Annotated in this window: 105 protein-coding genes and 1 riboswitch (2 of these 106 running past the window's edge); of the genes, 43 read left to right on the forward strand and 62 right to left on the reverse strand. The window is 37.5% G+C overall.

Annotated elements, in window-relative coordinates; translation table 11 throughout:
• The 7 genes from AAGF08_RS00640 to AAGF08_RS00670 all read right to left on the reverse strand — a co-directional run.
• Nucleotides 1-1,306, reverse strand: the 5' portion of a protein-coding gene (locus AAGF08_RS00640; protein WP_343508949.1) for a SurA N-terminal domain-containing protein. 803 nt of this gene lie to the left of the window's left edge; 1,306 of the gene's 2,109 nt are visible here — the first part of the coding sequence; its start codon is at nt 1,304-1,306; the stop codon falls past the left edge of the window.
• Between the two features lie 85 nt (nt 1,307-1,391).
• Entirely contained in the window at nt 1,392-2,672 is a 1,281-nt protein-coding gene (locus tag AAGF08_RS00645) for a hemolysin family protein (RefSeq protein ID WP_343508950.1), read from the reverse strand.
• A gap of 2 nt (nt 2,673-2,674) precedes the next feature.
• Nucleotides 2,675-2,884 (reverse strand): hypothetical protein, encoded by a 210-nt coding sequence (locus AAGF08_RS00650; protein WP_343508951.1) that lies wholly within the window; start codon nt 2,882-2,884, stop codon nt 2,675-2,677.
• A 36-nt stretch (nt 2,885-2,920) separates the two neighbouring features.
• Nucleotides 2,921-3,466 (reverse strand): LPS export ABC transporter periplasmic protein LptC, encoded by a 546-nt coding sequence (gene lptC / locus AAGF08_RS00655; RefSeq protein ID WP_343508952.1) that lies wholly within the window; start codon nt 3,464-3,466, stop codon nt 2,921-2,923.
• Between the two features lie 88 nt (nt 3,467-3,554).
• The gene (locus AAGF08_RS00660) at nt 3,555-4,856 is read right to left on the reverse strand and encodes a hypothetical protein (protein ID WP_343508953.1); all 1,302 of its coding nucleotides are present in this window, start codon (nt 4,854-4,856) and stop codon (nt 3,555-3,557) included.
• 13 nt (nt 4,857-4,869) lie between these two features.
• Complete coding sequence (locus tag AAGF08_RS00665) at nt 4,870-6,153, reverse strand: hypothetical protein (protein ID WP_343508954.1); 1,284 nt, start codon at nt 6,151-6,153, stop codon at nt 4,870-4,872.
• On the reverse strand, nt 6,143-6,859 hold the full coding sequence (locus AAGF08_RS00670; RefSeq protein ID WP_343508955.1) for a type III pantothenate kinase: 717 nt from the start codon (nt 6,857-6,859) through the stop codon (nt 6,143-6,145). Before AAGF08_RS00670 ends, AAGF08_RS00665 begins: the two co-directional genes overlap by 11 nt.
• 102 nt (nt 6,860-6,961) lie before the next feature.
• Here AAGF08_RS00670 and AAGF08_RS00675 point away from each other — a divergent pair, with 102 nt between their 5' ends.
• The 3 genes from AAGF08_RS00675 (at nt 6,962) to AAGF08_RS00685 (ending at nt 11,039) form a co-directional block, all read left to right on the forward strand.
• Nucleotides 6,962-8,035 carry an anhydro-N-acetylmuramic acid kinase gene (locus tag AAGF08_RS00675; protein WP_343508956.1) on the forward strand — a complete coding sequence of 358 codons (1,074 nt, stop codon included), beginning with the start codon at nt 6,962-6,964 and terminating at the stop codon, nt 8,033-8,035.
• A 72-nt stretch (nt 8,036-8,107) separates the two neighbouring features.
• The gene (locus AAGF08_RS00680; RefSeq protein WP_343508957.1) at nt 8,108-9,334 is read left to right on the forward strand and encodes a Glu/Leu/Phe/Val dehydrogenase dimerization domain-containing protein; all 1,227 of its coding nucleotides are present in this window, start codon (nt 8,108-8,110) and stop codon (nt 9,332-9,334) included.
• A gap of 181 nt (nt 9,335-9,515) precedes the next feature.
• Nucleotides 9,516-11,039: a sodium:proton antiporter gene (locus AAGF08_RS00685; RefSeq protein ID WP_343508958.1), complete on the forward strand. Its 1,524-nt coding sequence runs from the start codon at nt 9,516-9,518 to the stop codon at nt 11,037-11,039.
• A gap of 267 nt (nt 11,040-11,306) precedes the next feature.
• Here the strand turns inward: AAGF08_RS00685 and AAGF08_RS00690 are convergent, their stop codons facing one another.
• A complete protein-coding gene (locus tag AAGF08_RS00690) occupies nt 11,307-11,882 on the reverse strand; it encodes a DNA-3-methyladenine glycosylase I (protein WP_343508959.1) in 576 nt (191 codons plus the stop codon).
• Nucleotides 11,883-11,977: 95 nt separating this feature from the next.
• Here AAGF08_RS00690 and alr point away from each other — a divergent pair, with 95 nt between their 5' ends.
• The gene (alr, locus tag AAGF08_RS00695) at nt 11,978-13,132 is read left to right on the forward strand and encodes an alanine racemase (RefSeq protein ID WP_343508960.1); all 1,155 of its coding nucleotides are present in this window, start codon (nt 11,978-11,980) and stop codon (nt 13,130-13,132) included.
• Here alr and purU read toward each other — a convergent pair.
• The 8 genes from purU to rfbC all read right to left on the reverse strand — a co-directional run bounded on the left by purU (nt 13,129) and on the right by rfbC (nt 20,338).
• A complete protein-coding gene (gene purU, locus AAGF08_RS00700) occupies nt 13,129-13,983 on the reverse strand; it encodes a formyltetrahydrofolate deformylase (protein ID WP_343508961.1) in 855 nt (284 codons plus the stop codon). The two genes, alr and purU, sit on opposite strands and share 4 nt — an antisense overlap.
• 9 nt (nt 13,984-13,992) lie before the next feature.
• Nucleotides 13,993-14,730: a shikimate dehydrogenase gene (gene aroE / locus AAGF08_RS00705; RefSeq protein ID WP_343508962.1), complete on the reverse strand. Its 738-nt coding sequence runs from the start codon at nt 14,728-14,730 to the stop codon at nt 13,993-13,995.
• On the reverse strand, nt 14,727-15,662 hold the full coding sequence (locus AAGF08_RS00710) for a DUF368 domain-containing protein (protein ID WP_343508963.1): 936 nt from the start codon (nt 15,660-15,662) through the stop codon (nt 14,727-14,729). The genes aroE and AAGF08_RS00710 overlap by 4 nt, the downstream gene beginning before the upstream one ends.
• Nucleotides 15,663-15,722: 60 nt before the next feature.
• Nucleotides 15,723-16,493: a phosphosulfolactate synthase gene (locus tag AAGF08_RS00715; RefSeq protein ID WP_343508964.1), complete on the reverse strand. Its 771-nt coding sequence runs from the start codon at nt 16,491-16,493 to the stop codon at nt 15,723-15,725.
• A 19-nt stretch (nt 16,494-16,512) separates the two neighbouring features.
• A complete protein-coding gene (locus AAGF08_RS00720; protein ID WP_343508965.1) occupies nt 16,513-17,928 on the reverse strand; it encodes a tetratricopeptide repeat protein in 1,416 nt (471 codons plus the stop codon).
• Nucleotides 17,929-18,071: 143 nt separating this feature from the next.
• Nucleotides 18,072-19,025 (reverse strand): NAD-dependent epimerase/dehydratase family protein, encoded by a 954-nt coding sequence (locus tag AAGF08_RS00725; protein ID WP_343508966.1) that lies wholly within the window; start codon nt 19,023-19,025, stop codon nt 18,072-18,074.
• 11 nt (nt 19,026-19,036) lie between these two features.
• On the reverse strand, nt 19,037-19,783 hold the full coding sequence (locus AAGF08_RS00730; protein WP_343508967.1) for a CpsB/CapC family capsule biosynthesis tyrosine phosphatase: 747 nt from the start codon (nt 19,781-19,783) through the stop codon (nt 19,037-19,039).
• Nucleotides 19,784-20,338 (reverse strand): dTDP-4-dehydrorhamnose 3,5-epimerase, encoded by a 555-nt coding sequence (gene rfbC, locus AAGF08_RS00735; protein WP_343508968.1) that lies wholly within the window; start codon nt 20,336-20,338, stop codon nt 19,784-19,786.
• A gap of 197 nt (nt 20,339-20,535) precedes the next feature.
• Between rfbC and hflX the strand changes: the two genes are divergently transcribed.
• The 3 genes from hflX to AAGF08_RS00750 all read left to right on the forward strand — a co-directional run bounded on the left by hflX (nt 20,536) and on the right by AAGF08_RS00750 (nt 22,653).
• On the forward strand, nt 20,536-21,798 hold the full coding sequence (gene hflX, locus AAGF08_RS00740) for a GTPase HflX (RefSeq protein ID WP_343508969.1): 1,263 nt from the start codon (nt 20,536-20,538) through the stop codon (nt 21,796-21,798).
• Between the two features lie 77 nt (nt 21,799-21,875).
• Nucleotides 21,876-22,223, forward strand: a complete 348-nt coding sequence (locus tag AAGF08_RS00745; protein WP_343508970.1) for a n-acetylglutamate synthase — start codon at nt 21,876-21,878, stop codon at nt 22,221-22,223.
• Nucleotides 22,224-22,290: 67 nt separating this feature from the next.
• Entirely contained in the window at nt 22,291-22,653 is a 363-nt protein-coding gene (locus AAGF08_RS00750; RefSeq protein WP_343508971.1) for a DUF1304 domain-containing protein, read from the forward strand.
• A 99-nt stretch (nt 22,654-22,752) separates the two neighbouring features.
• Here the strand turns inward: AAGF08_RS00750 and AAGF08_RS00755 are convergent, their stop codons facing one another.
• A complete protein-coding gene (locus AAGF08_RS00755; protein WP_343508972.1) occupies nt 22,753-24,276 on the reverse strand; it encodes a magnesium chelatase in 1,524 nt (507 codons plus the stop codon).
• Nucleotides 24,277-24,281: 5 nt separating this feature from the next.
• A complete protein-coding gene (locus AAGF08_RS00760) occupies nt 24,282-25,382 on the reverse strand; it encodes a VWA domain-containing protein (RefSeq protein ID WP_343508973.1) in 1,101 nt (366 codons plus the stop codon).
• Between the two features lie 61 nt (nt 25,383-25,443).
• Here AAGF08_RS00760 and AAGF08_RS00765 point away from each other — a divergent pair, with 61 nt between their 5' ends.
• From AAGF08_RS00765 to corA, 3 genes are read left to right on the forward strand one after another with little or no spacing between them, the layout of a single operon-like run.
• Nucleotides 25,444-25,668, forward strand: coding sequence for a hypothetical protein (locus AAGF08_RS00765; protein ID WP_343508974.1), 225 nt, complete (start codon nt 25,444-25,446; stop codon nt 25,666-25,668).
• 38 nt (nt 25,669-25,706) lie between these two features.
• Nucleotides 25,707-26,651, forward strand: coding sequence for a tRNA epoxyqueuosine(34) reductase QueG (gene queG, locus AAGF08_RS00770; RefSeq protein ID WP_343508975.1), 945 nt, complete (start codon nt 25,707-25,709; stop codon nt 26,649-26,651).
• 1 nt (nt 26,652) lies between these two features.
• Nucleotides 26,653-27,762: a magnesium/cobalt transporter CorA gene (gene corA / locus AAGF08_RS00775; protein WP_343508977.1), complete on the forward strand. Its 1,110-nt coding sequence runs from the start codon at nt 26,653-26,655 to the stop codon at nt 27,760-27,762.
• A gap of 1 nt (nt 27,763) precedes the next feature.
• Here the strand turns inward: corA and AAGF08_RS00780 are convergent, their stop codons facing one another.
• The 3 genes from AAGF08_RS00780 to AAGF08_RS00790 all read right to left on the reverse strand — a co-directional run bounded on the left by AAGF08_RS00780 (nt 27,764) and on the right by AAGF08_RS00790 (nt 29,541).
• Nucleotides 27,764-28,168, reverse strand: coding sequence for an META domain-containing protein (locus AAGF08_RS00780; RefSeq protein ID WP_343508978.1), 405 nt, complete (start codon nt 28,166-28,168; stop codon nt 27,764-27,766).
• A gap of 64 nt (nt 28,169-28,232) precedes the next feature.
• Nucleotides 28,233-29,090: a carboxylating nicotinate-nucleotide diphosphorylase gene (gene nadC / locus AAGF08_RS00785; protein ID WP_343508979.1), complete on the reverse strand. Its 858-nt coding sequence runs from the start codon at nt 29,088-29,090 to the stop codon at nt 28,233-28,235.
• Nucleotides 29,091-29,145: 55 nt separating this feature from the next.
• On the reverse strand, nt 29,146-29,541 hold the full coding sequence (locus AAGF08_RS00790) for a DUF4783 domain-containing protein (RefSeq protein WP_343508980.1): 396 nt from the start codon (nt 29,539-29,541) through the stop codon (nt 29,146-29,148).
• Nucleotides 29,542-29,676: 135 nt separating this feature from the next.
• Here AAGF08_RS00790 and gpmI point away from each other — a divergent pair, with 135 nt between their 5' ends.
• Together gpmI and AAGF08_RS00800 are read left to right on the forward strand one after the other, a co-directional pair.
• Nucleotides 29,677-31,200, forward strand: a complete 1,524-nt coding sequence (gene gpmI / locus AAGF08_RS00795) for a 2,3-bisphosphoglycerate-independent phosphoglycerate mutase (protein WP_343508982.1) — start codon at nt 29,677-29,679, stop codon at nt 31,198-31,200.
• Nucleotides 31,200-31,763, forward strand: a complete 564-nt coding sequence (locus AAGF08_RS00800; protein WP_343508983.1) for a hypothetical protein — start codon at nt 31,200-31,202, stop codon at nt 31,761-31,763. The genes gpmI and AAGF08_RS00800 overlap by 1 nt, the downstream gene beginning before the upstream one ends.
• A gap of 33 nt (nt 31,764-31,796) precedes the next feature.
• Here the strand turns inward: AAGF08_RS00800 and AAGF08_RS00805 are convergent, their stop codons facing one another.
• Nucleotides 31,797-33,476: an amidase gene (locus tag AAGF08_RS00805; protein WP_343508984.1), complete on the reverse strand. Its 1,680-nt coding sequence runs from the start codon at nt 33,474-33,476 to the stop codon at nt 31,797-31,799.
• 74 nt (nt 33,477-33,550) lie between these two features.
• Between AAGF08_RS00805 and AAGF08_RS00810 the strand changes: the two genes are divergently transcribed.
• Entirely contained in the window at nt 33,551-33,991 is a 441-nt protein-coding gene (locus AAGF08_RS00810; RefSeq protein ID WP_343508985.1) for a hypothetical protein, read from the forward strand.
• Nucleotides 33,992-34,174: 183 nt separating this feature from the next.
• Here the strand turns inward: AAGF08_RS00810 and AAGF08_RS00815 are convergent, their stop codons facing one another.
• Nucleotides 34,175-34,492, reverse strand: coding sequence for a hypothetical protein (locus AAGF08_RS00815; protein ID WP_343508986.1), 318 nt, complete (start codon nt 34,490-34,492; stop codon nt 34,175-34,177).
• A gap of 159 nt (nt 34,493-34,651) precedes the next feature.
• On the opposite strand from AAGF08_RS00815, the gene polA reads away from it, so the two are divergent.
• The 4 genes from polA to AAGF08_RS00835 all read left to right on the forward strand — a co-directional run bounded on the left by polA (nt 34,652) and on the right by AAGF08_RS00835 (nt 42,245).
• Entirely contained in the window at nt 34,652-37,477 is a 2,826-nt protein-coding gene (gene polA / locus AAGF08_RS00820) for a DNA polymerase I (protein WP_343508987.1), read from the forward strand.
• Nucleotides 37,478-37,591: 114 nt separating this feature from the next.
• On the forward strand, nt 37,592-38,965 hold the full coding sequence (radA, locus tag AAGF08_RS00825; RefSeq protein WP_343508989.1) for a DNA repair protein RadA: 1,374 nt from the start codon (nt 37,592-37,594) through the stop codon (nt 38,963-38,965).
• Between the two features lie 132 nt (nt 38,966-39,097).
• Complete coding sequence (locus AAGF08_RS00830) at nt 39,098-41,083, forward strand: hypothetical protein (protein ID WP_343508991.1); 1,986 nt, start codon at nt 39,098-39,100, stop codon at nt 41,081-41,083.
• Between the two features lie 16 nt (nt 41,084-41,099).
• Complete coding sequence (locus tag AAGF08_RS00835; protein ID WP_343508992.1) at nt 41,100-42,245, forward strand: YncE family protein; 1,146 nt, start codon at nt 41,100-41,102, stop codon at nt 42,243-42,245.
• A 47-nt stretch (nt 42,246-42,292) separates the two neighbouring features.
• Here AAGF08_RS00835 and AAGF08_RS00840 read toward each other — a convergent pair whose 3' ends face one another.
• Nucleotides 42,293-42,613 carry a Dabb family protein gene (locus tag AAGF08_RS00840; protein WP_343508993.1) on the reverse strand — a complete coding sequence of 107 codons (321 nt, stop codon included), beginning with the start codon at nt 42,611-42,613 and terminating at the stop codon, nt 42,293-42,295.
• A gap of 112 nt (nt 42,614-42,725) precedes the next feature.
• Between AAGF08_RS00840 and AAGF08_RS00845 the strand changes: the two genes are divergently transcribed.
• Nucleotides 42,726-43,715, forward strand: coding sequence for an amidohydrolase family protein (locus AAGF08_RS00845; RefSeq protein WP_343508994.1), 990 nt, complete (start codon nt 42,726-42,728; stop codon nt 43,713-43,715).
• A 116-nt stretch (nt 43,716-43,831) separates the two neighbouring features.
• Nucleotides 43,832-45,166 carry a glycosyl hydrolase family 28 protein gene (locus tag AAGF08_RS00850; RefSeq protein ID WP_343508995.1) on the forward strand — a complete coding sequence of 445 codons (1,335 nt, stop codon included), beginning with the start codon at nt 43,832-43,834 and terminating at the stop codon, nt 45,164-45,166.
• On the opposite strand, the gene AAGF08_RS00855 is transcribed toward AAGF08_RS00850, so the two are convergent.
• Nucleotides 45,167-46,219: a putative zinc-binding metallopeptidase gene (locus tag AAGF08_RS00855; protein ID WP_343508996.1), complete on the reverse strand. Its 1,053-nt coding sequence runs from the start codon at nt 46,217-46,219 to the stop codon at nt 45,167-45,169.
• 577 nt (nt 46,220-46,796) lie between these two features.
• On the opposite strand from AAGF08_RS00855, the gene aqpZ reads away from it, so the two are divergent.
• The 3 genes from aqpZ to AAGF08_RS00870 all read left to right on the forward strand — a co-directional run bounded on the left by aqpZ (nt 46,797) and on the right by AAGF08_RS00870 (nt 48,605).
• Nucleotides 46,797-47,480 carry an aquaporin Z gene (aqpZ, locus tag AAGF08_RS00860; RefSeq protein WP_343508997.1) on the forward strand — a complete coding sequence of 228 codons (684 nt, stop codon included), beginning with the start codon at nt 46,797-46,799 and terminating at the stop codon, nt 47,478-47,480.
• Nucleotides 47,481-47,544: 64 nt separating this feature from the next.
• Nucleotides 47,545-48,015: an outer membrane insertion C- signal gene (locus AAGF08_RS00865; RefSeq protein ID WP_343508998.1), complete on the forward strand. Its 471-nt coding sequence runs from the start codon at nt 47,545-47,547 to the stop codon at nt 48,013-48,015.
• Between the two features lie 143 nt (nt 48,016-48,158).
• Nucleotides 48,159-48,605, forward strand: a complete 447-nt coding sequence (locus tag AAGF08_RS00870) for a DUF1905 domain-containing protein (RefSeq protein ID WP_343508999.1) — start codon at nt 48,159-48,161, stop codon at nt 48,603-48,605.
• Here AAGF08_RS00870 and AAGF08_RS00875 read toward each other — a convergent pair.
• The 10 genes from AAGF08_RS00875 to AAGF08_RS00920 form a co-directional block, all read right to left on the reverse strand.
• Nucleotides 48,602-51,004: a TonB-dependent receptor gene (locus tag AAGF08_RS00875; protein ID WP_343509000.1), complete on the reverse strand. Its 2,403-nt coding sequence runs from the start codon at nt 51,002-51,004 to the stop codon at nt 48,602-48,604. The genes AAGF08_RS00870 and AAGF08_RS00875 overlap by 4 nt on opposite strands.
• A gap of 81 nt (nt 51,005-51,085) precedes the next feature.
• Complete coding sequence (locus tag AAGF08_RS00880) at nt 51,086-51,799, reverse strand: fatty acid desaturase (protein WP_343509284.1); 714 nt, start codon at nt 51,797-51,799, stop codon at nt 51,086-51,088.
• A 23-nt stretch (nt 51,800-51,822) separates the two neighbouring features.
• A complete protein-coding gene (locus tag AAGF08_RS00885) occupies nt 51,823-52,668 on the reverse strand; it encodes a 4-hydroxy-3-methylbut-2-enyl diphosphate reductase (protein ID WP_343509001.1) in 846 nt (281 codons plus the stop codon).
• 6 nt (nt 52,669-52,674) lie between these two features.
• Complete coding sequence (locus AAGF08_RS00890) at nt 52,675-53,382, reverse strand: lycopene cyclase domain-containing protein (RefSeq protein WP_343509002.1); 708 nt, start codon at nt 53,380-53,382, stop codon at nt 52,675-52,677.
• Between the two features lies 1 nt (nt 53,383).
• Nucleotides 53,384-54,226: a phytoene/squalene synthase family protein gene (locus AAGF08_RS00895; RefSeq protein WP_343509003.1), complete on the reverse strand. Its 843-nt coding sequence runs from the start codon at nt 54,224-54,226 to the stop codon at nt 53,384-53,386.
• A gap of 24 nt (nt 54,227-54,250) precedes the next feature.
• Nucleotides 54,251-55,729, reverse strand: a complete 1,479-nt coding sequence (locus AAGF08_RS00900; RefSeq protein WP_343509004.1) for a phytoene desaturase family protein — start codon at nt 55,727-55,729, stop codon at nt 54,251-54,253.
• Nucleotides 55,730-55,733: 4 nt separating this feature from the next.
• On the reverse strand, nt 55,734-56,246 hold the full coding sequence (locus tag AAGF08_RS00905) for an RNA polymerase sigma factor (RefSeq protein ID WP_343509005.1): 513 nt from the start codon (nt 56,244-56,246) through the stop codon (nt 55,734-55,736).
• Between the two features lie 194 nt (nt 56,247-56,440).
• Nucleotides 56,441-57,337 (reverse strand): MerR family transcriptional regulator, encoded by an 897-nt coding sequence (locus AAGF08_RS00910; protein ID WP_343509006.1) that lies wholly within the window; start codon nt 57,335-57,337, stop codon nt 56,441-56,443.
• Entirely contained in the window at nt 57,334-57,780 is a 447-nt protein-coding gene (locus tag AAGF08_RS00915; RefSeq protein ID WP_343509007.1) for a sterol desaturase family protein, read from the reverse strand. Before AAGF08_RS00915 ends, AAGF08_RS00910 begins: the two co-directional genes overlap by 4 nt.
• 53 nt (nt 57,781-57,833) lie before the next feature.
• Entirely contained in the window at nt 57,834-58,502 is a 669-nt protein-coding gene (locus AAGF08_RS00920) for a carotenoid biosynthesis protein (protein WP_343509008.1), read from the reverse strand.
• Nucleotides 58,503-58,614: 112 nt separating this feature from the next.
• Here AAGF08_RS00920 and AAGF08_RS00925 point away from each other — a divergent pair, with 112 nt between their 5' ends.
• The 5 genes from AAGF08_RS00925 to AAGF08_RS00945 all read left to right on the forward strand — a co-directional run bounded on the left by AAGF08_RS00925 (nt 58,615) and on the right by AAGF08_RS00945 (nt 63,704).
• Nucleotides 58,615-58,920 (forward strand): DUF4286 family protein, encoded by a 306-nt coding sequence (locus AAGF08_RS00925; protein ID WP_343509009.1) that lies wholly within the window; start codon nt 58,615-58,617, stop codon nt 58,918-58,920.
• Nucleotides 58,921-59,061: 141 nt separating this feature from the next.
• Nucleotides 59,062-60,210, forward strand: a complete 1,149-nt coding sequence (locus AAGF08_RS00930) for a DUF4221 family protein (protein ID WP_343509010.1) — start codon at nt 59,062-59,064, stop codon at nt 60,208-60,210.
• 8 nt (nt 60,211-60,218) lie between these two features.
• A complete protein-coding gene (locus AAGF08_RS00935; RefSeq protein ID WP_343509011.1) occupies nt 60,219-61,379 on the forward strand; it encodes a DUF4221 family protein in 1,161 nt (386 codons plus the stop codon).
• A gap of 7 nt (nt 61,380-61,386) precedes the next feature.
• Nucleotides 61,387-62,529, forward strand: coding sequence for a DUF4221 domain-containing protein (locus AAGF08_RS00940; RefSeq protein ID WP_343509012.1), 1,143 nt, complete (start codon nt 61,387-61,389; stop codon nt 62,527-62,529).
• Nucleotides 62,526-63,704: a DUF4221 domain-containing protein gene (locus tag AAGF08_RS00945; RefSeq protein WP_343509013.1), complete on the forward strand. Its 1,179-nt coding sequence runs from the start codon at nt 62,526-62,528 to the stop codon at nt 63,702-63,704. Before AAGF08_RS00940 ends, AAGF08_RS00945 begins: the two co-directional genes overlap by 4 nt.
• A gap of 339 nt (nt 63,705-64,043) precedes the next feature.
• Here AAGF08_RS00945 and AAGF08_RS00950 read toward each other — a convergent pair whose 3' ends face one another.
• The 3 genes from AAGF08_RS00950 to AAGF08_RS00960 all read right to left on the reverse strand — a co-directional run bounded on the left by AAGF08_RS00950 (nt 64,044) and on the right by AAGF08_RS00960 (nt 66,339).
• Nucleotides 64,044-64,646, reverse strand: coding sequence for a trimeric intracellular cation channel family protein (locus AAGF08_RS00950; RefSeq protein ID WP_343509014.1), 603 nt, complete (start codon nt 64,644-64,646; stop codon nt 64,044-64,046).
• 189 nt (nt 64,647-64,835) lie between these two features.
• On the reverse strand, nt 64,836-65,450 hold the full coding sequence (locus tag AAGF08_RS00955) for a class I SAM-dependent methyltransferase (RefSeq protein ID WP_343509015.1): 615 nt from the start codon (nt 65,448-65,450) through the stop codon (nt 64,836-64,838).
• Entirely contained in the window at nt 65,440-66,339 is a 900-nt protein-coding gene (locus tag AAGF08_RS00960) for a patatin-like phospholipase family protein (protein ID WP_343509016.1), read from the reverse strand. Before AAGF08_RS00960 ends, AAGF08_RS00955 begins: the two co-directional genes overlap by 11 nt.
• 59 nt (nt 66,340-66,398) lie before the next feature.
• On the opposite strand from AAGF08_RS00960, the gene AAGF08_RS00965 reads away from it, so the two are divergent.
• From AAGF08_RS00965 to AAGF08_RS00975, 3 genes are read left to right on the forward strand one after another with little or no spacing between them, the layout of a single operon-like run.
• Nucleotides 66,399-66,821 (forward strand): VOC family protein, encoded by a 423-nt coding sequence (locus AAGF08_RS00965; RefSeq protein WP_343509017.1) that lies wholly within the window; start codon nt 66,399-66,401, stop codon nt 66,819-66,821.
• 11 nt (nt 66,822-66,832) lie between these two features.
• Nucleotides 66,833-67,894, forward strand: coding sequence for an aminotransferase class I/II-fold pyridoxal phosphate-dependent enzyme (locus AAGF08_RS00970; protein ID WP_343509018.1), 1,062 nt, complete (start codon nt 66,833-66,835; stop codon nt 67,892-67,894).
• Between the two features lie 9 nt (nt 67,895-67,903).
• Nucleotides 67,904-69,136 carry a serine hydrolase gene (locus tag AAGF08_RS00975; RefSeq protein ID WP_343509019.1) on the forward strand — a complete coding sequence of 411 codons (1,233 nt, stop codon included), beginning with the start codon at nt 67,904-67,906 and terminating at the stop codon, nt 69,134-69,136.
• A 456-nt stretch (nt 69,137-69,592) separates the two neighbouring features.
• On the opposite strand, the gene AAGF08_RS00980 is transcribed toward AAGF08_RS00975, so the two are convergent.
• The gene (locus tag AAGF08_RS00980; RefSeq protein ID WP_343509020.1) at nt 69,593-71,026 is read right to left on the reverse strand and encodes a DASH family cryptochrome; all 1,434 of its coding nucleotides are present in this window, start codon (nt 71,024-71,026) and stop codon (nt 69,593-69,595) included.
• A 463-nt stretch (nt 71,027-71,489) separates the two neighbouring features.
• On the opposite strand from AAGF08_RS00980, the gene AAGF08_RS00985 reads away from it, so the two are divergent.
• Nucleotides 71,490-71,672, forward strand: coding sequence for a hypothetical protein (locus AAGF08_RS00985; protein ID WP_343509022.1), 183 nt, complete (start codon nt 71,490-71,492; stop codon nt 71,670-71,672).
• A 63-nt stretch (nt 71,673-71,735) separates the two neighbouring features.
• A complete protein-coding gene (locus AAGF08_RS00990) occupies nt 71,736-72,329 on the forward strand; it encodes a hypothetical protein (protein WP_343509024.1) in 594 nt (197 codons plus the stop codon).
• Here the strand turns inward: AAGF08_RS00990 and AAGF08_RS00995 are convergent.
• From AAGF08_RS00995 to AAGF08_RS01015, 5 genes are all read right to left on the reverse strand, one after another.
• Entirely contained in the window at nt 72,301-74,511 is a 2,211-nt protein-coding gene (locus AAGF08_RS00995; protein WP_343509026.1) for a DUF5916 domain-containing protein, read from the reverse strand. The two genes, AAGF08_RS00990 and AAGF08_RS00995, sit on opposite strands and share 29 nt — an antisense overlap.
• Nucleotides 74,512-74,605: 94 nt before the next feature.
• Complete coding sequence (locus AAGF08_RS01000; RefSeq protein WP_343509027.1) at nt 74,606-75,037, reverse strand: secondary thiamine-phosphate synthase enzyme YjbQ; 432 nt, start codon at nt 75,035-75,037, stop codon at nt 74,606-74,608.
• A gap of 51 nt (nt 75,038-75,088) precedes the next feature.
• Complete coding sequence (locus tag AAGF08_RS01005; protein WP_343509028.1) at nt 75,089-75,499, reverse strand: hypothetical protein; 411 nt, start codon at nt 75,497-75,499, stop codon at nt 75,089-75,091.
• Between the two features lie 75 nt (nt 75,500-75,574).
• Complete coding sequence (locus AAGF08_RS01010; RefSeq protein ID WP_343509029.1) at nt 75,575-75,931, reverse strand: TfoX/Sxy family protein; 357 nt, start codon at nt 75,929-75,931, stop codon at nt 75,575-75,577.
• A gap of 8 nt (nt 75,932-75,939) precedes the next feature.
• Nucleotides 75,940-76,785 carry a fumarylacetoacetate hydrolase family protein gene (locus AAGF08_RS01015; protein WP_343509030.1) on the reverse strand — a complete coding sequence of 282 codons (846 nt, stop codon included), beginning with the start codon at nt 76,783-76,785 and terminating at the stop codon, nt 75,940-75,942.
• 117 nt (nt 76,786-76,902) lie between these two features.
• Nucleotides 76,903-76,999, forward strand: a riboswitch (TPP riboswitch).
• A gap of 136 nt (nt 77,000-77,135) precedes the next feature.
• On the opposite strand from AAGF08_RS01015, the gene AAGF08_RS01020 reads away from it, so the two are divergent.
• Nucleotides 77,136-79,526 (forward strand): TonB-dependent receptor, encoded by a 2,391-nt coding sequence (locus AAGF08_RS01020; RefSeq protein WP_343509031.1) that lies wholly within the window; start codon nt 77,136-77,138, stop codon nt 79,524-79,526.
• A gap of 78 nt (nt 79,527-79,604) precedes the next feature.
• Here the strand turns inward: AAGF08_RS01020 and AAGF08_RS01025 are convergent, their stop codons facing one another.
• The 4 genes from AAGF08_RS01025 to AAGF08_RS01040 form a co-directional block, all read right to left on the reverse strand.
• Nucleotides 79,605-80,090 carry a hypothetical protein gene (locus tag AAGF08_RS01025; protein ID WP_343509032.1) on the reverse strand — a complete coding sequence of 162 codons (486 nt, stop codon included), beginning with the start codon at nt 80,088-80,090 and terminating at the stop codon, nt 79,605-79,607.
• A 7-nt stretch (nt 80,091-80,097) separates the two neighbouring features.
• Nucleotides 80,098-81,168 carry a Fic family protein gene (locus AAGF08_RS01030; RefSeq protein ID WP_343509033.1) on the reverse strand — a complete coding sequence of 357 codons (1,071 nt, stop codon included), beginning with the start codon at nt 81,166-81,168 and terminating at the stop codon, nt 80,098-80,100.
• Between the two features lie 149 nt (nt 81,169-81,317).
• Nucleotides 81,318-82,424 carry an amidohydrolase family protein gene (locus AAGF08_RS01035; RefSeq protein ID WP_343509034.1) on the reverse strand — a complete coding sequence of 369 codons (1,107 nt, stop codon included), beginning with the start codon at nt 82,422-82,424 and terminating at the stop codon, nt 81,318-81,320.
• Between the two features lie 189 nt (nt 82,425-82,613).
• Entirely contained in the window at nt 82,614-85,169 is a 2,556-nt protein-coding gene (locus AAGF08_RS01040; RefSeq protein WP_343509035.1) for a M14 family metallopeptidase, read from the reverse strand.
• Nucleotides 85,170-85,265: 96 nt separating this feature from the next.
• On the opposite strand from AAGF08_RS01040, the gene AAGF08_RS01045 reads away from it, so the two are divergent.
• Genes AAGF08_RS01045 through AAGF08_RS01055 form a run of 3 tightly spaced genes read left to right on the forward strand, consistent with a single transcriptional unit; the run spans nt 85,266 to nt 85,951 of the window.
• Complete coding sequence (locus AAGF08_RS01045) at nt 85,266-85,544, forward strand: PLD nuclease N-terminal domain-containing protein (RefSeq protein ID WP_343509036.1); 279 nt, start codon at nt 85,266-85,268, stop codon at nt 85,542-85,544.
• Nucleotides 85,541-85,771 carry a PLD nuclease N-terminal domain-containing protein gene (locus tag AAGF08_RS01050; RefSeq protein WP_343509037.1) on the forward strand — a complete coding sequence of 77 codons (231 nt, stop codon included), beginning with the start codon at nt 85,541-85,543 and terminating at the stop codon, nt 85,769-85,771. Before AAGF08_RS01045 ends, AAGF08_RS01050 begins: the two co-directional genes overlap by 4 nt.
• Before the next feature lie 6 nt (nt 85,772-85,777).
• Entirely contained in the window at nt 85,778-85,951 is a 174-nt protein-coding gene (locus tag AAGF08_RS01055; protein WP_343509038.1) for a PLDc N-terminal domain-containing protein, read from the forward strand.
• Between the two features lie 5 nt (nt 85,952-85,956).
• On the opposite strand, the gene AAGF08_RS01060 is transcribed toward AAGF08_RS01055, so the two are convergent.
• On the reverse strand, nt 85,957-86,847 hold the full coding sequence (locus tag AAGF08_RS01060; RefSeq protein ID WP_343509039.1) for a TIGR01777 family oxidoreductase: 891 nt from the start codon (nt 86,845-86,847) through the stop codon (nt 85,957-85,959).
• A 128-nt stretch (nt 86,848-86,975) separates the two neighbouring features.
• Between AAGF08_RS01060 and AAGF08_RS01065 the strand changes: the two genes are divergently transcribed.
• The 3 genes from AAGF08_RS01065 (at nt 86,976) to AAGF08_RS01075 (ending at nt 90,790) form a co-directional block, all read left to right on the forward strand.
• Nucleotides 86,976-88,232, forward strand: coding sequence for a voltage-gated chloride channel family protein (locus tag AAGF08_RS01065; protein WP_343509040.1), 1,257 nt, complete (start codon nt 86,976-86,978; stop codon nt 88,230-88,232).
• Between the two features lie 93 nt (nt 88,233-88,325).
• Nucleotides 88,326-90,089, forward strand: coding sequence for a potassium transporter TrkG (locus AAGF08_RS01070; protein WP_343509041.1), 1,764 nt, complete (start codon nt 88,326-88,328; stop codon nt 90,087-90,089).
• 11 nt (nt 90,090-90,100) lie between these two features.
• Nucleotides 90,101-90,790 carry a TrkA family potassium uptake protein gene (locus tag AAGF08_RS01075; RefSeq protein ID WP_343509042.1) on the forward strand — a complete coding sequence of 230 codons (690 nt, stop codon included), beginning with the start codon at nt 90,101-90,103 and terminating at the stop codon, nt 90,788-90,790.
• Here the strand turns inward: AAGF08_RS01075 and AAGF08_RS01080 are convergent.
• From AAGF08_RS01080 to AAGF08_RS01095, 4 genes are read right to left on the reverse strand one after another with little or no spacing between them, the layout of a single operon-like run.
• Nucleotides 90,787-91,596, reverse strand: a complete 810-nt coding sequence (locus tag AAGF08_RS01080; RefSeq protein ID WP_343509043.1) for an ion transporter — start codon at nt 91,594-91,596, stop codon at nt 90,787-90,789. The genes AAGF08_RS01075 and AAGF08_RS01080 overlap by 4 nt on opposite strands.
• A 35-nt stretch (nt 91,597-91,631) precedes the next feature.
• A complete protein-coding gene (locus AAGF08_RS01085) occupies nt 91,632-94,100 on the reverse strand; it encodes a bifunctional UDP-N-acetylmuramoyl-tripeptide:D-alanyl-D-alanine ligase/alanine racemase (RefSeq protein WP_343509045.1) in 2,469 nt (822 codons plus the stop codon).
• 1 nt (nt 94,101) lies between these two features.
• On the reverse strand, nt 94,102-95,169 hold the full coding sequence (locus tag AAGF08_RS01090) for a lysylphosphatidylglycerol synthase transmembrane domain-containing protein (protein ID WP_343509046.1): 1,068 nt from the start codon (nt 95,167-95,169) through the stop codon (nt 94,102-94,104).
• Between the two features lie 2 nt (nt 95,170-95,171).
• Nucleotides 95,172-95,921: a segregation/condensation protein A gene (locus tag AAGF08_RS01095; protein WP_343509047.1), complete on the reverse strand. Its 750-nt coding sequence runs from the start codon at nt 95,919-95,921 to the stop codon at nt 95,172-95,174.
• 177 nt (nt 95,922-96,098) lie between these two features.
• Between AAGF08_RS01095 and dxs the strand changes: the two genes are divergently transcribed.
• Nucleotides 96,099-98,012 carry a 1-deoxy-D-xylulose-5-phosphate synthase gene (gene dxs, locus AAGF08_RS01100; RefSeq protein WP_343509048.1) on the forward strand — a complete coding sequence of 638 codons (1,914 nt, stop codon included), beginning with the start codon at nt 96,099-96,101 and terminating at the stop codon, nt 98,010-98,012.
• Nucleotides 98,013-98,023: 11 nt separating this feature from the next.
• Nucleotides 98,024-98,791 (forward strand): alpha/beta hydrolase, encoded by a 768-nt coding sequence (locus AAGF08_RS01105; RefSeq protein ID WP_343509049.1) that lies wholly within the window; start codon nt 98,024-98,026, stop codon nt 98,789-98,791.
• Here the strand turns inward: AAGF08_RS01105 and AAGF08_RS01110 are convergent.
• From AAGF08_RS01110 to AAGF08_RS01125, 4 genes are all read right to left on the reverse strand, one after another.
• Entirely contained in the window at nt 98,788-99,270 is a 483-nt protein-coding gene (locus AAGF08_RS01110; RefSeq protein ID WP_343509050.1) for a GAF domain-containing protein, read from the reverse strand. The genes AAGF08_RS01105 and AAGF08_RS01110 overlap by 4 nt on opposite strands.
• Nucleotides 99,263-100,285, reverse strand: coding sequence for a bifunctional diaminohydroxyphosphoribosylaminopyrimidine deaminase/5-amino-6-(5-phosphoribosylamino)uracil reductase RibD (gene ribD, locus AAGF08_RS01115; protein WP_343509051.1), 1,023 nt, complete (start codon nt 100,283-100,285; stop codon nt 99,263-99,265). Before ribD ends, AAGF08_RS01110 begins: the two co-directional genes overlap by 8 nt.
• Before the next feature lies 1 nt (nt 100,286).
• Complete coding sequence (locus tag AAGF08_RS01120) at nt 100,287-101,090, reverse strand: DUF4382 domain-containing protein (RefSeq protein WP_343509052.1); 804 nt, start codon at nt 101,088-101,090, stop codon at nt 100,287-100,289.
• 98 nt (nt 101,091-101,188) lie between these two features.
• Nucleotides 101,189-102,022, reverse strand: a complete 834-nt coding sequence (locus AAGF08_RS01125) for a DUF4382 domain-containing protein (protein ID WP_343509053.1) — start codon at nt 102,020-102,022, stop codon at nt 101,189-101,191.
• A gap of 106 nt (nt 102,023-102,128) precedes the next feature.
• Between AAGF08_RS01125 and dgt the strand changes: the two genes are divergently transcribed.
• Nucleotides 102,129-103,472 carry a dGTP triphosphohydrolase gene (gene dgt / locus AAGF08_RS01130; RefSeq protein ID WP_343509286.1) on the forward strand — a complete coding sequence of 448 codons (1,344 nt, stop codon included), beginning with the start codon at nt 102,129-102,131 and terminating at the stop codon, nt 103,470-103,472.
• A gap of 197 nt (nt 103,473-103,669) precedes the next feature.
• The gene (locus AAGF08_RS01135) at nt 103,670-106,675 is read left to right on the forward strand and encodes an AsmA-like C-terminal region-containing protein (RefSeq protein ID WP_343509054.1); all 3,006 of its coding nucleotides are present in this window, start codon (nt 103,670-103,672) and stop codon (nt 106,673-106,675) included.
• Nucleotides 106,676-106,806: 131 nt separating this feature from the next.
• Here the strand turns inward: AAGF08_RS01135 and AAGF08_RS01140 are convergent, their stop codons facing one another.
• The 5 genes from AAGF08_RS01140 to AAGF08_RS01160 all read right to left on the reverse strand — a co-directional run.
• A complete protein-coding gene (locus AAGF08_RS01140; RefSeq protein WP_343509055.1) occupies nt 106,807-109,620 on the reverse strand; it encodes a PQQ-dependent sugar dehydrogenase in 2,814 nt (937 codons plus the stop codon).
• 173 nt (nt 109,621-109,793) lie between these two features.
• Nucleotides 109,794-112,226 carry a hypothetical protein gene (locus AAGF08_RS01145; RefSeq protein ID WP_343509056.1) on the reverse strand — a complete coding sequence of 811 codons (2,433 nt, stop codon included), beginning with the start codon at nt 112,224-112,226 and terminating at the stop codon, nt 109,794-109,796.
• 16 nt (nt 112,227-112,242) lie between these two features.
• Nucleotides 112,243-113,526, reverse strand: a complete 1,284-nt coding sequence (locus AAGF08_RS01150) for a serine hydrolase domain-containing protein (protein ID WP_343509057.1) — start codon at nt 113,524-113,526, stop codon at nt 112,243-112,245.
• Nucleotides 113,523-115,202, reverse strand: a complete 1,680-nt coding sequence (locus AAGF08_RS01155) for a PQQ-dependent sugar dehydrogenase (protein ID WP_343509058.1) — start codon at nt 115,200-115,202, stop codon at nt 113,523-113,525. Before AAGF08_RS01155 ends, AAGF08_RS01150 begins: the two co-directional genes overlap by 4 nt.
• Before the next feature lie 121 nt (nt 115,203-115,323).
• Nucleotides 115,324-115,343, reverse strand: partial view of an acyl-CoA dehydrogenase family protein gene (locus tag AAGF08_RS01160; RefSeq protein WP_343509059.1) — the 3' end only. The gene runs 1,774 nt beyond the window's last position; 20 of the gene's 1,794 nt are visible here — the last part of the coding sequence; the start codon falls outside the window, past its right edge; the stop codon is at nt 115,324-115,326.

Raw genomic sequence — 115,343 nt, forward strand, 5'->3', positions numbered from 1 at the left:
CAGTTTCTACCAGATCATTAATCAGACCTAAAGAGTTCTTATCAAAAACTGCATTTGCAAATGGTTCAACAAAATCTGCTTTTGCAAAGTAACCAAGATCTCCACCATTTTGAGCGGTACCATCCTGACCATATTGACTAGCTGAAACTGCAAAACTTGCTCCACCCTTGATGTCAGATAATACCTGCTCAGCTTGAGCTCTAACAGCGGCTTTATTAGCTTCATCCATTCCTTCAGTGCTAAACAAAATATGAGAAGCTCTCATTCTTGGTGCTCCATCATATTTATCTGTAATCTTATAGGTTACATAAGATGAATTTGCAGTCACAAATGGCCCATAGGTAGCACCTTCTTCAATTTCCTCCACATTTGAGGTCAAACCAACTGGAAGCTCAGTTCCTGGAGCGTAGGAAAAGAAAGGAAATTGAGATTCTGAGTTTCTGGATACGAAAGTTGAATCATCGTCAGTATTCTTCAATTCATCTGTCAAGACCTGCATTTCAGAAATAACATCAGCTGAATCTTCCTTGCTTGGCAAAATACTAAAGCTTACATATTCTAGATTGGCACTTGTACCTGTTCTGAATTTACTTTGGTTCTTGCTTAAATAATCCCTCATTTCACTTTCACTTACTGAAACCGCAGAATCTGCAATCGCATAATAAGGAACAAAGAGATGAGTTACATCCGCAGTAGTGTTTGCTGCTCTATACTCATATTTTGCTTCTACTGAAGTGGTATATTCAGAGAAGTTAAGCATGTTGTCATATTTGATTCTCAATCTGGAATCAGCAAACAATTGTTCTTGTTGGGCCCAAAAAGCCTGCTGTGTAGGATCAGCCGTCTCTAAGGATTGAAGGAAAGAAACCAATTGAGTTTTATCGAATTCACCTGTCTGAGGATTTACCAATTGCTGACGCAATTCAGCTACAATATTTTTCCCCTGCACCATATCAACTAACTCTGCATCAGAGATAGTCAATCCAAGTTTTTCATACTCTTCCTTGAAAACTTTCTCTACAATGAGAGCTTGCCATGCTTGTTCTCTTACTGAAAACATCTCTGGCTCAGAAGGTGCTCTACCTGTTCTTTGTTGGAAGGCAGCTCTAAACTCCTCCACGCTTGCGATGTATTCCTCATAGGATATTTCTTCGCCTGCGATTTCACCGACTATATTTTGATTTGAATTGAGCAAGGTAGAATTTGGACTTAGCAAATCTCCCCCCAATAGGAATAAAATCAACCCGCCGGCAATTACGCCGATTGCGAGACCCGTTCTCTGTCTTATTTGTTTAATTAACGCCATTAGTATTTCTACGCTTTTTTAGAAGTGTCGCAAAATAATAGCATTAGGGTCGAAATTCAAAATATATTCTGAATCAAACCTTTAACTAAAAAATCCCTGAGCTATTGATTTTGAGTTTTACTGAGTCAATTCTATGGTCTTGTTTGGTCATAATCGTAAAGGTATATGGCCCAAAAACGACCGATTCGCCCTTCTTGGGCAGGTTTTCAGTCAACGATAGGATCAAACCTGAGAGCGTTTCAAAATCTCCATATGGTAATTCCCATCCATATTTATCATTTAAATAATCTATCTCATGTCTCGCACTTAACAAATATTCATAATCTCCGGTCTTTTGTTCGATCAAATCATCACTGTCGTACTCGTCTTCGATCTCTCCAAAAATCTCTTCTATGATATCCTCCATTGAAACAATTCCACTGGTTCCTCCGAACTCATCTACAACCAAAGCCAAGCTTTTTCTCTCCTGAATAAATTCAATTAAAAGCTCATTTGCCAAAGCAGATTCCGGGGCTATAATTATTGGAGTCAGGATTTCTTCTATCGTTTTTGGCTTTTTGAATAGTTCCAATTGATGACAATATCCAATGACATCGTCTATTGTTTCGCGGTATACAATCACTTTTGAATGACCACTCTCTGCAAAAACTTCTTTTAATTCTTCAATTGAATCTTCAATCTCAACTGAAACAATATCTGTTCGTGGAACCATACATTCCCGAACCCTAACGGTCTTGAACTCTACCGCATTGTCAAAGATCTTCGTATCTATGTCTGCCTTTCCTTCCTCTTTCTCCTGAGTCAAATGATTTTGAATAAAACTATTCAAATCGGTTACAGTAAAAACTGGTTTGTCTTCGCTATACTCCAACCTCAAAATTTTGGTAATAAAGAATCTCGAAAGCTCAACTACCGCCCACACGATTGGGTACATAAGAAAATAAATCCCTAAAAACGGCAAAGCGAAAAAAGTCAGCATGCTATTCGGGTTAAGCATAAATAGACTCTTAGGAATAAACTCTGCAGTGACTAGAACAATTAATGTGGACGAAACTGTCTGAAGTACTAGCACAAATGCTTCATTGTTTAAGCTTTCAGGAAGCATCATCTCGATGGGGTCTTCCAAAAGAAAAGCCATAAAAATACCATAGAGTACTAAGGACACGGTATTTCCCATCAAAGTAGTCCCGATAAATTGCCCGGGATTGTCCACAAAAGTGCTCAAAACACGGCCTACTAGTGAGCCTTGCTTTCTTTGTAATTCAATCTGAAGCTTATTGGAAGAAATAAATGCTATCTCCATTCCCGAAAAAAATGCGGAAAAAAGCAATGTGATAATGACATAAATAAGATAAGAGATATCCATTCTTAATGCTTTTTCCTTTTTTTATTTTTTTGCTTGGGGTCTGGAGTTTCTTTGGGTTTGTTTGTCCTTCTATATTGAAACCAAAATAATAAGGCCACAGCAAACATAAAAACAGGATAGGAAACTTCTACACCCTGGGTAAGGCTCAAATGAATACCTATAATGACTAAGGCCAATGCAAGAGATAATATTACGACGTCGGGTAATTTCAATTTATTTATTTTCTAAGAATCAAATATATCATGAATTTACATTCCTTCTCCAGGAAGTAAGGTCCTACTATCTCTTATATTTTTCAATTTGTAATTAGTAAAGCTTTCATCAGCTTCCATCCCTGTTCCATTAAAAAGTGTCTGTCCATCACGAACTGTTACAAATTTTTCTGTGTATATCTGTTTCTTATTTGGGTTCCAAAACATCTCTTCCGCCTTTAGAGATTGGTCTTTCAACATGTTTTCAACCTGAACATCCCCCACACCTTTATAAAGGTTATCCTCTCTAAGATAATATCCTTTATTAGCTTTCATTGTGGTGGTGATATTTCCCTCTTCATCAAAAAATTGGATATCTATTCCTTCCGGAAATTCTAAATTCCCATTTTCATATTCAAGTTGCTTTGCCGCTTTGATCTGTGACCTCACAATCGCTGAGTCACTCTGCACCAAATTTATGTTAATAGCACTGTTTATTGGTCCATCATAAACATTTAAATCCGATGCATCCATATCTTCTCTGCATGAGCCAAATGCTATCAAACAAAAAGATCCAATCGCTAAAAAGAGGCTATTTTTCACGAGGTAAAGATAATTGAAAATTAAACAATAAGTAGGCAACGAAAAAAGGGCAGCTCTACAGCTGCCCTTTTTATATTATTAACTAAAATTAATCTCTAGTTGCCAAAGTAACAGTTTCACCGATCCAGCATCCTGTGTTGATCGTGCCACCCACTTGTAAGCTTTCAGTAAACAATTCTTCCTTGGAAGGGAATCTTTGTCTTGCCTGAGCCATACCATTACTGTCGCCTGCTCTTTGGTAAGCATTATAAGCAGCAATGTAGATAGAGTAATCTTTTGCACGGCTAACTCCACCTTTACAATCATTGGCAGATCCCATGTACAAGTCTCCGATTAGCTTCCAAGCATCCTGAGATTTAGCCTCGTCCATTGCAGCAGCTTCTTTTGCAGCAGCTCTAGCAGCAGATTTCTGACCTTTTGCTCCGTAGATTTTTGCAAGCTCAAATTTAACTTCTGCTTTTTGAGCATCGTTTTCAGCTAGTGTCATTGCTTTTTCCAATACAGGCTCAGCTTTCTCGTAATCTTTTTCCTGTAAATATCTCATCGCTCTTACCTGAGAAGTTGCGAAAGTAGGATTATTATTATCCTTGATCTCCAATGCTCTCAAAAAAGCATCAGATGAGAAACACTTATATTGTACAGAGTAATTAAAGATCTGATCAGCTAATTTTTCATTCGTTGGATCTGCAGCAAGCTTAGGTCCCATGGTGTTTTCGATGAAATCACAATCGATTAATTCCATAGCCACAAGCAATTGCTCTAAAGTTCCTCTTTGGCTTGTTACATCTTTACCTTCTGCCTCAGCTTGAGTAAGCATCGCCTGAACTTTATCATGAATATCTAGGATTTCCTCGGGTGTATAAGCTTTATTATAGGCGTAGTTTCTATAAATTAAATCAAAATAAGCTGCTGTCAATTGGTAATTGATAGTACCATTTAATTCCATTGCTTTTTCAAAGTCGGCAATCGCATCTTTCAGCTTGTCTTTATCACTTTTATAATACTGATAGCCATAATACGCCTTGTTTTCAATCCATTTTGGAGCGTTATCATATAACTGTTCTCTTTTTTCATATAGAGCAATTACAGAATCCTGATACACTCTTTTCTTCTCCTCATCGGATACAGCACCTGCCGCAGCGTTGTAGATAGTCGTTCCATTGATATAAATAGACTCATTTAATTCAGGAACGTTGACCAAAAGCCAATGTAAAGGCTTCGTTGCTTCTATAAACTGATCTGACTTCATGTAATCAGTGTAAGCGGCATTCAATTCTCTTGCTTTGGCTTCTTGCGCAGGATCAGATGGCCAATTCCATCCATCTTGCGCTTGAACCACGCCAGCCATCAAAACGGCTGCTAGACCTAATAGGGTTGATTTAATTTTCATGGTTATTTATGCTTTATTCAAATACTCGTTTATAAAACCAACTATTATCATTAAGTGAAAATCCAAATGTAAAGTTCACATATCTTTCTTGGATCAAACCGTTATCGGTGGTACCTCTTTGCCCCACTTTCATTGCAAAATTCAACAATGATAATTGATTTACAGGAAATGAAGCTCCAAAGTTGATGCCAATATCATCGATATTCGTTTGGTTCAGATAATAAGGAGTCTGCTGATATTCCAATCCAAAACGAAAAGTAGTTCGCTTAAGATAACTATCAATAGATTGAATATCTGGCACAATCTGAAATCCTAATCCAAGTTTGATAGCTTCTTTCAAAGATAAGCTCTCTCCAAAGAACGATTCAAACTTTTTGAAATCCTGATACTGCCCCTCAAATCCAATCACGAATTTATTCATTTTTTCAAATGTAACCCCAAATCCGACGCGATTTGGAATGTAAATACTGCCTTTTTCATCATTTGCAATCAAATCACCGTCTGAATCCGGATCGCTAGCTTGGCCCAAAGCAGCCAATTTGGCAAAGGCTTTTCCATTAACGTTACCAAGACTCTGATAAATGGCGCCAAAATGCAAACTATTATTCTGAGAAAGTTTAACTAAATAATGTGCACCTGCTTTATACCCAATATCACTAACTGTTAATCTTTCATAATATTGAGTTGTGTTGCCAACTTGGTTATTATTGTCATTCAGCAGCGTTAAGACATTATTCCGAATAGTTGATCCAAAAAGATAAGATCCCTGCAAACCCAAGCTCAGATTCTTGGTGACTTTGACCCCCATATTCAAATAAGCTTCAGATATTCCTCCATCTCCCTCGATGTAATTATTTGCTCTCAATTCTGCATTACTAACTTGGCTATCAATTTGAAGTCTATAATTCACACTAGTGATTTGATTAAGCCCCATACCCATAGTCACTTTTCCTGACTTCCAGGGAAGTGACATCGCCACATAAGATAAGCCTCCACCATCTACATCAGAAGTTTCAGAGCCATTGTTGGCTTTGATATTTTTATAATTCAAAGCCGCCTGAAAATTAAAAATTGTATTGTAGGTAGTAAGGGCTGGGTTCACAACGTTGGCATTCCAACCTGTGCCATAACTTATTCCAAGTCCCCCCATTCCTTGATTTTGGGTAAGCCCAGAATAATTAAATTCCCCGATGCCCAATGCACTATAGGTAGAAGCCGAGGACTGTGCCTTAACTTCAGAAAATATGAAAAGGATGCTTGCTACACCCAGTAATTGCAGTTTTAATTTACTCAACATTGTGGTTTAGAATACAATTCAATCCATGCAGGACTAAATTTTGGACTACAAATATGTGGTCTTTTGCTAATGATTCAAAAGATTGAGCGTCTCCACCACAAACAAAGACCTTTATTTGGGGGAATTTTTGCTCATATTTTTGGATTTGGCCGAGAATTTCTAATTCTATTCCGTACCAAATACCAATTTGCATACAGGTAATAGTATCGGTACCAATGAAATCACTTGGCTTTTGCTGAATGTCAACCATCGGAAGTCTGGCAGTTAAATTTTTCATCGCTTTAGCTCTCATCAACAAGCCAGGACTAATAGCTCCTCCACGATAAATATTATTTTCATCCACCAAATCGAAAGTCATACAACTTCCCAAATCAATCACCAATACTGGTCCTTTTCCCACGACATTCCATCCTCCTACAGCAGCAGCCAGCCGATCGAGTCCCAAGGTGGCAGGACTTCCATAGCCATTGCCAATAGGGAATTTCAATTCTTTCTTGAGAAAGATAAATTTAAACGGAAGCTGGATTTTCAGATCTTTCTCTGTCCATTTTACTGAACTCACTAAGCAATTCTGAAAGGAAAGTTTATTCCAGGCCAGTAATGCAGATGGCAAATCCGTATAAACAGACTCATTCACCAATTCATCCTCTTTAAACAAGGCCGATTTGATTCTGGAATTGCCAATATCAATGATTAGATTGTTCATTCAATAAAAGATAGGTCGCAAATTAGGCAATTAAAAAAATGAGGTCTTTTCTACTTCCTTAAATTATCTTTAGAAACTTCAATACTTAACATACTTTAACCCATGGGAACTTCAAACTATCAGGTAATCGGATTGATGTCTGGAACATCAGGTGACGGTTTGGATTTGGCACATTGCCAGTTTGAAAAGACTGAAAAATGGCATTTTGAACTTCTTAACACAGTCACTGTCCCTTTTCCTAAAAGTCTTGGCGAGCAACTTAGGAATGCCCATTTATTAAACTCGCTTGAACTTCATATCCTAGATGTGAATTTTGGAAAATGGATGGGTGAGCACGTAAAAATGTTTTGCCAGGAAAAAAAGATTTCAGCACTTGCAGTTTGCTCTCATGGACATACCGTATTTCATCAACCTCAAAAAGGACTTACCCTTCAAATTGGAAATGGATGGGCCCTACACCAAAGATCAGGACTGAAAGTAATCAATGACTTCAGGATGCTTGATGTACAACTGGGAGGCCAAGGTGCTCCTTTAGTCCCGATTGGAGATCAGCTTTTATTTCCAGAAATAGACTTTTGCATCAATCTTGGCGGCATCGCTAACATCAGCATGCAATGGGAAGGTAAAAGAATTGCTTTCGATTGCTCCCCTTTCAATTTACTCCTGAATCCCATTGCAGAAAAACTGGGAATGCCATACGATCAAAATGGGAATTGGGCTAGGGAAGGAACTGTCAATCAGGAATTACTTGAAAAATTAAATCAAATTCTTTTTTATCAATTTAAAGGTGCCAAATCTTTAGGAAGAGAAGATATGGAAGAGGTATTTACTCCAGTAATCCAAAGAAGCGGGCTTTCAGATAAAGATAAATTGGCTACAATTGTTGAGCATTATGCGATTCAACTGGCTGCAATCATTCAAAATTATAGTCGAAAAGAAATCCCCAGAGTATTAATCACAGGAGGCGGTGCCTATCATTCCTATTTTTTGGAAAGGCTTGACCACCAGTTGAAATCAAAATGGGAAAAATTTGAAGCTTCCAATGAATTAATAGAGTTTAAAGAAGCCCTTATTTTTGGCTTTTTGGGAGTTTTGAGACTAAGAGGAGAAACGAATTGTCTGGCATCTGTAACCCATGCAAAAATTGATTCTTCCGGAGGAACAATATTTGGGTAACCATCCTAAAAACAAAATTATTTTGGGTGTAATTTTTTTATACTTTTGGTCGAAATATAAACCCAAAGAGTAATGCAGGAATTATTAAAAAAATTCGAAAATAAGCAGGCAGAAATAGTTTTCGAGTGGAGTGACAATGAAAGTGAGGCCGAAGGCTGGGTGGTCATCAATTCTTTGAGAGGAGGGGCTGCAGGAGGCGGTACACGAATGAGAAAGGGACTGGATAAACGAGAAGTTGAATCTTTAGCCAAAACCATGGAAGTAAAGTTTACAGTTTCAGGTCCCGCTATAGGAGGAGCCAAATCAGGGATAAACTTTGATCCTAGTGACCCGCGAAAAAATGAAGTTTTACAAAGATGGTATAAGGCAGTAATGCCACTCCTGAAAAATTATTACGGAACTGGAGGAGACATGAATGTGGATGAAATTCATGAGGTTATACCGATTACAGAGGCTTATGGTCTTTGGCATCCTCAAGAAGGGATAGTAAATGGTCACTTTCAAGCCACTGAACCCGAAAAAATCAAAAAACTTGGACAACTAAGACAGGGTGTTTCTAAAGTATTGGAGGATCCGCATTTCACCCCAAATGGACCAAAGAAATATACTGTATCAGATATGATCACCGGATATGGTGTGGCAGAGGCTGTTAGACATTATTATAAAATATGGGGAGGAAATATTAAAGGAAAACGAGCCGTAATTCAAGGTTGGGGAAATGTCGGTGCAGCAGCAGCATGTTTTTTAGCTGTTGAAGGAGTGAAAGTTGTTGGTATTATCGATAAAGATGGCGGAATAATCCGAGAGGATGGACTGAGCCTGGATGAAGTAAGGCAATTATTTATTGATAGAAATGGAAATAAACTGGTAGCTCAGGATATGATTCCATTTCAAGAAATCAATGAAAAGATCTGGGATCTTGAGAGTGAAATATTTATTCCTGCTGCGGCTTCTAGATTAATAACCCAATCTCAAGTAGAAAGAATGGTGAATGCGGGATTGGAAGTGATTTCATGCGGTGCAAATGTACCATTTGCAGATCCGGAGATTTTCTTCGGGCCTATTGGGCTCTGGGCTGACAGAAGAATTTCCATTTTACCGGATTTTATTGCGAATTGTGGAATGGCCAGAGTCTTTGCTTACTTAATGAGCAAAAAGGCCGAAGTAACTGATAAAGCCATATTTGATGACGTTAGTAAAACAATTGAGAAAGCTTTGAAAAAAACATTTGCTGAAAATCCGGAAAAAACGAATATTGCTCAAAACTCCTTTAAAATAGCTTTAGCTCAACTCGTATAAATTTTAATGGGAAGTAACGCTAGCAAAAGTTAATTTTCAATTATTCTTGCTAGCGGTTATTTCTCAATTGGTGTCTTTCACCCAAAATCAGTAGTTTAGCAAAAGCCAAGTCAGGATACAAACGCAGGAAAAATTAATTAATTTAACCGAGAAGATTGCCCAGAAGACCCCAATTTGCCTAATGAAGAATATTATTTTAAGTTTCTCTATACTTTTCGGAATACTCTTTCTTGGTGGTTTACAACCTCAGCAAAGCTATGCTCAAGAACGAGAGACCAAAGAAACTTTCTTGGCGCAAGCTGATCAGACTGATTCTGAGCATGCTGAAGCAACACACATGGAACAAGCTGATCATGGTGATGAAGAGCACCATGTAGCGCCCACTTGGCTGGTTATCCCTTTTGTGGTATTACTATTAATGATCGCAACAGGCCCCTTGTTTTATGAGCATTTCTGGCATAAAAACTATCCCAAAATTGCCATGGGACTCGCTATTCTTGTCGTCTTCTATTATTTGTTTATACTTTCCAATGTTCATGCTCCTGTTCATGCAATGGCGGAGTACATTCAGTTTATTGCCTTGTTAGCATCCCTTTACATTGCATCAGGTGGTATTTTGATAGAAATAGATAAAAAAGCTACGCCTTTTGCCAATGTTTCATTATTACTTATTGGAGCGCTTATTTCGAATCTGATCGGTACAACAGGTGCTTCCATGTTACTGATCAGACCATTTATTAGACTCAATAAGGGAAATATTCAAGCATATCACATTATCTTCTTTATTTTCATGGTAAGTAATGTGGGAGGTTCGCTCACGCCTATTGGTGACCCACCATTGTTCCTAGGTTTCTTAAAAGGAATTCCTTTTTTCTGGACATTGGAACACAACTGGCCGGCTTGGATTTTTGCTCTAGGTCTATTGGCACTTGCATTTTATTTTATAGACAAGAAGCTAGGGAAAGCTTCTGATGAAGACATTGAAACAGAAGAAATTACTTATTCCAATAAATTTTCATTGATCGGAATGAAAAATTTCGGGTGGCTATTTATTATTATTTGCTCCGTATTTCTTGATCCAAATGTGATTGATGGGGTGCCAGCGATAGTTTATGATGGACAGAAATTCTCCTATCTCCGAGAAGTAATTATGCTTACTGTAGCTTTTCTATCTTATAGATTTGCTGATAACAGAGCAATTAAAGGGAATGAATTCAATTTTGAGCCAATACGAGAAGTAGCATTTATTTTCATTGGTATTTTTGGTACGATGATGCCAGCTTTAGAACTGGTTGGTAATTTTGCTAAATCTCCAGAAGGAGCTTCTTTGATCTCCCATAACACCTTATACTGGGGAACAGGTACTCTTTCTGGTTTCTTGGACAATGCTCCTACCTATCTAAATTTCTTGGCTGCAGCCATGGCTTCTAAAGGAGCAGATATCAATAACATTGATCAGGTAAGGTTATTTGCAGCTGATGGTTTCCACGATTCTTCCTTCGAATTGATGGCCATTGCTATTGCTTCCGTATTCTTTGGAGCCATGACTTATATTGGAAATGGACCCAACTTTATGGTGAAATCCATCGCAGAGCAAAGTGGAATCAAAATGCCATCCTTCTTTGGATACATTATCCGATTCTCACTTCCTGTTTTACTTCCGATTTTGATTTTGGTCTGGCTTGTTTTCTTTGCTTTTGCCTAAATGCGTGTAGTATTCAAATAATTCGTTGAATTGGAATTATTCCCTTTTCATACACGAACACAGCTATATGAAGTATTAGAATCTTTGCTTTAAAAAATTTTTAGTTTAGATACCCAATAACCTTAACTCAATTGGAAAAACTAGTAACCTAGGTTCATCTGAAAATGAATGAATTTTTTGGTTCTTCTAATAGTCTAATTTTTCAGATTCAATTTTCTCAGAAATAAGGGTTCCAAAATTCTGAAGTAGCCAGAAAGCCATAGACTACTACAATTTCACCTCTTTATACCGAAAACAACTCACTAAATGGTCATTCACGAGTCCTGTGGCCTGCATGTGTGCATAAATCGTAGTACTCCCTAAAAATTTGAAACCCCGTTTCTTCATATCCTTTGCTAACAAGTCAGATTCAGGGGATGTAGCAGGAGTAGGGTCTTCCTCCTTCAATTGGTTTTGAATAGGTTTACCACCCACAAATCCCCAGATATATTCGGAAAAACTTCCAAACTCTTCCTGAATTTCCATAAAGCGTTGGGCATTATTGATTGCCGCAAGGATCTTTAGTTCATTTCGGATGATTCCAGGATTTTGTAAGAGTTCCCGAACATATCCTTCCGGAAATTCTGCCACTTGCTTATAATCAAAATTTGCAAAAGCATCTCTGTATCCCTCCCTTTTTTTAAGGATTGTCGCCCAACTTAGGCCAGCTTGCGCACTTTCTAAGACAAGAAATTCAAAGTGAATTTGATCATCCCAAACTGGCTTTCCCCATTCTTCGTCGTGATATTTGATATAATCAGGAAATCCGAGACACCACTTGCAGCGAAATTTTTGAGAATCCATTTTATTAATTTTTAAAAGATTGAAAATAAAATTAATTCAGAATTGGGATAAAGTGGCAGCATGTCTTACTTTTTCATTTCAATAATATTAATCCAATGATCGCTACCTCCTTTTTGGAAATTAGCGCGAGAGCTTACCGGCAGAATATTCGCTATATCCGATCCGAAATAGGTCCAAAAACAGTCATATCAGCTGTAGTTAAGGGAAATGCTTATGGACATGGAATTCAACAAATGGTGGAAGTTGTTGAAAAAGCAGGAATTCGCCACTTCAGCACCTTTAGCTCAGATGAGGCATGGGAAGTATTAAAATACTCCAAGAAAAAATCGGAAATAATGATCATGGGAATGCTTTATCCCGAGGAGCTGGCTGATTTAATAAAAGCAGGAATTAGTTTTTATGTATTTGATTTTCAGAGACTGGAATTAGCTGTAACTATTTCCAAAAGCTTAGGAATCCCTGGCAAAATCCATATCGAACTGGAAACAGGGTTTCACCGAACTGGCTTTGAATGGAGCTCAAGAGAACGATTAGCCAAAGCGTTGCTGGCTGATTCTTCGCATATTTCGCTGGAAGGTCTCTGTACTCACTTTGCAGGGGCAGAGAGCATCAGTAATTTTGTAAGAGTAAAAAGTCAAATCGAGGTTTATCTTAGATTCAGAGAATATTTTACCCAAAAAGAAGTACTGTTTAAAAAATATCATACTGCATGTTCGGCAGCGACTCTTGTCTTTCCGGAGACAATTATGGATATGGTAAGAATTGGAATCGCAGGATACGGTTTCTGGCCTACGAAAGAAACTTTTTACGCAAAACTTCACTCGCTACCGAAAGCAAATAAAAATCCTCTCAAAAGGCTGATAACCTGGAAAAGTACCGTGATGAGTATTAAACAAGTCAAAAAGGGCGAATTTATTGGTTATGGAAATAGCTTTATGGCACTGAACAACATGCGATTGGCAATAGTCCCTGTCGGATATGGACATGGATATAGTCGCTTATTGAGCAACCAAGGTCAAGTGCTTATTGGTGGACAGTATTGCCAAGTGGTAGGAACTGTAATGATGAATGCCATTGCATTAAATATAACAAAACTGAAAAATATTGAGGTAGGCGATGAGGTGGTATTAATTGGAAAACAAGGAAACAAAGAAATTACCGTTGCCTCATTTTCTGAATCAACCCAACAGGTCAATTATGAGCTTCTGACCCGATTACCAAAAGATATTCCGAGAAAAGTAATTTCCTAATAAAAAATTATGGTCTTATTTTTAAATGCTAAGACTTTCCTGTCCAAATGGTACTTTATGGCTTTTGATAGGGTTACTTTTTCAACATCCTGTCCAATCTGAACTAAATCAGAAATTGTGTTATGGTGTCTTACTCTTGCCACTTCCTGCTCAATAATAGGTCCTGCATCAAGTTCTTCTGTAACATAATGTGCAGTGGCACCGATAATTTTCACCCCTCTTTCATAAGCTGCATGATAGGGCTTTGCTCCCACGAAGGCAGGCAAAAATGAATGGTGAATATTAATGATTCGATTTGGGTAATTCTTGATAAAATCTGCTGAAACAATCTGCATGTATCTGGCCAATACCACAAAATCTACTTGATATTTTTGGAGCAAATCAATTTGCTTTTTCTCTGAATCCAATTTAGTAGATGCTGTAACTGGAATATGATAAAATGTGATATCGAAAGCTTCCACAATAGATTTTAGATCCTGATGATTTGAAATGACCAGGGGGATATCCACTTCTAACTGCCCTGCATGGTGTCTTCCCAGAATATCAAAAAGGCAATGAGAAAGCTTACTGACAAAAATTGCCATCCTTGGCCTAGGTAAATTAAAATAGAGCTTAAAATCCATTTGAAAGTTTAAGGCCACTTCTTTTTCAAACTTGGAGGCGATTTCATCTTTCTCAATTGAGAATGAATCTAATTCCCAAGAAGCACGCATAAAAAACAAACTCAATTCTTCATCCACATGCTGATCAATCTCCAAAATATTGCCATTATATGAATATAAAAATCTGGAGACTTCAGCTACTATTCCCTTTTGATCAGGGCATTGAATTAGAAGAATTGCTTTGTTCATGACTCAAATTTAATCATTCCATATTTTCCATGCTGCTTCGGCTTGAAGCTCTAACATATCCTGACCATTTTTTGCTTTTCCTCCAGCTTTGATACAGGCTTTCATCAATGCGGTCTCGGAAGGATTATAGACCAAATCATAGACTAGATGCCCCGAATCTAATTGATCCAAAGGAATATTTGGTATTCCCTCCACTTTGGGGAAAGTACCTAGAGGTGTACAATTAATGATCAACTGATACTCCTTTAAAATAGAAGGATCTTCTTCTAAATTCTGATAAGTTATTTGATTTTCTGAAGACGACCTGGAAACAGAGAGATACTGGATTCCCAAATCTTTTAATGCCTGTTTTACTGCTTTAGAAGCTCCCCCGGTTCCCAAAACCAATGCTTTTGGTCTCAAATCATCTATCCATAATTCAAGAGAATGTTTAAAACCGATGTAATCAGTATTGTAACCTTTTAGCTTTTGACTCTCAATTTTAATACAATTTACAGCTCCAATAATCTCACAAGCTGGATCAAGAGCATTCAAAAAAGGGATTACTTGTTGTTTATAAGGAATCGTCACTGCTATTCCTTCCAGTTCAGGGTTATCAGCCAATACTTGCTCAAAATCTCCAATCTGTGGAATCTCATATAAATCAAATTGGCAGTCCTTAATTCCCTCTTTTTCAAATTTGGCAGTGAAATATTTCTTGGAAAAAGAATGACCCAATGGAAAACCAATTAAACCGAATTTTCTCATGGCTTATTTAGAATTGTGGCCAAACGCTCAATCCCTACTACCAGCAAAATTCCGAATAGAAATGCTGCGATTGCTAAACCCAATTTAGGGTCTTGTCCCACTTGAGATAAATATTCGCCAGGCCAAAGATTTTCAGTCAAAAATGGTTTTTCTTCTCCACTGGATGAAGTTCTATAGGCAGTTACTACTTTCCAGGGCCAAAGTTTATTCATTGACCCCAACATAAATCCAGAAAGTAGGCCAATTGTTACAGAATAATACTTTTTCAAAAGCCAAGAAATAACCCGACTAAATGACAAGATTCCTACAAGACATCCAGCTGCAAATACTCCTAAAGTAACTACATCTCTTTCAGAAACTGCGTTAAGAATTGTTTCATATTTACCCAAAATTAAGAGCAAAAAGCTTCCACTGATTCCGGGTAGGATCATAGCGCAAATTGCAATTGAACCCGAAAGGAATGTAAACCATATAGCTTCAGGAGAGCTGACAGGCGGTAACTCAGTAATAAAATAGGCTGAAATCGTACCAATAATCACGGCGAAAACTACACCTAAATGCCAACGTCTAATTCCTTTAAGTATGACAAACGCACTGACAAGGATCAAACCACAGAAAAATGACCACAGGGGAACAGGATGTTCCTCCATCAGGTAGGTAATTAATTTTGAAAGTGTAAAAATACTTGTAAGAATCCCAAATAATAAACTCAACAAAAATGTGCCATTGACAGATTTATAGAAGGGCTTGAATTGAAAAGCTAAAAGCAATTTTAAATTCTTACCATTAAAGGAGTTTATGCTGTCGAGCAATGTGCTATAAATCCCAGTGATCAAAGCAATTGATCCTCCGGAAACCCCTGGGACAATATCTGCGGCACCCATTGCCATTCCCTTTAGATAATTCAGGAAATATTTTTTTATTAGATCCATAGGCAAAAATAAAGGCTGACCGAAAAAATTATTGGTCAGCCTCTAAAGGTTATGATACTTTCATAATTTAATTTCTCCCAAAAAATGGTCAAATGTATCTCCTCTTAAGCCTAAACGAATCGTTTCCAGAGGAATGATTTCTGAAGGACTAATATTTCCTAGATTAACGTTTGTTCCAATAAGCTTGATGAACCAAACTTGCTGTGCTTTAATTGGAGCCTCCCAAATGATTCTTTCTTCAGGAATTTGAGTCAGAATTTCCTCCACCAATCCTTGTCTCACTTCACCGGAATCTCTAAATAACCCCACATTTCCACCTTCTCTAGCTTCTCCAATCACTTTCCATGCTCCAGCATCCAATTCTGTTTGCATTTGCTCTATCCATTTATATGGGGGTATAATTTTGGCAGCATCCTTAGATCCAACTTCAGATAAAACTGTTACATCTTTGGCAAGAGTGGAAATATATTCACACTTCCTATCATGGTTTAGAGAAATAGAACCATCAGAAACTTCACAGTATTCCAGTCCATACTTATCCAAAACTCTCCGATAATCTTCAAATTGATCTCTTACAATAAAAGCTTCAAACAGAGTTCCTCCAAAATACACTGGAATTCCTGCTTCTTTGTAAATGGCAATTTTCTCCGTGAGATTTTTTGTCACATAGGAGGTCGCCCATCCTAATTTGACAATGTCTACAAAATCGGAACAGCTATCGACAAAATCTTCTGTTGCCCTTAGGCTCAGACCCTTGTCCATGGCCATAGTAAATCCCGTGGTACGTGGTTTTTCAGTACGTACAGGGATGTTCTTCAGCTCATAATTCATTGGCTAGGTATTAATATTGTTAGGTCTCGGGATTTTGTTCCCGATACTGGGCAATGATCTTGGACATTGCCTTTTGCTTTTTTAGCTCTGGCATTAATTCATACAAGACCACATGCCTATCGTAGCCCAAAGTTAATGCATTTTCCAAAAATGAAAACGCTTCTTTGTAATTAGCCATTTTGATTTGAAAAACTACCATTCTGTAATAAAGCTCTGCCTCCTCCGGCAATTCCTCTATACCTTCTCGAATTACATCAATCGCTTCTTCAAATCTATTTTGATCAAAATAAATGACAGATAGGTTAATATATGTTTCTAAAATACCGGGTTCCAGATTGATAGCTTCTTCATAAGCCTCAGAACTCGCCTGCAAGTTTCCCAGATTAAACTCTGCATCTGCAAGGCCAACCCAGTAGTTTGGGCTGTCTTTATTTAAGTTTAAAGCCTTTTTAAAATAATGGATTGCTTCAAAAAATTTCTCTTTTTTTAACATACACATGCCCAATCCAAACCAAGCATCGTCGTATTCCTCATCAAGTTTTGCTGCTTTCTTAAAATATTTAAAAGAATCTTCTATGTTGCCTAACTTTTCATAAGCAGCACCCATGTAGCAACAATTTTCAGCATTGGCCCCCTCACAATTAATGGTATTTTGATAGGCTTCTAAGGCAAGCTCATATTGCTCAGTATTCATGAGAGCATTCCCAAGATTAAAATAAGCTGACGCAAAAGAATCATCAATGATTATCGCATAATCATAAGCTTTTATGGCTTCCTCAAACCTTCCTAATCTATTATAAACTACGCCCAAATTATACCAAGCACCAGCGCTGTAGGGATCTTGGTCAATAAACTCCTGATAAAACTGAAGTATTTCGTCAAAAGATCCCTCTTCCTCAGTAATCATAGCCAGCTGAAAAAGAGCGTCTTCATGATTAATTCTTTGTTTGACAGCTTCCTTGAAATAGTAGGATGCTTTTGCATTATCACTTGTTGCCCGATATAGATTCCCCAAGGAGTAAAATACCTCAGCCTTATCCTCTGCCAAAGGAATAAAATTTTCCAAAAGCTCAATACCAACTTGAGGGCTTCCTGCTAAAATATGCGCATTGGCCAAAGCGAGAAGGATGTCTTCATTATTTGGGGAAATATTATTAATATTTTCCAATATGCTCAGACCCTCTTCCAATTCATCATTGAAAATCAGGCATTGGGCTTTCAACAACTTGATTTCTACAGAATAAGGGAATTTTTCAAGAGAAAACTCACTTGCTCTCAGCGCTTTAAGAAACTTTTGTTGGTCAAAGTAAAAACGAATGATATCTTCAAGTTCCTCCTCTTCAAAGTACAAATCCATATTGGATTTCAGGGAATTTTCAAACCGCTCTACCAGTTTTTTTTCATTTTCCCAATCGTGATCGTGATCTCCAGTCATTAGGATGTGTTAAGTTTATTTAAGATACCAAATAAATTGATCTCTCAAAATCCCGAATTGTTAAATTTTCCTTTAAAACCCATAATTAAATCGAATTGGTATTAAAGGGTATCAGTTGCCAACGATAGGATGAAAAAATAAGTTTATTTAGCCCATAAAAAGGTCTCTTCAAGAGGTGTGTATTCAAATTGTAAAACCTCATTAATTTTTTTGTTATCAAAATTGATATCCTGTTGCGTTAACATGGCCGTTTGCTTATTCAAAGGATTTTTGGTCAGACCTAAAGCCCTTCCTAAACCAATAAAAAACAACCCAAATTTTAGAAGAAAATCAGATACTGGTTTATTCGGAGCCTTTTTATCAAACGCAACAGCCATTTTTTTAAAAAATTCTTTATACTTCATACTCTGATTATTGAGTATAAATCTATTTCCCCAACAATTATTTTTAAAAAGCTCCTTAATTATTTTAGCTGCATCTCTTACATCCAAAAAATTGATACTGCCCTTGGGGTAATAACTTGAGTTTTTTAATACATAAGAATAAATGGAAGTACTGCTTCTATCATCTTTAATTTTTCCAAGCAGAATGGATGGATTAACTACTATCAAGTCAAGACCTTCCTGCTCTCCCCTCCAGGCCTCAAGCTCTCCCCAATATTTTGAAGTCCCATATTTGGTATTTAGAGGAGAGTCAACCCATTTATGATCTTCATCAACCTCTGTAATTTCAGGGTTCCTTCCTAAAGCTGAAACCGAACTAACGTGTATCAATTTTTTGACCCTAGAATAAAGCATTGAATTGATCAGATTGGCGGTACCTCTTACATTAATCTCAAATAATTCTTCTTCATCCTTCTTAAGAAAGGAAACCTTTCCTGCACAGTGAATCACCAAATCCATCCCTTTTAAAGCCTGATCTATTGAATCTATATCAGACATGGATCCTTCGTGCCAATGTATTGGAAAGTCAACTTCTTGAAGCAATCTAGTGGAAGAATCGGATCGTTTGAACCCATGAATCTCTCCCTGCGAGGCAAATTCCTTTGCTACATAGCTCCCCAACAGTCCAGTGATTCCAGTAATAAAAATCTTCACTCCCAATAAAATTAAAGGCTTGTGTTTAGAATTTCCATCTCCTTGATTTTTGAATAAGACTTATATCTTGGCAAAGTCTCAAGCATATCGAGGTATCTTGGATTATGGCAATCTGTACCAAAGAACTTAATAACATTTCTCTCCAAAAGCATTTCTGCAAACTCCTTTACCTGCTTGGAATAAAAGCCCGTTAAAGACAATAAATTCATCTGAAAACAAACCTGTCTATCAATTAACTCCTCTAATAATTTTTTATCTCCGATCAAATACTGATACCTCTCAGGATGCGCAAAGATTGGTTTATATCCTGCCATCTCAAGTTGAAAAAAAGTCTCCAAAAGCATCTGCGGTTTGTTAATAAAGCCAGTCTCCACTAAAACATGCTTTTGCCCAAATGACAAGAGTTCTTCTCCTGATTTAATTTTTTCAAGAAATATCTCGTCCAGATAATATTCAGCGGCGGCTTCAATTTCAATTTCGATACCTTCCCGCTTTACTGCTTCCCGAAGATCTGAAAGTCCCATATTTATTATCTCTGGTGTATTTCGATAATACTCAGACATAACATGAGGGGTAGTAATTAGTTTTCTAAGCCCATAGCCTGATAGACGCTTTATCAGTTCTAAAGACTCTTCCATAGTTTTTGAACCGTCATCTATCCCAGGAATCAAATGAGAATGCATATCTGCTTGCATCCAATTTAGATTCAGATCCTCAATTACTATTTCCTTTCTTTTAAATAAATCCAAAAACCCCATTTATAATCCTCCTGCACTCGTTGCTTTAAATTCTTCTAAATTTTGCCAATTTTTATCTTTTTCTGAAATAATCGGATCTTTTACAATCCAATCGATCTGAAGATCTCTGTCATTCCAAATGATCCCGCCTTCACTAGTCTTGTCATAATAATTAGAACATTTATATACGAAAATTGCATCTTCAATTACAGAGAATCCATGCGCAAATCCAGTCGGAACATATAATAAATTATGCTGTTTGGAATCCAAAATTGTGGAATAATGAGATCCAAAAGTATTTGATCCTTTTCTTAAATCTACTACCACATCCAGCACTTTTCCTTTAATCACTCGAACCAGCTTTGCTTGTGCATAAGGCTCTCTTTGAAAATGCAAGCCCCTAACAGTTCCTTTCTGAGAATAAGACTGATTATCCTGAACCCAGGTTTCGTTTATTCCTTCTTTTTCTAACCAATCTAACCGAAATGACTCAAAGAAATATCCTCTTTCATCTTCAAATACTTTAGGGAATATCTCTAAAACTCCAGTTAAAAGCGTCTTTTTAATTTTGACCATTTGAAATAAACTATTTGGGCAATAAAAAGGTAAAATAACTACCGCAATATGGGGTATCCTAATCAATTCTAATGAAATATCCCGAACTTTACATATAAGGTTTGTGTAAGGCTCAAAATTCTCGATTTGTCAAAGAGTTTAAAGAAATGAAACTAATTGCCATTCACCTCCCTTTTATTATTAGATAATTGAATTCAATGGGAAAATTTTCAAGAAAACTTCAAAAACTACACAATACAACCCCAAAGGTAGAAACGGCTGTAATGGTGAGTATTATCCGACAGGGAGAGACTGAAAGAGAGACGGAGGAGCATTTGGATGAATTAGCCTTTCTAACAGAAACACTGGGAGCCAAGACGGTATATAGGTTCACTCAAAAAATGGAGAAACCAGACATTAAGACTTTTATTGGCTCTGGAAAACTAGAAGAAATAAGATCTTACGTGGAGCATTTTGAGGTAGATATGGTCATCTTCGATGATGATCTTTCTCCATCCCAAATGAGAAATCTTGAAAATGAACTGAAAGTAAAAATCTATGATCGCTCCCTCTTGATCTTGGATATTTTCCTCAACCGAGCTCAAACTGCGCAGGCTAAAACTCAAGTAGAACTGGCAAGATTTCAATATCTACTACCAAGGTTGACAAGAATGTGGACGCACTTAGAACGCCAGCGGGGCGGAACTAGTACTAGGGGTGGAGCAGGCGAGAAGGAGATTGAAACTGATAAAAGAGATATCCGAAATAAAATCACTCTTCTGAAAGCGAAACTCCGTGATATAGAAAAACAAGGAATCACCCAAAGAAAGGGTAGAAAAGGAATAGTCAGAGTTGCTCTGGTTGGATATACCAACGTGGGCAAAAGCACGTTGATGAACTTGATCACCAAAACAGATATTCTGGCAGAAAACAAACTTTTTGCAACAGTAGATTCCACCGTGAGAAAAGTGGTTTTGGAAAATGTCCCTTTCCTTCTTTCGGATACGGTGGGTTTTATCCGGAAACTACCTACACACTTGATCGAATCTTTCAAATCAACTCTTGAGGAAATTAGAGAGGCAGACCTGTTAGTTCATGTAGTTGATATCTCACATCCTAATTTTGAAGATCATATCAGTGTGGTAAACCAGACGCTTCAGGAAATCAAAGCAGGCGATAAACCTGTCCTCTTGGTATTCAATAAAATTGATTTGGTGGAGCAAATGCCCGATGAAGAAGGAATTATGAATATGACGGAGCTGGAGTTGGAAGAAGCAAACTTCCTTGATTTTCCATCTTTATCAGATGCCTATCAGAAAAAGACCGGAATAAAACCGGTATTTATGGCTGCTGCATCTGGTCTTCATGTAGATGAATTTAGACAAGCCTTAGTTCAGGAAGTTAAAAAAGCTCATAAGAAGATCTATCCGCATTATCTAGAAAATGAAATTGTTGATTGGGAGTTGAAAGATTCGGAATAAGCTCAAGTTTTTTTTATTAGGCTTGAATATATGTTGAGCCAAGCCCTTGAGTTAGAATTTTATAAATCTTAAGTATAATGTCCTTCCCAATAAATTATAACAATAAAACATTTCGTCCATACAGCAATAGCACTAATAGTGAAACCTCCTCTGAAACTATTTTCTCCTACAAACAAACCAGCAACATTCTTTCTTGCAAATATGCAGGAGGAAAAATCATAGAAGGCCACTTGATCGGTTTGGTAAACGACAAGGGGGAAATCGACATGAGCTACCATCAAATAAATACCTCGGGAGAATTGATGACTGGAATATGTAAATCCATTCCTGAAATCATGGAAAATGGCAAAATCCGATTACATGAATCCTGGCAATGGACATCAGGAGATAAATCTAAAGGAGAATCGATTTTAGAGGAAATTTGATTTCAAGAAATCAAATCGGTGGAAAGAATTATTCTTAAAAGTGTAAATTCAATAAAAACAAAACACCATGTCTCTAGCCTCCGACATTCTCATTTCACTTATCGCCTTACTTCACCTCTATTTTTTATATTTTGAAATGTTTGCATGGGAAACCATCGGTAGAAAAACATTCAAACAATTGCCGGAAAATTTATTCCCCAAAACAAAGGCCATGGCTGCAAATCAAGGATTATATAATGGGTTTTTGGTTGCTGGATTGTTCTGGTCACTGCTAATAGAGGATTCCGCTTGGTCCTTCTATGTCGCTGTTTTCTTTTTGGGATGCATTCTGGTGGCAGGAATATTTGGTGCGTTGACAGCTAGCAAAAAAATCTTCTGGATTCAAGGTCTTCCAGCACTGATAGCTTTGGTATTACTTCATTTGAAATAGGCTGTATATCACAAAGGCATAAAGTAGGTAAAACAAAAAACCTCCGAAGTCTTTATTGGCCTCGAAGGTTTAATAAAATCAACTTACTAAAGTAAAAACTTATAAGTCATCCTCATCAAAATCATCATCTCCCCCAGGTCCCATGTCAAACATAGAGCTGAATAGATCCTTAAATTTCAAGCCGGTATCTAGCAGGTTTTTACTCAATTGGCTATACTCTGCCAATCCATGAAGAGCAAATTCCATAAAAAATTCCTTCTCTTTTTCCGGTAGATTCTTCACCATCTGAGTGACAACTTCTTCTAATCCTGGAACTGACTGTAGCGCTGTTTTGTAATCTTTATCGGATTGTGAAACCAAAATATCTAATTCATTTCCTTCTCCAAACCAAGCCAAAGGAATCACATAAGGGTTTCCTTCTTTGGATTTTTTCTTTTGCTCAGGTGATGGAAAATAGTTGATAAACTGCGAACGAATAGCTTTACCTATCAGATTATAAGCTACTAAACCAGCTCCTTCTTGTTCTCCTTCATATACCAATTCCACTTTTCCTGTTATTGCAGGGATCACTCCTACCAAATCTGCTATCCGAACCATGGTATTGGTTTCCCCATTCATATAAAGTCTTCTTTCAGCAGCTGAAATCAAGTTTTCATAAGCAGAAATCGTTAATCTCGCAGAGACTCCACTTTTTTCATCCACATATTCAGAACTTCTTGCTTCAATTGCGATTTGCTCGATCAAGTCCTTCATCAACTCAGGCACATAAATATTATCCACAGGCTTCCCATTTAGGTTCGCTTCCTGCAAAGTGATTTTCCTTCCTATCTCAATAGATTTTGGATAATGAGTGATGATTTGACTTTCAATTCTATCCTTTAAGGGAGTTACAATACTTCCTCTATTGGTATAGTCTTCTGGGTTTGCAGTGAATACAAACTGGATATCCAGTGGCAATCTTAATTTGAAACCTCTGATTTGGATATCCCCTTCCTGCAAAATATTGAACAATGCCACCTGAATTCTTGCCTGTAAATCCGGTAATTCATTGATCACAAATATGGATCTATGGGAACGAGGCACGAGCCCATAATGGATTACTCGCTCATCATTATAACTCAATTTCATCGTGGCGGCTTTTATCGGATCCACATCCCCGATCAAATCTGCGACAGAAACGTCAGGAGTAGCCAGTTTCTCCGTATATCGCTCCTCTCTATGCCACCAGCCAATTGGCGTATCATCCCCACGTTCTTCAATCAGTTCTTTTGAGAATGTGGTCAAGGGCTGCATAGGATCATCGTTCAATTCTGAACCCTGAACAACAGGCACGTATTCATCTAATAAATGCGTCATCATTCGGGCAATCCTTGTTTTTGCCTGCCCTCGCAGACCCAATAAATTAATATTGTGTCGGGAAAGAATCGCTCGTTCAATATCAGGGATCACAGTATCCTCATAGCCCCAAATTCCTTCAAAAACATTTTGTTTTTGTTTGATTTTTAAAATCAAATTATCGCGAAGTTCTTCCTTAATGGATTTTGGTTCGTATCCAGCTGCCTTCAGCTGCCCTAATGTTTTAATTTTGGTACGTTCTTTTGGTGTCAATTTGTGGTAGTCCATTTTGCTTAAAAGCGTTTCGTTCTATTTCGTCTATAATCTTCAAAAATTAGGTCGCCAAGCCCTTTCAAGCTACTGTAGTAGGCATTCCCATTGTTTACTTTGGTAAATTCTTTCACAAATTCCTTCAGATAAGGATCCGAAGCAATCATAAATGTGGTAACTGGAATTTTTAGTTTTCTGCATTGAGCTGCGAGTTTTAATGTCTCACTAAGAATCTTACTATCTATCCCAAAAGCATTTTTATAATATTTGATTCCCACCTTCAGACAGGTTGGCTTACCATCAGTAATCATGAATATCTGCTTATTCGGATTCTTTCTCCTTCGCAGTAAATCCATTGCCAATTCCAATCCTGCAACGGTATTCGTGTGATATGGTCCGACTTGTAGGTAAGGCAAATCCTTAATTTCAATCTGCCATGCATCATTTCCAAATACGATAATATCCAAGGTATCTTTTGGATAGCGGGTTTTGATGAGCTCTGCCAAAGCCATAGCCACTTTCTTTGCAGGAGTAATTCGATCTTCTCCATACAAAATCATGGAATGGGAAATATCAATCATCAAGACAGTTGAAGTCTGAGATCGGTATTCATTTTCCACAACTTCCAGATCGTCTTCAGTTAGTAGGTAGTCTCCTCCAAATCCGTGATTTGCCTGAGCGTTTCTTAGTGAATCTGTTAGAGCAATTTGATCCAGATTATCCCCAAATTCATAGGCCCGGCGATCAGTTCCCCTTTCTTCGCCCTGACCGGAATGTGTCGTTTTATGCTGTCCTGACTTACCTCGCTTCAGCTTCCCAAATATCTCTTCCAATGCTGACTTTCGAATAGTTTGTTCCGCTTTCCCGGTAATCTTAAATTCTCCTTTTTGATTTTCTTCAGTAAGATATCCTTTGCTTTTAAGATCCTCTATAAAATCACCAATTCCATAATTGGGATTGGTCATCTGATATCGGTTGTCCAAATTAGTCAACCAACTTAATGCTTCAGCCACATCTCCACCAGTCATGGTAATGAGTTGAAGAAAAATATTCAGAAGGTTCTCAAAGGTATTTTTCTCTGGATCTTGGGGAGGTACATATTGAGTGAATCGAAATCCTTTCATAGGTTCTATAACAAGTGAAGTCCCTTTGGAGTTTAATCTACTACACAAAAACTCAAAAAAGATGAAAAACTACCAAATTTCGGTGGGGGTCGTCACAGGAGTCCTTATCATTTTCGTTACTTCTATTCAATTGAATCTAAGTATGTTCCTGATTTGGTTACTATTTCTTTCAGGTCCAATCTTGATACTATGGATGGTTTGGTCGGTTTTGGCCGCACCAATCGAGATTAAAGAAACATTTGAAGAGCAATGGTATCAAGACAGACCAGATTTATTAAGGGGTTAGTTTGATTGAAAAAAAATTTACTCCTTTATCTTTACCCCATGAATCTCAGTGAGAAAAACGCTTCAATTATCAAATCCACAGCTAATCAGCTTGGCTTTGATTTTTGTGGGATAGCGAAAGCGGAATTTCTCGAGGAAGAAGCACCAAGATTGGAAGAATGGCTCAGCCGAAATTATCAAGGTCAAATGAGCTATTTGGCCAATCACTTTGATAAGCGTTTAGATCCAACCAAACTCGTAGAAGGCGCTAAAACGGTGGTTTCTTTGGTTTACAATTACTACCCAGAACAGAAACTTCCTGAATCCCCAGACTCCATTAAACTAGCCAAGTACGCTTATGGAGTGGATTATCACTTGGTCATCCGGGAGAAACTGAACGAATTTCTTGAAATGCTCCGAGAAGAAATTGGAGAAATTGATGGACGTGGATTTGTGGATTCGGCACCAGTTATGGAAAGACAATGGGCCCAAAAAGCGGGTTTGGGTTGGATTGGAAAAAATAGTTTGTTACTAAATAAGGAACAGGGAAGTTTCTTTTTTCTAGCAGAACTCATTATTGATTTAGAAGCTACTCCAGATACTCCTTTAGCAAAAGATTATTGTGGTACTTGTACGGCATGCATTGATGCTTGCCCCACGGATGCGATTGTGGGTAATGGTGTGATTGACGGTTCCAGATGTATTTCTTATCTGACGATAGAACTGAAAGATGCAATCCCAGCAGAGTTTAAAGGAAAGATGGAAAACTGGGCTTTCGGCTGCGATATATGCCAAGATGTTTGTCCTTGGAACAGATTTTCAAAACCCCACCAAGAACCAAAATTCAAACCTCATCCTGATTTAGTAGATTTTACCCCTGGAGATTGGGATGAAATCACTGAAGAAACATTTCGTAAGGTTTTTAGAAAATCTGCTGTAAAAAGAACCAAATTCAGTGGACTAAAAAGAAACCTAGATTTTCTTAAATTGAAAAAAAGCGAATAGCATGAGCCTTCAAAAACCCAATCTTAAGAATGTCCAAAAGTTATTTAAGCCAAAAAAGAAAAAAAGGGGCACCCATAAGATAGGCTTACCTCCTGCTTCTTTGATTTTTACCGGAGACAAAAAACAAGAAGATGTCTTAATCAATTTGATCACTTATGATGAGAATGATTTTTATGAAGAAGTGATCAACCTGAATCAACTCGAAGACCATTTAAAGCTTCAGAAAAAAGTTACTTGGATAGATATACTTGGCTTGCATGATGTAGAAATTCTAGAAAAAATCGGGTCGATCTTTGGGATCCATAAACTGACGCTTGAAGATATTTTAAGCGTTGATCAAAGACCAAAAATGGAGGTTTTTGAAGACTATATTTTTTCCACATTAAAAATGATCCAATGCTTAAGTCCAGAATCTCCAATTGACGAAGAGCAGGTAAGTTTTGTCCTTCATGAAGATGTATTAATTACTTTTCAGGAAAAAAAAGGGGATGTTTTTCAATTTGTAAGGGATCGGCTTCTGGATCCTAAAAGAGCCATTAGGCTACGTGGTGCTGATTATTTGCTTTATGCTTTGTTAGATGCTGTAATTGACAATTATTTCATCGTTATGGAAAATGTAGGCGAACGAATTGAAAATTTGGAATCTCAGGCAATGACCCAACCTGGAAATGAAACGCTAAACGCGCTATATCTTCAAAGAAGAGAAATGATGGATTTGCGACGGACCGTTTATCCTTTACGTGAGGTCATTGGTGCTTTTGACAAATATGCAGAACATAAAATAAGTCCTGAAACCAGACCTTTTATTCGGGATTTATATGAAAATACCATCCAGGTTATTGAGACGATGGAGGTTTTTCGTGATATGTCTTCTGGGGTTTTAGACTTGTATATGAATAGTCTATCTAACCGAATGAATAATATCATGAAAGTGCTGACTATCATATCAACTATCTTTATTCCTCTTAGTTTTATCGCTGGGGTCTATGGGATGAATTTCGATAATATGCCAGAATTACATTGGGAATACGGTTATTTCTATGTAGTCGGAGGAATGGCAATATCGGTAATAGGAATGCTATTTTACTTCCACAAGAAAAAGTGGCTCTAGCTTATTGAAGTTTTAGAATAATTTCTTTTTCCCCATTTTTTAACAATAATTGCCCACCGGTTTGTTGAAAATATCTTACTGATTTTAAAGTTTCTAAGAATTTATTTTCAAAAGCTGAATTCTGACAAGCCATCATTGTTACCCCAATATTTCCAAATTTCAACGAGTTTTTCTTGCCAATTTCGTAAGGTCCAAAAATTCTATTGCAGCTCCCAGAACCGGAGATTTGTTGATCATCCGCATCAAAGACTAAATGTGCATCTTGCACGGTACCTGAAGTTTGAACAGGAATCCCCATCATCTCAACAACAGTCCATTGTTTATTTTCCCATTTTGCATCTGGATAAGACTTAGAGCTGCAAGAAATAAGGGTGAAAAAGGAAAGTATATAGAAAAGATTTTTCATTTTCGAGTAGAGATTTTTACAATAAAGTAAGAACACAAATCAGGCCACCTTAATGAGATACTTCTTAAAATGCTTTAAGGCTAATATCCATGCTCTGCACAGAGTGTGTTAATGCGCCCATAGAAATAAAATCCACCCCACATTCGGCAACTTCCACCAGCATCTCTTCTGTGATTCCACCTGATGCCTCAGTCTTAAATTGATTACCAATCAATTTTACAGCCTGTTTCATAGTCTCATAATCCATATTATCCAGCATGATATAATCCACGCCCCCTATTTCAATTACTTCTGCAACTTCCGCTAGATTTCGGGTTTCAACCTCTATTTTCAAATCCAAACGATGAGCTTCTAAGTATTTTTTGGTTCGTCTGATAGCTGGCTTGATTCCTCCTGCAAAATCCACATGGTTATCTTTCAACATCACCATATCATATAGAGCGAATCGATGATTAATTCCTCCTCCAATATGCACCGCCCACTTTTCCATCAATCGAAAATTAGGTGTAGTCTTTCTGGTATCCATCAATCGAGCTTTGGTATGAAGAATCTTCTCAGTAAGTCGGTGAGTCAAAGTTGCAATCCCTGACATCCTTTGCATGCAATTCAAAACTAATCGCTCAGATGATAAAATTGAGGCTGAAGACCCTTTTACAATTAGCCCTATATCTCCATATTTAACGGCATCACCATCAGCAATTAAAAGTTCCACCTGTAACTCAGGATCATAAGCTTTAAAAATTTTTTCTGCCAACTCAATACCTGCAATAATCCCATCTGCTTTAATTATTAGTTGGGCTTGGCCCATTTTGCCTTCTGGAATAGATGCGAGAGAGGAATAGTCTCCTGGACCAATATCCTCCTTAAATGCAGATTTTATAAATGCTTGGACGGCATCCTCCGTCAGATAGGCTGGTTTCATGTTTCAAAAATAGACAAATTGAAAAGCTGTAAAGGAATTTTTTTCTGAAAAAGATCTATCCTTTTACAAACTCAAGGCTATAAATTCTCAGAATTGATTCCTGCTGAGAAACCTTAATAAAAACTTTGAAAGTTCCCTCTTCACTTAAATAATCTCCAATAAATGAGCTCAAACTAGGATTGGTTTCACTGCTATAAACGATACTAAATCCCTGAGAAGGATTTTTCTTAAAAAAGTCTCTGATCACAATTTCTGCCTGATTTTTAGAATAACTTCCTTGTTGTCCATTGACATTCAGAGAGATACTCGATTCAAAAAATTTTGCGAGATCACTGCTTGAATTATTATTTATAGCAGAAATAACCGGATCAATAGAAATATCTTCCTTCTCAACTTTTATTGGACTATTAAATAGCAAGAGCAAAGAAAATAATAGGTTCAAAATTGTCATCCCCCTATCTTGGCAAATACTAAGCCAAAAAAAGAATCTTTTTGATGTTTCATCAGTTTTAAAAAATGAAGACTCAAATTCTGTCAGATTAAGTTTTAAAGTCGGGATTGGGTCGAAAATTAATATATTTGCCCCATGGACAAGAAAGTACTTTTAATGATTTTGGATGGCTGGGGAATAGCCACCAATCCTTCAGTATCTGCAATAGATAAGGCCAATACACCATTTGTAGACAGCTTGTACACGAAATATCCTCATGCGAAACTTGAAGCATCCGGGTTGTCAGTAGGACTACCCGAAGGACAAATGGGTAATTCAGAAGTTGGCCATATGAATATTGGAGCAGGTAGAGTAGTCTATCAAGACCTAGTAAAAATTAATCTCGCTGTAAAGAATGGTGAACTCAACAATCACCCAGTTCTTGTCGAAGCCTTTGCCAAAACAAAGGCAGCAAAGAAGAAAGCACATTTTATGGGACTACTTTCAGATGGAGGTGTTCACGCTCACATTACCCACTTAAAAGGACTTTGTGATGCTGCAAAACACAATGGCTTAGAAGATGTCTTCATTCACGCCTTCACAGATGGAAGAGATACCGATCCTAAAGGTGGTATAGGTTATATCGAGGATCTTCAATCTCATTTAAAGCACTCATCGGGGAAAATTGCATCCGTAGTTGGAAGGTACTATGCAATGGATAGAGATAATCGTTGGGAAAGAGTGAAGTTAGCATATGACGCCATGGTGAAGGGAGAAGGTGAAAAATCAAAAAATATTATTGCAGCCATGCGAAAATCCTATGAAAATGGGGTGACAGATGAATTTATCAGGCCAATCATCCATGTTGGTTCGGATAATAAACCATTAGCTACGATTGAAGAAGGAGATTTGGTTATCTGTTTCAATTTTAGAACCGATAGAGGTCGTGAAATTACTCAAGCACTAACACAGCGTGATTTTGAGGATTTCAATATGAAAAAACTTGATCTTGATTATATCACGTTCACTAGATATGATAATACTTTTAAAGGAGTAAAAGTCTTATTCGAGAAAGACAACCTTAACAATACCCTTGGTGAGGTATTATCGAATGCAGGCAAGAAACAAATCAGAATAGCGGAAACTGAAAAATACCCACATGTAACTTTTTTCTTTTCTGGAGGACGAGAAGATGTTTTTGAAGGGGAGAGCAGGTTACTATGCCCATCACCGAAGGTGGCAACCTATGATCTGCAACCAGAAATGAGCGCTTTTGAAATCGCCTCAAAAATAAATCAGGAGCTAAAGAAAAAAAGTGCTGATTTTATTTGTCTAAACTTTGCTAATGCTGACATGGTCGGACATACCGGTGTATTTGATGCAGCTGTAAAAGCATGTGAAGCAGTAGATAAATGTGCAGAAAGCGTTATTACAACGGCATTAGATAACGGTTATACCATTATCGTAATTGCTGATCATGGCAATAGTGATATGATGATCAACGAGGATGGCACCCCAAACACTGCCCATACTACTAATCTAGTCCCTTTCATAATGGTTGATAACAAAGATCAACTTCATGTAAAAGATGGAAAACTAGGTGATCTTGCCCCAACAATTTTGAAACTAATGGGGATTGATATTCCTAAAGATATGACCGGAGAAATCTTGTTAACTTAATGAAAATCAATTACAGATTAATTTTATTCTTCCTCCTCATTGGAATCTCAGCTTGCAGCGTGGGAGAGAAGAATGGTGAAAAGCTAGACGTTTTACCTTATTTCGACTTGAAAGGGTTTATGACTGAATCCATTAAAGGTCTGAAGGAGGCAAAAGTCACAAAAATTTCCAGAGTCGATGGGATTGATACAACTTTGGTGGTGTCGATGAATGAAGAACAATGGAGAGATGAATTAGATGTCTTTTTTGAAGCTGACATTAATAAAACTTCTCTCTTAACTTCGTACGACACAAAGGTAAATAATCAATTTTTAAGTCATGATTTGCTCCCAAATGCAAAAGCTGATGTGAAGAATATTACCGTAAGTATAATCAACGATGATGTCCAAATGATCAAAGTCAAAATAGAGAAAGAAAATATATTTTATAGTTCTGTTACAAATGCAGAGTTATATATTTCCAATGCCAGCAAAAAGTTAGATCATTACACCATTGAAACAACTCAAAAAATCTGGTTTCTAAAACCCAATAATATAAAGATTATGGGAGCACTTAGGTTCTAAAAAATACCTCTGGAAATATCCAGAGGTATTTTTTTATTGATTAAATAAAGGAGGCCTCTTTGCTTGCCAATCTGAATTTTTCTGGATAAAGTCACCTAGCAAGACCAATTTATCTTCCTCAAAAAGATTTGCTAATAAAGTAATAGAAGTTGGGCTTCCAGATTCATTAAATCCATTTGGCATACATAGGGCTGGATGCCCTGTCAAGTTTGTAATTCTTAATTGGGGGCCTGCAAAAGAAGGGGTAACAATCACATCATATCCTTTCATCAAATCATGCATTTCTTGGATCAAAATACTTCTTTGACGACTTAGCTGAACATATTCCACTGCAGGAATAAAACGTGCTGCCCTAAAAGAGTTTGGCCAAGCACCCTTATGCTGGGCAACTAATTGATCGTCCCAACCCAAGCGGGTCAATTCATCAAATGCAGCTGCTCCCTCCACCATCAGCATCATGACGATTGGACCTGCATCGATACTAGTTTTCAATTCTAATGGATGCAATTCAACCCCATTATTTTTGAGCAAATCCAAAACAGCCTGATCATTTTTACTAGCTCTTTCGCCTTCAAAATATGGTTTAAAATAACCAACCTTCAGGTCTTTAACTGATTTTTTCGCATCATAATTAAAAGCTGAAGCAATGGTACTAGCATCGTTGATATCCGAACCATTAATAATAGAAAGCACAATTCCGTCATCTAATGCCGATCGGGAAATAGGGCCTATTTTATCCATTGACCAACTCAAAGCCATAGCACCATGTTTACTGACTCGTCCGTAAGTAGGTCTCAATCCCGTGACTCCATTTCTTGTGGATGGAGAAACTATTGAGCCTAATGTTTCAGTTCCAATCGCAAATGGAACAAGCCCAGCACTTACTGCTGATGCAGAACCAGCTGAGGATCCGCTTGATCCCTGATTGAGATTCCAAGGGTTTTTGGTCTTACCGCCGTACCACACATCTCCCATAGCTAAGGCACCCAAAGTAAATTTACCTACCAAAACTCCACCTGCTTCATTTAATTTATTGACTACGGTGGCAGTCATATCGATTTCTTGATTTTTATATGGTTCTGCTCCCCATGTAGTTTTTGTCCCTTTTACAGCCAGAAGGTCCTTAATCCCATATGGAATCCCATGAAGAGGGCCTCGATATTTACCAGCAGCTATTTCTTGATCCATAGCGCGTGCCTTATCTAATGCTGAATCTTCCATCAGCGTTATTAAACATTGAAGTGTATCCGAATAAGTCTTTATTCGATCAAGATAAATTTTGGTCAGCCGCTCGCTACTTATCTTTTTAGATTTAATTAGCACCGACAATTCATGAACAGGCAGATATGCAATATCAGATTCTTTCTCAGGAAGGTTTACTGATTTAGGAAGTCCCCAATCGTAGGAATTTTGATTTAAATCTGGGATAAAACCTTTAGGAAGAGGATTAAAAACCAAAGCAGGTGCAACTGAGTTATCTAATTCAACCTTTCGGAGAGTTTCATAATTTGACAACTGGTTTTCTAGATTACCAATCATACTATCCTTTTCTGAAATATTAAAGGAGAGACCAATTAGATTTGAAGCTGCCTCAATGGTGGTTGGTGTGATTTCACCAGCACGTTTACCTATTGTAAAACCCAATCCCAGACACATGGCTGCGCCTAAAATCAACAGAAAACCTTTGTGACTAATTCGATTTTTAACTTTCATTGGATAGTTTTGTATAATATCTAGGTAATAATTCTTTCAAGATCTTCAATAAACCAAAATAAATCAAACCACTCATGGATGAACAATCTCCATTTCCTGTTTTTCCAATGCATTTCAGAGGAATCTTACTACTGGCAGGAATGTACACCATTGCTTGGTCAGCTTTTTTTAAATGGTTTGGACCAGAATTAATTTCCTGGTTGGCAATGGGGAGTAAGGAAATTACTAATCTACCGAGTGAATATTATGGCATATTCGGGATAATTGTCGGTTTGATCATTTTTGTGAGTGCCTTTTATCCTGTAAGCTGGGTATATATGATTATTGCAGGAATCACCGGAAAAATTATTTTAGCAATATGGTTTACACTTGGTTTTTTACCGGCAATCGGTTGGAACAAACGCACTGGATTTCATTTGTTGATCAATGAATTGGTTTGGTTAATCCCACTAATTACTATTTTTTTAAGAGGTCTTCAAGTCAAAAACTTTTTAAGAATAAAAGAACAGGAATAGAATTATTATAAACTATTTACCACAGTTCCATACCAGTTTATACCATATAGGATATCCTTGGAAAAACTTCAAGTGGCTTGTATAACACTCTTAATTCTTTTGGGTATTTTTTCCTGCCTTCCCTAAAAAAAGACAATAAAAAAAGGCTCAGGTGAGCCTTTTTTTGGTTTGATTTTCAAGAAATTAAAGAATCAAAATCAACAATAAAAGAATAATGATAATTGCTCCAACTGAAAGATATAGACCTTTACCGTCGTCAGCTTTTGCCTCTTCTTTCATTTCTTTTAGCTCGGAGCGAATTTCCTTGATTTCGTCTTTGCTCATTGACTTAAAGTCCATTGATTTAATCTCATCCAATCGCTGTTTCATTTCCTCCGCTCTTATTTTCTGAGCTTCAGTCATTTCAGTTTTTCCATTTTTAGATTCCTTATCATTGGCAGGTTCAGCCTGAATGAATTGGACTGATAGAAACAAAGCAAAAATCGCAATTAGCTTTTTCATAATGTAATTTGTTTAAGGTTAGTTATTTAAATGGTTAATTAGGTTGTCAATAGTTGTCTTCTTAATATTTGGGGTTAAAAGTCAAGCCCTACCAAAGGCTATTTTTTGTAACTTACCACAGCTAATCAGAGAAATAAACTTCTTCAAAATACTTTAATAATGTCCCAAAAACAAGCACATAAATTATTTTTATTAGATGCAATGGCTCTTATTTATAGGGCCCATTTCGCTTTTAGTAAAAACCCTAGAATAAACAGTAAGGGTTTGAATACTGGAGTTATGCTTGGTTTTACCAATACACTTCTTGAAGTTTTGGATAAGGAAAAACCTACACATATTGGAGTGGCATTTGATACACAAGCTCCAACTTTCAGGCACATTCAATTCGAAGCCTACAAAGCTAATAGACAAGAACAGCCCGAAGACATTGGTGCCGCGATCCCTTGGGTCAAAGAAATTGTAAAAGCTTTTAATATTCCTATTCTGGAAATGGATGGATTCGAGGCAGATGACATCATTGGGACCTTGGCCAAACAGGCTGAAGCAGAGCATTTTACTGTGTATATGATGACTCCTGATAAGGATTATGGTCAGTTAGTGGATGATCATATTTTTCTTTATAAGCCTGCCTTCATGGGAAATGGGGTTGAAGTAATGGGACCAAAACAAATCTGTGAAAAATGGGATATCGAGCGGGTAGACCAAGTGATCGATATTTTAGGTCTAATGGGAGATGCTGTTGATAATATTCCAGGAATCCCCGGAATTGGGCAAAAAACTGCTGTAAAGCTTCTAAAACAATATGGGACTATTGAGGAATTGATCAAAAACACCGAGGATCTAAAAGGAAAGCAAAAAGAGAATGTGGTAAACTTTGGAAAACAGGGTTTATTATCGAAAGAATTGGCAACAATCAAAATAGATGTTCCAGTAAAGTTTGTAGAAGAAGATTTACGCTATGATGGATTTGATGAAGAAGCCTTGAAAACACTTTTTGGAGAATTAGAATTTAGGACTTTAGCGAGCAGAGTTTTCAAAAACGAAAAAGACAAAAAAGCATCTATCCAAAGAAATGATCAACTCGGCCTGTTTGGAGATTCATCTCCTTCAACTTCAAAAAAAGAAATAACTTTTGAGGAAGAATCTGTGAATATTGCTCCCACTCAGGAACCCTCCACCATTCATACATCAGCACATCAATACCATAAAATTAAGGGTACAGATGCAATTGAAGAGTTAGTCTCTTATTTACTTCTTCAAGACGAGCTTTGTTTCGATACAGAAACCACTTCTGTAAATGCAATGGAAGCAGAATTAGTAGGTATTTCTTTTTCCTATGTATCAGGAGAGGCCTATTATATTCCTTGTCCTTCCGAAAAAGCTGAAACGCTGGAAATTTTAAAATTACTTCAGCCTGTTTTCGAAAATGAAAAAATTCTTAAGATTGGTCAAAATATTAAATATGATATCCTAGTCCTCAAAAATTATGATATCAAGGTAAAAGGAGGGCTATATGATACTATGCTTGCCCACTATCTGATAGAACCGGAAGGTAAGCATTCCATGGATTGGCTTTCGGAACATTATCTGAATTATAAGCCAGTCTCAATCACTGAGCTGATTGGTAAAAAAGGTAAAAATCAGGGAAATATGAGGGATGTCGAAGAAGATGAAGTTACAGAGTACGCTTCTGAAGATGCTGATATTACCCTCCAACTCAAAGAAAAGCTTGATCCATTACTCAAAGAAAGCGATTTGGAAAAACTCTTCTATGAGGTAGAAAATCCATTGATTAATGTACTTGCTGAGATGGAATTTGAAGGAGTAAGAATTGATACTGAAAGTCTTGCTGAAATGTCTCTTCTCCTTGAAAAAGAAAGCAAAGAAATAGAAAATAGAGTCTACGAAATAGCAGGCGTAAGATTTAATTTGGCCTCCCCCAAACAGTTGGGTGATGTCCTTTTTGACAAACTAAAGCTTGATCCAAAAGCGAAAAAAACCAAAACCGGGCAATACGCTACTGGGGAAGAAGTATTAAGTAAACTTGCTAATGAGCATGAAATTGCTAGAGCTATTCTCGACTACCGTCAAATGGTAAAACTTAAGTCTACCTATGTTGATGCGCTGCCCACGATGATCAATTCCAAAACAGGAAAAATCCATACTACCTATAATCAGTTTGTGGCAGCTACAGGTAGACTTTCTTCCATAAACCCAAACCTGCAAAATATTCCCATCAGAACTGAAAGAGGGAGAGAAATAAGGAAGGCTTTTGTTCCAAGAGATGAAAATCACATCCTTTTGGCAGCGGATTATTCTCAGGTAGAATTACGAATCATGGCTTCATTTTCAGGAGATGAATCTATGATTGAAGCCTTTAAAAATGGTAGAGATATTCATGCAACAACAGCTGCGAAGATTTTTCAAGTGCCTCTGGAAGAAGTGACTTCTGACATGCGAAGAAAAGCCAAAACTGCCAATTTTGGGATTATTTATGGGATTTCAGCTTTTGGCTTATCCCAGCGATTAGCTATTTCCAGAACCGAGGCAAAAGAAATTATTGATGCTTATTTTAAGGAATTCCCAGCAGTCAAAGAATATATGGATGGGGCGATTGAAAAGGCTAGAAAAGATGAATATGTTGAGACGATTTTGGGTAGGCGAAGATACCTGAGAGATATCAATAGTAGAAATGCAACCATGCGTGGTTTTGCTGAACGAAATGCCATCAACGCACCAATTCAAGGTTCTGCTGCCGACCTGATTAAGGTTGCCATGATCGATGTACACAAGTGGATGAAGAAGGAAAACCTCAAATCAAAAATGATCCTTCAAGTTCATGATGAATTAGTTTTTGACGCACATAAAGACGAAGTGGAAATCCTAAAAGCCATTGTGCCAGGACTGATGTCAAACGCCATCAAAATGGCAGTTCCAGTAGAAGTGGAAGTGGGTACTGGAACAGATTGGCTGCAAGCGCACTAACTTGAGTACAAAGTATCAAGTAGTTCGAACTCCTAAATTCATTGTTAATAAATAACTGGGGTTGAAGTTCCTCTGAATCTCGTAAATCGTAATTCTCTTTTCGTAAATCCAAAAATGGCTAAAATAAAAACCACATTCTTCTGTCAAAACTGCGGCGCCCAAAGTCCGAAATGGTTGGGAAAATGCCCTGCATGTGGTGAATGGAATACCTATGTCGAAGAAGTCATTCAAAAAGAGGAAGCAGGAAAAGGGAGTTGGAAACCTTCAGGTTCTGGCACAAAAAAGGCCAGCACCCCAAAGAAAATCCATGAGGTCAATTACGAGGAGATGCCTCGTTATGTAACTGGTGATGATGAATTGGATCGGGTTTTGGGAGGCGGAATTGTACCCGGTTCTTTGGTTTTAATTGGAGGGGAGCCGGGAATCGGAAAGTCGACTTTAATGCTTCAGATCGCCTTGATTCTCAAAAACAAAAAGATCCTCTATGTATCGGGAGAAGAAAGCGAAGCTCAAATCAAAATGCGGGCGGATCGGATGACAGCCAAAAATCCGGATTGCTATGTTCTTTCCGAAACTAATACTCAACACATCTTTCAGCAAATTGAACTTTTAAAGCCTGATTTATTAGTCATTGACTCGATCCAAACTTTAAATTCCCAATACGTAGAATCTGCCGCAGGTTCAGTTTCACAAGTAAGGGAATGTACGGCAGAGTTAATGAAATTTGCCAAGGAAACAGGAACTCCCGTCTTTTTGATTGGACATATCACCAAAGATGGATCTATTGCCGGACCAAAAGTTTTGGAACACATGGTTGATACGGTTTTGCAGTTTGAAGGCGATCGACACCTTGCCTATAGAATTCTTCGAACGTCCAAAAACCGTTTTGGCTCCACGCATGAACTTGGTATTTATGAAATGAGAACGGAGGGTCTCAGGCCAGTTGCTAATCCTTCTGAAATATTATTAACCCAGCGTGAAGAAGTTCTAAATGGAGTCGCTATCGGTGCTATGATGGAAGGGAATCGCCCATTATTGATTGAGATTCAATCTCTGGTAAGTCCAGCAACATATGGAACTCCGCAAAGAAGCAGTACCGGTCATGATGCTAAAAGACTGAATATGCTTTTGGCAGTTTTAGAAAAAAGAGGAGGAATGCGACTGGGACAACAAGATGTTTTCTTAAATGTGGCTGGTGGATTACGGGTTGACGATCCTGGATTGGATCTAGCTGTTTGTGCTTCTTTGATTTCAAGCTATGAGGATACTCCTGTATCTGAAGATATCTGTTTTGCTGGAGAAGTAGGGTTGGGTGGAGAAATCAGAGCCATTCATCGCATCGAAAACCGAATTTCTGAAGCTGAAAAGCTGGGGTTTAAAAAAATTATTGTTTCAAAATATGCTGTAAAAGGACTCGATCTGAGCAAATACAAAATTCAGGTACTTGCAGTCAGCAAGCTGGAAGAAGTATATCAGAAGATTTTTTGATTTTCTACATTCTGTGTGAGTTAAAAAAACTGAATTTTTAATTCAAAATTGTTTAGCTACGCAAAATACCAAATTTCTTATGGTTTGGAATAAAGGATTCGTTAAATTCAGAATTAAAAAAAATCCGAACCTATGAAAAAGTTTTTTATCTATGTTTTCGTTTTCATCCTTGTTTTTAATGTTGGAATTCTTCAAGCACAGGATTTGAACATTAAAGTAAGTTCTGAGACTGTCACCATGAAGATTGGGGAATCCAAACAACTGGATGCAGTCGTCTTAGACAATGCCGGGAATAAAATTGAAAACAGAGAATTTATCTTTTTCTCCAGAAATTCTCGTGCCCTGTCCGTTGTGGATACCACTGGATTAGCGACTGCTATCAAACATGGAGAATATGATGTAATTGTCATAAGTCCAGGAGATCCTCAGCTTAGATCCAATATAACTGTGACAGTGGAGCCAGCTCCCATTTCTAAAATTGAAGTACAAGGTATTCCTGAAAACATTTATGCTGGAATCCCTATTCCACTTGAACTGAAAGTTACCGATGAAGCCGGTTTTGAAAGGCCTGAAAAAGTTATCAAGTTGTCTTCCTCAGATGAGGATATCATCTCTGTTGCTCCTTTTACAAAACTGATTCCTAAAGAAAAAGGAACAGCAAAAATTACAGCAACTGTAGATGGCGTAAACGAAACCATAGAAATTAATGTAATAGAGAATCCCATTGCAGAAATCCTATTGACGTCAGATATGGTTGAGGGTAGGTCTGGAGACGTTTTTACTTTAACTGCGATGGCTTTGGACAAAGCCGGAAATCAAGTAACAGATGCTCCTATCAATTATTCATTTACCGGAGAGTCATTTGACGTTTCTGCAGCACCATCAGGTCTGATTACGGAAGAAGGAAAATTCGTCGCTGATCAGCCAGGTGTTTATGTTATAAACGCCACTTCAGGCCCTGCCGCGGCTTCGATCACTGTACAAGCAAATAATAGAAATGTCAGCAGAAAAATTGATGTTGTTGGACAAGGCTCTGTAAACAACAAACACACATCTGATTTATGGATATGGGAAGGAGAGGATGGAAAGGATTATGCTGTCACTGGAACATGGGGAGCTGATGGAACAGCTTACTTTTGGGATGTCACAGACCCTGCAGGAATTCAGTTAGTCGATTCTGTAAAAGTAGATGCCCGAACTGTAAACGATGTGAAAGTTTCAGAAGATGGAAAAGTAGCAGTGATCTCACGGGAAGGAGCTTCAAATAGAAAAAATGGGTTGGTCATTATTGATGTAAGTAATCCAAGAGATGCCAAAATTATTTCTGAATTTTCTGAAAATCTTACTGGTGGGGTTCACAATGTCTTCATTTATAAAAACCATGTGTATGCGCTTAGCGCTGGAAGAAAGTATTATTCCATCAATATTGAAGATCCAAAAAATCCAAAAATCGTAGGTGAATTTGAATTAGATACTCCAGGTCATTCCATTCACGATGTTTGGGTCCATGATGGAATTGCATATTCATCCAATTGGACAGATGGAGTACAATTAGTCGACGTAGGAAACGGAATTGCTGGAGGAACACCTTCTAATCCAGTACAATTCGCCAGTTATGCCTATCCAAGTGGCTCTAATCACGCAGCTTTCCCTTATAAAGATGAGAAAACAGGCAAATTTTATGTAATTCTAGGCGATGAAGAATTCCCTTATGGACTAGATCCTAGTGGTCGAAAACCAAGTAGAGCAGCAGGATTCCTTCATATAATTGATTTTACTGATCTCAAAAACCCCAAAGAAGTGGCTTGGTTCCAGGTGCCTTTTGCCGGATCACATAACTTCTGGATCGAAGATGATATTTTATATGCTGCATTTTACAATGGCGGTGTCAGAGTGGTTGATATCAGCGGTGAACTATTAGGAGATTTAAATAGACAGGGTCGTGAAATAGCCTGGATCGTTCCAGAAGATCCGGATGGTTATGTTGCCAATGCCCCTTTCACATGGGGTGCTCAACCTCATAAGGGTCATATTTTCTATTCTGATTGGAATAGTGGCTTGTGGTCAGCAAAGCTTCAGCCAATAGTACCAGATAATGCGAAGATTGATAATAAATAAATTGATTTCCTTGAATATGAAAGTACAATCAGTTTTAAAGAAGTCTATATTCCTAGTAACCGCATTCTTGACATTCAATTTTGGGGTTAAGGCTCAAGATTATTATGTCTATGTTACTGCTGAATCGGAGGATGAAGTTGCCTTGATTAAATTTGACGGAAAAAATGCAACTGTAGAAGAGACTATTCCAGTTGGAATCTGGCCAGCTGAGATAGAAGGACCACATGGAATCAATGTAAGTCCTGATGGAAAGTATTGGTATCTATCTCTGGCTCATGGTAATCCCTATGGCACCTTATATAAGTATTCAACTGAAAGCAATGAAGTTGTAGACACGGTTCGACTGGGCCTATTTCCAGCTTCTCTTCAAGTCTCTAAAACCACAGGACTTTTGTATTGCGTCAATTTTGATCTTCACGGAGATATGGTACCAAGTACTGTTTCTGTCGTAGATCCAGAGGAAATGATTGAAATTGAAAGAATTGAGACAGGAGTTATGCCCCACGGCTCAAGAATATCATCTGACGGATTATTTCATTATTCCGTGGGTATGATGTCTGGCGAATTATTTGAAATTTCTACCACCAAGTTAAAAGTTACCCGCAAGCTAAATTTGGATGGAATAGCAGAAGAAATGCCAGCTATGGGAGGTATGGATCATAGTAAAATGGATCATTCAAAAATGGGGCATACGATGATGACTGAATCTGCTCCTATGTATCATAGTGAGACTAAGCCAACCTGGGCTATTCCTCATCCCACAAATGGCAAAGTTTATGTTGCAGGAAATGGATCTGACGAGATCTTAGAAGTAGATCTTGAAAAATGGGAAATTACAAACAGGTTCAAAACTGGAAAAGCTCCCTATAATTGCGATGTTACACCAGATGGAAAATACCTTGTTGCCACCTATAAAGGCAGTGGAGAAACAGGTATTTGGGATCTGAAAAAAGGAAAAGAACTTCCTAGAATCAAAAACACCAGAAATGTTACTCATGGTGTAACAATTTCTTCTGATAGTAAATTTGCTTTTATTTCTGTAGAAGGTATTGGAGGTGAACCGGGGACAATGGATGTTATTGATATTAAAAATGCCAAAAAAGTAGCCTCGGTAGACATGGGAAAACAGGCCGGAGGTATTATATTTTGGAAGATGGAATAATTCAAAAAGCGAAACTAAAAAGGATCCGATTTTGGATCCTTTTTAGTTTAGTAATTAATCGAATTCGCATTGACAAAACTCATTAATTCAAAATCAATCTCTAAATACTTTTCCACATAATCATCCCAATACATTTTTAAAAAGATTGCGCGATGTGGATGCTCAATATAAGCCTTGTAAGATTCATAAGTATCAAACTCCAATTTCAGGCCGTATTCAAATTCATTTTTTGAGCTAGTTTCAATAAGTACTTGGAAATTTTTCACCCCTGAAATGGTGGATAGCTTTTTAGCAGCATTTAAAAATATCCTTTCTTCTGAGGACGCTCTAGGATACTTAAGTTTGAAAAACACGCAGTGATTTATCATGGTAAAAGAATTTAGAATGAAAAATATTGATATAATTATAACGCAGAAAATCTAATTTGTCATTTAGAAACAATAACTTAGTAAAGTTACAAAATCATTTAATGACCTATTTATGAAATCAAATTTACTTCTAAAATTCGGAGTAGTTGCAATTTTCTTGTCCTATCAATTTAAAGTTTTTGCCCAGGCCGAGAAGAAAATGCTTCCAATAATCGATGTACATGTCCATGCTTCTAAAGTCAATCCCAATTTCGCAAGTGATCTTTGCCCTTGGTTTCTAACCTCAATGCCGGGGAGCGGTCCCAATCAGCCAGCCCCAAGCTTTTTAAACACCGATTGTGTTGATCCACTAAAACCTGCAAAGTCAGACCAGGAAATGCAGAATGCAATAATCGACGCAACTAATCGCCTGAATGTAACCATGATAGCAAGTGGAGATGCAGAGATTTTACATAAATGGCATGAAGCTGCTCCAGATCGGATTATTCCATCTATAGGAATTGGGCAAGATATGAGTGTAGAGGCCTTCAGAGATTCCTTATCAGGGGGATTTTATAAAGTAATGGGTGAAATTGCTCCACAATATCAAGGAATGTCACCTAGCGATATGTCCCTTGATGAATATTTTGGCGTTGCAGAGGAACTAGGTGTTCCCGTTGGAATACATATGGGAACAGGAGGAAATGGCATGGCAAATATTACATCTCCAAAATATAGAGCCTCTATGGGGAACCCTTTCTTATTGGAAGACTTGCTGGCAAGACACCCTAAATTGAAAATATGGGTGATGCATGCAGGTTACCCAATGGTAGATGAAATGATCGCATTGATGGGAGCAAATGCATATGTATATGTGGATTTGGCAGGTTTGATCTGGAGTTATCCACAAGATGAAGTCCATGATTATCTAAAGAGACTCGTTCAAGCAGGTTTTGGAAAAAGAATTATGTATGGCACAGATTTGATGATTTGGCCGAAACTTCTGGAAACTTCAATTGGCTTAATCCAAAACGCCACTTATCTCTCTTATGATCAAAAACGAGACATTTTCTTTCATAATGCCGTTCGCTTTTTTAACCTAAATGAAGAGGATTTCAAGTAAGAATACCTGAATCTGTATTTACAAAAGGATAGTTGATGACAATCTCCTATCCTTTTTTTATTATTTTCCATGATCAATCTAATTCCTTTCAACACTGGAAAATTGCGCTTGCTCATATGAATAGAATAAAACTCCTATCTATTTTCTTTCTCTGGATCACTCTATGTTCATGGGTTAATCAAAAAGCAATTTGTCAAGATCTCTGGCCAGATGGAACAAAAATCTCTCCTTGGTTTCATGATTATTCGAAGCTCAAATTAGAAAATCTGGGGAAGCAATATGTAATTACAGAACATGGAGTCTTCGTAGATAGTACCATTTTACAAACTGAAAAAATTCAACGAGTTATTGATCAAGCCAGTCAAAGTGGAGGTGGGGTAATCATTATTCCAAAAGGAACTTTTCTTAGTGGAGCCTTATTTTTTAAACCAAATACACATCTCCATTTAGAAAAAGGTGCTGTTTTAAAAGGGTCAGATGATATTTCAAATTATCCTAAAATTCCTTCCAGAATGGAGGGACAAAATCTAGATTACTTTGCTGCTTTGGTAAATGCTTATGAAGTAGATGGCTTTTCTATCACAGGACAGGGAACTATTAATGGAAATGGCTTAAAATTCTGGAAAGCTTTTTGGCAAAGAAGAGAGGAAGACCCCAATTGTACTAATCTCGAAGTTTCGCGTCCCAGACTAGTTTTCATTTGGAAAAGTAACGATATACAATTACAGGATGTAAAACTTATTAATGCAGGGTTTTGGAGTAGCCATTATTATCAATGCAAAAATATCAAGATCCTAGATCTCACAATCACCTCACCGCATGAACCTGTCAAAGCACCAAGTACAGATGCCATAGATTTAGATGTTGTTCATAATGTACTTATCAAAGGATGCTATCTCGCCGTGAATGATGACGCGATTGCTCTAAAAGGAGGAAAAGGTCCCTGGGCAGATGAAGACCCTAATAATGGTGAAAACACGAACATTATTATTGAGGATAGTGAGTTCGGTTTTTGCCATTCCGCCTTGACAAATGGAAGCGAGTCTATTAATAATAAAAATATCATCCTGCGAAATATAAAAGTAAAAGATGCCATTCGACTACTTTGGCTAAAAATGAGACCAGATACACCGCAGCATTATGAATACATTACGGTAGAAAACATTACAGGTCAAGCCCGTAGCTTTATATATGTAAAACCATGGACGCAGTTTTTTGATCTAAAAGGAAGAAAAGAAGTCCCTATTTCATATTCAGATCACATTACCATGAGGAATATTGACCTGGAGTGCAATATATTTTTTGACGTGGCAATTACAGAACATGATCGATTGGCAGATTTTCATTTTGAAAATCTAAATATAAAGGCAGAAAAAGAAAATTTTGACCCTGACATCGTGAATGGATTTACTTTAAAAAATGTCCTTGTAAATGGTAAAAAAATAGACTGATTATTCCCTTTTAAGCTGTGTCAATAGGTTATGTATGAAATTCATTTTTTGAATCACGTTTTGGCTTACAACAAAAGGGTACATATCTGGAACTCCCATTGATCTATTTAAACTATTAATTACCAAAGAGATCGGAGCCCATTCCTTATAAATTTTATTAAAGTCCATAATTTCATAGGGGTCAAAATTTACTTTACCCTTAAAACTTTGATCCTTTACATTTGGATTTACCTCCACACCAAAGAAGTATGAAGTCTCTGTCATATCCATAATATGTAAATAATGTGCCCATGTCTCTGCCCAATCCTCCCAAGGATGAGAAGTAGCATATTGACTAATATAGCTTTCTTGCCAATTTGAAGTGGCTCCAAATTGATAATGATTATTTAATGATTGATTATAATCTGTACGTTCGTCACCAAATACCTCACGGAATTCCGAAAGGGTTGTTTGATTACCAGAAACTAACAAACTCCAATAGTAATGTCCTACTTCATGTCTAAAATGACCAATCAATGTTCGATAGGGTTCCGACAACTGTTTTTTCACGTACTCTCTATGCACCGTATCTGCTTCTGAAAGTACAATTGTAATAATTCCATTATTATGACCAGTCATTACTTTTGGATTACCTTGTTTCGCTACAAAATCAAAACAGAGACCTTTATTAACATCACTTGATCGGGGAGAAATAGGCAATTCTAGTCGTTGTAATTGATAAACCAACCTATGTTTCGCATTTTCAAGCTTTTGCCATTTCTCTGTATTCTCCTGGATAGATAAATCTGGAATGATTCGATTTAGTGAACAAGCTAAACAGTATTCCCTTTCTTCTTTAAAGGGAATAATCCAATTACAAACCCCTGAGACAGAATTCCTACAATATTTAAAAATCTCCCCATCCCTGTCTGATTTTAAATTTCCATTAACAGATGTAAAAGTTTTCATTCCATGATGCAAGTCTGAGTATCCAGATAAATGACTGCATTTTTCACAACTTTGATTTTCAAAATAAAGTGGATAGCCACAGTTGTCACATTCAAAAATTTTCATTTACAAATAGCTATTGTTTGATGTAATGTTAACAGAGTTCCAGCGGAATGATTCACTAGAGACTCAAATGTTTTTCCAAAATCATTTGACGCTTTAGATAGATTGAAGCCAATTTGAAGGAAAACTCATTAATTCTTGGTATCTACTAAAATTCACTGGACTCAGGATAATTCAGATTGGCAACTTTGGCATGAATTTATTTAAAAGTCCATTCTTGGCTGGATAGTTATCGATCTTATTGTTTTATCCAGGAATTACTTCTTGCCAAAGATATAGAGGGAAATATAATCGTGGGATTAGGAGTTGTTCTAGCAGGTTATGATCCGATGAAAATTCTTGTCGCACTTATGGTTCCATTATTAAATCCGGACGAGAGGAAAAATATTAGGTAAACTAAAATAAATTATATGCCTGATAGGTCGCTAATTTATTCAGAAAATGCATTTTTTCACCTGAAATACTATTAAGATCACTACACTTTTTCTGACAATACTACAAAATAGAGGGTTTCTTTACGAGAAGATTACAAGTTTATTCTTTAAATTCCTTTAGATAAAACCATCTAACCTGATATCTTATGAAAAAACTTGTAGCAGAATTTATTGGAACGCTATGGCTTGTCCTTGGCGGTTGTGGCAGTGCTGTTCTGGCAGCAGCTTTTCCGGAACTGGGAATTGGATTTGTAGGAGTAGCTTTTGCCTTTGGTCTTACTGTGGTAACAATGGCTTATGCTATTGGCCATGTGAGTGGTTGTCATTTAAACCCTGCGGTTTCTGTAGGATTATTGATGGGAGGAAGATTTGATAGGAAAGATTTAGTTCCTTACATAATTGCCCAAGTATTAGGGGGCTTAGCTGGTGCGGCTATTTTATTTAGCATTGCAACTGGCAAACCTGGTGTAGAATTAGGAGGGTTTGCTTCAAATGGATTTGGAGAAGCATCTCCGGGAGGCTACTCCATGACTTCTGCCATAATAACGGAAATAGTAATGACGTTCTTTTTTCTAATTGTAATCTTAGGTGCTACGCACCCGAAGGCACCTGCAGGCTTTGGAGGTTTGGCTATCGGTTTAGCTTTAGTGCTGATACATTTGATTTCAATTCCAGTAACCAATACTTCTGTCAACCCTGCTAGAAGTACTAGTCAGGCTATTTTTGCTGGAGGAATCTACTTACAGCAATTATGGCTATTTTGGATAGCACCTATTATCGGAGCCGTTTTAGCAGGAATTGTATATAAATTTTTGTCCCCTACAGAATGAATTTCCAAAAAAAGTTAAACCTTTGCTAAAAGAAATATTTTAATGTCACTTAACCTTTATTAAAATGAAATATATTAAGATTTTATTTCTGGTTGCGTTTTTTGCCTGTGCAGCTAGTTTAAAGAGCAATGCGCAAGAAGTAGGTCTTCGATTTGGTAATTTCTATGGAAACAATGTTGCTATAGATGGAGTATTCGCACTGAGTGACTTTAGCCGAATTCATGCTGATGTGAGTTTTGGTAGTGGAGGGGTAGGTATTGACGCGATTTGGAATCCTTTATATAGACCTATAAGCACCAGTGATTTCAACTGGTACGCTGGATTTGGTCCTTCTTTGTTTATAGGAGATCCTTTTGCACTTGGAGTCGCTGGTGAAATAGGGGTTGAATATGCATTTGAGGAAGTTCCAATTGTAATTGGAGCAGATTGGCGACCAACTTTCAGGATCGTGGAAAATACCGACTTTTTTGCCGATGTTTTTGGCTTAAATATCCGATGGAGATTCGGGAATGACGGAAGTAACGCAACAAATTAAAAGTAAATAGCGGGATTCGATCCCGCTATTTTAATTTTTTCCAAAGCCTGGGAATTAATCCAAACAACGATTGATTTGGGATGTGCAGCTAGAAGCATCCTACTAAGGCTGAACAAAAATTTCCTGACCCTTAAGGAAAATGCATGTTAGTAAGTGGTTCATTTTTAATAGAAAAATTTCGCGGTAAAGGAGGATGGACTTATATCAAAGTTCCTCTTAAAATCCAACTATCCAATCTGCCTTTTGGGATGATCAGAGTAAGTGGATCTGTTGATCAAATCGCTTTTAAGGGAAAACATTTAATGCCTTTTGGAGGTGGAAATTTATTTTTGCCAATTCCAAAACCACTTCTGCTAAAACTTAAAAAGGAGGTGGGACAAACAGTTTCTATAGAACTTTTTGAAGATAAAATTCCTACTGAAATCCCTTCAGAACTGATCGACTGTTTATCGGATATACCCGGAAAACTTGAACGTTACCTTGCTTTAAGCGATGCAGAAAAAAAGCGATGGATAACTTATATTTTCGAAAGCAAAAAAGAAGAAACGAAAGCTGAACGTATTATTAAACTGATTAATTCTTTAGCCTAAAATTCTACGATTATTCCAACAGTCGGCAAAATAGTACCGGCAGTGTTTTCAATAAATTTCAGCTGATAGCGTGTTGGATCTTCAGGATTTATAAGAATTTCCCCTGATTCTCCCCTTACTGGAACCAACAAATCAGGCTGGTCCGCTTCATAATTATATAGGTTTTGAATATCCACATACCAATTTAAACTCCACTTTTTGAAGTAGTACTTCTTATCTACTCTTAGATCCAATTGATGAAAAGCCCTTAACCTAAATTCATTTATCTGGGAATAATCAAAAATAGGCTGACCACGAAGGTCCCAATTGCTAATGAGTGATGATTCTTCTACATCATAGGGAGTATAGGGAGTACCTCCAAGGTACCTCCATCTCGTTCCAACTTCCCAGTTTTTATTAAATCTTTTCCCAGCAGTCAAACTCACGATGACCTTATTGTCCCAGGAGGAAGGAACATAACCTTCTGTATTGGGGTTGGTAAATTCGCTCCTTACCAAAGTCAAAGAGGCTATTCCATAAAAATCATTAAAAAGCCTTTGTTGGGCTAAAAATTCTAGACCATAAGCTCTTCCATTGGCATTGGAAACGACTTCTTCATTACCAATTACACCAAAATCTGCGCCTAGATTTGCCAATGCTATCCCATTTCTGACGGATGAAGGATAATTTTTATACTTCTTGTAAAAGGCCTCCATGGTAAATCTCCTGTTTTTCTCAGGCACTAAAAATTCTAATCCTGCAATCAATTGGCTGTTCTGAATATATCTCACATCAGAATCTTGATTTACCAATTGCCCTGAATTATCTCGATATCCTAAAACCGTATAAGGTGGTTTTTGATAATAAATCCCTGCATTGGCGGTTGCAAAAAGGTTTGGCCTTAATTGATAGGAAACCGATACTCTTGGACTCAGTTGATTAAAAGGATTAGAAGCTGTACTCCCAAAATCTGAACCGTCAATTCTGATACCTCCTGAAAGCAATAACCGTTCATCTTTGGAATATTTAGTTCCGGAAATAAAAGCGCCGTATTGGTTGAAATTAGACGTTGATTCCACATCAATCACTTCTCCTGTATTCGCTAATGCAGACCTGTCAAAATTTTTGATGTAGTACCTTGAATATTCATAATTCACTCCAAATTTTATGGAGTATCCAGTTCCAAATATGCTGTTTTCAGCTCTAAATTTATTTTCAGATTCCTGTGATAAGTAACGATACAAAAGATTGGATTCAGAGCTTTCTTCATTGTTAAAATACTTCTCTGCTTCATTATTTAGCATGTTTCGGCTTAACACAAAAGTCCAAAACCCATTTTCCCTAAATCGTTTTAATTTTATACCAGTGGTATAATTCCACTGACTTTGTACTGGTAATACATCTAATAAATAAAGGCGATTTTCCAATTCTTCTCCAGTTTCATCTTCAGGGATTTCTTCGTTGAGGACAAACTGATCTATTGCTCCGACGCCCAAAAATGTCAATTCGGTCTTGTCATTTAGTTTTGTTTTTGTCTTTAGCTGAAAATCATTAAATGTGGGTAAAAAAGGAAGTCCCAAAACTTTGAACAATCCTTGCAAATAAGATCTTCTTGCAGAAAGTAAATAGGTAGTATTATCACCCAGTGGGCCTTCATTCGAAAGTGTTAACTCAGAAGCTCCTAATGTCATTTGAGTCTGCATGTTTTCCCTATTTCCATCCTTCAATTGAATTTCGAAAATAGAACTTAGTGCATCCATTCTATTTGAGGGGAAACCACCAGCAATTAAGTCAACGTTCTTTATCAAATTCACATTCAATATCCCAACGGGGCCACCAGAAGAACCTTGGGTGGAAAAATGATTTATTACCGGAACTTCTATCTCATCCACAAAAAATTTGTTTTCATTTGGAGCACCTCCTCTAATCAGGATGTCATTTCTAAAACTGGGGGTACTTGCTACACCCGGCAATGCCTGAATTACAACTGATATATCTCTATTTCCACCCGGATATCTTTCTATTTCATTGCTGTTAAGTTTCCTTACTGAAAGAGGCGTTTCTTCCGATCTTGAAAATTCAGAACTAACCACAACCTCGCTCAGTTCCGAAGCATCTTCCTGAAGCTCAAAATCTAATTGAACAGCTTTCGCCAAGGTTACCCTTACTTCATACCTTGTTTCTGTCTTATATCCTACAAAACTTGCCCTGACATTATAGAGTCCGGCAGGAATATTTTCGATTTCAAAAAACCCTTCCTCGTCTGAAATAGCACCAAAATCAGTATTTAATACCAACACATTTGCAAATGCAACTGGCTGCCCATTGTTTGGATTTGTTATTTTACCTCGAATAATTCCTTGAGAGAAACTTGTCAAAGAAATTAAAATTAGGATGATTGTTAGTAGTCGTTTTTTCATAAGAAACATTTGATACCTAGAAAAACAATTATGATCCAAAAGGTTTCCAGGTTTAGTAGTTATTGACAAAAATCAAAGAACTTATGCTTTTTGTTTTTCTTTTTCTCTCCAAAGTCTCCACCAAGGAGTACCTGGCGAATCATGATGCTCATAGTGATAACCGAAAAAATAACAAGAAATGAAAGCCCATAAATGATTTTTAGATTGAGTTTTGGAATGGTGAATGTTGTCACTCTCACCGCGGTGAGGAAGGTATGTGCCAAAATAAAAGAGCTGAAATGTTGACAGTATTGCAGGCAGCATCCAGAAAACAATCAGGTTTTCAACAGGCAGAAACAACTTCAAAATATTGAAAGTAACAGCCATTAATAATAGTTGCCAGATACTCAGATATTGTTTGATAAAACTAAAATACCATAAGAAAAAGTTATCAGAATGATGATAATCCGGGTCTTTATCAGAGGCTACAAAACGATGGTGTTCGTGGTGTTTTGGAAATAATTTCCAATAGAAATTAAAGGAAAATAAAAGTGCTGCAAAAACACCAATTAAATTGTTTACAATTTTATTTGATGAAACCAAACTATGCATGGCATCATGGGCTGTAATAAATAGGCCGGTATAAAGATGCATTTGAATGAGAATTGCAATATATACCAGGGGATTACTCCAGTTAATTTCTGTTCCCAACAAATATGTGAGAAAAACGAACCAAGTAATTATAATCCCAAATGCAATCAATACGCCTTTAGGGTCAATTTGAGATTTTGAGGATGTGATTTTTCCTGCATTCATTACTGCAAGCACGTTGAGTTCTTTCAAAAAGTCAAGACCTTTTCTCGAACTTGTTCCATCAGCCACATGGGAGTCGAAGTCGCTCCACATATACCGATCGTTTCATTATTGTTAAACCAATCTGACTCTATCTGTTCTGCATTTGATACGAAAAAAGTATTTGGGTTCTTCTCTTTACAAACATTGTATAGAACTTTTCCATTGGATGATTTAGTTCCACTTACAAATATGATTTTATCAAAACGTTCGGCGAATGCTCTTAGTTCTTTATCCCTATTTGATACTTGTCTGCATATCGTATCATTTGTATTAACAGAAATCCCATTATTTTTTAAAATCTCATTGATTTCATAGAATTTATCTGTGCTTTTTGTGGTCTGACTATAAAGCGTAATGTTCTTTGGCAGAGTGGCAAGATCCAACTCAGATATATCTTGAAAAACCACAGCTTTATTACTTGTCTGACCTAAAAGTCCAATTACTTCTGCATGCCCATGTTTTCCATAAATATAGATTGTCTCATCTTTATCAAATGAATTTTTAATCCTGTTTTGCAACTTCAATACAACAGGACAACTTGCATCAATTAAAGTGAGATTATTCTTTATAGCCAACTCATAGGTTGAAGGCGGTTCTCCATGCGCTCTTATTAAAACTTTTTGATCATTTAAGGTTTTTAGCTCTTCGTGATTGATAATCTTCAATCCTTTTTGAGTTAGCCTATTTACCTCTTCATCATTATGAACAATATCCCCTAAACAATACAAGTATCCTTGTTCATCAAGGATCTCCTCCGCCATTTCAATGGCATAGACAACACCGAAGCAAAAGCCTGAATGATCATCAATATGTACTTCTAGGTTTTTCATAGCCTTTTAACTTTCAAGAGATTGAATTGTTTGTTGGCTCCTAAATCTTTCAAAGAAAGAAACGTTCATCAACAATAATGTCATTGAATAAATAGTATCCTCTATAGGAACAGTCCATATTCGGATTCCCAGATTTTCTAAATTATTATATATTACTACTGGCTCTTTAGTAAGCCCTCCAGTTAATACCCCATTGCAAAGAATGAAAGGAATCAAATGGACTAGATATGCAAATAAGAATTTTCCTAAATACCTGTCATTGAACACCAGAAAATGAACCGCTAAAGCAATAGCTCCTACAAAAAAGTTAACAGAAGTGTACCATTTATCCAAATGCATTAACCCAAATCCAATGAGTAGGGGTACCATGACATAGACAAAAGGCTTTCCAAAATCTTTCAACGGATCTTTAGGAAAGAAGTAGTTAAGAACCTCATATATAAAAACGCAAGCGAAAGGTACAGTAAAGAAAAAGAGCCATTCTTCTAAAGGCAATTCAAAAAAATAAATACCTAAAATATATCTTGGGTTGAATTCCCAAACACCCATTACAGTAAACCAGTGATCCCAGATCAAAAAGAAAGCTCCAGTTATTAAAATTGCGGGAAATAGTGAGCCCCATTTAGTGGCAAACTTAATTCTTGATTCAAAGGACCGAATCAAGGGAAATGAAATTGCAAAAATATTGACACCTAAGTATAAATACTTTTCCATGTTACGAAATTCCTAATTTATTTACGAAATACGTTCCTATAAGGAGTGAAATTTTCTTGGAGTTTGGAATTCGAATTCTAGTTCTGGTAATCGTCTCTGCAGGTAATCCTTTTATTTTATCAAATAGCTTTTGATAATAGAGATATGCCACTTTTACTCCCAGTTTCGCTCCATCGGGTAATTGCTCAATTCCAACTAATGAATCATCAAAATCCTTTTGGATATCTTCTTCAATATGTTTCTTGATAATCTTATCAAAATGATTGAAGTCAACCCCGGGAAAATATACTCTTCCCCTTTCCTCATAATCACTTTTTATATCTCTTAGGAAATTAACTTTTTGAAATGCTGCCCCCAATTTACATGCTGGTCCTTTCAACCTTTCATATTCGGCATCATCCCCTTCACAGAATACCTTCAAACACATCAATCCGACAACTTCCGCAGAACCATAAATATATTCATGGTATTTACTATCATCATAGGTCTTAAAATCAAGATCCATTTCCATGCTGTGTAGAAAGGCTTCTATCAAATCAAGACCAATCTTATACTTATTGACGATCAACTGAAAGGCATGCAATACTGGATTTAGAGAAATACCTGCCTCAATCGACTCATAAGTGTCTTTTTTAAATCTTGCCAATAGTTTCTCTTTGTCTTGATCATGAAAAGTGTCAACAATTTCATCCGCATACCGAACAAAGCCATAAATTGCATAGACGGGCATGTGGAATTTATGATCTAGCGTTTTAATGCCCAAGGTAAAGCTTGTACTGTATCTTTGTGTGATCAGTCTGCTACATTCAAAGGTTGTTTGATCAAATAGCTCTCTTGGGTTCATCACGTTTAATATATCGATTATTCACTAAATATTTTCCTTTATTACTTCATTGGCAACAACCTGTCCAGAAATTAAGGATGGAGGTACCCCTGGACCAGGAACAGTTAATTGTCCAGTATAATACAAGTTAGAAACTTTCTTGTTTTTTAGGGAAGGTTTCAAAATTGCAGTTTGTGTCAATGTATTGGCCAAACCATAAGCATTCCCTTTGTAAGCATGATAATCTGACTTAAAGTCACTGTGTGCATAGGACCTTTTGAAAATGATATGAGAACGGATCTCTTGATCTGTAATTTTCTCAAGTCTATCCATGATGATGTGAAAATATTTTTCCCTCAATTCCTCCGAGTCCTCCAAATCCGGTGCAAGTGGGATTAATAAAAACATATTCTCCATTCCTTCAGGAGCCACAGTGTTATCTGTAATCGAAGGAACTGATACATAGAACAATGGCTTTTCTGGCCATCTCGGATTGGTATAAATCGCATCTGCATGAGGCCCAAGCGGCTCGTCAAAAAACAGATTATGATGACGAAGATTCTTTACGCGCTTGTCAATTCCCAAATAAAACAACAAACTTGAGGGAGCCATGACCCGCTTATCCCAATATTCTTCTGAATAGTTACTGTAATTTGGATTAATCAAATGCTTATCCACATGGTGATAATCTGCCCCAGCAATTACAACATCAGCTTCAATCTTATCCCCTGAAATAAGTCTAACTCTTTTCGCTTTTCCATTTTCAATTTCAATTTCTTCCACTTCAGAGTTATACAGGAATTTCACTCCTTTTTCTTCTGCAAGACTAACCATCCCCTTGATTATTTCATGCATTCCCTTTTTTGGATACCAAGTCCCCAATGCGATATCGGCATAGTTCATAAGGCTATACAAAGCAGGAATATTCTCCGCAGTCTCCCCTAGAAATAAAACAGGAAACTCCATCAACCGGATGATCTTATCAGATTTGAAAAATTTACGAACATGCTTTGCCATGGATTGAAAAATATCCATTCGTAGCATGTCTACCAGCAAGGAAGGAGAAGTAAACTCAAATAGAGACCTACTTGGTTTGGTTACAAGATCGTGAATGCCTACTTGATATTTATAAGCTGCTTGCTTCAAAAAAAGATCTAGCTGATTTCCCGCACCAGGTTCTATTTCATGCAGCATTTGCTTGAACTCAGCTAAATCCGCAGGAATATCCAGAATATCTCCTTCCCCATAAATGACAGCATAAGAGGGATCCAGACGAATTAGATCGTAATAATCAGAAGGCTTTTTATCAAAAGCTGCAAAATACTTTTCAAAAACATCCGGCATCCAGTACCAACTTGGTCCCATATCAAAAACAAACCCCTGATGATTGAACTTTCTAGCTCTTCCACCCGGGGATTCGTTTTTTTCAACTAATGTGACCCTGAAATTTTTTGATGCCAAATGCGTAGCTGCTGATAGGCCGGCAAAACCCGAACCTATTACTATCGCATGTTTCTGGGACATAGAATCAATTTTTATGCTTGTAAACCATCAAATCTTCTTTGAGCTGCTTACGGGCAATATGAATTCTATTCTTCACAGTTCCAATAGGAATCTGTAATTTTTCCGCAATTTCATGATATTTAAAACCTCTATAATGCATTAAGAAAGGAGTCTTGAATACGTCATCTAATTTTTCAATAGATTCATAAATATCATCCATTGCCAAATTTCCGAACACACCATTCTCAATTTGAACATTGCTTGAATTGATATAATGTAGATTATCCGTCGTATCCACAAATGTTCCTCTTCTCACCATTTTTTGATAATTGGTGATAAAGGTATTCTTCATTATGGTATAAAGCCATGCTTTCAAATTAGTTCCTTCCGCAAATTTATCTCTATTGGTAAAAGCTTTTACCATTGTATCCTGAAGTAAATCATTTGCATCATCGATGTCTCTTGTCAACTTCATAGCAAATGGTTTCAAAGAACTTGAAAGGTTATTTAAAGAGTAACTAAATTCTAGAGTCGTCATGGCTAATTGTTTTTTGTTTAATCAAACCTAATGTTCTTTAAACAAATTTCCAAGCTTTTGTTTAAGTAAATTTGTATATAATTAAACAAAAATGGATAAACGGTAGATTTTAAGCCTTTAAAGGAGGTTTTTAAGCATAAAAAAAGCATTTCCTAGGAAATGCTTTTGTTTAACATATATGCTATTTTGATAAACTATTTCTCAATGAAGACTTGCTCCATCTCTTCTAAAACATCTTTAATGTCTCTTATATATGTAAACTGTTTCACATTGGGACCCAAAGTCAAATCCTGGCCAACCACTTGGTAGCCGGAAACATAAATCTCAGATTTTAAAAATTTGTTAGAGAGTAAATCGATATATTCCTGAGCTGTTCTTCCTCCAGGAAGAGTCGTCATCACCGTAAGGATATAATCTGGCTCTAATAGGTCGTAAACAGCTTCTACATCTTTAAATGGAGTGCTTTGCCCCAAATAGATTACTTTATGACCTTTGCTTTTGATTAAATAGGTTGCGAAAAGCAGAGATATCTCATGTAATTCTCCTTCGGGCAAAAACAAGAGGAATTTCTTTCCTGTGCCAGTGGAGATCTGTCCGTCTATCGCCACAATCAATTTTTGTCGGACCAGATTAGAAATAAAATGCTCTTGGGCCGGGTTTACTGCTCCCGTCTGCCAAAGCAATCCAATTTTAGAGAGAAACGGGTAGATGATATTGAGCATAGTTTGCTCAAATCCAAGTTTAATAATATTGGTGGTGAGGATTTTATCAAATCGATCCTCATCCATCTCGATCATGCAAATGGTCAATGCATGGACTTGATCGTCATGGGTTAATGATCTATCGGTAAGACTCATAACTTCCTCCTGTATCGATTCACTAGACATAGAGGCAATCTTACTTATCTTAAATCCATTATCATATAACAAAGAGACGTTGAGAATTAATTTTAAATCCTCATCGTCATAATATCTGATATTGGACTCTGTCCTTTTAGGTTTTAGCAGATCATATCGTTGCTCCCAAATGCGGAGTGTATGTGCTTTTATTCCTGATAATTGCTCTAAGTCCTTTATTGAATACGTGCTCACTTTTTCTCCTCTTTAAAATATTCCCTAGGTACGACAAACAAACCAAAAGAAACCGCATCGTCTTTTTTATTCGTACGATGATGAGCCTGATGGGCTTTAAAAATGCCTCTTAAAAAGGCATTCTTTGGTTTTTGAAACCATTTTATTCTTCTATGAATCAAAACATCATGAAGAAAGAAATACAAAATTCCATATAAACTGATTCCAACTCCGAGCCAAAACCGATAGTCAAATTCATCGACTCCAAGAAATATCAAAATCAAAGCGATACTTCCAAATAGCAATGAAAAAAGGTCATTCAATTCAAATGCGTATTTATTTGGTTGATGATGCGTCTTATGAATCATCCAAAGAGGGCCATGCATTAAATACTTATGAATAGCCCATCCTGAGAATTCCATCAAAGCAAAACCTAAAACGGTGAAACAAATAGCTAGAATCATTTTAAGACAACTTTAAAGCTTCCTAATTGTTCTTAAACTTCATTTTGAAATCGTTAGATATCCAACGTAAAATTCAAAACAGCAAAGAAGAGAATCATAGATATCAATAGAAAAGTCGCCAAAGGGTTAAACTTTTCAAAAATTATTTTTCGATACAGCAAATGAATCAAAAAGGAAACTCCAAACCACCCCAAATAGTTTTCAAATGGGATAATATCAAACTTCCAATACCACATATCCAAAGCTGTAGCCACGGGTTCCATTACATAATCAAAGGCTGTCATGGCCGCAGCCCCCATAAATGCCGCATAATAATCATTGGTAATACTTCTAGAAAAAACCGAGCCAGTTAAGTAAACCAAAATAAACCAGTTGACCCCAATCACTAATGGTACCTCCCAAAGCTTAGGCCCCAAGGTGGGTCCATACACGTAATCTCCGTACAAATAACCGGTATGAATCCCTATTAGCTCTGAACCAAATCCAATCCAAAAAGCCAGTGCTCCAAATATTGGAAACAAATCTGTCCAACCTCTATGGAAAAAAAGAATCAAACCAAGAGTCACTAATAACTGGGCAGGTGTCAGATCTTGAAAAAAAACTCTATACTCAGGAATACTTAATCCTATAGCCCCCACCAGATACAATGCAACGACAATGATTTTGGCAATTAGTAAACGTTTATCCTGTGCTTCGGGTGGAGCTTGGGCAACTTTATGCATAAAATCGGGAGCTTTGGTAAGGGTAAATTCAGTTTTTAGCTTTGGGATTCCTAACTTTGAATTCTTAATTCTGTTTGCAAAAAAACGAAATTCCATCCAAATACCTTCTATTATGATCCTTTACAACATCACTTTTACGGTCAATAACGAAATAGAAGAGGATTTTGTCCAATGGATGAAAGACACGCATATCCCGGATATTTTTGCAACGGGTCTATTTTTAGAACATAAATTTTTCAGGCTATTGAATAGTCCAGATGATAGTGTGACCAATTACAGCTTGCAGTTCTTCACTGAAAACACCCAAAAACTCATTGAATACGAAAGCCGTTTTGCACAAGCCCTGAGATATGAGACACAGGCAAGATATGGCGAGAAAGCCATTCCTTTCCGAACATTGATGGAATTGGTGAAGTAATTTCAGCAGGAAGCTTGCCTACCGGAGGTTGGTTTTTAGTCTCTGTAGGCAGTAACTCTGAAAGGCTGAAAATTAATTTTTAGATATGTTAACTAAAATTTTTGATGTGTATTAACTATTTTCCTTTCTAAACTAAATAGAATGCGGAAACTACTCTTACTTTTTTGTCTGCCTTCATTTTTTCCCTGTGGAAAGTCCAAGGACTCAAAATCACCTAATGCCGATAATTCCCTAGCAAATCTAACTTTCTCAATCGACACACTAGTAGTCAATCCCGGTAAAGAAATCATTGATTTATCGAATCATCTTAGATTGGCAGATATCAGTAAAGATCGAAAAAAGCTCTTTTTGTTTACTGAAAGTGACAACCAACTTTCAGTCATAAACCTAGACCAACTGAATCTAGAAAAAAAAATTCCTTACGAACAGGAAGGTCCTAATGGAGTAGGGAGTTTCCTGTGGAATTTGGACCGCATTTCTGATGAAAAGTTCTATTTGATGAGTTTCAATACTGCTGCGATTTTTGATTTTAAAGGCATTAAACATGAGACAATCAATCTCGAAGAAGAGGACCTCCAAGGCATCAAAGATAAAACCCTCCAAAATAATCGGCTAAAGGTAACCGAAGATTTGAAATGGTACAATACGGTGCCAGGTTCGGATTTTGATAAGCAAGACCAGCCAGTCGAGCTTGCAATAATCAATAGAGAAAGCAAAGAAGGAAGGCTTTACCCAATGCCTACCTTGGACAAAACACAAGCATATAAAGTTATTCTTAGCGATGGCCCTATGATGCAGGTATATGCAGAAGAGTTTTTTCTATCCGAGTTTTTCGATAAGTTATTTGTCACCTCCTCAGTGACAAGTGATATCTATATGATCGAACCAAAAAGTGACTCATTAGTACGCTATTCTTATGAGCTAAAACAAACTCCTAAAGAGAAAACCGAACCTCCTACTAGAAATGAATTCACAGAAAGAGAAGGCTGGCGGGAAGAAGTCAATAAAATACATTCACAAATCACTTTTGGAGAATTGGTCTGGGATGAAAGCAGGAAGTGTTTTTTTCGGTTTGCCAATTTCCTCAAACCAAGTCTTTCTGAAGATATCCCATCCAAAAGGCAAGTCTTCCTATTAGCCTTTGACGAAAACCTAACTCTTATCGGAGAAACAGAATTTGAAGACTTAGAGGAGTTCCCCGAATTTCCTTTCTTCAAAGACGGAAACCTCTACTCTTACGTTAATGTCGAAGACGAGCTGGGCTACGCAGTATTCACTTTTGATTTTTAAAACCAACTATGAAAAACCTTTTACCAATTCTACTCCTCCTTGTTCTCTTCTCCTCCTGCGGGGGGACGGATACAGCCCAAAACAGTGGCTCTGAAAATATTCTGGAAAACTTTAGCTTTACTACCGATACGGTGGTCGTAAACCCTGGAGAGGAAATAATCAATCTTTCCCGAGGTGTGCGCAACGGGTCACTGGATGAATCCAAAACCTATTTTTATCTTTTTGATGAAGTGACTGCTCAGATGAATAAAATTAATTTGGATCAATTGATCCTTGAGGAACAGATTTCCTTCGAAAAAGAAGGCCCAAACGGTGTTGGAGCTAATTATATTACTACATCCCGCTATCTTCCAGGCGAGGAGTTTCTTTTCGCCAACTTCCAAAATACCGGTATTTTTAATAGAAATGGGGAAAAAGTACAGGACCTAACGTTAAAGCCTGGAGATATACAAGTAGAGGGTTTGAGTGAGAATGCTGAATATAATTTAACAAATCAAATCGTGTTTTCCCCTGATAGAAAATGGATGTATTCCCTCCCCGGAGATTTTATGGAGGGTACAAACCAACTTGCCAAAATAAAATTAGAAAGTAAAAGTGGAAATGTCATTCCCATACCTGCACTTGACAAGGTTGGAGATTATCGCATTTTGCTCCAATCAGATGAGATTATGTCTATTTATGTAGAGGAGCTATTTTTACAGCAAATTGAAGATAGTTACTTTCTCTCTGGAGGCACAGTCAATTCTATCTATCGATTTGAAATTGGTCAAGACTCATTGAAGCTGTTTGAATTTGACTTTTCTATCGTCCCAAATGAAAAGGAAATCCCCGTAAACAACAAAGTCTCATCTCAGAAAGAATTCGAATCAGAAATGAAAAAAGCCCGAGGCCAGATCGGCTTTGATAAGCTGCTATTCGATGAGAACACCAAACGCTTCTATCGCTTTGGGAGGATTTATGAAACGAAAGGGGATGACCCTGATGCACCCTTAAAAGCCCAGGTTTTTCTTTTTGCTTTCGATGAAAACCTAAACCTGATCGGGGAAACTGAAATCCCCGAATTGGATAAAGTGCCGTCCAGTGCTTTCTTCAAAGACGGCAAGCTCTGGTCTTATGTGAATGTGGACGATGAATTGGGCTTTGCAGTATTTACTTTAAATTTTAACTAAACCAATTGTGAAAAAATTCTTTTATCTAACGGCTTTCGCAATTCTTTTGTCTTGCGGAGAAAGAAATTCAGAAACCGAATCAGCAAAATCTTTTGAGTTGACTTATGAAATAGATACTGTGATGGTAGATCCCGGAGATCATTTCTTTTTCTTAAACTGGGGATTAGGAATCTCTGATTTGACCCAAGACAATAAGTTGCTTTACAATCTCAATCCAGAATCACTTCTTTTGGAAGTGGTTGACATGGATAATTTGGCCTTGAAAGAAACCATTCAGCTGGAAAAAGAAGGCCCAAATGGAATAGGTGGTGGTTTTATTTCCAAACTTCAGGTACTCGGAAATGGCAATCTGGTACTTTTTGACTTCAATAAAATTGTAGAAATCAGCACTCGAGGTGAGTTGGTCAATAAATACGAGTTCGATCGAAACACATTAACTGGATACGAATTCGGCGAAACGGATGTCGTCAGTTATATGGGAACATTTTCACCGGATGGTAAAATCTATGTTGGAGAGTTGGAGGATGAAAGTTTCAGAAAACCAGCCAAAGGACTCGCAGTGATAGACCTTGAAAAAATGGAGGTGAATTTCGTTCCGACAGATGCTATTTCAAAACTGGACGAATTCCGGATCATGCTGGAAATGAATGGAAATGCTATGATGTCCATGGGAGAATCCTCCTATATGAACTTTATTAATGGTCAGTTAGTGCTAAGTAATACAGCCATGAATGAGGTCTATCTATACGATATTTCCAGAGATAGTTTGATGCATAAAACTTTCGAAGCTGGCCTGACTGGAAATGAGCGGATCAAAAACTTCCCAACGCAAGTAGATTCCCGTGAAGCTCTTTTTGATGCATCTAAAGAGAAATTAAAGCAGGTTAAATTTGGGCCGATGATCTTGCAAAAAGAAGAAAATCTTATTTGGAGATTTAGTACCGATATGGATCGTATGATCGCGGATTCGGTGGTGACAAAAGATGTGGTGACCTTTTTTGATCCTGATTATACGATGCTGAAGGAACAAACGGTAGAAAACCTAAGCAATTCAAGCACCCGGTTTTTCAAAGATGGAATGCTTTATAGTTTTTTAAATGTAGATGATGAACTGGCTTTTGTCAGACTAAAACCAACCATCGAAAAATGAACCGACTACTTCCTTTTCTTTTCCTATCCCTAATTTTAAGTTGCTCTACTAAAAAGGAAAAGGTGGAAGTAGTACCCAAAACATTTACAAACAATACGTTTGAATACACATTAGATACAGTTTTTATCGATTCGGGTGATTCCATGCCTTACCTCGATATGAATTTGGTTTCTTCGGATTATGTATCCTCAGAGGGCTTACTTTATAATTTAGACCCTGGGACAGGCCGAGTAGATGTCTATGATATTGACGCTCAAAAGCTAAAAAACCACATCCAATTTGAGGTGAATGGCCCAAACGGAATCAGGAAGTATTTTCCAACTGGAATTAAAAAAACCACCAATGGTGACCTGATCATCAGAGATTATTTTGAAGTCCTCAGAATGGGTGCCGATACTAAATTGAAAGATTCTTACCGCCTTCAAAACCATAAACTGAGTGGAGATAACCTTGGTGATAGTCAGGAGATCAATGGCATGGGCGAAATCTCGGAAGATGGATCTTTTTTTGCCAGTCATTATGGCTACTACCCCTCCAATGGTCGTATTCTTGGTTTAGCAAAAGTGGATTTAACTTCCAAATCCCTGAAATTGATTCCTGTGAATTTTAGAGATCAATCGGAAAAATTTTTGATCCGCTGGGAATATCGGGAGGGAAAAACAATGGTGGTTCCAGAATACAAATTCCTTACCCTCGACGGTCCTAACCTTATTGCCTCCAATTCCTACAAAAATGAACTCTGGTATTACGATGCAACAAAAGATTCTGTATATCACAGAATTTATAAAAGCAGTTTGATATCAAATGTAAAGCGAGGCAACTTTCCGAAGCAGGTTCGGTCTATGCAAGACTTAAACCTTGCCAAAAAAAGGAAATTCCAAGAGGTGGTCTTTGGGCCGATTATCAAGGATTCTAAAAATCGACGCTTCTATCGCTATAGCAGAGAAGTCCAGCAAGTTCCTGATGAAGGTGGCAGATACTTTAGATTTGTTTTATCTGTTTTTGATGCAAATCTTACTATCATCCATGAAGCAAAACTAGACTTGTCAGCTTTTATTCCTGGAGAGTATTTCGTCAATAAGACTTTTGTCCACAAAGACATGTTGTATACATTTTTGAATTTAAATAATCAGATCGCTTTTGTAAGACTCAAACCAAATTTTGAAAATGAATAAACACAATGTTTTTATTCATAGAGATTTCTCCCTCCGGTCGAAATGACCTAAAAGTATTTTGCCCCCTAATTCTCACGGATTAAAGTCGCAGATCTTAAATGATTTACTTCTGCGGACATCTGCGGGAACTTGCCAAAAGAGATTTCTCCCTGAAGTCGAAATGACCTGAACGATAACTCTGAATTAGAGATTTCTCCCTCCAGTCGAAATGACGCCGTCCAATTTAACTTTAGAATATGGACTTCTTATTATATATGTTCGACCCGAACACTGACACTGATCACTGCCTACTTTTTCAGCTTTCTCACTTGAGATTTCTGACTTAAGCCTTCTCACTTTCTAATCCAGCCTCGGTAGGCTCAGTTTATATTTCATAGCCAAAAACCGTATAATGATCACCAACGATATGGATATCAATAAATTAAAATCCCGATCTACTTCAAAATAATTCAACACCAAATACAAGACCGCACCTGCCAGACAGGCCGAAGCATATACTTCTTTCCGGAAAAGAATCGGGATTTCATTCGTTAACGTATCGCGGATCACTCCTCCCATCACTGCCGAAAACATACCCATAATTGCTGCTATCTCTGGTCTTACTCCAAGGCTCAATGCCTTCTCCACCCCCAAAATGGTAAATAAGCCAATTCCGAGCGTATCAAATAAAAATAGAGTCTTTCTTAATTTGCTCAGGAACTTAGGAAATAAAAAAGCAGCCATAATTCCCGCAAAAACAGCATATAATACGTTAACATCCGCTATCCAGACTAAAGGATAACTATCCAATAATATATCCCGCAGTGTTCCCCCTCCAATTGCCGTGATAAACCCAGTAAATCCAGCTCCAAAAATGTCATGTTCACGTTCACGGACTGCCAATGCTCCAGATATAGCAAAAACAAAGGTACCTACGAGTTCTAATCCGTATTGTAAATCCATGGAGTTTAATTTGGGTTTATCTGCTTCATATTTTGTACCATAAATAATCTTTAGTCATCTCGACCAAAGGGAGAGATCTATAATATGTTAATTGAGATTTCTCCCTCCGCTCGCTTCAGTCGAAATGACTCTATCTTCAATTTGCTCTATTTATTTTGTTGCTTTGCGCCTTTGCGGGAGCAAAACAAACTATTCCTTCCTCATTACAAAAACCCCCATTTCACGTTGGTCAAGCACCAAAACAGTCTTAGGTCCTTCCAGAAATTCCAATCCAAATTTCTTAAACTGATCCATATGCTCTTTGGTCAATACAAAACGCTCTGATCCATCTGGAAGTAAATATCTACTATTTCCCAAAGATTGCGATTGCTCCAAAATCTCTCCAAAACCGGTGCACATTCGAAACCATAAGGTTCCTCCAGGTTTTAAAACCCGCAGCATTTCCTGGATCATTTGCCAGAAATTCGCCTCGTCCTTCGCAAAATGAAGCACTGCCATGCAAATCACTGCATCAAAAGCTTCTTTGTGAAATGGAATGTCTTCCATCACTCCAACCTGAAACCTATGCGCATCATAAGCAGGATCCAGACTTTTGGATAAGTGCCGACAATATTGAATCGCGATTTCATTTTGGTCAATTCCATAAACCTGGTAACCTTCGTTGATAAAATAAACGGAATTTCGTCCTTCCCCACAGCCAGCATCGAGGATTTTCATGTCCTTGCTAAATCTTCCTTTTAAGATTTGATCAAGCAGATAAACATCAATATTACCGAGTAATTTATTCAGTTCTTTATAGTCCATTTTCCCATTTGTTTAGTGCCAACTTGGCCTTCTGTCTTCCAATTTCAATTAATTCTGCAGCCCTATGAAATTCCAGTGTTCCAGCTTGTTTTCTGGCGATTCGGATTTTGACATCCACCGGATACTGCTCAATAAGCAAGCTACAAAAACGATCCTGAAGTAAATCAAATGATCTTGTCATCAAATTAATTGAACTTAGTGAAGTTGATTTCTCCACTTTTTCCTGCTCCGGAAAATATTTCCTCATCTTCGTTCGATAATCCTTTAGCCATTTGGGTAAAGAAATAAATCGATGCCCCTCCGCATCTTTTTTTGGAGGAATAATCAATTCAGAATCAGGCCCATTCAATCCTACTACAACAACTTTATTTTCATGTGGCTTTTTCAAAAGTGAAATTGGAACAGGGTTTAAAACTCCTCCATCAATCAGTTCATATCTGTGATGCCTCGCAGGTTGAAAGACTGTTGGAATACTACCAGAAGCGCGAATAGCAGCATAAAGACTTCCTTCCCTAAATACTACTTCCTCCCCAGTTTTATAATCCACAGCATTGCATACAAAGGGAATTTCAAAATCTTCAATCTGACAATCTTTTACCACTTTTTTCAACGCATTATAAACCTTTTCCCCTTTGATAAATCCACGGCTGGAAAATGTAAAATCCATCAAGGAAAATACATCCACGCGATCCAAGTGGCAGATCCAATCTTTAAACTCTTCCAATTTCCCTGCCGCATACATTCCTCCCACCAAAGCCCCTGCTGAGCAACCGGCTATTTCGGCAATGTGATAGCCTCTTTTTTCCAACTCCTCAATGACTCCCACATGCGCTAATCCCCTTGCTCCACCGCTACTCAAAACCAAAGACACAGATTTTCTTTCTGACATTATTTTCAAGGAATAATAAACTAAATTGAAGCCGAAAATTTTAAACGAAAGTACGCATTATGAGTCAATTTAAACCCTTTCATTTGGCTTTCCCGATCAGGGATATTGAAGAGACCAGATCATTTTATGGAGATTTATTGGGCTGCGATATCGGCAGAAGTACTGACAAGTGGATTGACTTCAATTTCTTTGGTCATCAACTTTCCGCACATATCAAACCTGAGGAGCTAGCCCTTGCTAAAACAAATGCTGTGGACGGAAAAAATGTACCGGTAAGACACTTTGGGGCTATCTTACCATGGGAGGAATGGCATGAATTAGCTGATAAGTTAAAAGCTCACGGAATTGAATTTGTCATCGAGCCTTATATCCGTTTCAAGGGAGAGGTAGGAGAGCAGGCAACCATGTTTTTCTTGGATCCTTGCGGAAATGCCCTTGAATTTAAATCTTTTCAGGATCCATCACAGATCTTTGCCAAGTAAAAAAATAAGCTTTGAACATCTTTAACCTAGAACAAAAAATCGATCGGCTCATCGATTACCAAGGAAAAACCTACCGCTATTTCAGCGGTACTTCCTACTTGGGAATAGGAATGGTTCCGGAGTTCCAGGAAAAAATAGTGGAAGGGCTATGGCGCTACGGATTAAATCATGGCCAAAGCCGAGGCAATAATGTACGATTGGCAGTCTATGATGAATTTGAGGCTTTTTTTGCGGACTCCGCTCAAGCAGAGTCTAGCTTAGTAATGAGTTCAGGTTATTTGACAGGAACTGCTGCTTTACGGCTTTTAAAGAAAGAAGAATCCGAAATTTGGGTGGCCCCAGACACGCATCCTGCAATTCTCCCTCTGGATTTAGCTCCGAACCCACGTCAAAGTTTCGAAGATTGGAAAATTAAATGCTTAGAAAAAAGTGAGAATCTACCTCCACAAAAAATCCTGATTCTTGGAAATGCTGTTGATCCGCTCCAGAGTACAATTCACGACTACTCTTGGATAGCCAGAATTGGGACAAAGCATGACTTAACAATTTTAATTGACGATAGTCATGCTTTCGGAGTCATTGGAGAAAGTCTTTTTGGCACCTATTCAAAACTAAAAAAGCTCCCGGCAAAAGTGGTCGTATCTGGCTCAATCGGAAAAGGGCTCGGCTTACCTGCTGGAATTATTCTCTGCGATCGTGCTACCAAAGATGAAATCCTAAATCTTCCGATTTATGGTGGCGCTTCTCCTTGCTCTCCTGGATATTTACAGGCTTTTTTGGAGAGTCAGGACCTCTATTTAGCTCAGAAAAAGAAGTTATCCACAAATTGCGATTTGTTTTATCAGGAGACCATTAAATTAAACGGGATTCTGGGAAATCCAGAGTTCCCGGTATTTAACTATTTCGAAGAAACTTGGGTAGATAAATTGGAGCAAAGCGGATTTATTACTTCTTCCTTCCCTTATCCCACTGCAAAGGATCCAAGACTTAACCGGATTGTAATTTCAGGATTTCATCTAAAAAATGATTTGGAACTATTGATTGAAAAATTAATTGAACTGTCATCTACATAAATTTACTTCATGCGTACCTTCCTTTCAATAATACTTTTAATTCTACTCTTATCAGCTTGTCAAAAAAAAGAAATTGTTCCTTTTGAAGATGGATTAGATGACTTTCCGGTTTTACAAAAAGTCTTGAGCAACAAAGAGAAATATCAAGTTCAAATTCTTTATTCCCAAATTGACCGAAATGAACATGGAATCCCTTTGATGACCGATTATTCTTTCAACTTAGATGATAGTAAATACTTTTATCCTGCCAGCACAGTAAAATTACCCGTAGCGATCCTCTCTTTAGAATGGCTGGAGGAACAAAATATTGCAGGATTGGATGAAAATACCATCATGCTAACCGATTCCATCCATCCCTCTCAAGTACCAGCAAATGTGGATAACTCAGCCCTTGATTCTCTTCCCAGTATTGCACAATACATAAAAAAAATCCTTCTCGTTTCGGATAATGACGCGTATAACCGACTTTATGAACTCTTGGGACAAGATTACATCAATCAAAAATTAGCCTCTAAAGATCTGAATCACACGATAATAAATCATCGCCTTAGTTTTAATGCCAGTGCTGAAGAAAACCGAATGTTTAACCCGATTCGATTTGTGGATAAGTCTGGAAACCTAATTCATGAAGTTCCTGCAAGAAAAACCCAAGTGGTTTATTCCAATGCTGAAAAACCAGTCATCGGTAGTGCTTATTATAGCGGGGATTCATTGATAGAGCAGGGGATGGATTTTACTTTCAAGAACAAATTCGCAATCTCTGACCTTCATGGAGTGATACAAAGAATTACTTTCCCAATGGCCTTCCCAAATGCCCAGCGATTTAACCTGAATGATGCACATCGAAATCTCATTTTGAAATACATGAGCATGATGCCAGGAGAAAGTGATTTCCCAAGTTATCCACAGAACGAATACTGGGACACCTATTCTAAATTTTACTTGGACGGAAATGACAAAAGTTCCACCCGAAAAACTTTACGTCTCTTTAATAAAACTGGACAAGCTTATGGACATCTGATTGATGGAAGTTATTATGTTGATTTTGAAAATGGAGTAGAATTCTTTGTGACAGCAGTAATCTATGTAAATTCAGATGAAACCCTCAATGATGATGTCTACGAATACGATGAAATCGGATTTCCTTTTTTTGCTGAATTAGGGGACTATCTTTATTCAATTGAACTTGATCGGGAAAAAATGATCCCAGCAAATTTGAAAGACTTTAAGTTTAGTTATTAAATTTAGAAATGAGGTTTTTCAAAACATTTCTGAAAAAATTGGGCTTGGCCCTTGATTTATGCATTCCCCTTAGTCCTCTTTAATGAAGGGTACGTGTATCCAGAATTACGGTTCGATTTTGATTTCCTATCCGAATCCTAGACTTATTTTAGTTTTATTTTTCACGACACTTCCTGGAGTATTTGATGGTTTTTACTTTATCGGAAACCGAATTATTTGTATCAAAAAAATAAAGCTGATGAAATGACTGAGTAAAAGTGAATGAGGACACTAACTTTTTAAACAAAAAGCAAAACCTTCGTGAACCACAAACGATGGCCAAGGCACTTCAGGATCAATGATTAAAATTGATTAACCTTTGTATCCTCAGTGAAAAGCTTGGCTTACTTTGTGGTTTAAAAAACCATGAAGTCCTTTGAATAAACCTCTGCACGCGTTGCGGTTAAAGAAAAAATGCTAAACCCACTTCTCCATTTCGACCATCGGATGTGGATAAGTCTTTCCTAATTCTATTTTTAAGTCTTTTAGTTCAATTGTGGATAACTCGTTTGGTTGATGAATATCGAACCCGCCAATCGCAGCTAATTCCGGTATCCAAAAGCGCACGTAATCTCCATTTTTATCGTAGTTTTTCCCCTGGCGAAGAATATTAAAGTATCTATTTTCTCTCGGATCATTTCCCACTCCAGCTACATACATCCAATTTCCCCAATTAGAGCAAACATCATAATCCACCAACATACTTTCAAAATACATCGCTCCCCAAGTCCAATCAATCCCAAGATCATTTACAAGAAAACTCGCTACATTTTGTCTTCCTCTATTGGACATAAAGCCTGTTTGATTCAACTCCCGCATATTGGCATCTACAAAAGGCACTCCCGTCTTTCCTTCACACCAAAGTTTAAATTCATTTTGATTCCTACTCCAAGAATCCATTTGATTTTTAATTCCTGCTATTTGGAATATTTTAGATCCATGTTTTTTGCTGATAAAGCGAAAATAATCTCTCCAAATCAATTCGAAAATCAACCAATACGTGCTATCATTCTTTTTTCGCTCTTTTTCATATCGTTTTACTTCATAATAAATCGTTCTTGGAGAAATGCAACCTAATGCAAGCCAAGCTGAAAATCGAGAACTAAACTCCGTTCCAATAAGTCCATTCCTGGTTTGTTTGTAATTTCTTAACAAATCCTTTTCCCAAAAGTAGGATTGGACACGTCTCAATCCAGCACGTTCACCACCTTTGAAACCTAACGCCGAATTATTTGCCGAATTTTGACGCTCCAATCCAAACTGACTTAAATTTGGGATCTCCCCAGAACTGAAAATAACATCTGTTCCAGGATAGGGTATAGAAATAGGAGTAGGATATTCTTCTCTTATTTCAGACATTTTTTCTACTGACCTCCGGAATTGTGTAAATACTTCCGGTAATTGATTAACAGGAAATGGCAAATCATCTTTATGATAAAGAGTACTTTGCCAGAAACTTTCAGTAACAATGCCTTTGGCCCAAGCAGAGGCCTCTAATGAATTATCAACATTCCTTTCTTCTGCTGTTACTTCCTTAGAAAAATAGATGGCCTGTACCTCATATTTCTCTGCCAACTGAATAATTTCCTCCTCAGGTTTTCCTTGGAGGATAATCAAATCTGCTCCAAGATCTCTTAGGTTTTCACGCAAATCAGTTATTGATTCGATCAAAAACTTAGCCCTATGAAACCCTGTTTTTGGATTACCAAGTTCTGTCTTATCAAACATCCTCGGGTCAAAGCAAAAGATCGGCAAAACCTCTTTCCCACTTTGTAATGCCTTGTTTAAAGTAACATTATCTTTTACTCTCAAGTCATTACGAAACCAAACGATCACTCTATTGAACTTCATATTTTGCAAACTGCATGTTTAATCGAACTGTTTGCAGTTTCTTTGGAAAAATAAACTTCAGTTGTAGATTTAATTATTAAAGAGCACAACGAATAAAACTATCCCTGAAGATTCCTAATGAAAAATTCTAAAAGTTCTGTGAAAAAACAGAAAATCCCTTTCCATTATCGTTCTTTTTTTAACTTCTGGTTAGTAGTTATTCTTCCTTTGTGCATAGTCGCACTAGTAATTTCAAAGCTATATTATAATAATACAATAAATTTTGAGCCTTTAAAAGAGCTTAACACGTGGTTCTATTTTTTGATAATTCAGGTATTCGTATCATTTTTTTCTTACATCTGGGTTTATAGAACTAGATCAAAATCATTTCATAAATAACTCTTCGGCGGAAAACTTTATCTTGACCTAAGAAAATTTTAAAGGGGTAGATTTGGATAAAATACCTGTGTTCTATGAAATAATCATGGCTGAGCCAGAAGATTATGAAGCAAGAATGGAACTGCAATTGAAAAAATTAAGCCCAGGAGTGTATTTGATATTAGTTCATTTAGCTTTTGATGATGAACAGATGAATGCAGTGACTGCGGAACATGACACCTATAATAACCCTTGGAGGAAAGCAGATTTTGATTTCTTCACCAACTAAAAAACAATATCCCATTGATCGCAAGGAGAGAAATAGGAAAAATACTTTCGATAAAGATAAACCTTGAAAACTAAAACAATTCTAAAAAAAGTTTTTCTTTCGCTAGGAAGTATTTTCCTGTTTTATAGATCCTATGAGCTGATTATTAATTGGGAAAAGCTTCAAAGTTCAAATAATACTGAGGCAGTACTTTTCAGTATTCTAGCCAATTTATTTATTCTTGGATCTTTTGCATTGGCAGGATTTGCTTGGCCCACTTATTCCCTTTTACCGAGTAAGTACTACGAAATTAGATTTCCTAAACAAATACTAAAGTTCGGTAAACTTATAGGAGTACCTATATTTCAAAAATTCCTTTTAATGACTTTTTGGAGTAATAAAGATCAGCAAAAACGATATTTCAACGGAACAAAAACAGGGATTTTCAATTGGGTAAAAGAGTCAAAAATGTCGGAATTCGGTCATTTAATCCCCTTTTTCATCCTTGTTTTTTTAAGTATCTGGAGTCTTGGCTTGGGATTTTGGAAAATGTCCCTAATCAATCTGATATTGAATATTTTAGCAAACCTCTATCCAGTATTACTTCAAAGGACCCATAGGGCTAGGCTATCTCCTATATTAAAGAGGCTTAAAGATTCAACCAATAATTCAGCTTAAATACCAAAGAGCGCTGCTTTGGTGTGAAGCTTTCAGGAAAATAATTATCCGTATAAACCAAAAAGAAATCCGATACAGGAGCAAATCTCCATTGTAAACGTGTATTGATATTTAGATTATCGATTTGATTGTTGTATTGGATAAAAGTAGTCCAGAATAGTTTTTTGGTAAATGTAAGATCAATCCTTGGTCCGACTAAAAGCAAATCTGCATCGTTTTGTGGTTCAGGCAATCTAATTCTCGCATAATTAAAATTCATAGAGATATTAGCAATGTATCCCAATCTTAAGCCCATCTCACTTACAATCCTAAGAAAATCACCGGTGTAATACTCTCCTCCTTCTGCCTCCAACTTTATCAAAAATGGATTCCTTGGATTGCTACTATATTCAATTTGAAGTGTTTTAGTATTATAATCTGTTCCTGCAGGAAGCTTTTCACCTCCAGTACGGGTAGGGTCAAAATCCTGAAATAAATAAACGTAGCGGTTTCTTTGGGTCAGCGTTAAAGTTGAAAAGGAATTGAACTGGAAATTGTAACTCAGATTAATATCACGGTCAGTAGTACCAATTGCCTCATTCCATAATAATTCAAAATCTAATTTTGGACCATGACGGTTAATCAACTTTGAATTAGGATAAAACAAATAGGAAATATCTGGATTAACTCGCTTGTAATTTGTCCTTGGAACATACCCAACTTCAGGGTTAAAATCTTCTCCTATATCCCTATAACTTAAACTCCAGTTCCAATGAATATCATTGTACCGAATAAAAGAATTTAAGGAGTATGGTTTTTCCTTTTCTCCGGATTCAAAGGTACGATGGTAATAAGCATTTCCTGTCCATTTTCCGTCAGCTGAATTTAGATTATAATCTACACCAACTAATCTGTTATATTCTTCCGGATTAAATAGCGATTGATATTCATCCAAGGCAAGTGATTCCCGATCGACGAAAATGAATCCTATATTGGACCTCGTAAACAGCTTTTTTTGAAGTGCAAAAACAGAGAAATTTTTCCCGGTAATTCCAGCCTCTTCATCTGTGGCTGTTTGCATATTCATCAATCCAAGCCGCCAGTCATCATTGATTTTACCACTGAGTCTAGCACCATAAATAATTTTACTTTGAATGTTTTGACCCGTGGCAGAATCAATATCCACTCCAATTCTTCTAGAGAAAAATGGCCTCGATTGCCTAGTTCCGAAACTATCAAAAAGATCTGCATTTTCTAGGAAAAACTGTCTCCTTTCCGGAAAGAAAATTTCAAATCTATCCAGGTTTGTAACCTGTTGGTCTACCTCGACTTGAGAAAAATCTGGATTAAAAGTTAAGTCCAGGTTCATTGCAGGACCAATCCCAATTTTTGCATCTCCACCTACTGCAGGCACAAATTTTTCACTGGTGTTTTCAAGATAATTTTTAGAAGTTTTACCGGCCACATAAGGGATCAAAGAAATATTTGCTGAGGTTTTTCGAAGGGGCTCTTCAAATATTAACTTTCTATTAAACGCTGTCGAAATGATTGACAAATTTCTAGGAATAGGAGACCAGGTACTTCTCTCTCCTGTGTGACTGTCTATCCTGTAGAAATTAACATTCCAATTTTGGGCACCATCTTTAAATCGAATCGTAGAAAGAGGAATAATAGCCTCCACTTGCCAATGGGTATCTAAAATCTTAGCCTCTGCATACCATTTATTATCCCAAGCTAAACTTAAGTCTTCACTTCTTATCCCACCATTAGCCAACAAACCTTCTCTTTGAACTCCATATGGGTTTACCCCGAATTGGAAGGCATTCGTTTTATCATTAAAAGTGTCGAAAACAAAAGTAATTCCATCGTTTTGCTGACCACGGTAATCCCGCCTTAGAGAAGTAGAAACATATTCTCTGGGTTCGTTATTTTCCATAACCGCCGCGATGTATAGGTTATTTTCATCAAAAGCGATTTTAATCCTCGTATTGATTTCCGAAAGAGATGTATCCGAAGGAAAATATTGCATAAAATCTGTATTCCAACCTTCTGCATCTTGCCAGATTTCCTCATCCAATTCCCCGTCCAAAACTATTGGAGATGCCAATTTAAAAGCAAAGGCATTTTGGTTAGGTTTTCCCTGACCAAATATGCTAGTCGCAGTAACTAATATTATCAGAAATAATAAAATATAGTTTCGCATTATCATTGGATGAAGAACAAAAATATCGACCAACTATTAGATTCAGACTTTTATTATATCAATGGTAAAATTCTCGGATAGTATTTGAAAATACTTAAGCCAACTCGCCGTAGGCAGTGAGTATTAGATTTCTTTGAGAAGCATGTGTTCTAAATTCACAGAGATAAATTCCCTGCCAGATTCCCAAAGCCAATTGGCCAGAAGTGATTGGAATTTGGAGGCTTGAATCAAAGAAACTGGCTTTTATATGTGCCGGCATATCATCAGGCCCCTCGTAGGTATGAATAAATTTAGAGTAGGTTTCTGGAATCAAATCATTCACAAAAGTCTGAAAATCCCTCCTGACTGTTGGATCAGCATTTTCATTGATTGTCAATGCTGCGGAAGTGTGCTGAATAAAAACATGTAAGAAACCGGTTCTAATTTCTTTTATCTCTAGAAACTCATTCTCAATAAGATCTGTAATCAAATGATAACCAGCTCTAAATTTTGGTAGACGTACTTTTTTCTGGAAAAACTTACTCATTTCTAAAAATAAAGCCTATACGCTGAATAAAAAATAATCAGGTTTCTCTCCTTATTTTTTATCGAAAAACAACTTGGGTCCGTCGCAGGCATCCCAAGTACCTGTAAGCTGACCCTGACTATTGATGAAATAATCCTCTTCATCTTGCATGCAACTATGAATTAACAAACTATTCTTAGTGGAATAAAAAAATTTAAATCGAGTCAGTCCATCTTCCAAGCCTTTTTCATAGGACCCTTCAATTTCATAATCTCCCACAGTCTTAGTAAAACTTCCATCCGGTAAAAGAGAATAAACATAGGCAGAATCCTGAATACTGGTGTACTTCTTATCTCCAGAAATATTCACCTGATATCCAACCAAAGACCAAATCTGACTTTCTTCTCGAAGCTCTGGCATTTCATTGAAATTACATGAAAGCACCATTAAGGTTAATAAAGCAAAGATTGAAAATTTCTTCATGGATATTTATTAGAGTGATCTTATCCTGTGAATCAATTACTTTGCCAAGACAACAGCCTCTTAGTTAAGCTTTGTTTATTTCTTACTTTTATTGGCTTTTGGGTTAAATTTTAATGCGGCATCAACCCAAAATTCCCAAACTTCATCCATATCAAATCCTTCAGGATAAACAAAAACAAATCCTTTCATAGCCCGACCAGTGAATTCCATTGGAATGCAACCTGCCCTTTTCATACACATTTCCTGTGCATCTTCCCCAACCCGTACCATCAATCTATCTTTACCCGACTTTTTATCGCGATTTAGGCCCATAAACATTTTATCATCGACCATAAATACCATACCCCCCATCATTTTTTTGTTGGTAAAAATTACTCCTCGTTCCCTTAGGCTTTTGGAAAGTCGCTCGAATAAATATTCATCATAGGCCAATTTCTTGTTTAGATTTTTGAGATTGTGTTTTCTAAAACCCCAATACCGTCAATCCCAATTCTTACTAAATCTCCTTCACCGAGCGTGAAATCATCCGGAACAATTCCGGTGCCTGTCATCAGAAAACATCCTATCGGGAAAGTATTTGCTCTAAAAAGCCAATCTGCTAATTCCTGAGGCTTACGCTTCAATTGAGATAAATCAGTCTCTCCAGCGAAAGATAATTGGCCTCCACGGAAAATTTCCAGTCTTATTTTTGTATCATCTGAGGGTATTTCATCCTGCACTAAAATACAGGGGCCTATTGCGGCACAGCCATGATAAACTTTTGCCTGTGGTAAGTAAAGTGGATTTTCTCCTTCGATGCTTCTGCTACTCATGTCATTGCCTACGGTAAAACCTTGAATTCTACCGGAAGGAGAAATCAAAAGGGTAAGTTCAGGTTCAGGCACATCCCAAGTAGAATCTTTCCTAATATTCACTTTTCCTCCAGGGTGAGAAACTCTACTGGATGTGGCTTTAAAGAAAAGTTCTGGTCGGTCTGCAGCATAAACTTTATCATAAAAATCTGCTCCCCCAGCATCTTGACTTTCTTCCATTCTGGCAGTTCTACTGCGATAATAGGTTACTCCTGCAGCCCAGATTTCTTGGTCTCCCATTGGCGACAATAATCCGATCTCCATTAGTTTTTCAACCTCTTCAGTTCCTAAAAGCCTCCATCCCTTTGACTCAAAATTGAGGTATTCTTTTAAGTTTTCTCTTCCCAATAATTCATTCCAATGAAGACTGGGACCTAAAAAAAATTGATCACTTTTTTGAAGAAGAGTTCCTGATGGAAGCTTATAGATTTTCATAGGTTTTTGTGTTTTAGAAAAGGGAATTTAAGGAAAAGAATTGGGAACCTTAGCCCAGAAAAGCGAGGAATTTAATGGAAAGAATTGTATAAATCCATTTCCCCATTACCTTTGCAATAAGATCATAAGGGGTGCCTAAATATTTCGGGCTGAGATCATACCCATAAGACCTGATCCGGGTAATGCCGGCGAAGGGAAATGAGCAGCATAGCAAAGAAACAAATCGAATACGCAAAAAGACGTCGTTGCACTTTCTCTTTTGTTCATGTTATGCATCGGGTAAACAATTGAAGAAGACTTCCCCTAAGTTTTCTAATGTTTAACCAGAATGACCCGACAGGGAAACACACATGAAAAAAATACTGTTAAATTTGGCTTTTTGCCTGTTGGCAATACCAACATTGGCTCAAGAAAGTCTAAAAGGAAAAGTCCTGGATGCAAATACAGGAGAACCCTTATTGGGAGCTTCGGTCTGGACAGAAAAACAAGGAAGAGGGGCGGTAACTGATGCGTCCGGGAATTTTAACATAACAAACCTTGGGATTGGGGAAATAGAACTTCGAGTCTCATTTATTGGTTTTGAAAGTTTTAAGAAAACCGTCATTCTTCCTTTTTCTGAAGAATTGACCATCCGGTTGAAACCCGTAGAATTACTTACTGAAGAATTTATAGTTTCTGCAACCCGGGCTTCTTCTACTACCCCCACTACTTTCCAAACTATTGATAAGGAAGAACTTTCCAAAAGGAACCTAGGGCAGGATATTCCAATCTTACTGAATTTCACGCCTTCTGTGGTAACAAACTCAGATGCGGGAGCAGGAATCGGCTACACCAGCATGAGTATCAGAGGTTCAGACCAAAGCAGAATCAATGTGACGGTAAATGGAATTCCATTGAATGATGCTGAGTCTCATGGCGTATTTTATGTAAACATGCCTGATTTTGCTTCTTCTGTGGATAACATTCAAATTCAACGGGGGGTAGGTACCTCCACAAATGGGGCCGCTACTTTTGGAGCCAGCCTAAATATTCAAACAGATACCCGAAAAGACGATGCCTATGCAGAAATCTCTAATTCGGTCGGTTCCTTTAATTCCTGGAAGCATACGGTGAAAGCTGGTACAGGATTACTGAATAATCATTTTGCGGTAGACGCGAGACTTTCCAAAATTACTTCTGATGGCTATGTGGACCGCGCTTTTTCAGATTTGAAATCCTTCTTTGTATCGGCAGGATATTATTCGGAAAACCATGTCTTAAAACTAAATATTTTCTCTGGGCAAGAGCAAACGTATCAAGCTTGGTACGGACTTCCGGAGTCTAAATTGGAGGATGATCGTACCTTTAATTATTATACCTATGACAATGAAACTGATAACTACCAGCAAGATCATTATCAGTTGATTTATACCGGGAAAATAGGAACCAATTGGAAAACTAATGCTGCACTTCACTATACCTACGGACGCGGCTATTACGAACAGTTCCGCGAAAATGATGACTTTGCAAGCTATGGGCTTCCAGATGCCCAAATTGGAGAAGAGAGTATTTCCAGCACTGATATTATTCGCAGGAGATGGCTCGATAATGATTTCTTTGGGGGCATCGCCTCAGCCAATTACATCTCAGATGATGGAAAATGGGATGTGATTATGGGAGGTGGAATCAATCGCTACGATGGAGATCACTTTGGGGAAATCATCTGGGCAAGAATTGCAGGAGCTACTAATATTCGGGACCGTTATTACGATAACAATGCTGTGAAAGATGACCGAAACCTATATCTGAAAGCCACCCACGAAATCAGTCCTGGATTAAATCTGTTTGGGGATTTACAGGTTCGGGGGATTGATTACACTTTTTTCGGAGTTAATGACGATCAAAGGATAGTGGATGGAAATGAGACCTACACATTCTTCAACCCAAAATTTGGTTTAAGCTATGAGATAAGTAATGGGCAAGTATGGTATGCAAGTTATGCAGTTGCCAATCGTGAACCAAAACGCTCTGATTTTACTGATAATCCGATCACAGAAATCCCTCGACCAGAAAGGTTAAATGACATCGAGGCTGGAGTGAGGGCCCAAAAAGGAAAGTTTAATTACAATGCCAACTTCTACTATATGGATTACAAAGATCAGTTGATTTTAACGGGTCAGATCAATGATGTGGGAGCCTATATTCGGGAAAATGTCGCCAATTCCTACCGAGCAGGTATCGAATTATCAGGAGCTTTCCAAGTGTCCAAAGCTTTAACCCTGGGAGGTAATCTAACATTGAGTCAAAATAAAATCGAAGAATTTACAGAATACGTAGATGATTATAGCACGGTAGAATTTCAACAAGAGGCTTTTATTTACGAGGATACGGACATTGCCTTTTCCCCAAATGCAATTGCATCCGCAATCATAGAGTATAAGCCTATCGAAAATCTTTCACTGAACTGGATGTCCAAGTATGTTGGAAAGCAATACTTAGATAATTCGGCAAATGATAGTAGATCGCTGGACGCTTTCTTCACAAACGATATTCGTGTCAGCTACCAAGTTCAGCCGAGATTTTTCAAAAGTCTGGAGCTAAACTTACTAGTCAATAACATCTTCAATGAATTGTACGAGCCGAACGGGTATACCTTTAGCTACTTCGTTCCTGGTGACACAGGTAGGGAATTGGTGACTGAGAATTATTATTATCCAATGGCAGGCACCAACTTTATGTTGGGATTGAATTTGAAGTTTTAGAGTTAAAGTAAAAGCACTGACTTTCCCAAATGTTTTAAGGAAAATCAGTGCTTTTTTTCTATCATGAAGATTAATTTTTCAAATCCCCAAATCCTTTTTAATTTTCTCCAAAGCAAAAACGGCGTCTTTTTCTTTATTGAAATCAAACGCTAAAAACTTGGTTCCATTGGCAAGTAAAACACATTTATAGATAGTGATGTTCTGCGAAAGCGTGGGACTAATTCCATTTGGAGTATTAGTACTTCGAAAACTATGAAGAATTAATTCTGCCTTTTCGATTTTAGGCAGCTCCTGCCACTCTCCAATTTTGAACCAAAGGATACTTTGATATTCTTTGAATAACCTTTTATCAAAATCAATGAGCGTTCCCGAATATATTGACACCATAAAAATCCCGACTAAAAAAGATCCTCCACCAACCATTCCTATCTTTTGAGGATCCGTAGTCACCTCAAAGAAAAACGGAACAAGTAACACAAGAATACCAGCTGGTATTAGAATGAGGCCCAAAAGTCGAGCTCCATTTATTCCAGAACTTTCATTTTTATGGTTGAATAGTGACAAAATGATTCTAGTTTGGTTCACGGCTTAATAAAGCAAATAGCCTCTCATTTACATAAAAATTCCCTGTTCCTAATTTCTCTTTTCGCAACACTCCATCCTCTGCAAGTTTATTAAGATAATTGGCAGCAGTAATTCTAGACACTCCTAAATCACGCACCATAAACTCAATTTTGGTATAGGGATGCTTGAACAAATTATTCAACAGCTCCTGAGAGTAAAACTTATAATTATCCCGAAGCTGAATTTTCATTTCCGCCATCAAAATTTTTAAGCTTTCAATTAAAATAATGGTTTCTCTGGCCGTATTTTCTACCCCTTTGATCATATAAGCCAACCAACTTTCCCAATCTCCATTTTCTCGAACACCCTGAAGCAATCGATAGTATTCAGTTTTATTTCGAATAACATGGCTACTGAGATACAAAATTGGAAGCTTTTGCAAGCCGCTCAAGATGAGATACAAGATATTTAAAATCCTTCCTGTACGTCCATTTCCATCATAAAAAGGATGGATGCTCTCAAACTGAAAGTGGATAATTGCCATCTTTACCAAGGGATCATAGTCGCTCATCTCTGGACGATTGATGAATTCCTCCAAATTGGACATCAACGAAAGAATCTCATGACCATCTTGCGGAGGCAGATAGACTGTCTCTCCAGTCTGCGCATTTTTTAATGCTGTCCCTGACATTTTCCGAAATCCTGCATTATTACCTTCCAATGTTTCTTGGATCTGAAGTATAATCTGATTTGTAAGCATAGCTTTCTCGTCCACCAACTCAAATCCACGCTTCATTGCAGCTACGTAGTTTTGAACTTCCTTGATTGCTGGCGACATGGACTCAAACTCCAGATCCGACTTGAACAACTCGTCGTGGGTGGTAATGATATTCTCCACGGCAGAACTATCCTTCGCTTCTTGAATAGCCAAGGTATTTAGCAAAATTTCATGATTGGGAATGGAATAGACCAATCCTTTCAGCTCTGCCAATGCCGCATGCGCAGCAGGAAGCTGCTTAAGAATTGTCCTTGTTTCCAATTCTAAGTCATAAGGTAATGGAGTAAGATTCCAGATCATATGTAAAGATTATTTTATTTTCTTTACAAAGGTAATGCTAATTGTAAAGAAAAGCTGTAGCTTCTTTACAGATCAAAGTACATATGTATAGATTTTTCGATTTTCTTTACATATAGGCCGGGGTATGTATGGCGGCTTTACATTTATAATCAATCCGGAAAAACGCTTTTATCCATCCCCGGAACAATTCGAAGGGCATTTTTATAATACAGTTTTTTTAACACTTCGTCAGAAAGTCCCAGACCATACATCGCCCAAAAAGCATGATATTTTTTATAGTAAGGGAAATATTCGTCCTCAGTTTCCAACACACGGAAATAAGTATAATACTCTTCTTTATTGTAAGCATCCTTTCCAAAAAGCAGTCTATTCTGATACTTCTCAAAAAATTCATGGGCTCGCTTAGGTTGTCTACCAAATTCTGCGATCACGGCTCCAATCCCAAAATTGACATTTGGATACTTTTCCAAATGGGCACTAGCAGCATCTAAGTCATTCGCCATCCATCCCATATGTGCATTAATAAAAGTGGTCTCAGGGTGCTTTTCGAAAACATGATGTTGCTCTGCAATAATCTGCTCAAAAGGGGCCGGATTATCTGCTCCTCTTTTTCTTCTGGGATGTGTTTTTAATTCAAGCCAACGTTCGTTATCGGCATCCATTTCCTGCCAAAATTGAGCTGGATCAGCTGAATGGATAATCACCGGAATCCCCAATTCTCCAGCTTTCGCCCAGACGGGATCCAAATCCGGATGGTCCACAGGCACTCTGTTGCCATTGATATCATTTACATTTAACCCAAGGCTTTTGTAGATTTTTAATCCACTGGCTCCAGCAGCTACATCTTCCTCTAATTCCTTCACCGCAATTCTACTCCAGTTTTCATCTCCAAACCCGGCAAAATTCAAATTGGTAAAAACCATAAATCTTCCCGGCGCATGTGTGTTAAACTCTTGGATCATTGATTTGATATATTCCTGCTGCGAATTGCTATCGCCACGTCCAAATCCTCTTCCGCTCAAATTGACCAAAACTCCCATATTCAATTCATCCATCTCACCTAACAATTCGTCAATTCTTGCCTCATTTATTCCTCCCTGATGACTATGAATGTCTACAAAAGGAAACTTTGCCCGTTGAACAATATGCTCCGGAACTACTAGTGTCGAAGGTGGATTATATTCCTCAAAACTCATTTCTTGGGCAAAAATGCCTGAGGAAAAGATAATTAAAGTAAAGGTTGCGATAAGTCTCATATCAAAATATATAGATTTTTTTATAGGTGATTTAAAGAACTATTTTTTTGAATTATAATTATTTCAAAACAATAACTTGTAGAACGGTATATTTCCGACATTGGTTGAACGTTTTTTAATTAAATGCCAAATAAACAAAAAGCCCCAAGCTATTTTACTTGGGACTATTGATTAATTCATGACTTGATTTTACCTTCCCGTACCACCCATTATGGTTTGTCCAAAGAAGATGGCGTTCAGATATAATTTATTTGTCCCGAACCAAAACGCTCTGAAATTCATATTATCTGCAAATCCAACAATCCTACCTCTTCCAACAGATGAGATTCGGATCACTCCACCATTTTTCAATCCATCCAAATTCGAAGGGTGTAAATATCCAGATGCCAATGGGTCCTCCGTGTAAACCAATGGGTTTGCGTAAGGATTCTCTGATGGCTCCATGAAGAAATTATCATTTCTAAATGTGTGGATATTTGAATTAGTGTACCCATAGCCAATTGGATGTGTTAAGTCAAGTTTAGCATTAAATATGGCACCACCCGTTACTTTTGCTCCAGTTGCATTATCATAATCCGCGTATTTCTTTTGTAAGCCTGTCTCAGGTTCTGGACCTGAACGGAAGGTGAAATTACCTACTTCATTTTGAGCAAGGAATCTCAAAGCTCCTCCTTTTGCCACCAAGGTACCTCCGTTTGATACCCATTTTTTCAAGGCAGCAGCACCTGACTTCCCTAGTCCATTATATCTTCCATCTGGCATCAGGACAACATTGTACCTATCTAATGTTGTACCTCCTATAGCATCCATTGGAAGTAAAGTGATTGCCATTTCCATTCGTTGATCTAACAAATGCCAGATCTCTCCAGCTTCATAACTATCCACTCCTCCTTCTACGAGCAAGGCTATTTCCGGCTTTTCCAACGGATCAGTGAAAGTGGACCCCATATTGATTCCAGATGTGTAACCAGTGGAAATAGCATGAATATCTACGTTGGCAGACGCAGCAATCTCGTTTAGTTTTTGATACATGGCATTTTCATCTAATCCAGAATCCCCTTTTCCAATCAGAATCGTTCCTCTTCCAAAAGTTTTTCCTTCTGGGGTACTAAACTCAGCATGCGCCAAACGGACCAAAAAACCAGCTTTCATCAATTTATTTGTCGCTTTCGGCGCATAATAATCAGTCCACTCAAGAGCATATTGATATGCACCAGGGGCTCCAATCACTTTTCCCGGAGCCATTTTCAGATTGGTTTTATCTACTTTTTCAACACTGGCCAAATTCAAAATCCGGCTGTTTAGGGCTTGATAATCCAGATTGAAAGCCATGGGATAGGTCCAGGCAGAAACATCATAGAATAAACTATCTGCAAATGAGGTCCGCGTTTCGAACATCGCTTTAATCAATCTATACTGAGGCTGATTGGCAGGTATTATAAAAGAATTATCCTTTTTATACTCTTGTCCATTTAGCGTAACATCTTCTTTCAGACTAAATACTTCGATATCGTGTTGTAAGATCAAATCAGCCAAGTGATAACTTCTGGCATCATCTTCTTTGCTTCCAAAAATGTATGCTTTATTAACATCTGCATCACTTTCAGTTTTAATATCGCTATAAAAATCTTTCATCCATTGATTCAACTCTTCACGCATTTCTTTCGCTGCCTGATAGGAGGACAGGTTAGCGGTAAATTGGTTTCTAATGGTAAAAGGAAAACTCAACATTCCATAGTCTGTTTCTTGCAAATGACCCCTTGAACTTGCTTGCTCAAATAAAATCCCAATGGAACCTTGCACATCCGGATAAGTTGAACCTTTTCCGTAATAGAAGTCATCGTAGTTTTCTTGATTGTAGTACAGCGAACCTATTTGATCCAGCGCTTTTGCATGATATTCACCGATTTTCTTGGTCAACTCAAAATTCTTATCTGGGGTAAGTGGATGCATTCTGGCCGGTACTCCAGGCTGGAAGAAAAAAGTACTATTGCTTCCCATCTCATGAAAATCCAGATGGATATTTGGAAGCCATTCCTGAAAGACGCGTACTCTGTTTCTTGATTCTGGATGTTGTACAGGAAGCCAATCTCGATTTAAATCAAACCAGTAGTGGTTGGTTCTTCCTCTTGGCCAAGCTTCATTATATTCTCTACCGTTAGAATCGCCATTCAGATTGTATGACTTATGAGAATTGACCCATGAGGCAAATCGATTCAAACCATCAGGATTGATCGCTGGATCAAGCAACAAAACCATGTTTTCCAAATCAGGACCTACCTCATTTGCTGCTGCAAAATGATAAATTGCCAACATGGAAGAATTTGCCCCACTAGGCTCATTTCCATGGACAGAATATCCCATAAACATTACAATGGGCATATTTGCAATATCCACAGAAGCACCTGCATCCCTAAGCTTAGCTCTTTCAGCTTTTATTTGTTCAATTCTCCCATGATTAGTGGGCGAAGTAATAGTCAATAGTACTTGAGGCCTTTTTTCATAGGTTCTACCTGTTTCTTCAATAGTAACACGGTCTGATGCAGCAGCAACAGCTTTCATATACATTACTAATTGATCGTGACTTACATGCCACTCTCCAACCTGATATCCCAAAACTTCTTCTGGAGTAGGAATATCCTGATTGTAAGTGTAACCTTTTGGTAAATAATAACTCAAATCCACTTGGGCATATCCCACGATGGCAAAAAGAGATAATATTAGCAGTAGCGTACCCTTTTTCATATAGATAGATAGTTTTAAACTTTCGACTAAATTCCTACTTAGAATCCTTAAAAAAAACTATTTTGGTTCAATGGTTAAAATAATTGAAGAAGTAACATGGATTTGGTAACACCCTCAAATGGATTATTAGCTTGGCAGTTGGGAGGTTTTTTAGTGATGATTGGCTATTTCGGGTTTACTATTTATGCCTTGATTGATATGATCCGCTCTGATTTCCGGGATCAGCATATGAAATTGATTTGGGCTTGGATAATTTTGATGGCTCCGGTCATCGGTACTTTTCTTTATTTGAGTATGAATCGAAGAACAAAAAGGAAGTTTCGAAAATTCAACCCAAATTTTTCTACTCATTCTAAACTAACTAACCAATCATGACATTTTCATTTATTTTAAATATGGGTGGCTTTTTTGGGTTCATCTTCTTATTGTTAGGTCTAGCATATACCATTCTTTGGATTTACTGCCTAATTGATATTATTCTATCAGAATTTAAGGATCCCAATATGAAGTTGATTTGGATCTTAATAATTCTTTTTGCCCAGGTTATTGGACCAATTGCCTATTTGATCATGGGTAAAAACACTAAAATATCTTATACTTAATAATATATGTTTGGACTTGGAATTATCGGATTCGCAATCTATGCTTACACCATTTATGATGTGGTTATCAGTAATTTTCACAACTCCAATGACAGGGTGATCTGGTTGTTGATTGTGGTCCTAGTCCCATTTCTAGGGACTATCCTTTGGTTTTTGATAGGAAGGGAGAAAAGAATTTAAAAATTTTATCTGCTGAAAATATCCTTTAGTGCTGGAATTAAAATTGGATAATCGAATTCAAATCCTGCCTTTTGGATCTTTTGAGAAGAAACACGATTCCCTCCAGTAACCATCTGGGACATTTCTCCAAGAATCAAACTCAATACAAACCCTGGAACTCCTATTCCAATAAAAGGCTTTCCTTTTGCCCGTGCGGCCTCGTGAGTTAATCTATAATTGGTAGCTGGGTTTGGAGAAACGGCATTGAATATTCCTTGAAGCGTGGTCTTCTCTAAAGCAAAAACAAACATCTTCGCCAAATCATCAATATGAATCCAGCTCATCCATTGGTCCCCTTTACCTAGTGGTGCGGCAACCGGCGGCTTGAGCATTTCCCCTAATGCTCCTCCTTCTTTGTCCAATACAATTCCTATCCGTAACAAAACTGTTCGTAAGTGAAGACTTTCGATCTTTTTCACTTCTGCTTCCCATGCAATTACAACTTTTGCTAAAAAATCACTGCCCGCGGCAGAAGACTCTTCCATTAGGGTCGTTCCGGTATCAAAACCATAATAGCCTATTGCCGAGGCAGAAATGAAAGTATCCGGTTTTTTGTCTGCTTTTTCAATTGCTTGATAAAGCATTTGAGTGGACTTGGTTCTGGATCCCAATATTAATTTTTTTCTTTCCTCTGTCCATCTTTTATCTGCCACACCTGCACCAGCTAAATGAATGATGGCATCTGCCCATTCCATTGCTTCAGGTTCTATAGTTCCCGTTTCAATATCCCAAATAAATGATTTTTGAGATTGCTTACTTCTACTGAGCCAAGCCACAGATTTCCCTTGTGCTTCCAACATAGAAGTGATTCTTTGGCCAATCAGACCTGAACCTCCGGTGATTAGGATATTTTGCATAGGGTGATTTTTTTGAAGTTAACCCGAAAACCGGGAATATGTTAATTTCTGTAGTAGAGATTAGTCTTTCTAGATTTATACACTTTCATTTTCTATGCCTAATTTGGGCGAAACTTCTTAAATAGGAATTGAACTTCACATCACTGGTAGCTTATTTATTTCGTTGGACTGGATTTGGTTTGCTGGTCGGATTCCTTTCAGGAACTGCTTCTGCATTTTTTCTAGTTGCCCTAGATTGGGCTGGTGAAACACGCGAAAGTAACTTGTGGGTTATTGCACTTTTGCCTTTGGGTGGTTTATTAATAGGGTGGACCTATTATAAGTACGCGGAATCGTCGGTAAGAGGAAACAATTTACTATTAGAAGAACTTTATCAAACCCACAAACCTATTCCGCTCAGGATGACACCTTTGGTGTTATTTGGGACAATTGCAACACATTTATTTGGTGGTTCAGCAGGCCGAGAAGGCACCGCAGTGCAAATGGGAGGCTCTTTAGCTGATCAACTAACCAAATGGTTTAAGCTGACCAAAGAGGATAGAAGACTGGTTTTAATTGCTGGAGTTGCGGGTGGATTTGCCTCTGTTTTCGGGACTCCACTTGCCGGAGCTATTTTCGCTTTGGAGTGGATGCTCAATAAAAAATTAAAATGGAAATCAATATTTCCTGCTTTTTGGACGGGCATAGTAGCTAACTATGTTTGTGCAAATCTATGGGGAGTTGGCCATACGCATTATAGCATTCCAGAGGTACCAGATTTCACACTTATCAACTTTCTTTGGGTTATACCAGCAGGAATTGCTTTTGGATTTTCGGGTCGATTATTTGCCCAAACCACGCATTTTTTTTCTCATCAATTTTCTAGATGGATTTCCTATCCACCCCTAAGACCGGTCATTGGTGGACTCTTGATCGCATTAATTGTATGTATTTCGGACACTACTGTATATATTGGTTTAGGGGTTCCTAGAATCGTAGAAGCTTTTGAAACACCTTTGCCATGGTATGATTGGTTAGTGAAAACCGGAATGACCGGCTTTACTCTTGGTGCGGGTTTTAAAGGCGGGGAGGTGACTCCTTTATTCTTCACCGGAGCAACATTGGGAAATGCTCTTTCCGGATGGATTCCATTACCCTTGGCCTTAATGGCGGGCATGGGCTTTGTAGGTGTTTTTTCTGGAGCTACCAATACACCTATGGCGTGTACTGTAATGGGTATGGAACTTTTTGGGGTAGAGTCTGGCCTTTTCTTGGCAGTCTCTTGTTTGGTCGCCTACCTGGTAAGTGGAAGATCAAGTATTTACGCTGCCCAAAACTTGGATGGAAAGATTCACATTTACCCTAAAAAACGGCATTTTTCTTTGAAACGATGGCTAAAAAATTGAACCTTTCATAAGTGTTTTATTCATTTAGAAGCTGATTCTTCTATGAAACTGAAATTCAAATTTTTTTCTAACCCCGATCGTAATCTTTACTTCTTGCGAAAGCTAAAAGCAATCGTTGAAAAAATAGTTCGGTACAGCAGTTTCATGACATTTGGGTTATTACTTTATCAATTAGGATATAACCCTTCTCCTTTTGCATATGCCATTACTTCCTTTGTATTTACGCTCTGTTTAATTCTGATAGGAGTCGGCTATATTCTAAAAATTTCATTGAATGAGCCTTCTATTTTAGTTGGGCGTGTACTTTTGGAAATTCTTCTTTCCTTGTTCCTAATTGGATTTTCATTGCTGAGATGGGACGTTTTTGGAATAGAATTTTCAGAAGGAATATTGAATTATTCAAGGCATTTTTTCTTGGTCAATATTTTGGTTGTTGTCTTATTCTTCATAGAAATAAGCAAATTTAGTCTTGCAATAAATCGGCTTAAAGCAAGTCCAACGCTGGTGTTTATCCTGAGCTTTATCATTTTGATTTTAATAGGAGCAATTCTTTTGAGCCTTCCAAATGCTACAAGCAGCGGTATAACTTTTATAGATGCATTATTTACCTCCACTTCAGCGGTTTGCGTCACTGGACTTATTGTAGTAGATACAGCTAAGGATTTTACTTTTTTTGGACAAACGATCATAATGATTTTATTCCAAATTGGCGGCTTGGGAATGATGACATTTACCAGCTTCTTTGGATTCTTCTTTAAGGGAAATTATTCTATAGAAAATCAGCTTTTTATTCGGGATTATATTAATGAAAACAATATAGGTGCGATCTATTCCACGCTATTAAAAATTATATTCTTCACTGTATTGACCGAAGTTATTGCTGCATTTTTAATTTACCATTTTACAGATGATTCCCTTTTTACCACTAAAGGTGATCAAATTTTCTTTTCTGCTTTTCATGCCATTTCAGCATTTTGCAACGCTGGCTTTTCTACACTGAGTAATGGCTTGTATGAATCTGGATTTAGGACAGCATATCACATGCATTTGGTTCTTGCATTAGCAATTATTCTGGGAGGAATAGGCTTCCCAGTATTTATTAACTATTACAATTATTTTAAGCATGTAATTATAGGTGGCACAAAAAAACTTTTAAATATAGAGTCTTACCGCCATGTACCTAGAGTGAGTAATATCAGTACTAAGCTATCCTTATACACAACTGGAATATTACTAGTAATAGGAATCCTTACATTTGGAATATTTGAAAGCAACAGCACTTTAGAAGGGCTAAGCCCATATGGGAAAATTGTGACTACTATTTTTGGTGCAGTTACTCCCAGAACAGCCGGTTTTAATACGGTCGATATGACCATGCTAACAGTACCAACAATTTTAATCTATTTGATTTTAATGTGGATTGGTGCTTCTCCCGGCTCAACAGGAGGAGGCTTAAAAACCAGCACTATTGCAGTTGCAATTCTGAATACCCTTAGTATGGCTACTGGAACAAAGAGAGTAGAAATATTCCGAAGACAAATCTCAAATGAAACGCTTCAAAAAGCATTTGCAGTAATTGCTTTGTCTTTTCTGGTAATTGGATTAGGAATCTTTTTTGTCATGCTTTTTGACCCGCACCTTCCCTTGATAGATGTAGCATTTGAGGTGTTTAGTGCATTCTCTACAGTAGGATTAAGTTTGGGGATCACCTCCCAACTGGGAACTGCTAGTAAATTGGTAATTATGATTTGTATGTTTATGGGTAGGGTGGGTACCCTAACTATATTGATAGCTGTTGTCAGAAAAGCAGGTCAACAACGGTATAAATATCCAGAGGAAAATATCTTTATTACTTAACTTGTTGAGCTATGAAATATATCATCGTTGGTATGGGAAACTTTGGTGGTTATCTCTCCATGAGATTGACCGATCTAGGTCATGAAGTGATTGGGGTGGATAATAGTGAAAACCGCATTGATTTAGTCAAAAACAAAATAACCCATGCGGTGATGATGAATGCCACCGACACACAAGCTGTAAAAAACCTTCCTTTAAAAGATTGTGATGTTGTGATTATTGCGATAGGAAAGGATGTGGGTGCATCGATTATGTCCACGGCAATATTCAAACAACTAAATGTCAAAAGAATTATCGCCAGAGCTATAAACGAACTACATGAAACTGTAATCAGAAGTATTGGAGTAGATGAAATAATCCATCCGGAGGAGGAAACTGCTGATCGCCTTTCAAAAAGATTACAGATGAAAGGAGTAATGGACTCCCTCGAAATTTCAGAAGAATACAATATTGTCGAAGTAAAGCTTCCAAAACGCTACGCAGGAATGAAGGTCTCCGAGGCTGAAATTCGAAAAGAGTTTTTCCTTAACATATTGACCATCATCAAGCTTGAGGATAAAACCAATATGCTAGGTATAAAGATTAAGGAGAAAAAGGTGATCGGTGTTATTACTCCTGAATATACGCTGGAAGAAAATGATATTCTTCTGCTATTTGGAAAAATCAAAAACATTCAGGAATTCTTAAACTTAGATGATTAAGGCAGTTTTACGCCACAGTTGCTGCAAAAATTATCTGCTATTTTTAAATCATCCTTCCCGCAATTTGTACACCTAACTAATTTAGGAGCATCTGCCTTTCTTCTCTGAGAGGCCATCTCTGTGCTAACAATTCCTGTTGGTACAGCAATGATAGCATAACCCATCAGCATAATAATGGATGAAACAAATTGACCTAATGGAGTGGAGGGAGTAATGTCTCCAAACCCCACTGTAGTTAAAGTTACGATAGCCCAATACATACCAACAGGAATGCTTGTAAAACCGTGCTCTGGCCCTTCTATGATAAACATTAGAGTTCCCATGATTAAAACAATGGTGACGACAAAGCCAATAAAAATCATAATCTTATGTGAGCTTGCTCTCAAAGATCTCTGTAAATATTCTGCCTCAGTGACATACCTACCTAACTTCAAAATTCGAATAACCCTCAATAATCTTAAGGCTCTTACTACTGTCAAAAGCTGTGAATTGACTACGAAAAAACTCAGATAAGACGGTAATATTGCAAGTAAGTCTACGATTCCATAGAAACTAAAAATATATCCTTGAGGCTTTCTGGAAAGCCATACTCTTAAAAAATATTCTACAGTAAATAAGGCAGTAAAAATCCATTCTAGCCATATAAAAAAATCTCCGTAAGAGCTTCTGAGACTAGCGACAGAATCTAGAATGGCTACTAAAATGCTTCCGAGAATCAAAAAAAGCAAAACTATATCGAACATTTTAGAAGCCCAATCGTCAGACTCAAATACAATATGTGCCAGCCGTTTTTTAGTGATTTTCATAAATGAATTTAGGAAAAAAATTTAGGCTACACCATTTAATCCAAATAGTAAATTCGCTTTACCCGGGTACTGATATTGGTCAAAAGCTCATAAGGGATTGTTCCAATTCTTTTTGCAAGTTCTTTTAAGGAAATCTGTTCTCCGTATATAATAGCTTCATCTCCTGCCTTTGCATTGATACCCGTGACATCCACCATACACATATCCATACAAACATTTCCTACCACTGCAGCTTTTTTTCCATCAATTAGTACGTACCCATTTCCATTAGAAAATCGCCTATCGTAACCATCTGCATAACCGATGGATAGGGTAGCAATTTTTCCTCCTTGTGGTAGGGAGCCTTTTCTTGAATATCCGACTGTATCTCCAGCTTCAAGAGTTTTTACCTGCGAAATGGTCGTTTTTAAAGTGCTTATCGCCCGAAGAGACCTTTCATATTTTCCTGTTACCTCCACACCATAAAGCCCAATTCCCAAACGAACCATATCAAATTGGTATTTCGGAAAAGCCGCGATTCCTGCGGAATTGAGTATGTGATAAAGAGTAGTGGAAGGCAGAATCTCTAACAGTCTCGATTTTATTCTAATGAATGTTTCAATCTGTTGAATGCTAAACTCTCGATGGATTTCTTCATCCGCTCCAACTAGATGTGTATAAACTGAAGCTATTCGAATGTTTTTGGCTTTGGAAATAAAATCTATTAATTCTTCTAACTGGCTTTCTTCAAAACCTAATCGATGCATACCTGTATCCATGTCCAAGTGGATGGATAATTTTTTATCGCCCGATTGACAATAATTAGTTATTGACCTGAAAAACTCCGAGCTAAAAACCACCGGCTCAAGGTTAAATTCGCTACATAGCTCAATCGATTCTTCCAAAGGGTTCAAAACCATGATGGGAAGAGATATCCCTTGTTTCCGAAGGGTAACTCCTTCATCAGTAAATGCCACAGCCAGATAATCTGCTCCCATTCTCTGTAAATGATTAGCTATCTCTAAGGCTCCGCCGCCATAAGCAAAGGCCTTTACCATTACCATTACTTTGGTTTCAGGTCTTAATAATTTCTTATAAAAATTAAAATTGTGAGTAAGAGCATTGAGATTGATTTCCAAGGTTGTCCCATGAATTCGCTGTTGCAGCTTATTAACAACTCTTTCAAAACCAAATGGCCTTGCTCCGGTGATTAAGATTAGATCATTTGAAAATTGCTCCGGATTTAGGGCTTCCAGAAACTTCTCAGAGCTCGAAAAATTTTCAAATTTTCCTTGAAAATCTTTTGCCAACAACGAGATTTCTTGGCCGACTCCAATGATTTTATCCAAACTATAGCTTCTAATCAAATCTGCAACTGACCTGTAGATCTTTTCAGGGGTACCTTGTTGTAAAAGATCCGATAAAATAAGAATCTTTCTGTTTTTGGGCCTTTGTTGCTGCATAAAATCCAAAGCCACTTTTAGCCCTGCCAAATCATTATTATATGTATCGTCAATTAAGAGAGAATCATTTATGCCTGGCTTTAATGTAAGCCGCATATCCACTGATTTTAAAAAATTTAATCCCTGTTGAATGGATTCTGCTGCTTGTCCAAGCGTCAATGCAGCTATTATAACATGAGTGATATTTTCTAGAGAAGCTGGATCACTAAAAGGTATTTGGAACGTATATGTGCCTAGGTCTGATTTCAGGAGGAACATCTTAGCTCCCTTATCAAGAAGTTTTACAGACCTTGTAAAATCTTCACCGGCTTTATCTGACCAGCTAATCAATCTGTTTTTTGGAATTTTTCCCTCAATAATCTGAGCTAAAAAAGGTTGGTCTTTGCAATAGATAAGAAACTCAGCGTTTTCAAATAGCCTAAGTTTTTCCAAAACCTTTTGTTCTTTACTTTCAAAACCTTCTTGGTGAGCGGTCCCTATGTTAGTAAAGATTCCAAGATTCGGACGAATCATTTCCTCAAGAACCTTCATTTCGTTCGTTTTAGAAATACCCGCTTCCAAAATTGCAACTTGATGATCTTCTTCTATTCCAAAAATAGATAGCGGAACTCCCACTTGAGAATTATAACTCTTCGGGCTTTTGGCTACTTGATAATTTTGACTCAAAATCTGACCAAGCCATTCTTTTACGATGGTTTTGCCGTTACTTCCAGTAATCGATACTACTGGATTGAGAAATTTATTACGTTGAAATTTAGCTAATTTTTGTAAAGCTGATCGAGTGTCTTGAACGATCACAAATGATGCGTGATTCCTAATTGATTCAGGAATATGATAATCATCATGAACCAAAAAGCTTCTCACACCAATCTCAAAAAGCATGGGAATAAAAGTGCTTCCATTCGCTTTTGCTCCTATTAAAGCAACAAAAAGACTCTCCGAGGCATGAATAATCTGTCTCGAATCAATGGCTATTTGAGAAATCAGCCTACTTGATGAATCCCCCAAAAGTTGGCCTTGAGTGATTTCAGCAACTTGCCTGATTGTAAGCCTTATTAGCATATTACTCTGCTTTATTCTTCTTCTTTTTCTTAAAAAACACCTGCCTTATCCATCTAGGCAAGAATAATGCCCCAAGAATTAGATAGGGATAATAGGATAGAAGCCTCCATAAAATACTGGTGACAAAGGTGTATTTAGTAAGGAATTGAGTAAAAAACTGAGCAAAGAAGAACTCTGCAGTCCCGCTACTACCCGGGGTTGGGGAAATCATCATAACGATCCACATAATTACTTGTCGAGCAAATACGATGATATGTTCATTAATATTTAAAGGGACAAAAGCTGATATTAATGCATTAAGCATCAAATACCTCGAAGACCAAATGAATATGGTGGCAATTACTATTGGTAACCAGTACTTAAAACTTTTACCAGTGAGTTCATTTGATGCCTCAATGATTTGATTACCATATTCATGTGCATCATACTTCCATTTACGAAGCCATTTGATAGAGAAAATCTTTATCAATACCCATTTAAAAACTCTTGGTCTATAGAAAAGTGCAGCTGCCATTATCAAGCTATAGGTAGCATAAAGTGCATAACTAATCCAAAAAATGGCCTCCATACTATTTTGGAGCTGTGTTTCGAGAACTTTACTTTCTGGGAAAATATTACCTTTTGCAAAAAAGAGAATAATCGGTGCTCCTATGACAAAGAAGAGATTATCCAAAATAGCAGTAACCATCACATAGGCGATAGCTTTTCCTAATTTGATTCCTTCTTTATTTAAAATAAAAATTGCTACTGCAGTACCTCCCACTACCGAAGGTGTCACAGCAGATGCAAATTCCCACAGGATAATTACATAAATCGCCCTTCCCCAGCTAAGATGTCTATCTGTGATTTCCCTTATTCGATAAACATAACCTGCGTCTCTAAATAGTATCACCAAGATGGCCAAGAAAATCCAGATTAATGAGGCATCAAAAACCACATTTAAGGTTTCCGCATTGATCGATGGATCAAAATAAAACATAGCAAACACGATCCCTAGGCCGATTATGACGGGGAACCAAACCTTGTTTGGATTGAGTGTTTGAAAGATTTTTTTATTATCCAGCTTCATACTTAGCCTGCAGCGATTGGCTCAGTCTTCTCCACCCAAAAGTTATTAAAACCTTCTCCAATGATGATCGTCACCTGAGAAAGTTGTAGTAATTCGAGGATGGCCAGAAAGGTGTAAATCACAAAAATTTTATCTGGTTTGTAGGTGATAAATTCAGAAAATGATACCTGTTTTTTGAAACTGATTTTTTCTAAAACAAAGTCTTTTTGTTGCTCAATAGTATAAGGGTATTGGATAACAGTATGAGTTGTTTGGTCTTTTCTTGAAGCAAATTTGGCCATACTTCTTTGGAAAACCTTGAGCAACTTATATAAATCCACATGCTGCATTTCAGCATCGACATCTTCACTTTTGTTTAATTCTTGAAGTTCGAAAATAATATTTCCTCTTTTTTCTTTAGAAAGTCTATTTTCTTCAAGATCTGCCAAATCCTTTATGACAGACTTATACTTCTTGTATTCCAAAAGGTTTCGGATCAATTCTTCTCTCGGGTCAATCTCTTCTCCCTGTTCATTTAATTCTGGTCTAGGAAGCAACATTTTAGATTTGATTCGCATTAAAGTAGCTGCAAAGAGAATAAAGTCACTGGCCACTTCAAGTTCCATCTCTTCCAAATGGTGGAGATAATTGAGGAAATCGTTGGTTATCTTTGAGATAGGAATATCGTAAATATCCAACTCATCCCGTTCAATGAAGAATAACATCAAATCGAACGGGCCCTCAAAAAGCGGTAATTTGATTTCGAAACTCAAGGGATATTTAAATTATTGGTTAATTTTGCCACCTTGTAGTCAAAGATATTCAATTAAGCTTAAATTAAAGGGACTTAAGCAAAAGAAAGAAAAAAGGCTTCAAATGAATTCTTAAATTCAATTATAACAAAGTCTTCAAATGATGGTTATTTCTTTCAAGCACCAGAATAACAAACAATGTTGATTCAACCAGGAGAATTATTAGCACAAATCAACAGCCCAGCTGATCTGAAAAAGTTTCCAAAAGACAAACTTGTTCAGATTTGTGATGAATTGCGTCAATTTATCGTCGATAACGTTTCAGTTTATGGCGGTCATTTTGGGGCAAGTTTAGGCGTAGTAGAGTTGACAGTTGCTTTGCACTACATACTCAATACACCTGAAGACCAATTGGTTTGGGATGTAGGTCATCAAGCTTATGGACATAAAATTCTTACTGGAAGAAGAGATTTGTTTCATACAAACCGAGTTTATGGTGGCCTTTCTGGTTTTCCAAAAAGAAAAGAAAGCATATATGATACTTTTGGAGTAGGACATTCCAGCACCTCTATTTCTGCAGCATTGGGAATGGCTGTAGCTTCAAAATATAAAGGAATCAACAAACAACATGTTTCAGTAATTGGGGATGGTTCCATGACCGGTGGAATGGCTTTCGAAGCAATGAATCATGCAGGAGTCAGTGACTCTAATCTTTTAATTATCTTAAATGATAACTGCATGTCCATTGATCCTAATGTAGGAGCTCTTAAGGATTATTTAACAGATATAACTACCTCACATACTTATAATAAGGTAAAAGATGAAGTTTGGAAGGTACTTGGAAAATTCAGCAAGTTTGGATCAAGTGCTCAGGAGGTAATTTCTAAAGTGGAGGGGGCTATCAAGTCCGCTGTTTTAAAACAGAGCAATTTATTTGAATCTCTAAATTTGAGATATTTTGGCCCGGTAGATGGACACGATGTAAACCATTTGGCAGAAATACTCAGAGATTTGAGAGATATCCCTGGCCCAAAAATATTGCATTGTGTCACAGTAAAAGGGAAGGGGTATGGGCCTGCAGAAAATGGAAATAAAACTACTTGGCACGCACCTGGGACTTTTGATAAGGTAACTGGAGAAATATTCAAAAAAACACCTTCTGTTCCTCAAGCACCTAAGTATCAAGAGGTTTTTGGAAATACTTTAGTAGAATTAGCAAAAAAAGATGATAGAATTATGGGGGTGACTCCTGCTATGCCTTCAGGGTCCTCGATGAACATTATGATGAAGGCAATGCCAGATCGAGCATTCGATGTAGGAATAGCTGAACAACATGCAGTTACTTTTTCGGCAGGTCTCGCTACACAAGGTCTAGTCCCTTTTTGTAATATTTATTCTTCTTTTATGCAGCGGGCGTATGATCAGGTAATTCATGATGTCTGCTTACAAAACCTACCCGTCGTATTATGCCTTGACAGAGCTGGATTTGCAGGAGCTGATGGGCCTACTCATCATGGCGCCTATGATATCGCATATTTCAGATGTATTCCAAATATCGTGGTTTCAGCACCAATGAATGAGGAAGAACTTAGAAATATGATGTATTCCGCATCACTACACAATGGCCCTTACTCCATTAGATATCCAAGAGGAAAAGGTGTCATGCCGGAATGGAAAACACCTTTGAGAAAAATTAAAGCAGGTCAGGGAAGAATTGTAAAAGAAGGAGAGGAAATAGCAATCCTTACGATTGGTCACATTGGAAATTATGCAGTAGAAGCTTGTGAAAGCCTTACAAAGGAAGGTTTAAATCCTGCACATTATGATATGCGCTTTGTAAAACCGCTTGATGAAGAAATGCTTCATGAAGTTTTTGGCAAATTCAAAAAAGTCATAACTGTAGAAGATGGATGCCTAATGGGAGGGTTTGGTTCAGCTGTCTTAGAATGGATGATGGATCATGGATATCAGTCCCAAATCAAACGCTTGGGGATTCCAGATGCAGTTATTGAGCACGGGGAACAAGTTGAATTACATAAGGAATGTGGCTTTGATCCAGAAGGAATTGCCGAGGCAGTTAGAAGTATGGCTGAAGTAGCCAAAGCACATTAAAAATCAAGTTCATGTCGGGAATCCATTTTTCTGAAAAAGGTCAAGGCCAGCCTTTGATTCTAATTCACGGGTTCTGCGAAATCGGAGACATGTGGCAGGATTTTGCAAAAGAATTATCTTCAGATTTCCGGGTTATTTGTCCTGACCTTCCACGTGTAGAAAAGTCTATTATAGTTCAAGCATCACTCTCCATGGAAGAAATCGCTGTGATTTTGGAATCCTGGATGGAAGAAAACAAGATCGATCACCCAATAGTTATAGGTCATTCTTTGGGTGGATATGTGACTCTAGCTTTGACTGAATTGATGGGCGAAAAGCTAAAAGGTGTTGGCCTTTTTCATTCTACAGCGTTTCCTGATAGTGAAGAAAAGAAGGGAATGCGTGATAGAACCATTGTTTTCCTTCAAAAATATGGGGTCGATGCCTTTGTCACTTCATTTATTCCTCCTCTATTTCCTGAAAGCCGAAGAGAAGAATTACAAGCTGATATTGAGCTAGCTATCAAACAGGCAAAAACCTGTTCATTGGAAGGTCTTATAGCTTACACCTTGGCTATGAGGGATCGAAAAGATCGATTTGAAATACTAAGAGATTTTTCTGGCCCAAAACTTTTCATAGCCGGAGAGCTTGATACCGCAGTTCCAATTGCTGTTAGCCGAATCCACAAAGAAGTTGTGACAGAATATGTTGAATTTGAAAATACTGGCCATGTAGGGATGATCGAAAGAAAGCCTGAAACAATTGAAATCGTTAGGGATTTTTGTAAAAATTCCCTTTAAAGCTGAGCTCCTAAAATACCCATCAACTTCTCTAGATAAATCTGATCCGTATTGTCGAAATCGTTTAATTGATCAGAGTCTACATCTAAGATCATAGCAACTGTATTATCCTTAAAAACAGGAACCACGATTTCAGATTTGGAAGCTGCGCTACAGGCAATATGACCTGGAAAAGCATCTACATCAGGTACCAACAGGGTTTTGGATTCTTGCCAAGCGGTTCCACAAACTCCTCTTCCTAAAGAAATACGAGTACAGGCAATTGGTCCTTGAAAAGGACCTAAGACCAATTGATTTTCTTTGACTAAATAAAAACCAACCCAAAAAAACCCAAATGCTTCTTTTAGTGCGGATGCGATATTTGCCAAATTGGCGTATAAATCTGGTTCCCCACTGATCAATGCCTTAATTTGGGGAATCACGGCTTCATATTTTTCCGCTTTTGTAGCAGATTCAGGTATGTATAAATTTTCAGACATTGTAGTGTATTGCTAGTCGATCTTCTAAAACTGTCATTATTTCTGAGGCAGGTTTTGTAATAAGGGGAGCCTCAATTCCTTCTTCAAATTTGTTTTGGCTCGTAAACACCCGAGCTTCATCCCAAAGTTCAGATTCCAAGAACTTATTCAAAAGATAGCTTCCTCCTTCTACAATTACGCTTTGAATTTTCCTTTTTTGGAGATCCTCAAGTATAGACTTGATCGAAAATCCCTGTTTTAGTTTAACGAATTCAAGGTTAGCTCTCTCCTCTGATTTTTGAGTATTGTAACATAACGTAGGGACTGCTTGATCAAATAGCTTCAAATTTTTAGCTAATTCCAACCTACTATCAATGACCAGTCTTAAAGGATTTTTGCCTGACCAATCTCTCACATTTAAGGCAGGATCATCATATTTTGCTGTGTTTTTCCCAACAAGAATTGAATCTTCTTCCGATCGCCACTTATGCACTAATTGGCGGCTAGAAGAATTGCTGATCCACTTTGAAGAAAAATCTTTTCTTGCGACAAAACCATCCTGCGTCTGTGCCCATTTAAGAATCACATAGGGTCTATTTTTTTCAATTTGAGTGAAGAATCTACAATTTTGGGATCTCGCTTCTTCCTCTAAAAGCCCCGTTTTCACTTCAATTCCTGCATCCTTTAGGATTTGTATTCCTTTTCCTCCCACAAGAGGATTTGAATCAGTTGCTGCAATTACAACTTTCCCTACTCTCTTTTCTGCTAAAAGAATCGCACAGGGAGGTGTTTTTCCATAATGAGCACATGGCTCTAGAGTCACATATGCGGTTGCCCCCTTCAGTAAATCTTGATCTTTGACCTCATTTACTGCATTTACCTCAGCATGGGCTTCTCCATATTTTTGATGATACCCTTCTCCAATGATGATATCTCCTTTCACTATCACACAACCTACCATGGGGTTAGGACTTACTCTTCCTCTACCCAGTTCGGCAAGCTCCAAAGCCCTCCTCATATAGAGTTCATCACTCATCTTAAGGCTTTAATTTTAAGTTCACGATATTTAATGTGCTCGTTTCGCCTGCCACTATTTCTATATTATTGATCAATGTATCGGCATAAGATTCATTCTTGGGGTCATAAAAAAAAGAATAAGTACCCTCAGGTAATATAAATTTATAAGTGCCGGAATTATTCGAATGAGTACTAATAGAATCACCATCCTGAATAGCATAGATAGCTGGCTGTAGAGATGTAGGTGTCACAGTTCCAGTAATTTCTCCTGTCCCAGCACCCTTATAGGCTATCATAAAAGGATCCAACTGAAGTGAGACTGGTTCTTCATTGATTACTTTAATGGATTTTTCCAGATCAAAATCCAAAACGATGTCATAAGATATTGCCGGTTCGATTTCCATTTCAAATTGAATTGGAATTTCTTTCAAAGAAGGATCCACCAAGGGCATGTTGTATCGTTTTTCCTTTAAATACAGATAATACTCATCTCCCAGTTTCATGGTTAATTTCAGTATTTTTCCAGAAGGCAGCTCGTCTCTACCTAAAAGTAGAGCTTCGCCAGCTACAAGGGAACTGACTTCAATTTTTTTGTCACCAGGTGCATAGGGAAGAAAAAAAGTCTCAATAGTACCATCCTCCCTTCCAGATGATATCAACTCAACTTCTACACCAAGGATTTCAACAAATACAGAATCCCATTGGGCAGGAGAATCTACCAGTATAATATTTACCAAACCTTTTGGATTCGTATCAAAATCTTTACAGCTCCATAGGCTGAATATGGTAAAGACAAAAATTAATTTAAAAACAGTTTTATTCACACGGTAAATTTAGCCTAAAACTATTCAAAATTTAAGCTTTGACTAGTTGGACTTAAAATCATAAAAAAAGCCGGTCGAAACCGGCTTGATTTTAATCCTTAATTAGGCAGTAAGGTTATTGGATCCAAGTTTTTAACTATTCCTTCCTCTACCAAAACATTATCCACTATCAGGACTTGGTACCCTTCTATCGGAGTAAATGTCAATGTATAGACGCCATCGTCCATTCCGAGAATCTTAAAATTTCCATTTTCATCTACGAAAGTATTGTATGAGTCATCTCCCTTTTGAGCATTTACTGAGATTGGCTGAGCTTCAGTTGGAAAAACCTGTCCCTGAATTCCTGAAGCAGCTTCTTCTAAATAGGCTCTTAAAACTGGCTTTAAGATAATATTCCCGGAATTCCCGGCAACTACAATAGATTTTGCAACATCAAAATCAATTACCAAGTTATAACTCATTCCTCCTTGGATATCCTCATCAACTTTAATTTTCAGACCACTTTGCTGGGCACTAGGCGTTTTCAAATCTGAACGCACGCCATCTTTTACTACATAATTATCATCGCCGAGGACAAGTCTAAGTTGGTCTATCTCCCCTTCTGGAAAATCTTCTGAGCCTAAAAACAAAGAGTTTTCTCCTGTTAAACTCATTAAATTTACATAAGGACTAGAATCATCATACGGAATCTCTACCCAATTGAATTCATTATCGTCATCATCTTGGGTATCATCATCATCCATACTATCGTCATCAACTTTAACGCGAACGGCAAGAACCTCAACCCATACTTCATCAAAATCACCAGGAGCGTCGACCAAATAAAAGTTTACACTTGATTTCCCCCCAATTGGAGTTTCGCTTTCATTAGAGCATGATGCTGCAAAAAGCATCATTGCTAACAACATGGAATAAATAACTGTATTTTTCATCAATCAATAATTGGTTTGTCATAACCAATTGGCCAATCTCTATGCCAATTTTAGATTTTTCAGATTTTAAACAGATTCTCAAAGGACCTTCTTATTTTTGGGGATGATGAAATGGGAAAAACTTTTGGCAAGGGGAAGATTTGGTGATAACCCAGGCTTTATTCCAACTCAATTATTAAGAAGTGAATTTGAAGTAGATTATGACCGGATCATATTTTCTGCTCCTTTTAGAAATTTGCAAGACAAAACTCAGGTATTTCCTTTACCCGAGCAAGCATTTGTACATACCAGACTTACACATAGTCTAGAGGTATCCAGCGTAGGTAGATCACTGGGAAAATCTGCAGGTGAATATTTATTGAAAAAATACTCAAACTTAGAGAAAACAGGGATTTCAGCTTACGAAGTAGGGGCAATAGTTGCTGCAGCAGCCTTAACCCATGATATCGGAAATCCACCATTTGGCCACGCAGGGGAGGAGGCTATTTCGGATTTTTTTAAATTCCATCTAGCTGGAAAATGTTGGGAATCCCATGTTAGAAGTGAACAATGGGCAGATCTTTGCAATTTTGAAGGGAATGCTCAGGGATTCAGGATGTTAGTTTCGAAATCAAATGGGCTGAAACTGACATACGCAACACTTGCAGCATTTACTAAATATCCAAGACCAAGCTTTATTCCCCACCGGGATATCGCTAGAAGAAGCCAAAAAAAGTATGGGTTCTTTATAAATCAACTTGCTGATTTTGAGCAATTAGGGAGCTTTCTTGGATTGGAAAAATCAAGCCCTGAATGTTGGCTTAGACACCCACTAGCATTTTTGGTTGAAGCAGCTGATGATATTTGTTACAGCATCATTGATCTGGAAGATGGCTGCACCCTCGGACTAGTAAGCTTTGAAGAAACCGTGAAACTTCTTGCTCCCATTTTAAAAGATAAGTTTGATCCAAAAAAGCTAAAAGATAGAAGTAATACCCAAAATTTGGGTGCACTTAGAGCATTAGCAATTGGAGAATTAATCAAAGAGATCGTTGAAGTATTTGCACAATATGAGGAGAGTATGTGCAAAGGAAATTTTGACAAGGCCCTAACTGATATCATCCCTTCTGCCAAAGCTCTTCAAAAAATAACTGCAATATCTGTTGAAAAAATCTACCGATCTAAAGTGGTGCTCGAGAAAGAGGCCGCAGGCTTTCAGGTTTTAGAAGGATTACTTTCTGTCTTTTCACAGGCACTTTATCATCAATTCTATCATCAAGACAAATTCTCTGGTCAGGACAAAAGTATCTTGCGATTATTACCGGAAGATTTTCCTTTGAAAGGCTGGGGAGCAGAAGTAAATCCTTATCCCTTACTCCGATCTTTAGTGGATTTTATTTCAGGGATGACAGACAAATATGCATTGAATCTTTATCGTAGGGTAAAAGGAATTTCATTTCCAAGCTCTTAACAATATACGAGGTTAGAAGTAGGTCCTAGTTCTCGGAAGAATTAGGACCTTTTCTTTTTTGGAACAAAAAAATATCTCTTCTCGGCTTAAAACTTGCTATTAATTAAGGCATTAAACTTCTGTTTATCGTAAAAAGATTATCAGTAAATAACCCAAATTAATCAGAAATAGGGGGTATTTACATTTTATCAATACTTATGAAAAAGACTCTTCTAATCCTATTAGGTATATTCTTGTTTCTAATTGCCTCGGCAATAGCGATTCCTTTTATTTTCAAGGATAAAATAGCTGCCCGAATTGACCAAGAAATTGCCCAATCTGTGAATGCAAAGGTTTTATATAACCTTGATGATATCAGCTTGAGTATTTTTAGCCGCTTTCCGAATATTTCCGCAAATGTTAAAAATTTTGGGATTGTTGGGAATAGCCCATTCGAAAATGATACACTAGCCAGGCTTGATGAATTACAAATAGATTTTAATCTGAAATCTGTACTATTCGACGACTATCCAACGCTAACTGGGATACACCTTAATGGGGGAAGTCTCTATATTAAAGTTTTGGAAGATGGTACCGCCAATTATGACATCACCTATCCAGCTGAAGAGAGTGTCCCTTCAGAAGAAAGTAACATGAAAATCGGGGTAGATCAAATTGAAATCAACAACCTTAACCTGGTTTATGACGATCGACAGCTTGACTATTTCATGGCTTTGGGGGCCATCAATGCAATCGGAAACGGAGAATTCACTACTGAAATCTACGAATTACCCATAGAAATGAGTGCAATGATTGCAGATATTACCTATCAGGACATAAGCTACCTTTCCAATAAGAGCTTTGCAGGGGAAACTTTGTTGAATATCGATATGGAAAAAATGAAGTTTACTCTTGGAGATGGTAACTTCAAGTTGAATGATTTCAATTTTGGTTTGACAGGTTTCTTGGCCATGCCCACTGATGACATAGAACTTGACCTGAATTTTGAAGGAAAAAACAACGAATTCAAGAGTTTATTGTCTCTTGTTCCAGGTATCTATTCAGATGGTTTTTCAAGCTTAGAGACTTCAGGTAGCATGGATTTCAATGGTTTTGTTAAAGGAATCTATAATGACACAACATTTCCTGCTTTTGATGTTTCCTTAAAAGTAGCAGACGGAATGTTCCAATACCCCGATTTGCCCAGACCAGTTAAGAACATCAATTTAGAAATGCAGGTCAAAAATGAAACTGAAAACTTGGATAATACCTCTGTTTCTATTCCCAACTTTAATCTGGATTTTGGAAGTAATCCAATTGCGGGACGATTCTTTCTCTCCGATTTAGTCTCTTATACGATTGATGCAGCGATTAATGGAAAACTGAATTTGGAAGAGCTAACCTCGATTTTCCCAATTGAAGGAATGTCTTTAAAAGGAAATTTAGATGTAAATGCAGCCGCTAAGGGAAAATATGATTCCGTAGCAGGAGTAATCCCAACCATTGATGCGAAATTGGTTTTGGCCAACGGATTTGCAAAAAATTCAGAGTACCCTGCACCCATTGAAAACATAAATGTAAATGCATTGATCCAAAATAAAACCGGGAAAATGAATGATTTTTTGGTCGATTTAAGCCAATTCGGTTTTGAACTAGAGGGTGAAGAAATTAAGGGAAATATCAAAATCTCAGACTTTGAAAAACTTAACTGGGATGGAAAAATAGCAGGTGGGGTAGATCTGAAAAAAATTATGGCAGTGTTGCCTATGGATGATTTAAATATAGAAGGAAGAGTCAAGGCCGATATTCTAAGCAAGGGTTCATATACTGCTGTCGAAACAGGAAAATATCAACAACTTGAAACTCAAGGAAAATTAGAAGTTGATGGTTTCAAATATAGTTCTTCTGATGTACCTCAAGGAGTAGAAATCTCAAAGGCAATAGCTGAATTCAGTCCAGCAAAAATCAATTTGACTGAGTTTAATTCAAAATTCGGAGAAAGCCCTGTTAAGGCAAAAGGCTCACTTTCTAATTATATGGATTATTTCCTCAATGAAAATGGGACTTTAAAAGGGCAGCTGGCATTAACAAGTTCTAGATTCAATGTAAATGAATGGATGTCTGAGAGTGCTTCAACAGATACTACCAACACAGAACTGACAGTTATTGATCTGCCAAAAAACATCGATTTTTCAATGACAGTAAATGCTAACGAAGTCATTTATGACAATTTGACCCTCAAAGAGATGAAAGGAAATATGACTTTGCAAGATGGGATTTTACGTTTTAATGATGCTTCCATGAATACATTGGGAGGAAGCATTGCCCTCCAAGGAACTTATGATCCTAGAGATTTGACCGCTCCAAAATTTAATTTTGATTTGAATGTTGCCGAGCTCAGTATTTCTGAGGCATTCAAATCTTTCAATACTGTCAAAGCATTTGCACCCATTGCTCAAAATCTAACAGGAAAATTCAGTTCTAATCTGAATTTTTCTGGAAATCTAGGCCAGGATATGATGCCCCTTTTGTCAAGTCTTGATGGATCTGGATTATTAAAAGTTGTTGAAACAGCCTTAAAAGACAGTAAGATTCTAGAGGGTATCACGAGTCTTACAAAATTAAAAGATGTAAATACCCTTCAACTTAAAAATATATCCATTCCGATATCTATCAATAACGGTGTGATGGATGTAAAACCATTTGATGTAAAACTTTGGGATTATGAAGCAAAAGTCCAAGGGTCGGCAGGCTTCGATGGGTCTATCAATTATTTAATAAATATGCAGATTCCAGCAAATAAATTTGGCTCACAAGCTACTTCTATTTTGGCAACCATTACAGGTACTCAAGCAGATGAAAACACCATGATACCTCTCGCATTAAATTTATCGGGAACTTATAATTCACCTAAAGTTTCACTAGCTGGAGGAAATAGTATTGAAAACCTTTTATCAAGTGCTTTAAAAGCAAGAGTCAGTGGGGAAACTCAAGCCCTTCAAACAAAAGCTACAGAGGAGTTCAAAGTAGCTCAGGATAGCATCAAAAAGGAAATGAAACTGAAAGCCGAAGTTGTTCAGGACAGCGTCAAGAAAGAACTGGAAAAACAAGCAGATGTCACAAAGGATAAAGCAGTAGAAGAAGCAAAAAAATTACTGAAAGGGTTTTTTCCAAAGCCGAAAGAAACGACAAAACCGGATACGACTTCAGGAAAAAATAATTAGATAACATCAAACTAACAAAGCCCCGAATGATTATAATTCGGGGCTTTGTCTTTTAATCCTTCTATTTTTTCAGTTTAGATCAGAGCATTTGATCTTTGGTAATAGTCTGCTCTAGAACTGAAAAGCAAGAATTAGTTTTTAAACTCGATTTCGTTAATTGATACAAGTACTTCTTCACCCTTGGCGTCTGAGTTTTTGAATATAAAATAGACATCGTGTATCCCATTAACTTCAGAAATGGCTGTAGTCGGTTTCGCAGAGTTCTGTCTTCTCCATTCTAAAGGTGAAACGCCAGCAGGAGGTCTAAAACCACCTTCAGGAGCTTCCGTTACTTTCTCGGTTTCACCCAATATTTTTCCAGTAGGGGAATCCAATCTGACCTCAACTGAGGCTCCTTTAGCATCAACTCTTCCGCTAATTCCTAAATACAAAGTTATTTCTTTGATTCCTGTCATGTCCAAATCCTTAAATCCTATATAAGATTGGTCTCCTTTCATAAAGAAACTAACTCTTGGTGTGGTCAGTAATTGTACGCCTTTTCTAACTTCTGAAAGCTGTGGGTCCAAAAATGGATTTCGCAAAGCAATAATATCTTCCCCAGTCAAGGAAGTAATATTCCCGGATCCCTTATCGGTGTAAAATGCTCTTATTAAATATCCTCCTTGACCGTCTTCTCCTTCAGGCACTTCTGGAGTCAGTTTTCCCTCTAATGGTAAAGAAGTTTCCGTTGGATTAGTTTCATTCAAGCTGAAAATGTAATCTATCATTCGCTTGGCATCCGCCTCTGATAATTGTGGGTGTGCACTCATTGCATGATCTCCCCAAACCCCACTTCCTCCATTAATCACTTTGCCAACGAGCATTCTGACATTTTCTGGAGTGTTAGGATATTTCAAAGCTACTGCCGAATAACTAGGTCCGATTGACGTAGTGTCGTATTGATGACAAGATTTACAATCGCTTGCCTCGATAAGATTTCTACCAATATTTAGCACGGCCATAGATTCGGCTCCTGATTGCTTAGATGCCATTTCGATCGGGTCAAAGCCTGCTGGAACATAATCAAATGTAACGGCAACTTCTTCTGGTTTAATAGTACCATTGGATGTGCTTCCATCTTCATTGTCAGTAACCTCAACTTTGTAATCCAGTGATTTGTCCCCGAAATAGAACGTCCTGTTTTTACCTGCAAAATCAATACTTACCTCAGGTCGCTCATTTCCTGCAACTAATTCCAAAGTAGCAGAATTAGATTCACCTTTTGTATCTGTTACTGTAAGTAAAACTTTATAAACTCCAGGAGTTTCAAAGGTGTAAGAAGCATCAACACCTTGAAGGTCAATATTTGTCCCGTTATCTGAAGAAATAGACCAAGTATATTTTAAATTCCCTTGATCATAATCATCATAATCATTGGTGCCTGCCGCAGTAAAATTAGATGTAAACGGAACTGCACCCGCAAGGACATCCGCAGATGCATTTACATTAGGCTTTCTATTTCCTCCGTGAAATTCTATTTTAACAATTCTGGAATTAGAATTTCCCCGAAACCAAGCACTCCCATATTCCAGAATATACAAAGCGCCGTCTGGACCAAAATCCATATCAATGGCTGAACTGAAAGTATCTTCAGGTAAAAAGCGTTCCATCGATTTATAATTTCCATTTTCATCCATCGAAACAGCCATGATCCATCCTCTCATAAAGTCCACAATCAACCATTTTCCTTCATAATATGCCGGAAAAACAAAAGGAGCATCTTTACTAAAATCTTTCTTTCTGAAGACAGGTCCTCCAGTTGCGCTTCTTCCAGAACTTCCAAGCAATGGAAATTCTTCCGATACTCCATATGGATACCATATAAATGCCGGAATTACTGGGGTTGGAAGCTCCCTTAGTCCAGTATTATTGACAGACTCATTAACTGGATTATTGACATCAAATGGTTCACCATAGGTGTCCGTTGCTAAATCATGACGATTGTAAGGGCGATTATTCCCAATAAAATAAGGCCATCCAAAAAACCCTGGGCCCTTTGCCTGATTAAATTCATCATATCCTTTTGGTCCCCAAATTGAATCAACAGATGCATCTGGACCAACTTCACCCCAATACAAATATCCTGTCTCACTATCCAAGGTAGGCCTCCAAGGATTTCTGTGCCCCATCGTATATATTTCTGGTTTGGTTTTCTCTGTCCCTACGGGAAATAAATTTCCTTCAGGGATCGTGTATGTTCCATCATCTTCTGGATGGATTCTCAAAATCTTTCCTCTTAAATCATTGGTATTTCCTGGAGCTCGTTGATCATCAGAGTTTTCAAATCCTGGTCTTTCATCCAAATTTGAGGAGCCTGTTCTAGGGTTTACAGTATTGTTTCCAACTGTCAAATAAAGGTTCCCCTCTTGGTCAAAAACCATTCCTCCACCTGTATGACAACACTCTTCCCGTTGCGTAGGAACGACTAAAAGTATTTTCTTCGAATCTTCTTTAAGGGTATTTCCATCTAGCTCATATCGAGCTAAGACATGTTGGGTATCAACAGGATCAGCATAATAAAGGTATATCCAGTGATTCTTTTCATAATCCGGATGTGTTATTACGCCCATCAATCCTTCTTCAGCTTCTCTTACTCTTCCTTCTTTATTGGTATATTTTGTATTTACCGGAATAGTCGCCACAAGACTTACTTCTCCCGTATTTTGATCCAAAATCTTAACACCTCCTTTTCTTTCAACAAAGAGGATTCTATTACCAGGAAGAAAAGTCATTTCCATGGGTTCGTCCATTCCTTCGGTTAGAACTACTTTTGTAAATCTATTTTCATCCGGTTTGACGGTTGGGTCATCAAACGGTTCAGGTTTATTACAGGAGCTTAATCCAACAACAAGTAAAATGATAAATAGGGAAAGGATTCTATTAATTTTTTTCTCCAAAGAGTTCATAAATAACTAAGTTATAGATAAGTGGGAATTTGCCACAAGGTAATATTATTTCAATTTGTCAATTTGTCAAATTGACAAAATAGATAATATATATCCACCTAAAATACTTTTTGCGGCATTTTATTGGGATAAATAATTTCTTAATGAAAAAATTATATGTTCAAATAGGGCTTTTATAAATTTATTTTTTTTGTAATTCCGAGCTGGTCTAGAATCACTACTCCGCTTTCGTTTTGATCAAACTGAAACCTGATTTCTTTTAGCATTTCTGGAGAAAAATTTGGGTTACCGGTTCGTAACCTCTCTAAATCAAATGAAAAGGTTTGAAAGATATTTTCGGAATGATCCTTTTTATCCAAAAAGTCTATTTTTAAGACTCTAGACTTAATTTGACGTTGAAGGTGTGAGAATTCTGACAAAAGAAAAGTGATTTCCTCTCCTGATTCATCTATGAGAATAATGGTAAAATCTAGTGGGGGTTCAGGAGTTTTTTCTTGCTCCTTATCCTTTTTTTCTTCGGACTTATCTTTAATTTCATTACTTTTTTCATTATCGGAAGCATTATCTTTTTCTTCATTCAGATCCTCCTCTGAATTGGAATTATTTTCATTTTTCCATTTTCCCCCACTTTTTGGATTGGAGCTTTCGGTAGATTCTGCCAAAGAAAAAACTAGCATGGAAGTAGAATCCGGCTTGAAACTCGTCGAATCCAAAGTAATGGAATAGCTAGCCAATACCGAATCAGGTATTGAAGGTTTTGAGCCATCTTTCCAAAGCGAGTCAATACCCTCATTTAGATTTTCATAATTCCACCCTAAATAAACAGCTCTACTTCCCTTTTTACCATATTCCATATCTATCTCCCCTTCTCGCCAAACCGTTAATTTATCCCCATTGGCAGTACCTCCTGTGGTTGTAGTAGTTAACTCAAAATCTTCATCGAAATCAGCCCAAATACGCGTATTTGAATCTTCAAATTGACTCAGGTAGATTGACTCTGGAAGCCAATCCTTTCCTTTTCTGGGGTCCGTAAAAAGCGGGAGATATTCTCTTTGTTTATTTAAGCTTACGTCTAAAAATGCTCCAATAAATACTTTCGCTACTTCCTCTTGATCCTCAACAGGCATTAATTGCTCTCTATTGAGAATTCCTTTAAAAGTCACCCCGTAATCATTATCTCCCCAAGAAGTATTGAATTGCCCATGATTTGCCCCAGAGATATAAACTGCAGATTTGAAATGGTAGGAACTATCAGAGAATTTAATTCGCTCATATTGCATGGATCCGGCAAACGATGTCACATCAGCATCTTGGGCACCATGAATGGTGAGATAGTCTACATTTTCAAACTTTGTCCCGGAACCTCCTGGTTTGTATTGCCCATCTACCGGCGCAATCGCTACAATACCTTTGATGTTAAAATGATAACCCAATTTGATTGAAGCGTCATCTGGATAATACTCCAGAGCATTCAGCATGGCAGCATGTCCAACTGCCTCCCCTCCACGGGAATGACCCATTAGCGCAATTCTATTCATGTCAGCTTTTCCGAAAAGGGGATGTGATTCATCTTTATTCCACTCATCCCAAACGCGCAGATGCTCTAATAGTAACCAACCTCGAGCATCATTTTCTCTTTCCAATCGTCCAAAAAGATCTGTCCATGAACCATTGATAAAATTTTCATCTACAGAGGCTAAAATCATTCCTTTAGATGCTAAAAACTCTCCAAGGTAATCATACCCAGGATCAGAGAAATCTTGCATCGAATGATTACCATGAACTACCAAAACCAAAGGAAAAGGAACTTTTCCATCAGGCATCCATACCCGTGCATTGAGTGGTAATTCTTTCGAATCAAACCCCCAATACCTTTCTCTCCACCAGCCGCTGAATTTTTCCCAGTTATCAATAAATGCTCGTCCATCTACCGGTTCCGTTTGATAGGTAACCCCTTCAGCAAATTCTTCCCGGCGAAGGTCGTTTCCTGAACCATAGGTAAAAGTGGTAAACTGGAAGTTTCCATCTGCAGCTGGAGATGGCCCTTGAATCGATGAAACCTTATCCTCTGTAAGTTTGGCTGCATTTATCTGCTTATCTATTTCCAAACCTCTGATACTTCCAAAATAAATCAAAAAGCCTATCCCGGCTATTCCAATCGCAAAACCCAAAATTGAAACAACTTTCTTAGGAGTGGTTAAACGCCGAAAATGTCCCTTCCAAAACATGGCTATTCCAGCCCCAAGAAATGAGAAAACAAGAACCATAAAAATCCCAAAACGCTCATCTCCCAGTCGAACTATAGAAAGTATGATAACACAAGCAATCAACGTTCTCTTATAAATAAGAGGTATTTCAAAAATTAATTTTATGAGCTTGACTGTGAGATAAGAAACTAAAGTCACAGCTAGAAGAATTACAAGTCCAAAAGCTAGAACCCATGGGTCCTTCCAATTGATGCTCATGCCAACAACCTCAATTACAAACATTATCAAGGTTAAAACCAACAAGCCAATTGCTGCTCCTTTAATTGCAAAAGTTCCAGGCTTGATTAGGATCAATTTTCCTTTAACCCAATCACCTATTTTCTTAAAAAATTTCTTCATCATAACCTGGTTTATCTTATGGAGTAGGTTTCACTGAAATTTTACCATAAACAGCATCTCTAAAGTTTTTATGTAATTTTATTCCATCATATGGGAAAAGCTGAACGAACATCACCGCAGTTAGCTCATTAACTGGATCCACCCAAAATAGCGTAGAGGCTGCTCCGTCCCAAAAAAACTCCCCAACAACTCCGTTCATTTCTTCTGCCGAAGCAGGCAGGTCAGTCCGAACGGCAAAGTCGATTCCAAACCCTACTCTTCCTTTACTTGGTAACCAAGATCTTTCTGTCACAGAATCGGGGAGATGGTTTGTCGCCATCAGTTTTACAGTTTCTGGTTTTAGAATCGTCGTACCATTTAAAGTGCCTTCATTGACAAGCATTCTGGCAAACGTCATGTAATCATCCAGGGTAGAAGTTAATCCAAACCCACCAGGAGTTAATGGCCATTTTTTCAAATTGAATTCATGGGCAGATGAGTCTGGCATTTGTGTCAATTGGCCTTCTCCTGTTCGTTGGTAAGCTGCTGAAAATCTATCTAAATCTTCTTCTCTGACTACATATCGCGTATCATTCATGTTTAATGCACCTAAAACATGCTCTTGGACATAATCCCCATAGGGTATTCCGGAAATTCGTTCCACTAAAAAAGCTTGTACATCTACTGATTGGCCGTATTCCCATTGCGTTCCTGGTTGAAACCAAAGCGGAGTACTTCCGATTTTTTCTGCCATCACAGTCAATGTATTTTCATAACTTCTTGCATCTTTTTCTTTCATCACTTCGCTCAATCCAGGAATATTATCCCTATTGGGAAAACCTGCGGTATGTCTGGTGATATCCCGAATGGTCACGGGCCTTTCTGCATCTACCAAAATCATTTCTCCATTTTCATTCACGCCTTGATAAACCTTCATATTGGCAAATTCAGGAGCATATTTCTCCAGGGGATCATCCAATTTAAATTTTCCTTCTTCGTATAAAGTCATCAAAGCCGTTCCGGTGATAGGTTTTGTCATGGAGTAAATCTGCACGATAGTATTTCGGTCCATCGGGATATTTTTCTCTTTGTTTGCAAAACCAAAAGCATTAAAATAAACTTCCTGATCTTTCTCAAAGATCAATGCTGAAATCCCCGCCACATTTCCGGAATTAACATAAGCTTGTAGGGTGGAATCCAATCTCGCGACGGCCTGATCATTAACAACAAAATCAACTTTCTCTTCTTGTTCGGTACAGGAACTAAAGAAAAAAGAAAAACCTAGAAAAATTACCAGAACGATTTTCAATGATTTAATCATAGCGTATTAACTATTTTGTAAATTTTACCTTGATTTTTACTCATGATGTAAACTTGTTTTTCGGCATCTATTCCAAATTTCAGATCTACTCGCCCACCTACAATTTCTTCCATAGTGGTTTCTCTTCCTTCAAAAACGAACTTCATGCTTTTTACTTCTGGATAAGGCTTTTGATCCAAATCAGCAAAAAACAATCTTCCTGTGGGAATATCTCCAAAAACAAAATTTCCTTTCAGTTTCCCCTCTGGGATAAAATAACCCCCAATAACAGCCACGGCTTCATCATGCTCTAATTGAATAAGAGGGTAAGTAACGCCCTTTTTATCATCGTCCTTTGGCAAGGGGTAAAGGGTCCGGAAACTTCCAAAAGGATTAATCATAAACCTTCCTTCGCGGATGGGCCAGCCATAAAATTTCCCCGGCTCAATTAGGTTGATCTCTTCGATACTGTGCTGCCCAATATCAGTTGCAAACAACTTCCCTGATTCATTCCAGAAGATTCTATTGGGATTTCGGAACCCAAAAGCCAAGACTTCGCCTGCTTTTCCTTGCATCCCATAAAATGGATTTACAGTTGGGATTCCATATTTCCCATTGGCACTATTACTTCCAGTAGGATCAATTCTCAAAATGCTACTATAAACTCCTGCTCCTCCATGATCAGAGATATAGGCAAATCGCTTTTCTACAGTACCCCCATCCCCATATCCAATATAAAGCAGACCAAAATCCTCATCTCCTTTCTTTGCATTTGGATTAAAAGTCAACTCCTGCATTCCATGTGCTTGCGAAGCGTTATCAATTCGGAGAATTTCTCTACTGGTTCCCTGGAAGCTTTTTGAATTAGGGGAATCTGCTTTCCATTCAGTCAAAACCCATTGCATAAAGACGTTCAAACTATCTGTGTAGCCAAAATCTGAAGGTTTTGTACCCCCTGGCTCAGTATGTGCTGTATAGAATCGCCCATTTTCCTGGAACTCCGGATGAAAGGTAAAGCTTCCTAGACCTGTGGCCCATCCGGGCTTACTCACCATATCAGGCCTTTGCTCTAATAGATTTAGATAAAGCTGGGGCTTTTGATCCACCAACTCATAGATTCCTATTCGCTGATCATTGATCATCAAGCGATCGGTCCCGGGAATAGGCTCCATTTTAGTCATTTTGGCCAAAGCAGGAGTTGTGTCTGAAGCTGGTAATTGGGCAAAAAACTCCAATTCAAACCTTATTCCTGAGTCTTTGATTTTCTCTGGAATTAAATTCGAGGTAGTATCTCCCAAAATTTCAATGGGTAGCGTTTCAAAAGTGTGAAGATAGCTTAAGATTGAATTCAAGTCTGAATCCGAAAAATTAGGAAAACCGGGCATTTCATTCTTGTAGATGGCCAAAAGTTTTTCAGCTCTTTCGTCTTTGTCACGAAAAAACTCCGAAGGGTTTTTGATAAATCTTTTGATCCAATCTGTTTCTACCTGACGTGTTAAACCACTTAGGTTCGGGCCTATTGCATTCTCGTTAAAATTATGACAAGTAGAACAATTCTGATCAAAGAGTACTTTTCCTGCCTTTATTTGATCGACATCCTGACTGATAGTTACACCAAATTCTTCTGTGCTATTTGAAGTACAGGAGATGGTAAATAATAATAAGATTCCTAAAAAAAGTATGCTTAAATTTTTCATGGACACTAATTTGGAGCTTTTTACCAAATACCGAAAAAATTATCGCTTTTCTGTCAGGTTTTAAAATAAAAAAACCTCAGGCATATAATACCCGAGGTTTCTTCAATAAGTCCCTGTTTAGTTAAAAAGGATATTTTCCCT

The organism is Algoriphagus sp. SE2 (assembly GCF_039563885.1).
Lineage (GTDB): Bacteria > Bacteroidota > Bacteroidia > Cytophagales > Cyclobacteriaceae > Algoriphagus.

Excerpts from the sequence above, each read along its gene's own strand:
- AAGF08_RS00645 (WP_343508950.1), bottom strand. The coding sequence starts at position 2,672 with ATGGATATCTCTTATCTTATTTATGTCATTATCACATTGCTTTTTTCC.
- AAGF08_RS00660 (WP_343508953.1), bottom strand. The coding sequence starts at position 4,856 with ATGAAAATTAAATCAACCCTATTAGGTCTAGCAGCCGTTTTGATGGCT.
- AAGF08_RS00665 (WP_343508954.1), bottom strand. The coding sequence starts at position 6,153 with ATGTTGAGTAAATTAAAACTGCAATTACTGGGTGTAGCAAGCATCCTT.
- AAGF08_RS00670 (WP_343508955.1), bottom strand. The coding sequence starts at position 6,859 with ATGAACAATCTAATCATTGATATTGGCAATTCCAGAATCAAATCGGCC.
- AAGF08_RS00675 (WP_343508956.1), top strand. The coding sequence starts at position 6,962 with ATGGGAACTTCAAACTATCAGGTAATCGGATTGATGTCTGGAACATCA.
- AAGF08_RS00680 (WP_343508957.1), top strand. The coding sequence starts at position 8,108 with ATGCAGGAATTATTAAAAAAATTCGAAAATAAGCAGGCAGAAATAGTT.
- AAGF08_RS00685 (WP_343508958.1), top strand. The coding sequence starts at position 9,516 with ATGAAGAATATTATTTTAAGTTTCTCTATACTTTTCGGAATACTCTTT.
- AAGF08_RS00690 (WP_343508959.1), bottom strand. The coding sequence starts at position 11,882 with ATGGATTCTCAAAAATTTCGCTGCAAGTGGTGTCTCGGATTTCCTGAT.
- alr (WP_343508960.1), top strand. The coding sequence starts at position 11,978 with ATGATCGCTACCTCCTTTTTGGAAATTAGCGCGAGAGCTTACCGGCAG.
- purU (WP_343508961.1), bottom strand. The coding sequence starts at position 13,983 with ATGAACAAAGCAATTCTTCTAATTCAATGCCCTGATCAAAAGGGAATA.
- aroE (WP_343508962.1), bottom strand. The coding sequence starts at position 14,730 with ATGAGAAAATTCGGTTTAATTGGTTTTCCATTGGGTCATTCTTTTTCC.
- AAGF08_RS00710 (WP_343508963.1), bottom strand. The coding sequence starts at position 15,662 with ATGGATCTAATAAAAAAATATTTCCTGAATTATCTAAAGGGAATGGCA.
- AAGF08_RS00715 (WP_343508964.1), bottom strand. The coding sequence starts at position 16,493 with ATGAATTATGAGCTGAAGAACATCCCTGTACGTACTGAAAAACCACGT.
- AAGF08_RS00720 (WP_343508965.1), bottom strand. The coding sequence starts at position 17,928 with ATGACTGGAGATCACGATCACGATTGGGAAAATGAAAAAAAACTGGTA.
- AAGF08_RS00730 (WP_343508967.1), bottom strand. The coding sequence starts at position 19,783 with ATGGGGTTTTTGGATTTATTTAAAAGAAAGGAAATAGTAATTGAGGAT.
- rfbC (WP_343508968.1), bottom strand. The coding sequence starts at position 20,338 with ATGGTCAAAATTAAAAAGACGCTTTTAACTGGAGTTTTAGAGATATTC.
- hflX (WP_343508969.1), top strand. The coding sequence starts at position 20,536 with ATGGGAAAATTTTCAAGAAAACTTCAAAAACTACACAATACAACCCCA.
- AAGF08_RS00745 (WP_343508970.1), top strand. The coding sequence starts at position 21,876 with ATGTCCTTCCCAATAAATTATAACAATAAAACATTTCGTCCATACAGC.
- AAGF08_RS00750 (WP_343508971.1), top strand. The coding sequence starts at position 22,291 with ATGTCTCTAGCCTCCGACATTCTCATTTCACTTATCGCCTTACTTCAC.
- AAGF08_RS00755 (WP_343508972.1), bottom strand. The coding sequence starts at position 24,276 with ATGGACTACCACAAATTGACACCAAAAGAACGTACCAAAATTAAAACA.
- AAGF08_RS00760 (WP_343508973.1), bottom strand. The coding sequence starts at position 25,382 with ATGAAAGGATTTCGATTCACTCAATATGTACCTCCCCAAGATCCAGAG.
- AAGF08_RS00765 (WP_343508974.1), top strand. The coding sequence starts at position 25,444 with ATGAAAAACTACCAAATTTCGGTGGGGGTCGTCACAGGAGTCCTTATC.
- queG (WP_343508975.1), top strand. The coding sequence starts at position 25,707 with ATGAATCTCAGTGAGAAAAACGCTTCAATTATCAAATCCACAGCTAAT.
- corA (WP_343508977.1), top strand. The coding sequence starts at position 26,653 with ATGAGCCTTCAAAAACCCAATCTTAAGAATGTCCAAAAGTTATTTAAG.
- AAGF08_RS00780 (WP_343508978.1), bottom strand. The coding sequence starts at position 28,168 with ATGAAAAATCTTTTCTATATACTTTCCTTTTTCACCCTTATTTCTTGC.
- nadC (WP_343508979.1), bottom strand. The coding sequence starts at position 29,090 with ATGAAACCAGCCTATCTGACGGAGGATGCCGTCCAAGCATTTATAAAA.
- AAGF08_RS00790 (WP_343508980.1), bottom strand. The coding sequence starts at position 29,541 with ATGACAATTTTGAACCTATTATTTTCTTTGCTCTTGCTATTTAATAGT.
- gpmI (WP_343508982.1), top strand. The coding sequence starts at position 29,677 with ATGGACAAGAAAGTACTTTTAATGATTTTGGATGGCTGGGGAATAGCC.
- AAGF08_RS00800 (WP_343508983.1), top strand. The coding sequence starts at position 31,200 with ATGAAAATCAATTACAGATTAATTTTATTCTTCCTCCTCATTGGAATC.
- AAGF08_RS00805 (WP_343508984.1), bottom strand. The coding sequence starts at position 33,476 with ATGAAAGTTAAAAATCGAATTAGTCACAAAGGTTTTCTGTTGATTTTA.
- AAGF08_RS00810 (WP_343508985.1), top strand. The coding sequence starts at position 33,551 with ATGGATGAACAATCTCCATTTCCTGTTTTTCCAATGCATTTCAGAGGA.
- AAGF08_RS00815 (WP_343508986.1), bottom strand. The coding sequence starts at position 34,492 with ATGAAAAAGCTAATTGCGATTTTTGCTTTGTTTCTATCAGTCCAATTC.
- polA (WP_343508987.1), top strand. The coding sequence starts at position 34,652 with ATGTCCCAAAAACAAGCACATAAATTATTTTTATTAGATGCAATGGCT.
- radA (WP_343508989.1), top strand. The coding sequence starts at position 37,592 with ATGGCTAAAATAAAAACCACATTCTTCTGTCAAAACTGCGGCGCCCAA.
- AAGF08_RS00830 (WP_343508991.1), top strand. The coding sequence starts at position 39,098 with ATGAAAAAGTTTTTTATCTATGTTTTCGTTTTCATCCTTGTTTTTAAT.
- AAGF08_RS00835 (WP_343508992.1), top strand. The coding sequence starts at position 41,100 with ATGAAAGTACAATCAGTTTTAAAGAAGTCTATATTCCTAGTAACCGCA.
- AAGF08_RS00840 (WP_343508993.1), bottom strand. The coding sequence starts at position 42,613 with ATGATAAATCACTGCGTGTTTTTCAAACTTAAGTATCCTAGAGCGTCC.
- AAGF08_RS00845 (WP_343508994.1), top strand. The coding sequence starts at position 42,726 with ATGAAATCAAATTTACTTCTAAAATTCGGAGTAGTTGCAATTTTCTTG.
- AAGF08_RS00850 (WP_343508995.1), top strand. The coding sequence starts at position 43,832 with ATGAATAGAATAAAACTCCTATCTATTTTCTTTCTCTGGATCACTCTA.
- AAGF08_RS00855 (WP_343508996.1), bottom strand. The coding sequence starts at position 46,219 with ATGAAAATTTTTGAATGTGACAACTGTGGCTATCCACTTTATTTTGAA.
- aqpZ (WP_343508997.1), top strand. The coding sequence starts at position 46,797 with ATGAAAAAACTTGTAGCAGAATTTATTGGAACGCTATGGCTTGTCCTT.
- AAGF08_RS00865 (WP_343508998.1), top strand. The coding sequence starts at position 47,545 with ATGAAATATATTAAGATTTTATTTCTGGTTGCGTTTTTTGCCTGTGCA.
- AAGF08_RS00870 (WP_343508999.1), top strand. The coding sequence starts at position 48,159 with ATGTTAGTAAGTGGTTCATTTTTAATAGAAAAATTTCGCGGTAAAGGA.
- AAGF08_RS00875 (WP_343509000.1), bottom strand. The coding sequence starts at position 51,004 with ATGAAAAAACGACTACTAACAATCATCCTAATTTTAATTTCTTTGACA.
- AAGF08_RS00880 (WP_343509284.1), bottom strand. The coding sequence starts at position 51,799 with ATGAATGCAGGAAAAATCACATCCTCAAAATCTCAAATTGACCCTAAA.
- AAGF08_RS00885 (WP_343509001.1), bottom strand. The coding sequence starts at position 52,668 with ATGAAAAACCTAGAAGTACATATTGATGATCATTCAGGCTTTTGCTTC.
- AAGF08_RS00890 (WP_343509002.1), bottom strand. The coding sequence starts at position 53,382 with ATGGAAAAGTATTTATACTTAGGTGTCAATATTTTTGCAATTTCATTT.
- AAGF08_RS00895 (WP_343509003.1), bottom strand. The coding sequence starts at position 54,226 with ATGAACCCAAGAGAGCTATTTGATCAAACAACCTTTGAATGTAGCAGA.
- AAGF08_RS00900 (WP_343509004.1), bottom strand. The coding sequence starts at position 55,729 with ATGTCCCAGAAACATGCGATAGTAATAGGTTCGGGTTTTGCCGGCCTA.
- AAGF08_RS00905 (WP_343509005.1), bottom strand. The coding sequence starts at position 56,246 with ATGACGACTCTAGAATTTAGTTACTCTTTAAATAACCTTTCAAGTTCT.
- AAGF08_RS00915 (WP_343509007.1), bottom strand. The coding sequence starts at position 57,780 with ATGATTCTAGCTATTTGTTTCACCGTTTTAGGTTTTGCTTTGATGGAA.
- AAGF08_RS00920 (WP_343509008.1), bottom strand. The coding sequence starts at position 58,502 with ATGCATAAAGTTGCCCAAGCTCCACCCGAAGCACAGGATAAACGTTTA.
- AAGF08_RS00925 (WP_343509009.1), top strand. The coding sequence starts at position 58,615 with ATGATCCTTTACAACATCACTTTTACGGTCAATAACGAAATAGAAGAG.
- AAGF08_RS00930 (WP_343509010.1), top strand. The coding sequence starts at position 59,062 with ATGCGGAAACTACTCTTACTTTTTTGTCTGCCTTCATTTTTTCCCTGT.
- AAGF08_RS00935 (WP_343509011.1), top strand. The coding sequence starts at position 60,219 with ATGAAAAACCTTTTACCAATTCTACTCCTCCTTGTTCTCTTCTCCTCC.
- AAGF08_RS00945 (WP_343509013.1), top strand. The coding sequence starts at position 62,526 with ATGAACCGACTACTTCCTTTTCTTTTCCTATCCCTAATTTTAAGTTGC.
- AAGF08_RS00950 (WP_343509014.1), bottom strand. The coding sequence starts at position 64,646 with ATGGATTTACAATACGGATTAGAACTCGTAGGTACCTTTGTTTTTGCT.
- AAGF08_RS00955 (WP_343509015.1), bottom strand. The coding sequence starts at position 65,450 with ATGGACTATAAAGAACTGAATAAATTACTCGGTAATATTGATGTTTAT.
- AAGF08_RS00960 (WP_343509016.1), bottom strand. The coding sequence starts at position 66,339 with ATGTCAGAAAGAAAATCTGTGTCTTTGGTTTTGAGTAGCGGTGGAGCA.
- AAGF08_RS00965 (WP_343509017.1), top strand. The coding sequence starts at position 66,399 with ATGAGTCAATTTAAACCCTTTCATTTGGCTTTCCCGATCAGGGATATT.
- AAGF08_RS00975 (WP_343509019.1), top strand. The coding sequence starts at position 67,904 with ATGCGTACCTTCCTTTCAATAATACTTTTAATTCTACTCTTATCAGCT.
- AAGF08_RS00980 (WP_343509020.1), bottom strand. The coding sequence starts at position 71,026 with ATGAAGTTCAATAGAGTGATCGTTTGGTTTCGTAATGACTTGAGAGTA.
- AAGF08_RS00985 (WP_343509022.1), top strand. The coding sequence starts at position 71,490 with ATGGCTGAGCCAGAAGATTATGAAGCAAGAATGGAACTGCAATTGAAA.
- AAGF08_RS00995 (WP_343509026.1), bottom strand. The coding sequence starts at position 74,511 with ATGCGAAACTATATTTTATTATTTCTGATAATATTAGTTACTGCGACT.
- AAGF08_RS01000 (WP_343509027.1), bottom strand. The coding sequence starts at position 75,037 with ATGAGTAAGTTTTTCCAGAAAAAAGTACGTCTACCAAAATTTAGAGCT.
- AAGF08_RS01005 (WP_343509028.1), bottom strand. The coding sequence starts at position 75,499 with ATGAAGAAATTTTCAATCTTTGCTTTATTAACCTTAATGGTGCTTTCA.
- AAGF08_RS01015 (WP_343509030.1), bottom strand. The coding sequence starts at position 76,785 with ATGAAAATCTATAAGCTTCCATCAGGAACTCTTCTTCAAAAAAGTGAT.
- AAGF08_RS01020 (WP_343509031.1), top strand. The coding sequence starts at position 77,136 with ATGAAAAAAATACTGTTAAATTTGGCTTTTTGCCTGTTGGCAATACCA.
- AAGF08_RS01030 (WP_343509033.1), bottom strand. The coding sequence starts at position 81,168 with ATGATCTGGAATCTTACTCCATTACCTTATGACTTAGAATTGGAAACA.
- AAGF08_RS01035 (WP_343509034.1), bottom strand. The coding sequence starts at position 82,424 with ATGAGACTTATCGCAACCTTTACTTTAATTATCTTTTCCTCAGGCATT.
- AAGF08_RS01040 (WP_343509035.1), bottom strand. The coding sequence starts at position 85,169 with ATGAAAAAGGGTACGCTACTGCTAATATTATCTCTTTTTGCCATCGTG.
- AAGF08_RS01045 (WP_343509036.1), top strand. The coding sequence starts at position 85,266 with ATGGATTTGGTAACACCCTCAAATGGATTATTAGCTTGGCAGTTGGGA.
- AAGF08_RS01050 (WP_343509037.1), top strand. The coding sequence starts at position 85,541 with ATGACATTTTCATTTATTTTAAATATGGGTGGCTTTTTTGGGTTCATC.
- AAGF08_RS01055 (WP_343509038.1), top strand. The coding sequence starts at position 85,778 with ATGTTTGGACTTGGAATTATCGGATTCGCAATCTATGCTTACACCATT.
- AAGF08_RS01060 (WP_343509039.1), bottom strand. The coding sequence starts at position 86,847 with ATGCAAAATATCCTAATCACCGGAGGTTCAGGTCTGATTGGCCAAAGA.
- AAGF08_RS01075 (WP_343509042.1), top strand. The coding sequence starts at position 90,101 with ATGAAATATATCATCGTTGGTATGGGAAACTTTGGTGGTTATCTCTCC.
- AAGF08_RS01080 (WP_343509043.1), bottom strand. The coding sequence starts at position 91,596 with ATGAAAATCACTAAAAAACGGCTGGCACATATTGTATTTGAGTCTGAC.
- AAGF08_RS01085 (WP_343509045.1), bottom strand. The coding sequence starts at position 94,100 with ATGCTAATAAGGCTTACAATCAGGCAAGTTGCTGAAATCACTCAAGGC.
- AAGF08_RS01090 (WP_343509046.1), bottom strand. The coding sequence starts at position 95,169 with ATGAAGCTGGATAATAAAAAAATCTTTCAAACACTCAATCCAAACAAG.
- dxs (WP_343509048.1), top strand. The coding sequence starts at position 96,099 with ATGTTGATTCAACCAGGAGAATTATTAGCACAAATCAACAGCCCAGCT.
- AAGF08_RS01105 (WP_343509049.1), top strand. The coding sequence starts at position 98,024 with ATGTCGGGAATCCATTTTTCTGAAAAAGGTCAAGGCCAGCCTTTGATT.
- AAGF08_RS01110 (WP_343509050.1), bottom strand. The coding sequence starts at position 99,270 with ATGTCTGAAAATTTATACATACCTGAATCTGCTACAAAAGCGGAAAAA.
- ribD (WP_343509051.1), bottom strand. The coding sequence starts at position 100,285 with ATGAGTGATGAACTCTATATGAGGAGGGCTTTGGAGCTTGCCGAACTG.
- AAGF08_RS01125 (WP_343509053.1), bottom strand. The coding sequence starts at position 102,022 with ATGAAAAATACAGTTATTTATTCCATGTTGTTAGCAATGATGCTTTTT.
- dgt (WP_343509286.1), top strand. The coding sequence starts at position 102,129 with ATGAAATGGGAAAAACTTTTGGCAAGGGGAAGATTTGGTGATAACCCA.
- AAGF08_RS01135 (WP_343509054.1), top strand. The coding sequence starts at position 103,670 with ATGAAAAAGACTCTTCTAATCCTATTAGGTATATTCTTGTTTCTAATT.
- AAGF08_RS01140 (WP_343509055.1), bottom strand. The coding sequence starts at position 109,620 with ATGAACTCTTTGGAGAAAAAAATTAATAGAATCCTTTCCCTATTTATC.
- AAGF08_RS01145 (WP_343509056.1), bottom strand. The coding sequence starts at position 112,226 with ATGAAGAAATTTTTTAAGAAAATAGGTGATTGGGTTAAAGGAAAATTG.
- AAGF08_RS01150 (WP_343509057.1), bottom strand. The coding sequence starts at position 113,526 with ATGATTAAATCATTGAAAATCGTTCTGGTAATTTTTCTAGGTTTTTCT.
- AAGF08_RS01155 (WP_343509058.1), bottom strand. The coding sequence starts at position 115,202 with ATGAAAAATTTAAGCATACTTTTTTTAGGAATCTTATTATTATTTACC.